This is a genomic window from Pseudomonas corni, from assembly GCF_057128765.1.
On record NZ_JBSKHW010000004.1, the window covers coordinates 1 to 114006 of the forward strand.

The window sequence follows — 114006 nt, forward strand, 5'->3', positions numbered from 1 at the left end:
GACGTGCAGCGCATGGTCAACGTCGAGCAACTGCCCGCCGAGCCGTTCCTGCGAGCGCTCGACCTGATGGGCCTGCCAACGCGGATCAAAGACGAAAACGGCGACCGCGCCTGGCAGTAAGGTCATGAAAAGAGGTGCGCCAGATATCGGCGCACCTCTTTTCACCCTCCCCCCGTAGGAGCGCGCTTGCCCGCGATCGCATCTGTCCTGCAATTAATGCAGCCACAGACCCACCGCCATCGCGGGCAAGCGCGCTCCTACAGGGGGTGGTCGGGCTCATTTCGTCGTTTTATAACTCTCCATCACCGCAGCAACTGCTTGGCGGGCTTGTTCGAGCACTTGCTCAAGCGGCTGGGTTGAATCGATGTCGATGATCGGGGCGCCATTGAACGACAGCGTCGGCACGATGGCGATCTTCTTTGCGAGCGATTCATACCGGTGGTCTGGCTTGCGGGCGAAGGCTGTTTCAATGTCCACGTTGAGTCGCAGCACGACATCGGGGCGCACGGAGGTCATTTTTTTGTACAGCCAGTACTCCAGACGCATCAGCCCCTTTGCAAAAAAATCCGACAAGAATCGATTGGTCAGATGCGGGCCATCCATCTCGCCTGGCACGACGATTTGCGGGTATCGATCAGTGAGGATCGCGTGACCCAATGCGCGGTAGATCGACATCCGGGTGAAGCGAACCACGCGCCGCATCGAGGCAAGAAACATCACCAGCGCGACCGGGCCTGAGATGCCCTTCTGCCGTGCCGACGCTCCGACTTTGGTGATACGGCTATCGACTTTCTTGCCGAACGCATGTTTGCGCATGGCCCTGCGCAGATTGCCGGTTTGCTTGCCCAGGTGACACAACGTAGTCGGGCGATAACCCAACATGAACTTCAACACCTCCTCACTGACGGTGGATTTGCCACTGCCATCGGAGCCAACGATTGCAACGATCGGAGCCTTGCGCCCCGGTATTCTGCTGAACTGCATAGGTTCTTATAGGCCTCTTTCAGTCATTGCCAACGCCCGTATTCGGGTGGATATCTCAGCTGGAAACTCGAACAGCTCTTGTTCATAAACAAGCTTGTTCTGAATTTTTTTCACCACAAGATCATCGTGCATTTTTCCCATAAGGCCGTTGATGGTGGCGAGGAAAAGCGACAGCGCGTCATATTCGGGCGATGCAGACAGCGCGCGTCGTGTGTCACTGAGGGCGATGCGGCGGCTGATGATTTTGCGTAAATCGTGAAACTGTCGGGCAGTCAACAGTGCATCTTCGCCAGATGTTTGGGCCAGATGCTGATTCTCGACCGCTATATAACGCTGGAAGCTTTCAAGGGTTGAAAGCTTCGCCCCCACCAGCGTGTCGTGCAACCTGGAAAAGTAACCATCGCGCAAACGGCACCACAGCTTGATGCCAAGCCAGAGTGTGCGCCGTCTCTGCCCGTTCTTGAATGCGTCCTGAAAACGCCCCATCAGTCGAGTGATGGAATCCAGGCACTCGGGGTATTCATGTTGCTCGCTGTAGTTAGCGCAGGCGAAGCGCATCTTCTTGAAGCGCGCGCGCATGAATTTGAACTCAATGGTCTGTTCGGCTGTAGCCGAGCCCTTCGCGGCAATGGCAGCGATAAGCCTGCGCGTCTGAGGTATGTCCACCCCCGTGACCAGAAGCTGCCAGGCCAGGCGGTAACAACCGGCCAGTTCCTCGGCGGTGAGTGCGGGTGCCGGACCACTGGGGGCCGAAGCCTGGAGATTGACGACGTCGTCATCCAGGATGTTCTGCATCAATGTCTCAAGCTGCACGTTGGTAGCGGGTGGAGACTGAAGGGAAAAATCAGAGCTCGGCATTCAGCACCTAAATTCAAGTAATCCGGTATCTATTCCGCAGCGTAAAGGACAGCACGGATCTCGTTGGGGCACAGGTACAGGGCGCTGATGATACCTGAGAAACCAGTAATGTCCTGCCTCACGCCAGTAACTCGGTGATCCACCTGGCCTGACGCGCAACTTCCTCAACCTTGACTTCGGGTACTGCCTGCCGTGCGTGGGCAAAGTTGCTCAGGGTTTTGTGTTTCTCAACCAGTATGCGCTGCCACTTGACGAGAAACGCCGGGCTGCGGGCTTGCATTTGCAGCGGCCCGAAGTACAGCTCTTGAGGGGTATACGTCAGTGCCCCGCTGCGCTCGGCGACGATGATTTCGTAGAAAAACCGCTTTTCCCGCAACAACTCTTCGCGGTGGATGCAGTAGCCGTTTTCCATCAGCCACTGCCGCAAGGGCTGTTCGCCGCCATTGGGCTGCAGAATCAACCGCTCATGGCCGGACAAGCGCGCTTTGCCCGCTTCGAGAATGTCGCGGATCGTCTCACCGCCCATGCCGCAGAGGGTAATCGCGGTCACCGCGTCTTCCGGTTCGATAGCCGCCAGCCCGCCGGCCTGCCGCACGATGATCTGTTGCTCCAGACCATTCTCGCGCACGGTACGCTCTGCCGCGCGAAACGGGGTCAACGCCACCTCACCCGCTATCGCCGCAGCAATCACGCCACGGCGAATCAACGCCACCGGCAGGTAGCCGTGATCCGAGCCGATATCGGCCAGACGAGCACCCTCAGGCACATGCGCCGCCACACGCTCCAGGCGTTTGGACAATGTGTGTTCGTTCAATGCAGCCCCTTTCCACCACCAACATCCGGCACCCCTGGCCGGATCGCGGCGCCACTGTGCCCAGTAACGGCGGGCATTTCAATTATCGGCGACCACGGGCATGCTTTTCCCTGAGCTAAAGCGCTGCCAGTGCTGGCCTACGGCGTTATCCGATGACTCGCCCCATTGGCGGCCCATCGGGGGCGGCGCCGGAGACACTGAGGGTTTCCCCCCGCAACAGAACTTCGCGCAATCCCCATGGCACACTCAAACCATCGAATGGCGTGTAGCCCGCTTTCGATAACTGATCGGCATTGCGCACGGTAGTGTTCACCGAGGGATCGAGGATCAGGATGTCGGCATCATGGCCGATGTCCAGTGCGCCCTTTTTGCCCGCCAGCCCGAATCGCCGTGCCGGGTTCCAGGCACACAGCCGCACCAAGGCAGGCAGGTCAATATCGCCGCGATGGACCAGATGAAGCATGGCGAACAATAGGGTCTGAACGCCGGGGATACCGAGCGGGGCCTGGGCAAAACTGACGTTGGCCGGATCTTTCTCCTGGGGGCTGTGAGGTGAGTGATCCGTGACCATCATGTCGATCAGCCCCTCGCGAAGCGCACTGCGCAGCAGCTCGACCTCTTCAGGACTGCGCATCGGCGGTGCGCTTTTCAGGTCATTGCCATGCTGCCGATAGTCCGCTTCGCTGAACAGCAACGATTGCGGTGTGGCTTCAAGGGTGACGTCGGCCAGGTCTTTCAGCCGACACCAGGCCTGGAGACTCAAGCCGGAATTTGCCTGACGGACATGCACCCGCGCCTGGGTAGCCGCAGCGGCGAGAATGGTTCGGGTGATGCCTGTGGCTTCAGCGATCGGGGGCCGGCAGATCAGGAACGCATCGACGTCAGAGCGATTCGGGTCCGGATCGTAAGTACCCGCGGCGCGACTTTGAATCGAGTGATCACCCGGCGACACGCACGCCAGCACATTACGCTCGCTCAGACGTTGCAGCGTGCGGACCAGGCGTTCCTGGGTGTCATGCAGAAAGCGTTCTGGCGCCCAGGCCGTGAAGACCTCGAAGGAGATCGGTTCCAGCGCCTGCAGTTGATCGAGGTGCTGGCCGTCATGCTGCACGGCGATCTGTAATCCGACATCGGTGTAAATCCGCCCTTCGGCCAACTGCGATTTCTGTCGCAGGTCCTCTGCGCTGGCGGTCCAGGGCTCATCGGTGGGCATGTCGAGCACAGTGGTCACGCCGCCTGCCGCTGCTGCACGGGTGCCGGACAAAAAATCCTCCTTGTGAGTCAGGCCCGGGTCGCACAAATGCACATGGGCATCGACCAGCCCCGGCAGCAACAGACACCCGTCCACTCTGCGTTCAAGCACTGACGGAGCCGGTTGACCGGGTAGCAGCACGGCAGCAATACGGCCCTGACTGATCGCCACATCGGCTCGCGCAATGCCACTGGCGTTGACCACCTGGGCCCCGCGCAAAATCAGATCGAACATGGTCGCGGGTTCCTGCGTGTATGGGTGACAGTGAGTCTGATCAATCGAGCCGAACCAGTTGGCTGGGCTCAAGTTGCTCCAGCCGGGCAACACCCATCCACGCGCACACCGCCCGCATCTCACCGAGCAGCCCACCAAGCATCTGTTCGACCGCGGCTTCTCCGCCTGCGGCGAACGCATAGGCGACCGGACGCACCAGCACCGCCATGTGCGCGCCCAGCAACCGGGCTATCACCATGTCCGCTGCGGTACGAAATCCACCATCGACCAGCACTGCATTCGAGCCTTCAAGGGCAGCACTGATGGGAGCAATGCGTTCCACTGCGGGTGCCCAGCGATAGAGTTGGCGCACGCCGACATTAGAGACCATCACAGCGTCGCAGCCAGCAGCCTGAGCCAGAAGCGCATCCGCCGGGTGCAGCACGCCTTTGACGATCAGGCTCATGCCTCGCTCGTGGACCGCTTCCGCCAGCCGCCCCAGCTCCTCAGTACCCCAGGCCGGGAAGGCAGGAAGTCGGGCAACACCTTCGGCAGAACCGATGGTCGACCAGCCTCGACTGGCAATCTCGGCCGCGACGTCCACGCCGCCCGGATGCAGACCCGGCACCGGATGCACCGGGGCCAGCACCGTCAGTACGATGCCCTGGCATTGGGCGCGGGCGGCAAGATCAAGCAGACCCAGCGCCCGCTCGAACGGGCCGGCGGCGCGCAGCTGCAACCAGCAGTCGACGCCGCTGGCGGTGATTTCTGCCAATGGCGTCACGGCTTCCTCGGACACGAATAACGGTAATCGCAAACTGGCACAGACTCGCCCGATGGCACTGACGCCCTGAGCGTTGAACAATCGATCTGCGGCAAACGCACCAACGCCTACGGGCGCTGAGTAGGTTCGTCCCATGATCGCGCACTCCAGACTCACATCGGTCTGTCCCGCCAACACACGAGGCACCAGACGATAGCGCTGCAAGGCTTGTTCGTTCGGGTCGACTTCTCCCTCGGGGCTGTCGAAAGCACGGCCGCGCAGGTAGCCGAACAGCGTCGGCCCCAGCGCTGCCAGTGCACGTTTTTTCCAGGAGTTGGAGTCGCTCATCGCATCGGCTCCAGGCTTGCCGGCACCGTGAACAATGCAGGTGATTGTGGCGCCAGCACCTGCCGAGGGGTGTCGGGAAGACGCAGAAAGGCGGCGAACTCAGCGGTTTTGGGCTCACGCAGGATCGAAGGCGACCCTTGCTCAATGATCTGGCCGTCGTGCAGGAACACGATCCGGTCAGCCACGCTGGCGGCAAAATTCACGTCGTGGGTGCTCAGTAGCAGCGTGATCCCGGACTGAGCCAGACCTCGGATAGTTTCTTGCACTTCACCCACCAGCTCTGGGTCCAGGGCGGACGTTGGTTCATCCAGCAGGATCAATCGCGGTTCGCTGGCCAGCGCTCGGGCGATGCCGACCCGCTGTTGCTGGCCTCCCGATAACTCATGGGGCATGCGTTCGGTGAAATTCTGCAAACCGACCTTGAGCAGCGCGTTATAACCACGGCGCGACGACTCGACCCGGTCACGGCCCTGAACCCGTAGAGGTATCACTGCTGCGTTATCCAGCACGCTGAGGTGATCGAACAGCGCGAAGTTTTGAAACACCATGCCGACCCGCGCGCGGGCTCGGGCTGTGGGCAACTGCCGAAGAGACAAGGGCTTGCCCTGCTCATCGGTGAACATCGAATGCGAGTCGATGCGGATGCTGCCCTTATCCACGGGATTGAGGGACAAAATCGTCTTGAGCAAGGTGCTTTTTCCTGAGCCTGACTTGCCCAACAACGCCACTACTTCGCCTGACGCCACTTGTAGGCTGATGCCCTTGAGCACCTGCTTGTCGGCGTAGCTGACGTAGAGTGACTCGATCAGCAACTGCGCCTCTTGTGCCTGCGATTCGGACTTGGGCGCCAAAGCTTTGAGGGGTAACGGGCCCTTGTCCATGGCAAGATCCGCTTGTGCCTGCTCGCCCTGCGCTGCGCTGGCAGAACGGCGCCCGCGGCCAGTGCCCACCCGGTGCTCGCAGACGCTCTGTAAGGCCGTGATGACTGCTGAAAGGACGATGTACATGGCGCCCGACGCCAGCAACACCGGCAGAAACTCAAAGTTTTGCGAAACAATGGTCTGGCTGCGCAAGGTCAACTCACTGACCCCGACCACCGAGGCCAACGAAGTGGATTTGAGCAGCCCAACGGCTTCGTTGCCCAGCGCCGGGATGATCGCGCGCAAGCCTTGAGGCACCACGACGTGCAGCAATTCGGTGGACGCCGAGTAACCGAACGCCTGAGCTGCCAGACGTTGATTGCGGTCTACCGAACGTATGCCGCCGCGAATGATTTCGGCGCAAAACGCGGTTTCGTTCAAGGTCAGCGCCACCAACGCGCTGACGAAGGGACTCAGCGTGAGGCCCGCTTGGGGCAGCACGTTGAACAGCAGAATCAATTGCAGCAACTGCGGAGTGCCGCGTACCACGTAGATGTAACAGCGCACTGGATAGCGTACAGCTCGCCAGCGCGAATCCGCGCCCAGCGCCAGGATGAAACCAATCAGCAATCCGCCGATCAGCGCACCGAACAGCAAACCGAGCGCGACCAGACAGCCTTGCAGCAGATACGGGAATGTCAGGTAGTGAAGAAAGGTCTGCATGGCTACTCGATACCCGATAGAAACAAAAAACAGCGGCGCTGCCGAACGTCTCTGGCCCGCCGCTACACAGCCTTACTCGGCGTCGGCGGCAGCACGTTCGGACGCAGCGTCCTGGCCCCACTTATCCAACAGGGTTTTCTGGATGCCCTTGGCCTGGATCAGCTGCATTGAAGCCAGTACAGCGCCCCGCAGCACGGTGTTTTCCTTGGCGATCGGGAAACCGTTGAGGATCGGCAGGTCCACGGTAAAACCGCTTTCCAGGGTCGGTACCGAGGCGGCCAACGCTTTTGCATCAGAGTGCGCGGTCAGGTAGATATCCGCGCGACCGCTCTGCACTGCCTGCACACTGGCATCGGTGGCCTGCAACATCAGCAGATTGACCTCGGGTTTACCGGCCGCCTTGCACTTCTCGCTCAACGGCGGAATCAGGCTTGCCGCTTCGTAAGTTCCCGCCGCCGCGGCCACCGTGGCACCGCACAGTGAGTCAAGGGACGTCAGGTTTTTCGGGTTGCCCTTCTTGATCACCGAGCCGTCGATGACCGAGAACGTGGACACGAACGCCACTTGCTTGCGACGTACGTCAGTGACGTAAAGGCTAGGGCCCATGTCGAAGCGGCCGGCGTTTATCCCGGTGACCAGCACGTTGAAGGCGACGTTCTGGTATTCGTGCTTGTAGCCCAGGCATTCGCCCATGTAGGAAATCAGGTCCGGGTCCAAGCCTTCGATCTGCGAAGGGTCGTCCTTCTTCGGCGCTTCGAAACCCACGGTGTAGCCGCCCAGACCGATGTTCAGAGTCTTACCCACCAGGCTCGGGTACTGCTTACGCAACGCGGCGCATTCGCTGGTCTTGCCGAAGGCTTCATAGGATGGCAGCGGAGTTTCAGCGGCCTGCGCCTGTGCCGATACCGCTGCGATCGCCAATGACAGCGAAGCGGCCGACGCATTAAAAACAACGGATCTAAACATGAATTGCTCCTGAGACAAGGGAATGACCGGATTTAGAACGCGTTGCGCAGTTGGCCTGTGGGCCAGAGTTTTTCGCCATGCACGATGGCCATCACGCGTGGCAGAAAGGAATCGAGGGCAAAGGGGTCCCGGTCAGGGTCGATACCGGGAATCTGCAACTTGTGCGCCACATCGGGCGCGACCAGAGCGACAGCCCAATCGTTGGGGTCTTGACCGAACAACGCTGCCGGACGTGTGGAGGCCTTGTTCAGTACTCTGTCCGGCTTGCAGCCCAGATGTTCGGCGAGGGTCAGCAGCGCCGGTAAAAAGCAGTGTTGGGTCTGCAAACCGGGCCCTGTGGTGGCGCCCAGTGCTACATGGTCGGTGGCGATCAGGTTGATTTCGTCCAGGCGCGCGAGCAATGCCTTACGGGTGGCGGCATCCGGGACTGGCGGGCGAACCACCAGCGATTGGCGACGTGCCTCATCGACCGGCAACAGAAAATGCGGAGAACTGGCGAGCCAGATCAGGGCGTTGCCGGACCCGCCACCGCCCATGGCGTCCAGATCCGCGCAACTGGCGGCATGACGGAAACAGATCGGCTTGTTCAATCGCGCTGCTTGATGGGCAATAGGTTCGGGGTCTGCGGTGAATACGTAAGGCATCCAACCCGCCTCCCACACCGCCTTGAGGTTGCGAGCGAAATGCGGGTCACGGCCGTAGAGCTTGCACGCGTGCAGCAGATGCGGACCAAAGTGCTCGACGTCCTGGGCAAAACCTGAGAACCAGTCGGCAAACCCTTCGCTGTCCTGGTCCGGCATCACCGCCATTAACAATCGCACCCGAGGCATGCTGCTTTGCTCGGCCATCAACAGCAGTGCTGTCGCGTGCAACGGATCGGCCAGCCGCTGCCAGCCGATGCTTGCGTTGAGCCGCGCCACACCGCCGGCCAAAGCGACTTCTCGATCGACCTCACTGAATTGATTGCCATGTAGCGGCAGTAACGTGTCGGCGTCATACAGCGCCGGGCAGACTCGCCAGCCTGTTGCGTCGAGGACCCGCGTGCCTGGCTCGGCGCCGACATCGGCATGAAACACCCGCCGCGCGCCTACCAGGCCAGAAGGGTCTTCGAGATTCTCGATAATGATTTTCACGGCCTTTCCTCGGTACCGAAACAGCACATCCCGGGCGCATGACTGCGTGCAGACGGCTTGGCGTAAATATCCGTTTGCAGATGTCGGGCCATCATAGGAAAAGCAAATTTGCGCAACAAACGAGATTTTTTCGGTGAAGCGATGAGGTGAAGTCATGACCGCCGCTTCAAGGCGGTCAATTCGCATCAGGCGGGCTGTCGGTCGAGCCAGTCATAGACCTGTTGGTTAAACACGTCGGGGGCCTCGAAGTAAGCAGAGTGCCCTGCCCCCGGAATTTCGATAAACGCAGAGCCCGCCAGGGTTTGCTGAAAGGCGTGGATGTGGGCCGACGGAAACAGCACATCCTGGTTGCCTGCCACGAACAGAATCGGCACGCCGGTGGCACTTAGCTGCGCGGCGCTGGCCAGCGACTGCTCGCCTTGCAGGTTGCGCACGTTGGTGGCATTGAAACTGGCCAGCGCCGTGTAGAGGTACGCTTCGGCCGGTTGCGCATGGGTAAAGGTCGGGCCGAGCACCCGTTCCAGTTGCGTCAGCGATTGGGTGCGCCGGGCAACTTCAGCCATGCTGGCGGCAAGGTCGTCGGGCAACGCCAGGCCCACCAACGTGTCAGCCAGCACCAGCGAGCGCACGCGCTGAGGGTGGCGCAGGACAAAGCTGCTGGCCGTTCCGCCGCCCATGGATTGCGCAACGACACTCACCCGCCCGAGCCCCAGCGTATCGAGAAGCGCAAGAAGGTCATCGGCAAACGCGCTGCGGCCCCACTGTTCGAGGTCTTCGGAATTGCCAAAACCCCGGGCGTCGACCGTGATCACTTGAGCTTTGCCGCGCCAGTCCACGACCTGATGAAACCAGCTGGCGTGGTTGCCGCCCACACCATGCAGCAACACGACAGGATCGCCTTCACCGTGTTGCTCGTAATACAGACGGCTGGCACCACGGACGATATAGGGCATGGGTGTTCTCGGGGCTGTTGAACGGAAATCGATTATGGGAAGCCGTTTGTATGCCTGACAAACGACTTTTCCGGCATTCAGTCATGAGGCTGGATCATCGTTGCACGGCGAAAATCTCGTTTGTTCACCTATCGCCCTGTACCTAACATGGCGCCGAACAGAGGGAACATACCAATGACGGACAGGCAAACGAATAACGTACTTCGAGTCGGGATCGCCGGGCTTGGCACGGTTGGCAAAGCGCTGGCCAAGGCCATCGACGCAGGTTTGCCGGGTGTCATGTTGAGTGCGGTGGCGGTGCGCGATCCAGTCAGCGCCGGCCAGTGGCTGCAAGAACTCGGCCGCGCGCCGCAGATCGTCAGCTTCAGCGAAATGCCTCAGCATTGCGATGTGCTGGTGGAGTGCGCGCCGGCTCATTTGCTGCCCGCCATCGCCGAGCCGATGCTGCGCGCGGGCAAGGTGGTGGTGCCGTTGAGCATCGGCGCATTGCTCAATCACATGCACCTGATCGATGTGGCCCGGGATAACGGCGGCCAGATTCATGTGCCCACCGGCGCATTGCTGGGTCTGGACGCTGTGACCGCAGCCGCGCAGGGCAGCATCAAATCGGTGCGCATGATCACCCGAAAGCCGGTGAAAGGCCTGCTCGGCGCGCCTTATCTGGTCGATAACGGAATCGACCTCGAGCACCTGAGTGAACCGCTGCGCATTTTTGTCGGCACGCCACGAGACGCAGCCACCGGTTTTCCGGCCAACCTCAACGTGGCGGTTGCGCTGTCACTGGCGGGCATCGGACCAGACAAGACCACGCTGGAAATCTGGGCCGATCCACAGCTTGAACGCAACACCCACACCATCGTCGTGGATGCCGACTCGGCAAGCTTCACCATGACCATCGAGAATATTCCGAGCGCCAATCCCAAGACTGGCAGGATCACTGCATTAAGCGTTATCGCCCTGCTGCAGAAGATGCGAGCGCCGCTGCGTGTCGGGACTTGATCCGCCATGACGACTGATGTCCGAAGTGATCGATAGCCATCATTGAATCGAAGGAATACCTGATGAACAGTTCTCCGCGCGACGCCCACGCCAGTCAGGGCCACTTTGCGCCCCGACGCCTCGGTCACGCCAACGTCTTCGTCGGCGACTACCAGCGTGCCGCGATTTACTACCGTGACGTGTTTGGATTCGAAGAGGTTTACAGCCAGCCCGATAACCAGGCGAGCTTCATCAGCAACGGCAACACTTACCACGACTTTGCCCTGGTCGACGTGACCAGCCGTTACGCGCCACCCGGCCAGATCCCCGGCCTGAACCATTTAGCCTTTGAGGTCGAAAGTGAAGCGGCGCTGGTTGAAAGCTATCGCGCCGCTATCGCTGCCGGTGTGGTCTATCGCTCCACCGAAGACCATGACGTCGCGCATTCGCTCTACCAGAAAGACCCGGACGGCAATGAAATCGAGCTTTATGCGGACGTGGTAGAAGACTGGCGATCAGAGCGCAGCGGCGTTTTCAGCAAAAAGAAACCCAAGTGGGTGCCGGGAGAAACCAACGTCCCGCTGAAGGCGCAGTTGTACCCGAAAGACCCTCCGATCCGTGTGATCGATCAGGCGTTGATCCACTGCAAACGTGTCACTCATGTGGCGTTCGTCGCTCAGGATTATCCGGCGATGTATGCGTTCTACACCGCCGTCGTCGGCCTCAAGCCTTTGGCGGGGGGTCTAGACGAGCCTTACGTGTTGCTGGCAGGCACTCACAGCCAGGGCGATCTGGTGCTGTATCGCAACGATGTCGAGTCTGCGTTGCCGATGCACCATGTAGGCGTTGAGGTGTGGAGCGAGGCGGACCTCGATGCGGCGCTGAACTCAATCGAAAGCACCGGAGCGAGCGTGGTCGGGCATTTCGATACCCCGGCCCGTCGGGCTGTCTTCGTCAAGGACCCGGACGGCCTGCCGATCCAGCTCTACGTGAACCGCGACTGGCGGCCTGAAACCATCGCCGCCATTGATCCGGCAGTGCGCCCGTTCGTGATCTGATCTTGATCATGGCGCAAGAAAACCCGTCATCAGACGGGTTTTTGCTTTCTAGAGATCGTGCAGCGCCGCTTCGAGGGCGCAAGCGGGCGCGATGTCCGCTTGTGCCGCCAGGGTTGCATCCCGCTGGGCGAACAACCACTCGCGAAACGTCTGCACAGTAGAAGCATCGGCCTGATGCTCGCGGCATAACAGGTAATAGGCACCGGCACTTTCGTGCTCAACCTCCAGTGGCATGACCAGTCGCCCGGAATCAAGCTCCCCGGCTGCGAGCATTTTCGGCACCAGCGCCACACCCCGCCCGCCCAGCGCTTCTTCCAGCACCATGAAGAAATGCCCGTAGGCCTGATTGGGAATCCCCATGTCGTAGGCAACGCCGCTGGCTCGAAACCAGTCGGGCCAGGCGTAGGCTCGGGTCGCCATGTGCAGCAACGGAAAATCCAGCAGTTGGCGAGCCTCTATGACGGCTTCGCGTCCTGCCATCAGCGCCGGACTGCACACCGGTACCAGCACGTCCGGCATCAGGCGATAGGCTCGCACGTTGCTCCAGTCATCGGTCATTTGTAGGCTGATCCGCGGCCGGTCGCTGTGCTCCGCCTCCAGTTCGGCGTCCGGAGCGATGCCGACCCGAATCGCAACGTCGAGGTCTTCGCGCCAGAAATTCACAGGGCGAATCGAGGTGATCAGGCGTACTTCGATGTCCGGGTTTTGGGTGGCGAAATTCGACAGCCGCGGAATCAACCAGCGCATGGCGAAGGTGGGAAGGACATTGACGTTAAGGATGCGATGCCGGTCGCGATTGACCAGACGCAAGGTGGCCTGCTCTATCCGGTCGAATGCATCGCGCATCACCGGCAGGTACTCACGGCCGTATTCAGTGAGTTCAATGGTGCGGGGCAAGCGTTTGAACAGCGGCACGCCCAAGGACTCTTCAAGCAGTTTGATCTGGCGGCTGATCGCCCCTTGAGTGACGAACAACTCATCGGCCGCGCGACTGAAATTCAAATGCCGGGCGGCCGCCTCGAAGGCGCGCAGTGCGTTCATGCTGGGCAAGCGTCGGGACACGACAGAGCTCCTTCAACCGGGGATATCGATCATGCAGCAGCTAGATCGGGCTGACCGACACCAGTTCGAAGTACTTGAACTTCTTCTTTTTCGCCTCGGCCTTGGCTTCCTGCTCAGCGACAAAACTGCTCAGGGTGTTCGCGTCGTAGCTGAACACCTCGACTGCACCGTCGTACTCTTTGGTGACATGCAATATCACGCGCAATTTAGGTGACAGTGCCTTGGAAATTGGCCGTGGCTTTGCAGCGACAGGTTTCGGGGCGGGAGCCGGCGGGGCGGGAGCCGGCGCGGCGGGTGCTTCGACCACGGGAATAGGCTTTTCTTCCTGCGGGGCTTCCTGCGCCGGGGCTGGCGTAGGTGCGGGGCCGAAAAGCGCCAGGCGCATTTCTTCTTCAGTGAGGTTTTCAGTCATCGGAGTGGTCTCGGTACAGCTAAGGCGTGTGGTTCTGGCAGCGAGCTTAACAGCCTATGCCCGCCCGCCGGTGAGTAGCTTTCACTGGCGAACAAGCAATTCGTCGAGTTCGCCCAACCAGCAGGTTTGTTTACCACCTTCCCGGCGGGCATTGGTATCAGGCATGAACCGCTGGAGGGTCAGTCCGCCGCTGTCTGCTGCTGACGCCGTTGTCCCAGCCACCAGCCAACGAGCAACACTAGCACTGCCGCCGCTGCACCGGCCGCCCAATGCAGCCATTCAACCTGCGGCAAATATGGCTGTAGCGCGACATCGCCAGCTGCCATGCCGCCGGCAATCCAGCCGATCAACGCACCGCCAGCTGGCACCAACCACGGCAACCGTTCCATGGCAGCGAGCACGAAGCGACTGCCCAGAATGATGATCGGGATACTGATCAGCACGCCCGCCGCCACCAGATAGACGCTGCCATCGCCCGCTGCGGCAACGGCAAGGACGTTGTCCAGCGACATCACCACGTCAGCGATAATCACCGTCTTGATCGCGGTCCACACGCGTGTCCCGCCATCGATCTCCCCTTCCCCTTCATCCTGATTGGCGACCAGTTTGATGCCGATCCACGCCAGCAACACGGCACCGATCAACTTCAGATACGGCAAGCCCAACAGGTGCACGGCGAAGAACAGCATCACCACGCGCAGCAAAATTGCTCCGAGCATGCCGCCATAGATGGCTTTTGTTTGCAGCTCGCGCGGCAGTTTGCGGCAGGCCATGGCGATGACTACGGCGTTGTCGCCACCGAGCAACAGGTCGATGGCAATGATCTGCGCCAGGGCAGTCCAGATGAAGGGGTCGTACAGCCAGTTCATGTAAAAACCTTTAGCGAACGTACAAAAGAAAAAATCCCGGTCAGCCGCTCTGCTCCAAGAGAATGGAGCAATCGATCACTGACCACTTCAGGGTGAAACGCTGATGCTCGGCATCATCAATGCTTGGGCAAGTTGGCCGCAAGTTACGTGGATGCAACCTGTGGTCTCGGAAGAGGCGCTGCTGGGTTGCGCCTAGCTTCAGTGGCGGCAGGTTAACTCATGGGCGGCAGACGGCCAAATGTGCGGGCCGGTATGACGTATTCACCGCTCTCATTCGCGGGCAAGCGCGCTCCTACAGTGATTCTTACGCGCTGCGCCATTGCGACTGGACGCAAAACCCGTGGGAGCGGACCTGTCCGCGAAGAGGCCCGTACATCTGCCACATCTTTTGCGCCTGGAAGTCAGCCTTCGCGAACAGGTTCGCTCCCACGATGAATCTGAAACGCTGCTGATGTTTCGGCCTGACACAAATCCTGTAGGAGCGCGCTTGCCCGCGAAAGCATTCCTTCAGTCACTGATGGGCAGACTGGCCGACCTCATTCGCGGGCAAGCGCGCTCCTACAATAATTTTCACCCGCTGCACCATTGCGACTGGACGCAAAACCCGTGGGAGCTGACCTGTCCGCGATATAGAGGTCGGTACATCATGCTGACGATGGATACCCAAATCTTGTAAGAGCTGACGAGCAGCGCGAGGCTGCGATGCGGCAGAACTGAAACACCGCCTTCGCTGAGGTGATTTACACCCCGCCAAAGCCCTCGAAATACGCAGCCGCAGCATCAACGAACAACCCGATCTTGCGCGATTGCGCGCTTCTTACAGGATGTATGGCATAGAAGGAAACGGGCTCAGGCTCGTAGGCATCAAGCACCGTCTCCAACCGCCCGCTTGCGATGTGCGGCGCCACTTCCCACCAGGATTTTTGAGTCAACCCCAATCCCGCCAGCGCCCAAGTGATGGGCAGTTCGGAATTGGTAGACGCCATCGCGCCGTCCATGCGCAAGGTGCGCATCTGTCTGGCGCGGCCCAGACGCCATTCGGCGTTGAAATGCGCCTGGCTGTTTAATACCAGGCAGCGATGCAGCTGCTCAAGGACCCGGCATTGAAAGCCGTCGCCCAGCGTCTGGACAAAACCGTGGTCCAAATCATTCTGCGCTGGCACTACCAACTGGGGGCCATCCCACTGCCCAAAGCGACGTCCCCACAACGCCAGCGCGAAAACCTGGATATTTTCGGCTTCCAATTGTCCGGCGGCGACATGGCGGCTATCGCCCGCCTTGCCCGTCCGGATGGTCGAAGCTTCGATCAGAACCCAGCGTATTACGAAGAGTTTTAAGCACTAAAATCGGGCACTGGTCATTGCTTCGCGACATTTTGATGTCACGTAATGACCGGTCGTCTGAAACCATCCATTCGAGGGCATTTAAATGGATTGACCGGTTAACGCCGTAGAACATCCGCCGATAGCAGATGCACGCGACCTGCGTAAGACATCGTCCTCTCGAAACAGCCCGTGGATTGTTATCGGCAATGACCAGATCACTGAAATTCAGCCACAAAATTCTTCTCGCGGCCTCGCTTGTTGTCATTGCGGCATTTTCGTTGTTCACGTTGTACAACGACTTCCTGCAACGCAATGCCATCCGCAACCAACTCAAACTAAGCCTGAGCGCAACCGGAGACAGCACGGCAGGTAACATCCAAAGCTGGCTTTCAGGCCGGATATTGCTGGTGGAGAGCCTGGCCGAAAGTCTGGCCACGGCTCCTGGCGCCGACGGTCAAACCGTTGCGCTCAAGCAGCAGACCCTCATGTCCACATTCATGAGCGTCTACCTGGGTCAGGGCGACGGCGCTTTCACCCTGCAGCCCCCTGATGAAATGCCGGCCGGTTACGATCCGCGCACTCGTCCCTGGTACAAGGACGCGGTGAGCGCCGGTAAGACAACCCTGACCGAACCGTACATCGATGCGGTGACCAAAGGGCTGATCATCACCATCGCAACGCCGGTCAAAACCTCTGCTGGCCTGCCTGGCGTCGTGGGCGGCGATTTGAGTCTCGACACCCTGGTAAAAATGATCAGCGCATTGCGGCTGCAAGGCGAAGGCTATGCGTTTCTGGTGGATGCCAGCGGTCGTATCCTGGTTCATCCCGACACCTCGATGGTGATGAAAACCCTGAGCGATGTTTACCCCACCGATACGCCCAAACTGTCCCAGGACATCAGTGAAAGCACGCTTGATGGCAACACCCAAATCCTGACTTTCGCCCACGTGAATGGCTTGCCTTCGGTGAACTGGTATGTGGGTGTAGCGGTAGACAAAGCTCATGCCTACGGGATGCTCAGCGAGTTCAGAAACTCTGCCGTGGTGGCGACGGTTATCGCTGTGGTGCTGATCATTTTGCTGCTCGGTATGCTGCTTAGCGTGCTTATGCGGCCGTTGAACGTGATGGGTCGGGCCATGCACGACATCGCTGCCGGAGAAGGCGACCTGACCAAAAGACTGGAGATCCAGAGCCAGGACGAGTTCGGCTATCTGGGCAAGGGCTTCAACCTGTTCGTGGAGCGGATTCACGAATCGATGCGCGAAGTGGCATCGTCCACGGTCCAGCTTAACGAGGTCGCGCTGAGAGTCGTGGGGGCGTCCAACGCCTCGATGCTCAATTCCGATCAGCAAGCCAACCGCACCAACAGCGTGGCGGCAGCGATTAACGAATTGGGCGCCGCTGCCCACGAGATCGCGCAAAACGCTGCGCGGGCTTCCGGTCATTCCAGTGATGCGCGCGGGTTGGCGTCGGAAGGTCAGGAGGTGGTCGGGCAGAACATTCTGGCGATGAATCGCCTGTCCACACGAATCAGTGGCGCCAGCGGGCAAATCGAGCTGCTGGCCACTAAAACCACCAACATTGGGCAGATTCTTGAGGTCATCACTGGCATCTCGCAACAGACCAATTTGCTGGCGCTCAACGCCGCCATTGAGGCAGCGCGAGCCGGTGAGGCAGGTCGAGGGTTTGCGGTGGTCGCTGATGAAGTGCGCAGCCTGGCACACCGGACGCAGGAATCGGCCAGCCAGGTGCAGCGCATGATCGAGGAGTTGCAATCCGGTGCCCGTGAAGCGGTGTCGATCATGAACGAGAGTCAGCGCGAGAGCGACGAAAGCGTGAGCATCGCCAACCGGGCTGGCGCCAGCCTTGAAAGCGTCACTGCGCGCATCGGCGAAATCGACGGCATGAATCAGTCGGTGGCTACCGCGACCGAGGAACAGACGGCGGTGGTGGAGTCGATCAACGTCGACATCACCCAGATCAACACGCTCAATCAGGAAGGCGTGGACAACCTCCAGGCCACCCTGCGCGCCTGCCACGACCTGGAGCAGCAATCGACACGATTGAAGCAATTGGTGGGCAGCTTCCGGATCTGATTGAACATCCCGCGCCTGATCACCGGGCGCGGCCTCTCCAACAAGATCAACGTTTGTGGCGCGACAGCGCGGCGTCTGGACGACGGGATATCTCCAACGGGCTTACGCCGTTTCAAACAACGTCTCACGCTGCTCATCGAGCGGCGAAATCAACGACAAATCATCGCGGATGCAGGCCGTGCCGTGCCCCGGTGAAACCATGCGCAGCGGCGGCCGTTCCTGACTGCAGGCCGGCAACACATAGGGGCAACGCGTGCGAAACGCACAGCCCGATGGCGGCGAAATCGGGCTGGGAATATCGCCCTGCAAGACGATTCGCTGGCGCCGCTGACCGGGGTCCGGCATGGGGATCGCCGACATCAGCGCTTCGGTGTAAGGGTGGCGCGGGTTGCTGAACAGCTCGCGCGTCGGCGCCACTTCAACGATGCGCCCCAGATACATCACCGCCACGCGATCGGCGATGTGCCCGACCACCGCCAGATCATGGGTGACGAACAGCATCGTCAGGTTCATCTGCTGGCGAATGCGCGAGAACAGATTAAGCACTTGAGCCTGTACCGACACGTCCAGCGCCGACACCGGCTCATCGGCCATGATGAATTCGGGCTCAAGAGTCAACGCGCGGGCGATGCCGATACGCTGACGCTGGCCGCCGGAAAACTCATGGGGATAACGATCCAGGTATTGCGCTGGCAAGCCCACTGTTTCCAGGGCCTGTTCGGCTTTTTCCCGACGGCCTTGGGCGTCCAGTTCTTTGGCGTGAAAGCGCAGCGGCATGCCGAGAATCTCAGCGACGGTCATGCGCGGGTTCAGTGAGCCATAGGGGTCCTGAAATACCATCTGCATCCGCTTGCGATAGGGCTTGAGCAGACGGTCGTTGAAAGGCGTGATTTCGGTGTTATCGAACACCACATGCCCGTCGGTGGGCGGGTCGAGCATCATCAGGCTGCGGCCCAAGGTACTTTTCCCGGAGCCGCTTTCCCCCACCAGCCCAAGCACTTCGCCACGGGCAATGGACAGGTCCACGCCATCCACTGCGCGCACCAGATTGTCATCCCGACCCCGGCTGCTGACGAACAGCTTCTTGCGCACCGGAAAATACTTTTTCAGGCCAATGGCCTCGATCAAGGGTGGTTGCTTTTTCATCACGCACCTCCTTGAGCAAAATCAGGCCTGGCAGGCAATTCCTGCCAGCGCACGCAACGCAATTGATGCCCTGCTTCGACCTCTTCGAGCGCCGGGGGCTGGCTGTCGCAGCGTCCGGCGATGCTAAAGGCGCAACGCGGATGAAACGCACAACCGCTTGGCGGCGCCGACGGGTCGGGGACAAACCCCGGAATCGTCCCCAGATCCCCCTGCCCCAGCCCGGCGTGTTCGAAACGCGGCACCGCAGCGAGCAAACCTTTGGTGTACGGCATGCGCGGCGACGACAGCACCTGCGCCACGCTGCCCTGCTCCACGATGCGACCGGCGTACATCACCATCACCCGATCGGCGATTTCGGCCACGACGCCGAAGTTGTGGGTGATGAACAGAATCGCCATGCCGTTCTTCTTTTGCAGAGTGCGCAGCAGATCAAGGATTTGCGCCTGCACCGTGACATCCAGCGCAGTGGTCGGCTCATCGGCGATCAGTACGTCTGGCTCCATGGCCAGGGCAATGGCAATCATCACCCGCTGGCGCATGCCGCCGGACAGTTCGTGGGGAAAGCTCTCCATGCGCTGGGCAGGCTCCGGAATGCCGACCTGCTCCAGCAATGCCAGGGCTTTGGCGCGAGCCTGGGATTTGCTCAGGTGCTCGTGAAACCGAATGGCCTCGGCAATCTGATCACCCACCCGATGCACCGGATTCAGCGAGGTCAGCGGCTCCTGGAAAATCATTGCCACCCGATTGCCGCGCACGTGGCGCATCTGCTGTTCGCTCATCGCCACCAGATCGATGGCGTTGCCGCTGCTGTCAGCCACCACGGCGCTGCCTTCGATCCTGGTCTTCGGCGCTTCGGCCAGCAGTTTCATCATCGCAAGGCTGGTCACGCTTTTGCCTGAACCGCTTTCGCCCACCAGCGCCAGGGTTTCCCCAGCGCGAATGGTGAAATTGATGTCGTGCACCACCGGCACGTAGCCGCTGCCCCGGCGAAAGGCGACGCTGAGATGGGCCACGCTGATCTTTTCGTCTGCGTTCATTTCAGGTCACTCCTGCCGTCCAGTGCGTCGCGCAGACCGTCACCGATGAAGTTGAAACTGGTCACCGCCAGCGTGATCGCCAGGCCCGGAATGATCGCCAGCCACGGCGCTTTGCCCAGATATTGCTGAGCGGCGTTGAGCATGTTCCCCCAGCTGGGCAGCGGTGGCTGAATGCCGTAACCGAGGAAGCTGATATAAGCCTCCAGCAGGATCGCGTTGGCGATGGTCAGGGTCGCGGCGACGATGATCGGGCCGATGGCATTGGGTACCAGCTCGCGAAACATGATCCAGCGATTACTCGCGCCGACCATGCGCGCTGCCAGAGTGAAGTCACGCTCGCGCAGGGAGCGAATTTCGGCCTCGACGATGCGCGAGATCTCCATCCAGCTGGTCACGGCGATGATAAGGGTGATCATGATCGGGCTGGGCTTGATGAACGCCGCCAGCACCAGTACCAGAAACACGCTAGGGAACGACAGAAAGGCATCGACGAAGCGCATCAGCGTCGCGCCGATCCAGCCCCGATAATAGCCGGCGACCACACCGATCAGCGTGCCGATCACGGTGCTGATGAGCATGGCAAAAAAGCCCACCGTCAGCGAAATGCGCCCGGCGTTGAGCAGCCGCGCGGTGGTGTCGCGGCCCAGAGCGTCGGTGCCCAGATAGTGGTTGCCGGTCAGCGGTGGCGAGAATCGGTTGCGGATGTCGATGGTCAGGTCGTTGTAGTGCAGCAGGTAAGGCCCGAACACGCACGCCAGTACCAGCAGCGTGATCATCACCACGCCGAGCACCGCCAGTTTGTGGCGCATGAAGCGCCTGAGGGTCGGATTGCTCAACCAGGCCAGACGGCTGGAAGACGGCAGATAAGTTGCGGCGGTTGTCATGTGCAGTGCTCCTTTAACCGAGTCGGACGCGCGGGTCCGCGACGCCCACCAGCAAGTCCGCCAGCAGATTGCCGAGCAGCACCAGCACTGCCGAGAACATCAGAATGCCCATGATCACCGGGTAATCGCTATAGCCCAGGCTGTCGAGAAACAGCCGGCCCATGCCCGGCCAGGTGAACACCGTTTCGGTCACCAGCGCGCCGCCAAGGATGGTCGGGATTTGCAGGCCAGCAAGAGTGATCATCGGCAGCAGCGCGTTACGAATGACGTGGTGGGTCAGCACCCGCCGATAAGGCAAGCCTTTGGCGCGGGCGGTGCGTACGAAGTCCTGATCGATGACGTCCAGCGTGGCCGAGCGCATGTAGCGGCTCCAGATCGCCACGTTAACCAGCGCCAGCACCGCCACCGGCAGGATCAAGTGAATGGCGTAATCGCCCAGGGACTGATCGCCGATGGTGTACATGTTGCCCGCTGGCAGCCAGCCAAGGTGCAGTGAGAAAAAGAAGATCGCCACCAGCCCGAACCAGAAGGTGGGGATCGACAACGCCACCATCGCCCCCACCGTGGCCAGGGTGTCGAACACCGAATAACGCCGCACGGCGCCCAGCACGCCGACCCAGGTGCCGACGATCACCGACAACACCGTGGCGGTGCCCATCAGCAGCAGCGTGGCCGGCAAGTGCCCGGCGATGACGCTGAGCACTGGCCGACCGTCACGAAACGAATGGCCCCAGTCACCCACGAACAAGCGCGTGAACCATTCGAAATACTGCACCATCAACGGACGATTCAAACCCAGTTGTTCGGCGATCCGGTCAAGCTCGGCCTGACTCATCCCGGGGTTCATGGAAAATTGCGACATCGGCCCACCAGGTGCGAGATTGAGCACGATGAAGCCGATCAGTGACACCAGCACCAAAACGATTGCGCTCTGGCCCAGGCGGTTGAGGATGTATTGGGGCATGGGGTATTTCCTTCTGACAGCTGAGCTACGCCCGGCGAATGTGCCGGGCGCTGACGGGCGATCAGGTCCAGGACCAGGTGTTCACGTTCCACGGCTCTATGCGCAAGTTGATGTTGCCGGCAAAGCCGTTGAGCCTGGATTTGTAGCCGCGCACGTAGGTGTACTGAAACAGCGGCAGGATCGGCAGGTCGTTGCGGATCATTTCCTGCACTTTCACGTACACCGCCTTGCGCTGGGCGATGTCTTGCAGCGATGCGCCCTGGGCAAGCAGCCCGTCAACCTCGCTGTTCTTGTATTGCGTGCTGTTCTGCCCGGCACCGCCTTGAGCATTTATGGAGGTCGAGCCGAAGTAGTCGCGCACGTCCGGGTCGGCACCGGTCAGGAAATTGTTCCCCACTACCACCGAATCGAATTTGGACTGCGTCCAGTAATCGCCCCACATGACCGCAGGCGGCAGATTGGAGATTTTCATCTCGACACCGATGGCCTGCCAGGTTTGCTGAATGAACTGCTGGGCCTGCTCGCGAATCTGGTTGCCAGCAGTCGTGGAGTTGGTGAACGACAACCGCACCCCACCCTTTTCCCTGATCCCGCCAGCGCCTGGCTTCCAGCCCGCTTCGTCGAGAATCTTGTTGGCTTCGTCGATATTGAAGCTCTGCTTAGGCAGGTTCGGATTGAAGTACGCCGACTGCTGCGGCATGAAGGTTTCAGTGGGCAGCACCAGGCCGTAGTACAGCTCGTCGATGATGGTTTTCTTGTCGATGGCCATGTACAGCGCCTTGCGCACCGCCGGGTCCTTGAACTGCGGGCGCTCCATGTTCAGCGACACCGACTCCACCGTCGCCACTGGCAGAATCACCACCTTGCGGTCGGCCAGGCCCTTGGCTTCTTCGTAGTGGTCGGGGGTGATGCCCTGCATGGCGGTAACGTCGATGTCGCCGGTTTTGAATTGGGTGTAAAGCACAGTCAGGTCGGGAATGTACTTGAAGATAACGCTGTCGATCTGAGCTTTCGTGCCGTAGTAATCCGGGTTGGCCTTGAGCTGGATATGGTCCCCCGCTACGCGGCTGGCCCACTTGAACGGCCCGGTGCCAATGGGTGCGTTGTTGAACGGCGCGGAGTTGACGTCCGCAGCGGTAGACAGCACATGCTTGGGCACCATGAAGGTCCACGACAGGATCGAGGCGTAAGGCGCGTAGGACTTTTCCATGCGCCAGTGAATTTCAGTTGGCGAGACGACGGTGATGTCGCGTACCAGATCATGACCGGCACGTCGACCGCTGCGGAATTTTGGGTCTACGATCAGCTCAAGGGTGTATTTCACGTCCTCGGCGGTGAAGGGTTTGCCGTCGTGCCATTTGACGTCATCGCGCAGCTTGATTTTCCACTGCAACCCATCGGCCGAAATGCCGCCGTTGGCGACCGTCGGCACTTCCACCGCCAGCGCCGGGACGAACTCACCACTGGGGGAAATCCCGAACAGCGGATCGAAGACATTCCAATGAATACCGTCGTCCACCTCGATGTGCGGCATGTGCGGGTTGAAGACGGTGGGTTCCTGGGACAAGCCGATAATCACCTGACCGCTTGGCGTGGCTTTCATCGCCGCGAACGACTGACTTGCGCGCCCCAACGGCAGCATTACACCGGCCGCGCCGATGATTGCCATCGCCAGCGCCTGACGCCGGGTGGGATTGAGCAAGCTGTTACCTTTTTCCGAATCATCGCGTTGCGACATGCTGAGCTCCTGTAACAGATAAAGGCAGGTGGCTTGCGCCTGAAGTCGTCGTAAGCGATGAAACCTGGCTCGTTCTGGCGAGCTTCTAGGCTGCTGCGTGCGGTCGCGTCCTCTCAGAATCCGGAAATGGGCTTGGGTGTCGAGCCGTCGCTGAAGCGCGACAGGCTGAACGCCTTGATGTCGACGATGGGTGTTTCGCCGGCGACCAGATTGGCCATCAATCTTCCTGCTGCAGGTCCGATGCCAAAGCCGTGGCCCGAGAAGCCCGTGGCGATGAAAAACCCTGGTATGGCTTCCACGGAAGAGATCACCGGCACCGCATCGGGCGTAACGTCGATCATCCCGCCCCAACGCTGGGCAATGCGCACGTTGCTGAACACCGGAAACGCCTTGGTCAGATTCTCCAGCGCCCGATTGGATTGGCGGATCGAAGGCACCGGATCGAGCACGCGGCGGTATTCGAACGGACTGGCTTCATCCAGCGCCCAGCGTCGCGGCAGCACCGCTTCCTGAAAAAAACGCTGCCCCAAACGCAGGGACAACGAAGCACGCTCTTGCTTGAACGCGGGCATGAACTGCCGGGCGTGGCGGAACGAATCGGGCACGATGTCGGCGATGTTTTCGTGGCCCGAGGCGACGGTGTAACCGCCATCCTGGCGTTTGCGCACGGCAAAATCGGTGGTCCAGATGGCGGACTCAGGGCCGCCTGACATGGGCGTGGTGCGGATCACCGAGTTGAGCACTTTGAGTTGCGGCAGATGCACGCTCAGGGGCGAGCAGAACAGGCTTGACCACGCGCCGCCCGCCAATACCACTGACGAACAGGCGATGGCGCCGCGCTCGGTGATGACGCCGCTGACCCGCCCCGCCGATTGCTCGATCCCTCGGACGGCGCACTCGGTCAGGATGTACGCGCCTTTGGCCCGCGCGGCTTCGGCAATCGCCGGTGCCGCCTGCTGTGGCTCGGCGCGTCCGTCATCCGGTGTGTAAAGCGCGCCCTTGACCCGCAGCCGATTGACCTCGGGCAACAGGCTGCCCAGCTCGGCACCGGAGACCATCCTTGCGTTGACCGGGTACTCCTCCAGATTGCGCTTCCAGCGTTCGTGCTCTTCGTAGCTTTTTTCATCGGCGCAGGTAAACAGAATCCCTGAGCGGGTGTAGCCGACATCCTTGCCGATGCGCGCGGCCAGGCCATCCCACAAAGTCAGGGCGTGGGCCATCAACAGCAGTTCGCGTGGGTCGCGCCGGGAAATACGCACCCAGCCCCAGTTACGACTGGATTGTTCGTGACCGATGCCGCCTTTTTCACACAGCGCCACTTTCAGGCCGCGCTCGGCCAGTTCCAGCGCGGTAGACGCGCCAATAATGCCGCCGCCAATGACGACCACATCAACGCGGTCAGGCAGTTGTTCGTCACCCTGTACGGGTACTACGCGAGGTCCGGGCATCAGTAGCTGTCATCCAGTTGGCAATTGATATTCAACTCCGCGACGCTCGCTTCGTTGGGCAGGTCCAGCAAGGTGTTGATCAGCGCGGCCAGATCGGCCGGCGCGGTCATCTGCGAATCTTCGCGGGTGCTCAGGCTGCGGGCCATGTCGGTGGCGACGAAGCCGGGGCAGATGGCCGTCGCGCGAATCCCGAGATCCCAACCGCTGTGGCGCAACCCATGAGCCAGGCCCAGGGCGGCAAATTTGCTGACCGAGTACAAACTCGATGCGGCTGACTTGACGCGTTTGCCGGACAGCGAAGCCATGATGATCACCCGCCCTCTGCCGCTGGCACTCAAAGCCTGCCACGCGGCGGCAGCCAGTCGACGCGGCGCCTTAACGTTGACGTCCAGCAGCGCGTCCATGTCGGCCTCGTCGGCTTCGACTACCGTTTTACGGATCATCAGGCCCGCGTTGGCGATGACGGCATCGATGCGCCCGAAACGCTCCAGTGCGGTAGCGACCCAGCGCGCCTCGGCCGCCAGATCCGTGGCGTCGTAGGCCACGACCTGTACCGAATCGACGTCATGCCAGGCCGCCGCCGCTGGCGTGCGCATAGCTAATGACACGCACCAGCCATTGCCAACCAGTTGCCTGGCGATGGCTTCTCCAATGCCACGATTGGCACCGGAAATCAGCGCGACTCGTTGTTGCTGCATGGCGGTACTCCTTCAAATCAGTCGTTGGGGCATAGGCGTGTTGCACGACACACGCTCAAGGCCTGGATATTGCAACGCACCTTGCGAACAGTTATCGACCAGAGCCCGGCGACCATCGCTTTGTGCATTGACCCTCAGCCCTGGCTGATCATGGGCCAGTAATCGCCAGTTTCCAGGGAGACGAAAACGTGACCCAAACCGAATCATTGCCAATGCGTGCGCCTCGTTGCAGTACCCAAGGCACGCAAATGCTGGACCGTTCGTTTGAAATTCTGCAGGCCATTGCAGCGCGGGGTGAGTCGGGCGCAAGCATCGAAACCCTGAGTGCCGAGACTCAATTGAGCCGCGCCACGTTGTACCGTCTGCTCAAGGCCATGAAGTCCTATGGGTTCGTGCGTTTGCCACGGGTGCGCGGCCATTATTTTCTGGGCTACGAACTGCTGACTCTGGGTGCGCAGGCAGGCAATACCGGCGGCCTGCGAGAGCTGGCGCGGCCCGCCTTGATGCGTCTGTCGGAGACGTTTCAGGACAGTTTTTTTCTGTTCGTGCAGGATGGCTATTACGCGCTGTGTCTGGAAATTCAGGAAGGCGCAAACCCCACCAAAAGTTTCGCTCACTGCGTGGGTTCGCGGGTCTTGAGTGGCGTCGGCCAGGGTTCGCTGGCCCTGCTGAGCCACATGCCTACCGCCAAGCGCAACGAAATAATCAGCCACAACGCGCCGCGACTGCAGCGTGAATATGGCATCGCAGCCATGCACGTGCGCGACGCCATAGCGCAGGTTCGTCGTCAGGGTTTCACCTGCGGTCTGAGCGACAAGATTCTTCCGCTTTACACCGGCGTTGCCGTTACGATTTGCGATAACGAGGGCGCACCGCTGGGGGCTTTGAGCAGCGCCCTGTTGACCTCGCGCCTCACCGAGCCCTATCAGCAGCGTCTGGTCGAAGCCATGCAGCGCGAAGCCCACTCCATTGCCGAGCGTTTGAGCCCGCCGTTCGAGCGCGCCTGATTCGCCCATCATCGGGCAAATCTCGCGAAACGAAACGGCGTGGGGTCCACCAGCGGTGGGTGGCCGGTGATCAGGTCGGCCATCAAGTGCCCGGCGCCGGGGCCGACACCAAAGCCATGCCCGGAAAATCCGGTGGCGAGATAAAAGCCGGGAAGCGTATCTACCTGATCCATCACCGGGATGATGTCGGGCGTCACGTCGATCAAACCGGCCCAACGTTGCTCGATTTTCGCCCCGGCAAATATTGGAAACTGCTTGGCCAACATCACCAACGCCTGGTCCAGAAAGGCATCGACGGGTTTGGGATCGTAGATGCGCTGGGTCTCGAACGGCGTTGGCTGATCGTTCGCCCAGTGGCCTGGAGTGTTCATTTCCTGCCAGCTCTGGCCGGTGACCCGCAGCCGATATTCCCGATGGTGGGCTTTGACCATCGGCAGAAAGTCCGGCAGGTAGCGAAAACTGTCGGGCACCAGCGGCGCGATGTTGGCGTTGCGCATGGCGAGGGTGTACCCACCGTCGGCACGTTTTCTGAATGACACGGTATCGGTGGCCACCGCGCACTCAGGCCCGCCCGGCAGCGGCGCGGTGCGCATGACTGAACCCAGGACCCGCAACTGCGGCAAGCGAATATCCAGATTGCGACAAAACAGGCTGGACCATGCGCCGGCTGCCAGTACCACGGTCTTGCATTTGATTTCGCCCAGTTCCGTGATCACTGAACTGACCCGGCCCGCTTCGGTTTCCAGGCCACGGGCGGCGCAGCGGGTGAAGAATTTTGCGCCCAGTGCCCGGGCGCCTTCGGCAATGGCCGCAGTGGCGATATCGGGTTCGGCGCGCCCGTCAGTGGCGGTGTACAACGCGCCGGTCCAGGAAGTTGGCGCTTTGGTGCCCAGTCGGGCATCGATCTGCGCAGGGTCCAGCCACTTGGCCTGAATGCCCAAGGGTTCGGCCTGCTCCAGCCACGCGGTGTGGGTGGCGATGTCCTGCTCGGATTCGCAGGCGTAGAGGATGCCAGCGCGTGTAAAGCCGGTGTCGCGCTTGAGCCGGGCTGACCAGCTGTCCCACAGTTTCAGACTGGCGATCGCTAACGGAATCTCGGCGATATCGCGGCCCATGGTGCGCACCCAGCCCCAATTGCGCGAGGACTGTTCGTGGGCGATGCCGCTCTTCTCCACCAGCACCACCGAGATCCCGCGCTCCGCCAGAAAGTAGGCCGTACACACCCCGACAATACCGCCGCCGATGATCACGACGTCGGCGCTTTTGGGCAGTGAAAGATCGCTGTAAACATGCAAGATGTGCGGGTACATGGGCGTTCCTGCGTCGTTCGATACCCAAGGTTTACCCCGCGGGCAAAACAGCGGCAAGCCTTGGCACCATGAACGGCGCCATGCTCTCACATGGTGAGATACAGCCCGCGATGAGGGCCGCATCGGTCGGGCACGGGCTTGAGGATTTGCGGTTTATGTAGGAGCCAACTGGTTAGCGAGGCGGTTTGTCAACGGCGTTGCCTCGCGAACACGGTCGCTCTGATCAAACATCAGATCCTGCAGCCCCCTGAATTGACCGGATCGTCCGCTGTTTCCGGCTTGAATTGAATTCGGCACGCCAAGTGCAGGTCATAGGTAGACGGCGTGCTTGAACGACGCCTATAAAGCGTCACCGCAGCCAATCGCCGATAGCGAATCAATAAGGAAACGCCTGATGACCGGGATACAAGTCACGATCGAAGACTGGGATGGCGACGGCGCCATCAGAATTCCAGATGCCGTGCTTCAGGAATTGGGCGTCGATGTGGGTTCGGCGCTGTTCTTCGTCGATATCGACGTCGAGAAACACACAGTCACTCTGTCCACTACCCCGAAAGTCAGGGATCGAGTAGATGAGCTGGCCGACCGCCTTGAAGACATGAACCAAAAGTCCTCACTTCAATACCGCACCTGATCCCGACGAAGACCTGCGGATCAACACGTCCGCATCAATCAAAGCAAAACGCTCACGGCCCCAATAGAGGGCCGTGAGCGTTTTGCGTTTCGGCTAAAAACGTTGTGCGACACCACCGGCCTCATCCGCAGGCTTCTCCCCGGGAATGGCGGACAACGGCTCGATCTTGCCGACGATGAACAGGTAACTGAAGGCCCCCAACAGCGCAAACGCACCGGCCGTCAGCAGCGGCGCGGTAAACGATCCATTGCCGATCACCAGCATGAAGCCGGTAAACGTGGTGATGAAGATCCCGGCCGTGTTCGACGCGAAGTTCTGGATGCCGCCAATCGATGCCACGTGGGACGGTGTTGGCGCAACATCCGCTGGCAAGCACCAGATGCTGGCACCGGCAAATGCCAGGCTGGCGTAGGCCAAACTGAAAAAGCCGAGCATTGCGTAGGTGCTTTCGGTGAATACCGACAGCGAAATACTCGACGACATCAGCATGCCGCCAACGATGCAGGTTTTGCGTGCTGCGGTCAGACTCCAGCCACGACGGTACAGGGCGTCAGACGTCAGCCCGCCAATCCAGCCGCCCACGATGGAGGCCACCGCCGGAATCGTCCCCAATGTGCCGAGTGACTTAAGGGAAAAGCCGCGCTCCTGCACCAGATAGGTAGGAAACCAAGTGATGAAGAAGTAAATCACGAAGTTCAGGCAGAAGAAGCCGAGCATCATTCCCCACAGTGTGCGATGGCGGAACAGCGAGGCCCACTTCACTTTGGGTTGCGCCGCCAGGGTTGCAGCCTTGTTGGCGTCGTTCTGCTCGATAGCCGCGACCGCGCTTGGTTCCTTGTAGATCAGGAACCAGCCCACCACCCAGATGATGCCCACCGCCCCTGTGATGATGAACGAGGCGCGCCATCCCCAGAGCTCAATGATCAGAGCGACCACGGGAATCGACAACGCTGAGCCGACCCGCGAGCCACTGTCGAAAATGCTGGTCGCGAAGCCGCGTTCTTTGACATCGAACCATTGGCTGACGATTTTGGCGCAGGAAGGATAAGCACCCGCCTCGCCGACGCCGAGCATCAGCCGGCAACCGAACATCGAAGCCAGGCTGTTGGCTCCAGCAGTTGCGGCGGTGAACAGCGACCACCAGGCCACCGCCAGTGGCAGCGCAATCTTGGCGCCCACTTTGTCGACGAACCAGCCGAAGGGCATTTGCATCAGTGCGTAGGTCCAGAAGAATCCGCTGAGCAGCAGGCCCATTTGTCCGGGGCCAAGGCCAAGTTCTTTCTGGATATAGGGGGCGGCCACCGCGAGGTTGGCCCTGTCTATGTAGTTGATTGCGACCGCGAGGAAGCACAGAAATATTACCAACCAGCGCCCTTTCTGCATGGCGAGTCCTCCGTAATTATTTTTATGAGTAAGACTGCTTTTGGAGCTTCAGCGCGCGAGGAAGGCTATCGAAAAAAACCTCAATTGGCCTGACCAAATCGCTGATACCGGCCGATACTAGACCGCAAAACCGTTACTTGGAAAGCCTGAAAGCGATTTTATCCGCGCTTTTTTCTCCGCCGGTCGTGACTTTCCAATTTTGGCCTGACCAATCTATACTCGTTTTCGCCGCCTTCCACCGAGCCGTTTGCAGCGACGAAATATCGTCCGGCTCGCCCGGCTTGCGCAGCACTGGCTATCAGAACAATAAGGAATTGCCCATGAAGATGACGTTCCGCTGGTATGGCGACAGCGACCCGGTAACCCTGCAATACATTCGGCAGATCCCTGGCATGACCGGTGTGGTGTCGGCCATTTACGACGTGCCGGTGGGTGAAGTCTGGCCTGTGGAGCGCATCGCCGCGCTCAAAGCCAACGTCAACGCCCATGGCCTGGAGCTGGACGTGATCGAAAGTGTCCCGGTCCACGAAGACATCAAGCGCGGCCTGCCCAATCGCGACCAGCTGATCGAAAACTACTGCCAGACCCTGCGCAATCTCGCCGCATGCGGCATCAAAGTGGTCTGCTATAACTTCATGCCGGTGTTCGACTGGACCCGTTCCACGCTGGAAAAACTGCTGCCGGACGGCTCCACCACACTCGCGTTCGACGTGTCGGTGATCGACCAGATCAATCTGGATAACGGCCTGACCCTGCCCGGCTGGGACGTCAGTTATGAACCCGCTGCGCTCAAGGCGTTGCTCGCTGAATACGCTGAAGTGGACGAAGACACTCTGCGCCAACGGTTAGGGTATTTCCTTGAGCGGGTGATCCCGGTGGCCAGTGAAGTCGGCATCAAAATGGCCCTGCATCCGGACGATCCGCCGCGTCCGATTTTCGGTTTACCTCGGGTGGTCAAGAATCGCGAGGATCTCGCCCTAGTGATGGCGATGGTCGACGATCCGGCCAATGGCCTGACGCTGTGCTCGGGTTCGCTGGGCGCTGATCTGGGCAATGACATCCCTTCACTGGTGCGCGAATTTGGTGGTCAAGGGCGCATTCATTTTGCTCATCTGCGCAATGTCAAAGTTACTGAGGCGGGGGATTTCTACGAAACCGCGCACCGCTCCGAAGATGGCTCGCTGGACATGGCCGAGATCGTCAAGGCCTACGTCGAGACGGGCTTCGAAGGCTACTACCGCCCCGACCACGGCCGCATGATCTGGGGCGAAACCGGCAAACCCGGCTACGGCCTGTACGACCGCGCGCTGGGGGCGGTTTACCTGAATGGATTATGGGAAGGGATCAGGAAGGCAATGCCTGTGTGACGAGGTGATACTACTGTGGGAGGGAGCTTGCTCGCGAGACGATTTGCCTGACCCAACGCCTCGCGAACAAGTTCGCTCCTACAGCGATTGCGTTGATCGTTCACATCGCGCGGGAACGATCAAACCACGGGATAGAAAAACGCGTGGGAGCGGACCTGTCCGCGAATAGGCCGGTACATCCAGTCCATCTGTAGCGCCTGACACATTGCCTTCGCGGACAGGTCCGCTCCCACGGATTTGTGCATGGTCTCAGGACGATCGACACGGCCTGCGGCCAGAATCAAACGCTTTGCCGAGGTGTCAATCCCCCGCCGAGTTGACTTCGGCGTCCATCCCTTCGAGCCAGCGCTCTTCGGATTTCCGCAGATGCTGGCGCATGGCGGTCTGGGCGCCAATCAGGTCGCGGGCCTGGACTGCGCGTAGAATGGCTTCGTGCTCGGTGACGGCAGTGGCCCAGGTCTGGCGGTTTTCCGAATGTTCGCTGATGTGGGCCGACAACGGGCTGTAGCGCTCTTCGAACAGCGAGGTAATGATGCGCACCAGCGTCGAATTACCGCTCATCTTCGCCAGGCGCTGGTGGAATTTGCGGTCGTCCTCCAGCGCCGGGACGCCCTTCTCCACGCCTTCGCGCATCTTGTCGATGCACGCCTGCAAATAACGGTAATCGGCCTTGCTGCCGTGCAGACAGGCCAGCATCACGCATTCACCCTCGATCAGCGCCCGGGCCTGCATCAGCTCAGACGGGCTTTCGCCCAGGGTAAGGGTTTTGCCTTTGACGCCCAGCAAATGCTCGCACACGTAAATGCCCGAGCCCATGCGGATCTCGACACTGCCTTCGATCTCCAGAGCAATCAGCGCTTCACGGAGCGATGGCCGAGACACGCCCAGCAATTGCGCTAGATCGCGCTCAGGCGCCAGGCGCGAACCGGGTTTGATGTCGTGCTTGCGGATGTGCTCGCGCAAACGGTCGGCGGTGATCTGGTAAAGGCGGCGTTCGGTGGGGAGGCTTGGCGCGGTCATGAATCGGGTTCCGAGGGTCTGCGCCGGAGCATATCACAGCTCCCCGCAGGCGCTGCGAGGAGCTATTGCCGACGATTCCCCCTCCACAATCCCACGCCAAATCGATACAGCGGACTACATCACCGCGCCCAGTTGCCAAGGCACGAATTCGTTGTCACCCAGGCCGTTTTCCTCGCTGCAACTCTGCCTGCCCGAGGCAGTTTCAATCATCAACCGGAACAGTCGCTCCCCGGCCGCCGCCACCGATTCGGAACCATCCACCACCGTGCCCGCATTGAAATCCATGTCCAGGGTCATGTGCTCGAACAGTTTGGTGTTGGTGGCAAGCTTCAACGACGGCACCGGTTTGCAGCCATAGGTCGAGCCACGGCCGGTGGTGAAACAGATCAGATTGGCGCCGCCTGCGACCTGACCGGTTGCCGACACCGGGTCATAACCGGGCGTGTCCATGAACACCAAGCCAGTGGCGTCGACAGGCTCCGCGTACAAATACACGCCCATCAGCCCGGTCGAACCGGCTTTGGCCACCGCCCCGAGGGACTTTTCGAGAATCGTCGTGATGCCACCCACTTTGTTCCCCGGCGAGGGATTGTTGTTCATGTCGCCGTCGTGCTGACGCACGTAATCCTCCCACCAGTGAATGCGCGACATCAGTCGATCCGCGATCTGCGCCGACGCAGCGCGAGCGGTAAGCAGGTGTTCTGCACCATAGATTTCCGGGGTTTCCGACAGAATTGCCGTACCGCCATGACGCACCACCTGATCCACCGCTGCGCCCAATACCGGATTGGCGCTGATCCCGGAATAGCCGTCCGAGCCACCACATTGCAAACCGACCGTGAGATGGCTCAACGGGGCAGGCCTGCGTTGCGCGTCGTTGACGATGGGCAGCATGCGCTCAATCAGAGCAATACCGTCGCGCACGGTTTCCCGGGTGCCTCCGGATTCCTGAATGATCAGGCTGGCGAGCAACTGCGGCGCGCGCGGGCTTAGCTCTTCCATCAACGGCGTGATCTGGTTGACCTCACAGCCCAGACCGATCATCAGCACACCGGCGAAATTGGGATGATTGGCGTACCCGCGCAAGGTGCGTTTGAGAATGTCGAAGCCCTCGCCTTTGGCCCCCATGCCGCAACCGCTGCCGTGGGTGATCGCCACCACGCCGTCTACGTTGGGCCAGTCCGCCAGCGCTTTGCCCTTGTAGGCCTCGGCGATGGCTTTGCACACCGTGGCCGAGCAGTTAACGCTGGCGATCACGCCGATGAAATTGCGCGTGCCCACTCGACCGTCATCGCGCCAATATCCGTCGAAGGTCAGCGCATCGGCGGCGGGTGAGGTCGGCGCATACAGGGTGCCGGACTCATGGTCAGACGCACCGCTGGACATCTCCAGGTTGTGCACATGTACGTGATCACCGGGAGTGATGGCGAGGCTGGCGACACCGATAACTTGAGCGTACTTGCGCACGACGTCGCCCGCCGCCACGACGCGCAGAGCGATTTTGTGCCCGGACGGAATGTCGGCCTGGGCGATGACCGTCACCCTGTCCGCGCTGACGGTTTGCCCTGCTGCAATGTCCTGCCGCGCGACCGCTACATCGTCGCCCGCCGACAGCACGATTAAAGACGCCGTTTGTTCAGTCATGTGCGTTCCCCATTTCAGCCAGCGCGGCCTTGAGTCGAGGTTGCGCCAGATCAGGTATCAGCCTGCCTGCCAGTTCCACAACCGGGAGAAAGCGGCGGCGTTTTTTTTCTTCGTGGTTTTGCGCGATATCGGCGATCCGATGCTGCAAGAACGGATTGAGGAAACGGTCGCGCACCGAGGCCAGGTAATCCCGCGCCTGCGCCTGATGACCTTGCGCGGTGAACACCGGCATTACTTCCTGCTCCCAGAGACTTTCCAGATCTTCGCGCAGCGTCGGATCGTTCATCGCCTGATGCACCGTTTCGTCCGCTGGGCGCGCATCTTCGCGCCAACGCTCGGCCAGCCAGGTATGTCCCAGGTTGAGCATGAACAGCTTGAAGTGCTCGTAATGATCCAGTTGATCGGTCACGACGATTGCCGGGTGGGTGCAGGGCAAAACCAGACCTGCCTGCTCCTCGATAGCCCACAACGCGTAGGGCTCGGCAATAGCGCCGACCGGCTCGATGGGTTGCGAGACGATGCGGTCCACCAGCGAATTGGCCCAGTGGCAGGTGTCATGCAGGTACGTGATAAAGGAAGCATCGAGGTCCCACTGCCGAGCGATGCTGATGATCAGGTCACGCAGCACGTCGCCATTGCGCGATACCAATTCACACGGAAATAACGACAGCGGCGCATCAGGATTGGCTTGCCAGCGACCGTGCAGCAACACCAGCAATTTGACTGGAAAACTGACCGGCGCCGCTGCGTCATTCGCGAGAAGCGCAGGCGCGTCGGCGTCACTCAATACGTAGCCGCGATCCCCGGTGTTGGAGATCACTACCTGCACATTGCGCAGCATGGCCTGCCGGATCAGCGGCCAGTCCTGACTCGCGTTCAGCGCTCCACTGATCGATGAAGACCAGCGCTGTTCATCGATTACCTGGCCGTTGTCCATGCCTTGAATCCGCACCGGGTAGCCCGCGCCGGATGCCAGCGCCTTGGTGCGCTCGGTGCTGGCCGGGTTGTCGGTGGTCTGCACCACGGTAATTCGGCCAATAGCCTCTTCCCGCGCCAGCGCTTCTGAAATGAACAGGTCGGCATGGGCCTGTAAAAAGCGGCTGGTGCCGAACTGCAGGATCGGCGCAATACTTGAATCGCTCATCGCCCGTCCCTCAGCATTCGATAATGGCTTTGACCACGCCCTGGGACGGGTCCAGCAGCGTGGTGAACTGCGTGGTCACCTGGTCCAGTTTCATCCGGTGCGTGTTCAGCGCTGCGTCCGGGATCAGACCGTCGCGCAGGCACTGCTCAACGTAGCGAAAGTCTTCGACAGTGGCGTTGCGGCTGCCCATCAACGTCGCTTCGCGCTTGTGGAATTCGGGGTCGGAAAAGCTGATGGTGTCGCGCACGATGGACACCAGTACATATTTGCCACCGTGGGCGATGAACTCGAAGCCGCGCTCCATGGCCTTGGCATTGCCGGTGGCGTCGAACACAACGTCAAAGAACTCGCCGTGGGTCAGGTCTTCAAGCTGCTGCTTGTCGGTGTCGCCGATCAGCACGGCGTTGTCCACGTGCAGGTATTGCTGACAGAACGACAGTCGATCTTCGCGGGTATCGAGCACGGTGACGTTGGCACCGCGCAGGCGGGAAAAAATCGCTGCCGCCATGCCGATCGGGCCGGTGCCGACCACTAACGCGCGTTGCCCTTTCTGGATGTCCGAACGCCGCACCGCGTGGGCGCCGATGGAGAGGAATTCGATCATCGCTGCCTGGTCCAGCGTCACGCCGTTGGCCTTGAGCACGAAGCCATGGGGCAGACTCAGGTACTCGGTGAACGCGCCGTCGCGATGCACGCCCAATACCTGAATGCGCACGCAGCAGTTGGTTTTGCCCTGACGGCAGGCGATGCAGTCACCACAGGACAGGTACGGCATCACGTACACCAGATCCCCCGCTTCGAGCCCGCTGCCCGCCTCGCTTTCCTCGACGATGCCCGAGAACTCGTGGCCCATGACCCGGGGGTATTCAAGGAACGGCTGATTGCCGTTGAAGATGTGCAAGTCGGTTCCGCAGACCCCGACGCGCTTGATTCTGACCAAGGTCTCTCCCGGTGCGCGCGCAGGCTTGGCACGGTCTTGCGCCAGCAGGGATCCAGGTTTTTCGCAGACGACTGTAAGCATGGCTTTTCTCCAGACCAGGCACGCCGTGAGCGTTGATGGCGCGCGGGCCATCTGCTTGCGGGAGTGATCTTTTGTTGTTGTGATCCTGGGGGCGCGGCCTGATGCACGGCAACAGGGCCAGGCGCCGTTAGAAAAAAGCTACACAGGCAAATCGATATTGGCAAGACCAATTAAGTTAAAAGGTAATTGGCCTTACCAGATTATGGTTTTTGGAAAGACTGCCGATCAGGAGCTTAAATAGCTCAATGGCAGCTCAGTAGTCGATTTGATCTGCTCCATGGCGAAGCTCGAACTGATGTCCGTGATACCAGGCAAGCGGATCAATCGCTTGTACACCGCGTCGTAGCCTGCGATGTCTGGCACCACCATTCGCAGCATGTAATCGGTGTCGCCCGCCATGCGGTAGCACTCCACAACTTCAGGCAGCGTGGCCATCAACGCGTGAAAACGCTCCAGCCAGTCAGCGTTGTGCTGATTGGTACGGATCGCCGCAAAAACCGTCACGGTCACTTTCAGCTGCTTGGGGTCGAGCAATGCTACCCGCTGGCGGATGATGCCCTGCTCTTCCAGCTTTTGAACCCGCCGCCAGCAGGCCGTGCTGCCCAGGCCAATCGCGTCGGCTATCTCAGCGATGGGTCGGGTGCAGTCGGTCTGCAGGATGCTCAGAATCGCTTGATCGAACTTATCCAAGACGCTTGCTCCGGTGAGTAATGAAGGGGCCGGTTATGCCAAATGAGCACAACGATAAACCAGAATGAACAGTCGCTGGATTCAGATTCCTCAAAACCACCAAAAAAGCGAAATATATTCGCATTTATCTTTCTAAGGACGGCCACTTATCAATTTTTTTTCGGTTTGACGCTAGTAACCTTTTTGCATCTTCAGACAGCGCAGGCCGAACATGTCCAATCTCCCCCTATATTTCGATTACGCAGCCACCACGCCTGTCGATGACCGTGTCATCCAGCACATGGTCACCTGCCTTGGCAGAGAAGGCACTTTCGGTAACCCCGCCTCCAATTCCCACACCTATGGGAACCAGGCCCGCCAGTCCGTAGAGCTGGCCCGCCGGCAAGTGGCCGAGCTAGTAGGCACCCAAGCGCAAGCACTGGTCTGGACCTCGGGCGCAACAGAATCCAATAACCTGGCGATCAAGGGCGTCGCCTCAGGCAGCGAGCCTACGCGCCGCCACCTCATCACCAGCCGCATCGAACACAAAGCGGTCATCGACACCGTTCGCCAACTTGAGCAGGCCGGTCATCCGGTGACCTGGCTTGAACCGGACAGCCAGGGCCTCATCCAGCCTGAAGCAGTACGTCAGGCATTGCGCGCCGACACGCTGCTGGTGTCGCTGATGCTGGTGAACAATGAACTGGGCACTTTGACCGACATCGCCAGCATCGGGCGTATCGTTCGCGAACACGGGGCTATTTTCCATGTGGACGCTGCCCAGGGCACCGGCAAGGTCGCCATTGACCTGAGCAGTCTGGACGTCGACCTGATGTCCTTCTCCGCGCACAAAACCTACGGCCCCAAAGGCATCGGCGCCTTGTACATCGGCGAGCGCGCATGGCCGTTGCTGGACGCGCAAATGCACGGTGGCGGTCATGAACAGGGTTTTCGGTCCGGCACCCTGGCGACTCATCAAATCGTCGGCATGGGCGCTGCGTTTGCGTTGTCCAGCGCCGAGATGGTTGAGGAAACCCAACGCATCACTGCGCTGTCGGCCCGACTGCGCGACGGTCTGCTGAAGCTGCCCGGCGTCACGCTCAATGGCTGCGGGCAACAACGCATCCCCCATACGCTGAATGTCTGCGTCGACAGTCCGGGCTTCAATGTCATGAGCCTGTCCCACGCGCTGGCGGTGTCTTCCACCTCGGCCTGCAACTCGGCTGCCGGTGGCGCTTCCCACGTGTTGATGGCGTTGGGTCTGAGTCCTGAGAAAGCGGCCACCGGCGTACGCTTGAGCCTTGGCCGGTACACCCAGACAGAAGATGTGGACACAGCGATCGAGGCGTTGAGTGCGTGCCTCGTTAGTCAGCCTACGTTTTGGTAATTCAGCCTGATGGTGAAAAGTAGCCTCTACAAGCTACCTTTACGAAAGTAGCCTGTAGAGGCTACTTTTTGTATTTCTCCCTTGGTTTAGCCCACTGCCAGCACCAGCAATTTCGCCACAACCAAACCTATTCCGATACTGGTGGTGAAACTCAGCAGTGTCCCCAACAGCACGTATTCGCTCAGCGCCCGCTGCTCGATACCTTTGATGTCGTTGAAACGCAGAATGCTTTTTGCGGTGAGCAAGAAGCCGATGGCCTCCCATTGCTTGAGCAGAACAAACGTCAAAATCAGCACCCGCTCCAGGTAGCCGATCAAGGTACCGGCGCTCTTCAGTGTGCCTTGGGTGTTGACCGACGGCAGCCACGGACTGAGGATCGAACCAATCACCATCGACGCTGGCTTGAGCACCAATACATAGCCCAGCAGCAGTAAAAGGTTGTGCGGGTTGAGCATCCCCTTGAGGAACACCCACGCGGCGGGCCACTCCGCTTGAGCCGTCAACCAAACCCCGACGATGAACGCCAGGTTGATGCCGTAGCGCAGCGCGAACGCGAATTTCCAGGTGACTTTGCCCGCCAGCCAGCGCGTCACGGCCCAGCACGCACCGACCGCGAGCCCTGCCATCAGCGAAAACCCGACGCTGTTGCCGAACAGGTTAATGACTGAACCGAAGATCAGCGTGAACGCCACCACGGTGATCAAAACCAACCCCAGACCTCGGGGGCGTCTCGCTTTTGAGCGCCAGGACGACGACAGGTAATCGAGGCCGATGTGCCCCAGAATCAACAACAGCAGCAAAACCTGCGCATCACGCATCGGGTATCTCCTTGATCCATTGGCTGATGCTTTTCAAGTAGCGATCCAGCAGTCGGGCCTGGGCGCGGTTCAGGGTTTTGTTGACCGTGACCCGGGATTTGCCCAATGCCCGGGCGATGGTTTCCTGATCGGAGTCTTCGAGCAGATGCAGGCAGTAAGTCTGCGCTTCCACCACCGTCCACTTGTCCAGCACGGCGGCGACGAACTCAGTACTGAGTTCAGCCCGCTCGACAAACCGGTCGTTGCTGGAGAACACGGCGAGTGTGACCTTCTTCATGCCGTCCAGGCCTTGGCCGGACAAGACGAACGCTTCGCCATAACTGCCACGTGACTCGGCGGCACCAATGCCCACCGCCACTCGGGCATCCCAGCGTTCTTGTTTAGGGCTCGCGCCGATCAGACCCGCGCGGATGGCCAGCGCGCAATGCAGCGCCTGGCTGGCATCCTTGAGCTCTACCTGAAAACCATCGCCGCGGTAGGTCTGGGCCTTGAAGCCGTAGAGGGTCTTGAGGCCAGCCAGTATTTTTTTCAGGCCGGCGAGGTAGGCCTGGGTGTCGCCAACCGATCGCGAATGAATCAAATCACCGGTCAGCACCGCTTTAATCGTCATGGAAATATCCTGAATCACCGTCGCTATGACGTCACTATAGTGCACATAGCGAAAAGAGTAGCCTCTGGAGGCTACTTTACTAAATGTAGCCTCCAGAGGCTACTTTCTAAGATGTAGCCTGTGGGGGCTACTTTATCGAGTTCGCCATCCAATTATCGGCCTGACACAAATCCTGTAGGAGCGAACATGTTCGCGAGGCGGTGTATCTGGTGTACCGCGTCAAGGCGCTCGCCAACAAGTTGTCTCCTACAGAAAACGTCATCCAGGGTCCGATTATCGGCCTGACACAAATCCTGTAGGAGCGAGCGGTTCTAGATGTAAGCAACACTTCTCAACTGCGCCGCACTGCACCAGAATTGGCGGACAAGCCCGATACCGAGACTGAAATGACGATCAACTTCAACAGTGCCATCGAACGACGCGAGACGGGCAGTAAGAAATGGAGCCAGTACGCGGACGACGTTCTGCCAATGTGGGTTGCGGACATGGATTTACCCGTGGCGCCTGCCATTTTGAATGCGCTGCAAACGAGGCTGGCTCACCCGATGCTGGGTTATGCAGTGGCTCAGGACAGCTTGCGCGACACTCTGGTCAAGCATCTGTGGAGCGCCTATGCCTGGCGTATTCAGCCTGAAGACTTGGTGTTTTTGCCCGGCGTCGAGCCCGGCGTGAACATGGCACTCCATGCGTTGGTACCCAAGGGCGCCGCCGTAGCGTTGCAAACCCCGAACTACTCGCCATTGCTGCATGCGCCGGCCAACTGGCAATTACCGCGTATCGATCTGCCGCTCACCGTCGATGCCCGTGGCGAGTACCCCACCGACATCCCTGCGTTGGATCAAGCGCTCAAAAACGCAGGCGCCCTGCTCCTGAGCAATCCGCATAACCCGTTGGGCAAAGTGTTCAACCGCGAGGAACTGCAACTGATCGCTGACGCGTGCGGGCGCCACGATGTGCTGCTGATTTCCGACGAAATCCACGCCGACATCCTGTTCGACGGCAGGCGGCATATACCTATCGCCTCGATCAGTCCCGCTATCGCTGCGCGTAGTGTGACCCTGATGTCGGCCAGCAAGGCGTGGAACATCGCCGGGCTTAAAACCGCGTTTGCGGTGATTCAGAACCCTGAGCTGCGTCAGCGCTTCAACGCTGGGCGCCTGGGGCTGGTAGACAGCGTCAATGCCTTGGGGCTGGAGGCGACGCAGGTGGCATACAGCGACGGCGCCGACTGGCTGCGCGAGGTGAATGCCTACTTGCAGGAAAACCGCGACTATCTGGCGAACGCGATTCGCACCCGTCTGCCTGGCATCAAAATGCACTTGCCGCAAAGCACTTACCTGGCCTGGCTCGACTGCTCGGCGCTGGGATTGGAACACCCGCAGCGATTTTTCCTCGAACAGGCCAAAGTCGCGATGAGCGAGGGACTGGAGTTCGGTGAAGACTGTGGTCAGTTCGTGCGGCTGAATTTTGGCTGCCCGCGGGACATGCTCGAAGAAGCCCTGTCGCGCATGGAGCGCAGTCTCGCCGCGCGTGCATGAACCACTTCAGGCCGGCGATGCTCCGGCCTTGGCCTGTTGTTCCAGATGCAGTTGCAGGTCAGGTTCAAGCTTGAGTGCCCCGGCCAGTTCATCGAGATACGCGCGTTCGGCGTCTTGCTGGTCATCAACCAGCATCACGCTGGCCAGGTACATTTCCGAAGCCATGGCCGGGTCTTTGGCGGCCTGCGCGATGTCAGCGGCATCAAGTGGCCGGGCGACCTCCTCGTCCAGCCATTGCTGCAACTCGGGGTCGTCGGTGTGGCGGCCGATTTCAGCGCTGATCAGCTGCTTTTCCTGATCGTCGATCCGGCCATCCGCTTTGGCAGCGCCGATCAAAGCCCGCAGGATGGCATGGCTGTGATCCTCGACTTCGGGGCCGGCAAGTAAATCGACGGTGCGCAGATTCTGTGGGGGCGCTGCGCAAGGCTGCTGTTGTTGCTTCTGCCGCTGCCAGGCTTGATACGCCTGGAAGGCCATCATGCCAATCGAGGCAAGCGCAGCATAGTTGGTGCCGCCGGAACGCGATTGACCGCTACGTGGAATGCCAGCCCCGGAGCCGCCGCCCAACAGTCCGCCGAGCAAACCGCCGAGTCCTCCGGCACCGCCGCTGCTGGCAGAGCCGCCAAGCAACCCACCGAGCAAACCGCCCAGCCCGCCACCGATCCCGCCCAATCCCCCTGAAGCCGGGGCCCCATTGCCTGATTGCTGCGACGGTGAGCCGCGGCCACCGCGCAACAGTTGTTCCAGCAGATCAGTGGTGTTCATGACGATGTCCTCATTGATACCGTGTATTGGGTTAATCAAAGATAGCCCAGCCACGGGGATGCGGATGTTTGCCCGCCCGGAGGGCACAATCATCGACTCGGCCACTGTAGGAGCGCGCTTGCCCGCGATTGCGATTGATCAGGCAATGCATCAGCGACTGGACGAATGCTTTCTCGGGCAAGCGTGCTCCTACAAAGTCGGCGTTGCGGGTTCAATAGCCTAGGGACAACCCGGTATTACGCCGTGGATCGTTGGCTCCATAGAAACGGTTATTACCCACCGGCTTACCGCCCAATGACGGGGCACCGACCAGAATCGCCGCCAGGTGGTTGGCGTCCTGAGGACCGGCAAACTTGTGGCCCCAGCTTTCGAGGATCTTCTGGGTGTCGGGGCTGGTGGTGAAGGTTTCCAGATTGGTCTCCTCGGGCAGCCATTGCTGGTGGAAGCGTGGTGCGTCGACCGCTTCCTGGATGTTCATGCCGTAGTCGATGACATTCAGCATGGTCAGCAACGTGGCGGTAATGATCCGGCTGCCGCCCGGCGTACCGACCACCATCACTGTTTTGCCGTCCTTGGTGACGATGGTCGGGCTCATGGACGACAGCGGTGTTTTGTAGGGCGCGATGGCGTTGGCTTCGCCCTGCACCAGCCCGTACATGTTCGGCACGCCGATCTTGGCGGTGAAGTCGTCCATCTCATCGTTCAGCATCACGCCGGTGTTGCTCGCCATGACCCCGGCGCCGAACCAGTCGTTGAGCGTGTAGGTCACCGACACCGCGTTACCCCATTGATCAACGATGGAGTAATGGGTGGTGTTATTGCCCTCGTGAGGAGATACGCCGGGCTTGATATCCCGCGAGACCCCGGCCTTTTGCGGTTCAATGGCTGCCCGCAGCTGGGTGGCATAGGCCGGGTCTAGCAAATGAGTCAGTGGGTTTTTGACGAAATCCGGATCGCCCAGATAGCTGTTGCGGTCAACGTAGGCGTGACGCATGGCCTCGATCTGATAGTGCATGCCCTGGGCCGAGTGATAGCCCAGTTGTTGCATCGGGTAGCCTTCGAGAATGTTCATGATCTCGCAGATGACCACCCCGCCCGAACTCGGCGGCGGCGCGGAAATAACGTGATAGCCGCGATAATCACACTCGATGGGCGCCAGCTCCCGGGTCTTGTATTTGTCCAGGTCGGCCTGGGTGATGATGCCCTTCCCCGCCTGGCTTGAATCGACGATCGACTTCGCAACCCAACCCTTGTAGAAGCCGTCACTGCCCTTGGCGGCGATTTCCCCCAACGTCCTCGCCAGATCCCGTTGCACCAACCGGTCGCCGACCTTCATCGGCTCGCCGTTATTAAGAAAGATCGGACCGGAATCCTTGTCTTGCTTAAACTCCTCAGTAGCGGTCTCCAGCAGGTCGACATCACCCTGCTCCAGCATGAAGCCGTCCTGGGCCAGCTGGATCGCCGGGGCCATGACCTCCGCACGCTTTTTGGTGCCGTACTTGCTCAGCGCCAGCTCCATGCCGGAGACAGTGCCAGGCACGCCCACTGCCAGGTGGCCCTTGGAACTGAGGTTCGGTACCACGTTGCCAGCCTTGTCCAGGTACATATCAGCGGTGGCGGCCAGTGGTGCTTTTTCGCGGAAGTCCAGGAAGGTCTTGCGCCCGTCCGCCAACTGCACGGTCATGAAACCGCCGCCGCCCAAATTGCCTGCCGCCGGATACACCACCGCCAGCGCGTAGCCTACCGCGACGGCTGCATCGACAGCATTGCCGCCGGATTTGAGGACATCGACGCCCACGTGGGTGGCCAAGTGTTGCGCGGTCACCACCATGCCGTGTTCGCCGGCGACCGGGGCTTGGGAGGCGGCGTAAACGCAGGAGAAGCTCAGGGTGAGTGCCGTCGCAAGCAGCGACTTGGCAAAGGGTTGGTACTTCATCGGGGCAGCTCGCTATTTTGTTGTGATGTGGGACCGCGCCGCAGAGGCGGATGCAATCCATGCTCATTGAAAGTAGCGGCTCACGGGCAACTTACCCCATGCCAATGCGACCAAATCTTGCCGCGTTACGACTTCGCGCTGGCACTGTCGTCCCGTTTGACTGTCCGTTGAGTACCGCGCTGGACTTAAAGGGGACTGATTTATTTACGGTGACTCGCTGTACATAAATCAGTCCCGTACTGAAAATCCGCCTCGAACAAGTTCGCTCCTGCAAGGGGCGTAGGCGCAATACGCACAGGATGTCCAATGGCCCGCACTTTCCGCTCTCTTGAGGGCTACAACTACCGCGTATGGGCCATCGGCGCCCTGATCTCCAATATCGGCACCTGGATGCAGCGCACGGCACAAGACTGGCTGGTGCTGACTCAGCTCACCGAACAAAACGCCACCGCGCTGGGCGTGGTGCTGGCGTTGCAGTTTGGCCCGATGCTGTTGCTGCTGCCGTTCAGCGGCGCGGCCGCCGACCACTTCGACCGACGCAAATTGTTGATCGCCACCCAAGTGATGATGGGGTTGCTGGCCTTGGGTCTCGGCCTGCTGACGGTCACCGGCCATGTGACGCTGTGGCAGGTTTATGTGTTTGCGTTTCTCTCCGGCTGCGTTGCGGCATTCGATGCTCCGGCCCGGCAGACCTTCGTCTCGGACCTGGTGGACGAAAACCAGCTGTCGAACGCGGTGGCGCTCAATTCCCTGTCATTCAATGCCGCACGGATGATCGGCCCGGCAGTGGCTGGGGGGTTGATACCGTTTCTGGGGACGGGCTGGGTGCTGCTGAGCAATGCGATCACCTTTATTGCGATGATCTACGCCATGACGCGCTTGCGGACCAGCGAAATGCACGTGCGCGTCCGGCCTGTCCGCGCGCGGGGCAATCTGGTGGAGGGTTTTCGTTACGTGTGGAAGCGCCCGGACCTGAAGGCGCTGCTGCTGATGCTGTTTTTGGTAGGCACCTTCGGACTGAATTTTCCAATCTACATCTCGACCATGGCGGTCAGCGTGTATGGCGCAGGCTCCGGCCATTACGGCCTGCTGACGTCGATCATGGCGATTGGCTCGGTGACCGGCGCCCTGCTCGCGGCCAGACGCGGCAGACCCGGTGCCAAGTTGCTGCTGATCGCGATTTCAATCTTCGGCGCTGGCTTTGCGCTGGCGGCGTTAATGCCCAATTTCTGGCTGTTTGGCGCGGCGCTGTTTGTGCTGGGCATCTCGGCGCAGACCTTCACCACCTCGTCCAACAGCATGGTGCAGTTATCGACCGACCCGCTGATGCGTGGGCGGGTCATGGCGATTCTGCTGGCGACGACGCTGGGCGGCACCCCGGTCGGTGCGCCAATTGTCGGGTGGGTTGCCGACACCTTCGGCCCGCGCTGGGCAATGGGGATTGGTGGCGCATCGGGGATTGCAGCCGCGCTGGTGTGGGCGCGGTATCTGGTGAAGTACCGGGCATTGACGGTGCGGTTCAGCAGCGGGCGGTTGGTCTTTTCAATGGCCCCAGAGCATAAGCCGGTCCCTGAAGCGAGCAGCACCCTGTAGGAGCGAACTTGTTCGCGAGGCATTTCGGCTGACACACCGCGTCAATCCTCTCGCCAACAAGTTGGCTCCTACAGGAACGCGGCGTTTCAGATGTAGTGAAGCGAGGAGCACCCTGTAGGCGCGAATTTGTTCGCGAGGCATTTCGACAGACACACCGCGTCAATCCTCTCGCCAACAAGTTGGCTCCTACAGGAACGCGGCGTGCCAGATGTAGTGAAGCGAGGAGCACCCTGTAGGAGCGAACTTGTTCGCGAGGCATTTCGGCTGACACACCGCGTCAATCCTCTCGCCAACAAGTTGGCTCCTACAGGAACGCGGCGTGCCAGATGGATCGAATCAGCCGCCTCGCCAACCAGTTGGCTCCTGCAGAGGCCCGGCGTTACTCAGATCAAAACCACCGATCGTTGCGTTTGCGACCTCGGGTCAGTGCCGGCAGGATCAGGCCCAGCAGCAAACCGGCCCCGGCAATGCTGCCGCCGTAAACCATGTAGCGCATCAGCACCTGGTTGTTCTCGTCGCCCAGTTTCGCCTGGGTGGAGCGCAGTTCTGATTGCGCGTCAGTCAACTGCGCATTCAGATCCTTGGCCCGGGCTTCAAGCTCATCGACCAGTTTCTTGCGCGAATCCAGGGTTTCCTGCATGCCCTGCACTTTGGTTTTCCAGTCGTCGTCGATGGTCTTCAGCTGGCCGCTGAGGTCGGTGACCTGCTGGGTCAACTGCGGCAAGCGCTCGGTCTGACCCGGCACTTGCTGCAAATCATTGGACGCAATCCATACCAAATCGCCGGAGTTGCCGCGAACCTGGCTGTAATCGCCCTGAGTATTGACCAACTCGACTTTCTGGCCGGATTTAAGCGTGCCGACAATGCGGTAACCGTCAGTAGGACCGCTGCGCACATAGGTGCTCAAAGTGTCGCTGACCCAGCGGTCTTTGGCGTTGGTTTCGGCATGGGCGCCGACACACACTGTGAGCAACGTGCCAAAAAGGCCCGCGCTCAGCAGACGGCGTCGCGCGCCAGAGGTGAAAAAGGATGCAGGCGAAATACGAAAGGAGGACTGAAATGGCGACATGGAAAGATCTTCAAAAAATAAAAAGATAAGGCCTGGATGGTCGGGCCGGTGAAGATGGACAGAGCCTGCGCCTGCAGCGACGGGCATCACGCTGCAACTGCTGGAGAAGACAGGCGCGCGGAAAAATCGTGACAACCGCCGGGCGCTCGTAAACCCGACACCACTTGCCGCGCAGTGGTCAACAGACCGTTTAAAAAGTGTCAGGTTCACTACAGAGGCGTGACGTTCGTCAGACAGTTGATTGAGTGATGTAGGAAATGGCGCCATCAAGCCAGATAGCATGGACCGGAAGTCCAACGTTCTGTAGGAGCCAACTTGTTGGCGAGACGGCTGATGCGGTGGGTCAGTCAGGACGCTTCGCGAACAAGTTCGCTCCTACAGATATTCACGTACGGCGTAGTCTGCGGATTACTCTTCCCACTCCGCCTTGGCGATTTTCAGGCCGTGCAGCCCGTTGTAAGCGGCCCGTTCCGGCGATTTCCAGCCGTCGAGCAATTGCGGGTCGACGTCGTAAATCTCCACTCCCAAAGGACGACACACGCTCAATGGGTCTTGCGCATCAGGCCCCCACATCGGCAGCGACAAATCCCCGCCGGGGCATGTTGACAGCGCGCACAACAGATCGATTTCGGCGAAAAACTCCAGGTAATCACCCTTCTGCGCCGGGCACGCCTTCATGAAGTACATGTCATCGTGATTCAACCCGGTGCACTGAAAGATGTTCAGCACGTCATGCACGTCGAACTCAGTCAGGCCATGAGGCAGGACCGCGCGGGTCAGGTTGGAATGGCAGTGATGGTGAAAATCCTCCCCGGTGAGCATCTTGTTGACGTAGGGATCACAGCGCGTGCCAAGCAGATCGTGCAACCGGCCACCGTGTTCGTCGGTGCCGTAGCTGGCAAGGCTGTCATCGGTGATGGTGACCATCGGCCGCAAAAAAGGCAGGTTCGACCACAAGCGGTCATGGGTCGTGACGTGTGCGCCCTGCAATTGCCGGGTGCGCGCCGCCCAGAGACGTTCGCGGGGATCGTTGGCGTTCCACACATTGAAGTCGCCCACCTGCGGCCCCACCGGTGTGGTGACGCGAAACACTTGCCCGGCCTTGACCTTCCATGCCCGCCCGGTGCGTATCGGCACTTCAAATTGCTCCACCAGCGTGCGGTTTTCCTGGCGCTCGCGCAGACGCTCGTAAAACGCCGTATCAACCTGCAACGCCGCGCCTTTACTGACTTGATAGGCGGCTGGGTAGTCTTTGTACATGGGGCGATTCCTCTTGCTGTTCGAGCCCGTTGGCGGGTTTGGCTGAGTCGAGACAGCATAGGGCATGCCAACCTCTTTCGCGGCGGTGACTGGCTCATCACTGTAGGAGCGAACTTGTTCGCGAGAAACGATGGTTCTGCCCAAAAATGGCTGAATCTGACGGCCTATCCGCGATCAGCCCCGCTCCCACGGAACCAGTGTTTACTGGCGATTTACGCGGCGATGCAGGTCAGTCAGGCTGGGAACGGACCTGTCCGCGAAGGCGAGGTGTCAGGCGATGAGTAACTTTTATCGATGCACTCCCTCCACACCCCACGAATCATGTCCTTCATCAGCAACGCTTCTTCCCAGCGATCGGTAATGTCGTGGCCGTCGCGGCCGGTGATTGCATAGGGTGGCGGCCCCAGTTCACAGGTGAACGACAGACTGCCGGGCACGGCGTCCCGCTTGAGCCAATCCTCGATCCCGTAGCGCCACCAGCCCATGAATAGCTCCAGCCAGGGCTTGTGCTGGTCGAAGGTGATCGGCACTTGCACCTGCTCGCAACTGGCGACCCGGCCATGAAAGCCCCAACTGTGGCGCAGAATGGTCTCGATCTGCGCCTGATCATCATCGCCGGGCGGCAGCGGAATTTCGCGGCCGACCACATAGTGAGACAGGTCCGCCAGCAGCTTGAGGTCAGGCATTTCAGCCAGCAGATCCAGGGTGAAAAACAGGTCGTTGCTCAACCGATAGCGATGGGTTTCCAGCAGAACCGGAAAGTCCACCTGCTCGGCCAGACGCTGCCAGCCCTCCACCAGCCTGATTGCTTCTTTCAGCGAACGCGGACGGACATCCGCCTGCAGCGTCAGGTGATGGCAGCCGAACTCGGTGGCAATCTCCAGCGCCGGTATCAGGTCCTCCACCGTTTGTGGGAACAGCTGCCCCTCGACTTGTAGCCCCGACGCGCGGGCGATTACCGAAAGCTGACGCGCCTCATCGATCTGCCAATAGTGCCCGGTCACGCCGTCGAATCCGGCCTCGGCGATCTGCTGGACCTGCTGCTCAAGGGACAACGGCGATTGCCCCTTGGCATCGAGCATGGCCCACAGGGATTGAAACACCAGAAACTCACGCATGTTCGCCTCGCAGCAGTTGCCTGAGGGGGACCTCGGGATCACTGAGCGTGCCTACCGACACGCTGATGCGTCCCTCGATCAGCCGTTCGCACAACTTGATGTCCTTAGCAATGCTGTTGCCCATCCCCCAACCGCTGGCTCCGACTACATGCCCTGACTGATCGAGATACAGCAGCAGGAAACCGTCGCCTTTGACGGGCCGCTCGATGAGGGTCGCGTCGCGGGGCATGGCGCCCACGGTTTGCATGCCGAACTCATAGTGATCGGACCAGAACCCCGGCGTGGTGGTAAACGCCTGCTGCTGGCCGAGCATGTTCAGTGCCGCCAGCCGGCCTTGAGTTTCAGCATTGCGCCAGGTTTCCTGACGCTGAAATTGCCCCAACAGGTCCTGAAATTCACACACGTCCCCTGCCGCGTAGATGTCTGGCGCACTGGTTTGCAGATAGCGATCAACCTTGATACCGCTGCCTGTTTCGAGCCCCGCCTCGCTGGCCAGTTGCAGGTTGGGCTGCATGCCAATGCCGACCAACAGCGCGTCGCAGATCAGTGTTTGACCACCGACCAATGTGACCGACTGAACCGAGCCAACACCCTGAACGCTTTCAATCAGCGCATTCAAGTGCACGGCAACGCCTTTGCTTTGGTGCAGCGCCAGCAGTTCGGCGGATATCCGCTCGGGCAGCACGCGGCTTGCCAAGCGGGCCCCGGCTTCGATCACGCTGACCTGACAGCCACGCTCGCGGGCCGTGGCTGCGACTTCAAGACCAATAAAACCTCCACCGACCACAAGCAATCTCGCGCCGGGTTGCAGCGCCGATTGCAGGCGTAACGATTCATCGACCGTGCGCAGGTAATGCACGTTACTCAGGAGGGTTTCGTCCATCGGCAAGTTGCGTGAACGGCCACCGGTGGCCAGCAGCAGTTTCGAATACTCCAGGCAAACGCCGTTGCTCAGGAGCACGCGATGTTCGAGAGGCTCGATCCGCGCCACCTTCACGCCCCCCAGATGCTCGATATTCAGGCCGAGCAAGCTGGCTTCATTGAACAAGCTGCACGCTGGCAGGGACGACTCGCCCTTGAGCAAACCCTTGGACAATGGCGGGCGTTCATAGGGCAAATGCGCTTCGTCGCCGATCAGCACGATGCGCCCTGCATAGCCTGCTTCGCGCAGTGTCAATGCCGCGCGCCCTCCGGCATGCCCTGCCCCGACGATGATCATCGTGTCTGTGTGTTTAACGCCACTCACGATGCCGCGCCCAAGGTATTGAGCAGCACCCTGCCCGACTCGACCTTCACCGGATAGGTTTTGAGATTGACGCACACTGGAGCGCCCTGGGCCTTGCCGTTGCGGTAGTCAAAACGCCCATTGTGCTTGGGGCACTCGATGATGAAATCCATCACCAACCCGTCGGCGAGGTGGATGTGTTCGTGAGTGCACAGGCCGTCGGTGGCGTAAAAATCGCTCTCGGCGGAGCGGTAGACGGCATAGGTTTTTTCCTGATGATCGAAGCGGATGACGTCTTCTTCGTCGATGTCATCCACCAGGCACACTTCAACCCATTGATCGCTCATGGCAATGTTCTCTTGTTATAGGGTGCAAAAAGGTTGATCAGCCGAGTGCAGACTCAGCCGGTGTAACCGTCGTGGTCGATTCAGTCGCCCTGACTGGCCGCTTGATGTAATAGGTCGGGTCCTTTCGCTGCTTTAACAGCGCGGGAATGATCTCCCGATAGGCTTCGGCCAGGCCGTTGTAAGGCGGCGGGCAGTCAGCTTTTATTTCCTCATGAAGTTGCGCCAGCGAGTAATACGGCACCATCGGGAACATGTGGTGTTCCAGGTGGTAGTTCATGTCGGAATAAAAAAACCGGAACAGCTGGTTCATGTAAATCGTGCGGCAGTTCTTGCGATGATCCAGCTCGTCTTCGGCCAGACCCACGTGTTGCGTCAGCCCGAAGATATAACTCAACCAGCCGCCATACATCGTCGGCAACAGCACGTACATCATGGGCAGCCAGGTATTGAAATACAGTGCAGTGCCGATCACCACCCCGTGGATCGCCAGCCATATGCGCGCAGTGCGAAATACTTTTGGCCATTCGGATTCAGGGATAAAGGTTCTTTCTTCGTCGTTGATTTTCCCTGCTGCGTGCAGAAACAGTGACTTGAAAATACCAATCACGTGGGGCACCGACAGCAGCTTGAGAAACATCGTCCCCAGGCGCGGCGGACGGGGTTCGACAATCTCCGGATCACGACCGACGATGATGGTGTCGGTGTGATGCCGCGCGTGGCTCCAGCGCCAGACTTGCGGCTCGTACATGACCATGAAACACGCCAGCTGGTAGACCACGTCGTTCATCCAGCGGGTCTTGAACGCGGTGCCGTGGCCGGTTTCGTGCCAGCGTGAGTTGGCCGCCGAGCCGTACAACAAACCGTACACCAGGAAGAACGGTACGCAGGCAACACTCCCCCAAAACACGTAGCCACCGACGCCGCTGATCACTAATGCGCCCAGCCACAAAACTGTGTCGCGCAGCGCGCGAGAATCGTTGCGCTGCATCAATTCTTTCATGCGTTTGCGCGGAACGGCGCACTGATACCAGGTGGCGTTGGCAAGTCCTGCATCCACCGCACTTTGCGCGTTCGCCCCGGTCAGGCTGTAGTCTCTGCGCCGGACAGGATCTCGCGGAATCTGGGACATTGTTATTGTTCTCCACAATTAAAGTCGGGCGCAGAACGTGCAGTGCCTGCGCGGTCTTGATCACCGAAGACAATAAAAATATAGAGAGCCAGGACAGTGCTCACAACGGCTGGAAAGTATTCTCTATCAAGCTATCATCCAGCCCTGAAACGCCTTGATAGTTTTCTATCAAATGGGTGCTAAAAGTCTTGTGTAGGAGCGAATTCATTCGCGAGAAGCTCGTGCAGCCAGCACATCTTTTGTCGCCGCAAACATCGTCTCGCGAATAAATTCGCTCCTACAGGGTTGCGCTGTGAATAATAAAAACAATGCTTCGACCAAACGCCCAACGATTGCCAGCGTGGCCGTGTATGCGAAGTTAAGTGTCGCGACGGTGGACCGGGTGCTGAACGCCAGGGCGCCCGTCAGTCCGGACACCGCGCAGAAGGTTTATCAGGCCGCCGAGGCTGTCGGCTATTTCGCCGCGCGGCTGATATCCCAGCGCATCAACGAGAAGAAACCGGCCTGGCATTTTGGCTTTCTGCTGCTGGGCACTTCCCAGACCTTTTACAGCAGCCTGAGCGACGCAATTGTCGAGCAGGCCCGGCGCACGCAAAGTGCCAATATCGCCTGTCATGTCGAACTGATTCACGACCGCTCGCCGCAATCGATCGCCGCGCAGATTCATCAATTGGCCGAGCGCTGTCAGTGCCTGGCACTGGTGAGTTTCGAGCATCCGTTGATCCTCGATGCCATCGAAGCGGTGCGCTTGAAAGGCGTGCGGGTGGTGTCGCTGCTTACTGATTTGCCGACCCGCGAGCCGGGCGCTTATGTCGGGGTGGACAACCATGAGGTAGGGCGCACGGCGGGTTGGCTGATCGCCCATGGCGCAAGATCTGGCGCGGGGTCGGTGGCGGTCTTGGTCGGAGGGCACCGCTTCCTGGGGCATGAAAAACGCGAAGCCGGACTGCGCAGTTATTTTGAAGAAAAGCTGCCAGCCATTCGCGTGCTGCCCACAGTAATCACCATGGACAACGGTGCGATCAGCGAAGAAGCCACCCTTGATCTGCTGGCACGCCACCCGGATCTGTGCGGTTTGTATGTAGCAGGCGGTGGCGTCGAAGGTGTGGTCAGCGCGCTGGCCGCGTCCCCGGATCGCCCGCCGATGACCGTGATTTTGCAGGAGTCGACCCAAGAATCCCGCCAGGCCATGCGCAAGGGACTGGTCACTTTGGTGATCGATTCACAACCGGCACTGATTGCCCAGGCCTTGATCGAACTGATGCTGCAATTGCCGGGCGCCGAGTTGATCGATCCCCAGCGCCATCGCGTGTTCGTGCCGTTGCAGATCGTCACGCCGGAGAATTTTTAATCCAGCGGCGTAGCTTGGGAACCAACGGCACCGGCTTCAAGACGATGTGCCGGAATGAATCCGATCTCTGTAGGAGCGCACGAGCAACGCGAGGCCGCGATCCAGTGCGCAGCGCTGGCAGCTTTTACGACTGCTGCGCAGCCGATCGCGGCCTCGCGTTGCTCGTACGCTCCTACAGGTTTTGCATCGCCATTTGTGCCGTTGCAAATCGTCACGCCGGAGAATTTTTAATCCAGTGACGCAGATTGGGGACCAACGCCCCTGGGCTCCAAGACTATGTGCCGGAATGAATCCGATCTCTGTATGAGCGCACGAGCAACGCGAGGCCGCGATCCAGTGCGCAGCGCTGGCAGCTTTTACGACTGCTGCGCAGCCGATCGAGGCCTCGCGTTGCTCGTGCGCTCCTACAGGTTTTGCGTTGCCTTTTGTGCCGTTGCAAATCGTCACGCCGGAGAATTTTTAATCCAGTGACGTAGCTTGGGGACCAACGCCCCTGGGCTCCAAGACTATGTGCCGGAATGAATCAGATCTCTGTAGGAGCGTACGAGCAACGCGAGGCCGCGATCCAGTGCGCAGCGCTGGCGCTTTTACGACTGCTGCGCAGCCGATCGCGGCCTCGCGTTGCTCGTGCGCTCCTACAGGTTTTGCGTCGCCTTTCGTGCCGCTGCAGATCGTCGGCAAGCCGGACTCCTACGGCCTCCGGCCAGAATTAAAGCCGAGCGTTCCCCGAATTGTCACGCCATCCGCTTACTGCGCAACTGCGCTACCGCCTCGCGAAACTGCTGCAACGGCCAACGCTGCTCCAGCGCCTGCGCCATCAACTGTTGCGCGGTCTGCGGCGCGAGGCCGTTGAGCGGTGGGTCAGTGTCCAGATTGGTGGGGAACGAATAACCATCCGCCGTGTGCGAAATCACCGACTCCACACTGGCGTTGTCCAGCTCGTCGTCCTCTAGCCCCTTCAACATTAGCGGATACACCGCCAGCATCATCGCGTCGCGGTCGATGCTTTCCATCGGTTTGCCGAACGCCGAAGAAATCTGCAGCAGATTGGCCATGCGATGAAAGTCCGCCGTGCGGTTACTGCCCGCCGCATGAAACAGCGCTGGATTGAAGAACAACAGGTCGCCCTTGTTCAGCGCCAGTTGCACCGCGTGCTCAGCGAAGTAGTCGATGAAGCGCTGATCCCGCCACGCCAGATACCCCGACTCGTACCGCTGTGAAAACGGCAGCAACAACGTTGGCCCGCTCTCCAGCGGCATGTCGGTATGGGCAATCGCGCCTTGCAGCGTCAGGTATTGCGACAGCAGATGCAGCGGCAACCCAAAGCGCGCTGCCACCTCTGTAGTCTGGAACCCCAAGTGATAATCACGATGGGGTTGCTGCGCCTGTCCGCCGGGACGCACCACGTTGACTTGGGCGGTGGTCTGAAAGTAAGGCCCCAGCCAGCTTTCAGCGATCAACCCCAGCAGCGGATTGGCGTAGTACTCGATGAACGATTGCGGCGACAGCTCGGCCGCTTTTTGCAGGGAATTCCAGATCCGTCCATTGGCCCCGGCCTTGGCGAAATGATCGGCCGCGGCGCCACGTTCCGCCTCTAGCGCCAGTATCTGCTCGAACACGGCGCTGTGGCGGTCGACCACCGCAGTGTCGGGATAAGCGTTACGTACCACCAATACGCCAGAGCCGTGACGAAAAACATGGTGCAACTCGCTGAGGATCGCCACCCGGTCCGCCGCAGAGGCATCGCGTAACGCTTGGGCGTCGTAGATCACCACGCGCTTGATGACCTCGCGGCTAGTTGGGTAATCCGCCGTCGCAACGCTCTGTTCGCACAAACCCGCGAAGGCCTCGATGTCGAGCTCTGCCGCACTGCCGAACAGGCTCACTGCCCTGCTCCGTCCGCTCCCTTCAAGTTCAGCGGGGCATCAGGCCGTGGCGTCGAACCGTCGCCGCAACCGAAGACGCCCTGTTCCAGGTCGATCACCGAGCCGGTCATCATGCCGGACTGCTCCGAGAGTAAAAACGCCACGCTGTTGGCAACCTCTTGTGGCTTGAGCAATCGTCCGAACGGCGATTGAGCTTCAGCCCTGGAAAGCCAGTCGTCGCCGGCGCCATGGTATTTGCGCTGGATTTCATCTTCGTGGGGCGTGTCCATCCAGCCGATGTTCAGGCCGTTGACGCGGATGCGGTTGTGCAAAGCGCTGAACGCAACGTTCTTGGTCAAAATCGCCAGCGCGCCCTTGGACGTGGCGTACGCCGAGAGGAAAGATTGCCCGCCATGCCCGCTGACGCTCTGGATGTTGACAATGGCGCCCTCGACCCCGCCTGCGATCATCAGCTTGATGGTGTCTTGCATCAGGAAAAACGGCGCGCGGACGTTGACTGCAAAGATGCGATCGAACAGCTCCTGCGAGGTATCAAGGATGGTGCCGCGATCCGACATGCCGGCGCAATTGACCAGCCCGTGGACAGTGCCGAAGTGCTGTTTGGCGGCGGCCACTACGCGGCGGCAATCTTCCACGCTTTCCATGTCGGCTTCGACGAAGTGCGTCTTGCAGTCCAGTTCGCTCAGTTGGCGCGCCTGCTGTTCGCCCTTGTCGCGGCTGCGCCCGCAGATGATCAGACCCGCCGCGCCCCGTTGCGCCAGGGTCAGCGCAACTGCTGCGCCCAGGCCTTGCGTGCTGCCGGTGACAATGTAGTAACGGCCGGTGAAGGATGACGAAAGATCGAGTGCTGCTGACATGCGTGTCTCCTGCGGTTTTTATTATTGGGTAGTTCGACAAATGAGGTGCTCTTGATGTGAATGGAATTTAAATTCCATCTGTACAAGAAACAGAACAGAGACTAGCCTGTCGCTTACCTCAGAGAGGCCCGAATCGACCTCAACAAGACCTCACTCGCCGATAACAACAAAATGGCCAGGGGAAATCATGCTCGACCAAGCCCGCCGTTTCTCCATCAAGCAGATCGCCGCCCAGGCCGGGGTCAGCAAAGCCACGGTCGACCGCGTGTTGCACCAGCGCGGCAGCGTGCATTACCAGACTGACCGGCGTATCCAGCAAGCGCTTCAGGAGCTCGATGCGCAGGAAAAGTCCGGCCCTGTTGTAGGCCGTACTTTCCACATCGACATCATCCTGCACACGCCGACCCGCTTCAGCGATGCGGTGCAGCAGGCCATTCACGCGCAACTGGGGAGCCTGGCGCCGTTCCGCATCTTTCCGCGTTTTCACCTTTATCAAGAGATCGACACCCAGCGCATGCACGACCTGATTCTGCGATGCGCGGGCAAGGGATCTCAGGGCGTGATCCTCAAGGCTGCCGACGAGCCACAAATCAACGAAGCAGTGAATCAAGTGACCGCAGCGGGTATTCCGGTGGTGACGCTGGTGTCGGATTTGCCTCAGAGCGAGCGCGTGGGTTATGTCGGTATGGACAACCGCACCGCCGGGCAGACGGCAGCGTATTTGATGTCGTGCTGGCTGGATCAGGCCCCGCAGGACGTTGCGGTGGTGATCAGCAGCGAGTTGTTTCGCGGGGAGGAAGAACGCGAAATGGGCTTTCGGGTCTGGCTGCGCAACCGGGCGCCGCACTTGCGAGTGGTGGACATTACCGGCGGTTACGGCGTGTACGGTCCGACGTTCGACCGCGTGAGTCAGGCGCTGCTCGATAATCCGTCCCTGCGCGCGGTGTACAGCGTGGGAGGCGGCAACCGCGCCATCGTCGACGCCTTTGCCGCCCGGCAGCGGCCCCTGTCAGCGTTTATAGGTCATGACCTGGATCATGAAAACCGACAGTTGCTGGCCGAAGAAAAGATTGCCGCAATCATCGATCACAATTTGCAGGTCGATGCTCGCCATGCCTTTTTGCACATCCTGCAGTTTCATCGGCTGTGGAAGGCTGACCCGATTCCCTCGTCACAAGTGCAGATTGTCACGCCCTTCAATCTGGCCCACTGACCGCTCCTTGAGTGCCGTTTACCAACCCGATCTACCCCGACAATAACAATCCCAGGAGATCCACCCATGCTTCGCATCGCTGTCCTCGGCGCAGGCCGTATCGCTAACATCCACGCTGCCAACGTGGCCGCCAACCCCGATGTGATTCTGTCGGTGATCGCCGATCCCTGGCGTGAAGGCGTCGACAAGCTGGCTGCGAAGCTGGGCTGCGCGGCCGCTTATGACTGCGCAGCCGCCATCGAGCGCGACGACGTAGACGCCATCGTGATCGGCACCCCCACCGACACCCACATTGACCTGATGCTGCGCGCCGTAAAGTTGGGCAAACCGGTGTTGTGCGAGAAACCGATTGATCTGGATTTCGCCAAAGCGGCCAAGGCCGTGGAAGAGATCGAACGGCAGAATGGCAAAGTGATGCTGGGTTTCAATCGGCGTTTCGATCCCGATACCCTGGCAATGCGCAAAGCCATTGCCGCCGGGAAGATCGGAGAGGTGCGTCAGGTGATCATTACCAGCCGTGACCCGGGTCTGGCGCCGGTGGAATACCTCAAGCACTCGGGCGGGATCTTCCGCGACATGACCATTCACGACTTTGACACCGCACGGACGTTGCTGGGGGAAGAGCCGGTAGAAGTCATGGCCATCGCCAGCCGCCTGGTAGAGCCTGCGCTGGCGCAGATCGATGATTTCGACAGCGTGATGGTTCTGCTGCGCACGGCTTCGGGCAAGCAATGCCACATCAATTGCTGCCGTGAGGCGGTGTATGGCTACGATCAGCGCCTGGAAGTGTTCGGCTCAAAAGGCATGCTGCTCAACGAAAACCATCGCCCTAGCACCGTGCGCAGCTGGACTGCCAGCCAGACCGAAGTTCGTGAGCCGCTGATGAATTTCTTCCTGGAGCGTTACGCCGATTCCTATCGCATCGAGCTTGAGCACTTCATCAATGCCGTGGTCGCCGGCGACAACCTCCCCAGCACCGCCCGCGATGGTTTGAAGGCGTTGCATCTGGCGAATTGCGCGATTGAATCGATCAAGACCGGACGTGCGATAACTCTGTAGGAGCCCACTTGCTGGCGAAGCGGCCCGCGCGGTGGGTATGCAGGACCGCCTCGCGAATGAATTCGCTCCTACAGGGCTTCGATGATCGGAAATCTGTCCGTCAGTTGTAGGAGCTGCCGAAGCACGATGGCTGCGATTGCGGTGTGTCAGGTGCATTGCATCGCAGCCTTCGGCGGCTCGGCAGCTCCTACAAGGGATTTGTGTTCACCACCTATTTTGGATTGACCAAGAACCCGTGGGAGCGGACCTGTCCGCGAAGGCGGCGGCATAGCCAACCCGACTATGGCGCCTGATGGATAGCATTCGCGGACAGGTCCGCTCCCACGGGTATCTAATTGGGATTAAAAACGCGGAGTGCCGGGCTCGTCTTTTTCTTCGACCAGCCCCCAATCGGCGACGTTGGCCTGGGGTGCAGGTTGCGGCGCTGGGGGCGGCGTGGTGATTTCGTTGACGCCGTTTTCGCTGTGCAGCTTCAATCTCAGACGGACGTTGTTCATGGAATCGGCGTTTGTCAGCGCTTCGTCTTCGCTGATAACGCCTTCGACGGCCAGATCGTACAGCGCGTTATCGAAGGTCTGCATGCCGACGTGGGTGGATTTTTCCATGATGCCCTTGAGTTCAGACAGCTCATTGCGATGAATCAAATCGCGAACGGTCGACGTGCCCAGCATCACTTCCACGGCGGCCCTGCGCTTGCCATCTTTGGTCTTGACCAGCCGCTGAGACACAAACGCCTTGAGGTTGTTGCCCAGGTCGTGAAGCAGTTGCGCGCGGCGGTCTTCAGGGAAGAAGTTGATGATCCGGTCCAGCGCCTGGTTGGCGTTGTTGGCATGTAGTGTTGAAATCGCCAGGTGACCGGTGTCAGCGAAGGCCAACGCGTGCTCCATGGTTTCGCGGTCGCGAATCTCACCAATGAGGATCACATCCGGAGCCTGACGCAGGGTGTTTTTCAGCGCGGCGTGGAAGCTGCGGGTGTCAACGCCTACTTCACGCTGATTGATGATCGACTTCTTGTGCTTGTGAATGAATTCGACCGGGTCTTCGATGGTGATGATGTGGCCGCTGGCGTGACGATTACGGTGGTCGATCAACGCTGCCAGGGACGTGGATTTACCCGAACCCGTGGCGCCGACGAACAGTACCAGACCGTTTTTTTCCATGATCACGTCGAGCAGCACGTCAGGCAGATGCAGGTCTTCGAATTTCGGGATGTCGAGCTTGATGTTGCGCGCCACGATGGACACTTCGTTGCGCTGCTTGAAGATGTTGATACGAAAGCGCCCAACCCCACCCAGCGAGTAGGCCAGATTCATTTCGAGATCGCGCTCGAAGTCCTGGCGCTGCTCGCTGTCCATGATGCTGTCGGCGATTTTCGCGATGTCGCCGGGCTTCAATCCCTCAGCGCTCAACGGCTTGAGTACGCCGTTGAACTTGGCGCAAGGTGGCGCGCCGGTGGACAGATAAAGGTCCGATCCATCCTGGCTGGCCAGAATCTTCAACAACGCCGGAAAATCCATAACTGCACCGCACAAGTAAGGTAAGAAGACGGCAGGTCGCCACATCATGCGACCTTGTACGCCGGACAGCGTTCGCTCGTCCGGTCAAGGATAGGGAAATTACCTGAAAGCGCACGGGAAAGGCATAATGCGCGGCGTTTTTCTCGAGACGATTATTTTCATGAAAGCTCAAGCACGGCACATTCTGGTCAAGACCGCTGAAGAGGCCGAACAGCTCAAGCAGCGCATCGCCAAGGGTGAAGCCTTCGATGTGCTGGCCAAGAAGTATTCCACCTGCCCGTCCGGCAAGCGTGGCGGTGATCTGGGCGAAGTGCGGCCCGGCCAGATGGTCGGGGCAATTGATCAGATCATTTTCAAAAAGCCGCTGCGGGTCGTGCATGGCCCGGTGAAGAGCAAATTCGGGTATCACCTGGTGCAGGTTTTTTATCGGGATTGATAACCAGCTCTCGGTCAGATGAGAATCCCGTGGGAGCGAACCTGTTCGCGAATAGGCAGGGGCAGACCGATACATATCCGGCGCCTGGAAGTCAGTCTTCGCGGACAGGTCCGCTCCCACGGTGCAGAGTGCCCCAATCGATCAACCCGGCATCACACTCCTGGGAATCAACGCCCCCGGATGCTGGATCACCAGACTCGCCAGCCGATGCCCCGCTTCTGCTGCATCAACCGGGCTACCACCGCGTAAGCGACGCGCCAGATACGCGGCGCTGAAGGAATCCCCCGCCGCCGTGGTGTCGATCACTTTCTGCACCGGGTGCGCGGCAATTTCGTAACGCGCGCCCATTGATTCAACCAGACAACTCTGGGCGCCGCGCTTGACCACCACTTCACTGACACCCATCGCGCGATAAGTCGCCAGCAACTGCTCGCTGTCGCTAAAACCGAACAGTGCCTGCTCGTCGTCTTCGGTGAGCAGCGCCAGATCCACTTCATGCATCACCGCCCGGTAGGACTGCTGGGCTTGGTCGACGCTGCGCCACAGACGCGGGCGATAGTTGTTGTCGAACGCCACACGAACCCCACGATCACGGGCCTCGCCCAGAGTCGACAACAGCCGCGCCCTGCCCACTTCGCCCAGCACCGCCAGGGTGATGCCGCTGAAATACAGCACGTCGTATTCCGGCAGCGCCGCCAAAATCGGTTCCGCCGCAGGCGTGGTGAAACACTCACGCACCGCGGCCTCATTGCGCCAGTACAGAAAGCGCCGTTCGCCATTGGCATCGGTCTGAATGCAGTACAGCCCCGGCAATCGGCCCGGCAGGCGCTGAACCTTGCTCAAGCCAATGCCCTCGTCGGACCAGACCTTGCACATCGCGTCGCTAAAGCTGTCGTCGCCCAGCGCAGTGACGTAATCCACCTGCGCCGCCGACCCCAACAGGCGCGACAGATACACTGCCGTGTTCAGCGTGTCCCCACCAAAGCTCTGGTTGAGACTGCCGTTTGCATGTTGCTGCAACTCGATCATGCACTCGCCGATCAGCGCGACTTTCGGGTGGCTGTGGCTGATTAATTCGCTCATGGCGTGCTGTTGCTCCCTTCAATCGTCACGATCAGAAACAGGTGTCCAGGGTTTCAATGACGCTCAGGTCATCGTCCACCAGACAGCCCGTGCGCCATTTGTCGAAGGTCAGGCACGGGTGCGACGTGCCGAAGGAAATAATGTCGCCAATCTTCAGCTCGACGCCAGGCGCAACCGTCATGAACGCGTGTTGATCCATCACGGCGGTCACCGTGCAGGCGCTGACATCATCGCCCTTGGCTGGGACAACTCCCGCTTTGTAACGCAATAACGGGCTGGGCATACCTGCGTCAAACGCCACGTCGCGTTTGCCCAGGGCGATCACAGCAAAACCCGGTTCTGGCATCGACTGCACGTGAGCCCAGACTTCCATTGCCGGTTGCAGGCCTTCGGTCAAATCGTCACGACGGTCAAGAACGCAGCACTGCGCTTGTTTGTAGATGCCGTGGTCGTGTACCACGTAGCTGCCGGGGCGCAGCACACTCAGGAAGCGATCGCGTACTTGCTGCTTGTCGAATTCCTCGGCGATCAGGTCATACCAGGCCGAACCGGACGCGGTAACAATCGGTCGATCCAGGGCGAATGCGCCCTTGTCCTGCAGCGTGACCGCCAGGCGTACCAGTGAGCTTGCGAACTCACGAATCCCGCTGACCGCGTGATCGCCGTGGATCACGCCTTCGTAGCCTTCGATGCCAGTGAGTTTGAGCGCAGGTTGCGCGGCGATGGCATCGGCCAGGGCCATGACTTCCTGCTCGCTGCGGCAACCGCAACGGCCGCCGACTACGCCGTATTCGATCATCACGTTGAGTTGCAAGCCTTGCGCTGCGAAGAACTCGCCCAGCGCCTGGACGTTGTCCGGGTGATCGACCATGCAGTGAAAATCGAACATCGAGTCGCCGAGCATTTCGGCGATCAGCGCCATGTTCGGCGCGCCCACCAATTGGTTAGCCATCAGCACCCGGCGTACGCCATGGGCATAGGCCGCGCGAGTCTGTACGGCGGTGGCGAGGGTCAGGCCCCAGGCGCCGACCTCCAACTGACGGCGGAACAGTGCAGGCACCATGCTGGTCTTGCCGTGGGGCGCGAGTTCAGCACCGCTGTTGCTGACGAACTTCTGCATCCAGTGCAGGTTGTGCTCCAGGGCCTGGCGATGGATGACCAGCGCAGGCAGGCTGACGTCACGCACCAGTTGGTCGCCTGGGTTGGCGCTGCCTTTTTGTACGAGGGCGATGCTCATGGTGTTCTCCTGTTCTTGTTCGTGGTGCGGGTTCATGCCGCGTGTAACGGGCGGCGCCCGCGTTACTCGTTGACTCGACGGGCGAGGCTGTTGGCGCTGTCGATAAGCACCCGCCGATAGTCGTCGTAATGGGTTTTGGCGTCGGCCCGGGGCGCGACGATGCACAGGGTCGCGATGCAGATGCCCTGTTTGTCGTTTACCGGCGCGGCGAAACAGTGGGTGAAGGTGTCGGCGATGCTGTTGAAGGAGAAGAAGCCTTCGGCATGAGCCTTTCGGATCTCGTTGAGAAACGTCTCCATTGGCAGTTCTTCGCCGTTTGGAAGAATAAAGTCCTCAGGGTCGATCAGGTCGGCGATCGCCTGATCGGTGAGATGGCCGAGCAGCAAACGTCCGGAAGCAGTCCAGGGAATCGGCGCGTCTTCGCCAATGTCAGAGGAAATCCGGAAGTGCCGGGCGCCCTCTTTCATCAGCGCTACGGTGTATTTGCGTCCGTTGAGCAGGCACATCTGCGCGGTTTCCCGGGTTTGCTCGACGATTTCAGTCAGGCTGATTTCGGCTTCACGGGTGAAGTCGAAATGGCGCAGATGGGCCTGGCCGAGAAAGTACAGCTGACGCCCGAGGTAGACGTGACCGTCCTTGCCGACGGTTTCCAGAATCCGCCGTTCCAGCAACGAAGCGACCAGTTCATACACTGTCGATTTCGGGCTGCCAATGCCGCTGGCGATCTCGTTCGGGCGCATGGGGGTGCCCGTTTCCTTGAGAAAATCGAGAATATCGAACGCCCGGTCCAGACCACGGGCCCTGCGTTTGATCGTGTCTTCGGTCATGGTTGGGGTATCCATCGGTGCAGGTATTTCCTGAAAGATTGCGGGCAGTTTACAGATGCGCCAATCACTGTAGGAGCGCGCTTGCCCGCGAAAGCATTCGTTAGCGACGAAGATGTGTCGGATGTATCGACGTCTTCGCGGGCAAGCGCGCTCCTACAGGTAATGCGTCGAATCTGTAGGAGCGAATTTATTCGCGAGAGGCCGGTACAGGCGAATCATATTCGGCGGTCAAGACACCGATTCGCGAATAATTTCGCTCCTACAGGGTTACGCCATGCTTACGGCTTCTTTTTATAAGCAATACAATCAATCTCGACCTTGCAGTCGACCATCATGTTGGCCTGCACGCAGGCGCGGGCCGGGGCGTGTTCGGGGGTGAAGTATTCGCCGAAGACCTTGTTGAAACTCCAGAAATCCCGAGGGTCTTCCAGCCACACGCCGACGCGCACCACGTCTTTAAGCTCATAACCGGCCTCAGTGAGGATCGCCACCAGGTTTTCCATGGTTTGACGAGTCTGCTCAATAATGCCGCCGTTGATGATCTCGCCATCCACTGCCGGCACTTGCCCTGAAACATGCAACCAACCGTCTGCCTCGACCGCGCGAGCGAAAGGCCGTGGCTGACCGCCACCTGCTGTGCTACCAGCGCCGTAACGAGTAATGCTCATGAGAAATCTCCTTTGATTGAGCGGTAAAAATGCGTTTGAACAAAATGATTTTTAAAAACGAATGTTCTTGAGAAATTCAGCCAGCCGCGCCGACTTAGGCTGTTCGAATAAAGCCTTCGGAGGCCCTTGCTCTTCAATGCGCCCCTGATTCATGAACACGATCTGGTCCGACACTTCGTACGCAAAGCGCATTTCGTGGGTCACCAGCAACATGGTCATGCCCTCTTCCGCCAGGCCTTTGATCACGCTCAGCACTTCGCCAACCAGTTCTGGGTCCAGCGCCGAGGTCACTTCGTCGAACAGCATCAAGCTGGGGTTCATCGCAATGGCGCGGGCGATCGCGACCCGTTGCTGCTGACCACCGGAAAGCTGGCCGGGAAAGTGATTGCGACGCTCCAGCAAACCCACGCGATCCAGCCATTTCTCGGCCAATGCCACGGCCTGATCCTTGGGCATCTTTTTGACTTTCAGCAGGCCCAGGGTGACGTTCTGTAGGGCGCTCATGTGCGGGAACAGGTTGAATTGCTGGAACGCCATGCCGGTCATGGCGCGGTGTTGGGCGATGACCTTTTCCGGGTGGCGCACGCGCTTGCCGTTGATGTCGCTGTAGCCGATGTCCTGACCTTCGAGACGGATGTGCCCGCCCTGGAATTCTTCCAGCAGATTGACGCAGCGCAGCAGCGTGGTCTTGCCCGAGCCACTGGAGCCGATCAGGGTCACGACGTTGCCCTTGTTCATCTTCAGATCGACGCCCTTCAGCACTTCGACCGGCCCATAGGATTTGTGCAGCCCTTCAATGCTCAGCAAAGCCGGGGCGGCGGTAGCGGTTTGAGTCTGTGTCATGGCAAGGCCACCCGTTTTTCGATTTGCCGACCAAGAAGCTCGATGGCGTAGTTGATGATGAAGAACAGAAATCCGGCGAACAGGTAAAACTCAAGGGTCATGAAGTTGCGCGCGATCACCTGTTGGGTGCTCAGCAGCAACTCGGCCACGCCGATCACCGAGAGCAAGGTCGAGGCCTTGACGATCTCGGTGGACGAGTTGACCCAGGTCGGCAGGATCTGGCGCAACGCCTGGGGCAACAACACGTAGCTCAGGGACTGGCTGAACGTCAGGCCGATGGCTTTGCCCGCTTCCAGTTGCCCGCGAGGGATGGCTTGCAACGCACCGCGCACGATCTCGGCCACGTGTGAGCCGCAAAACAGCGTCAGGCCCAAGGCGCCCGCTTGAAAGGCGCTGATCTGCCAGCCCAGTGCAGGGGCCATATAAAAGCAGGCCAGCACCAGCACGAAGACCGGGGTGCCACGAATCAGATCAACGTAAACGCGAAACGGCAGGCGCGACCACAGCGTGCCGTAGGTCAGGATCAACCCGGCGAAGACGCCGATCACGGTGCCGCAGACTATGGCCAGCGCCGAGCACTGAATGCTGGTCAAAAAGCCCGACCACAGCGCCTCGCGCGCGATCCACAGTTCATGCAGCCAGGTAGGTTGTTCGTACATGGAGGCCTCCTAGCGGCGAATCGCCAGGCGCTGTTCGAGATAACGCAGCAGCATGGCGATGAGGTAACAGGCCGCAACGTATAGCGCCGTAGTCACCAGCCAGGTTTCAATCACCCGGTAGCTCTCGACGTTGATCTTGCGCGCGTAATAGGTCAGTTCCGGCACAGCGATGGCGGCTGCCAGCGAGGTGTCCTTGAACAGCGAAATGAAGTTGTTCGACAGCGCAGGCAACACGTTGCGCAACATCACCGGCACCACGATGTAAGCACGCACCTGCCATTCGCCCAGGCCGATGGCCAGTCCCGCCTCGCGCTGGCCCTTATGGATGCTGAGCAAACCGGCGCGAAAGACTTCGGTCAGGTAGGCCCCGGCATACAGCGACAGCGTGACGATGAATGAAGCGATCTTGTCCATGCGAATGCCAAGACTGGGCAGCGCGAAGTAAATCAACAGAATCAGCACCAGAATCGGCGTATTGCGCACCACCGTGACGTACACCGAGGCGATGATGCGCAGTGCCCGAAACTTCGAGAGCATGGCAAAAGCCATCATCAGCCCGATCACGCAACCGATGGCAATCGAGATCAGCGCCAGCTCAAGGCCAAGCCCCAGGCCCGACAGCAGACTGGGAAAGTCCCGCCAGACCGCTGCAAAATTTAACTGATAGTTCATATTCAGCAGTACCTGGGACGGGAAGGCGTTATGGCCTTCCCTGCCCCGTCAGTCGGTTCGCGTTATTTGTATTCCATCGGGAAGCCAATCGCCGGGGTCGGCAGATCCACACCAAACCACTTCTTGAACGATTCCGCGTAGGTCGGGAACTCGACGCCGGTCATGGCTTCATGCAACGCGGTGTTGACGAAATTCAGCCAGTCCTGATCGCCACGCTTGACAGCGCAGGCGTAGGTTTGCGGGCTCCAGGCAAAGGCTGGCGAGCGATAACGGCCAGGGTTCTGCACCATGAGGTACTTGACCGAAGACTGGTCAGTGGCAGCAGCATCCGCGCGACCGGAATTGATCGCCTGGTACATCAGATCAACGCTGTCGTACTGGTCGACCTTGGCTTTGGGCAGCGCCTGGTGCACCAGCTCTTCGGCGTAAACGTTCTGCAGCACGGCCACGGTGACGCCGTCGCCTGCGGCTTTCAGGTCGTCGATCTCTTTGTATTTGCTGTTGGTCGGCAGCAGCAACGCGACGCCTTCGCGGTAGTACGGCAGCGTGAAAGCCACTTGTTGCGCGCGGCTGGCGGTTACGGTGATGAACTGGCAACTCATGTCGACCTTGTCGGTCAGCAGGTTCGGAATGCGCGCATCGGAAGACTGCACCACGAACTCGACTTTGCTCGGGTCGTTGAACAGGCCCTTGGCGACGATGCGCGCGATGTCGATATCAAAACCCTGCAATTTGCCATCGGCGCCCTGGAAATGCCAAGGCGCGTTGGTGCTGCCGGTGCCGACAACCAGATGGCCGCGCTGCAGCACGCTGTCGAGCTTGCTGTCCGCCGCTTGCGCCGTGCCGAGTACCGTGGCGGTGGCCGCCAGAACAAACGCACAAGCTTTCAGAAAAGAAGGTCTGCGTTGCATGAGAAAAAACTCCGCCGAATTATATTTTTTCCGCTATAGCGGAAGCTAGTATGTAACAACGGAATGAAGTGCAGAAAGTGTGCCACAGGATCACCTGCGAAAATAGCCGTCAGAAAAGCCAGGGAGATCAACGTACTAACGGGAGGAGCACTAATTAGGGGTCAACGGACTAATCGAACCTGGCGCTACTGTTCGCCACAAGTCGCGGTAACGCGGCGCCAAAGCTGTGCGTCCGCGCGCCACAAGTGAGCATTGATCGCTACGGTGGCCCACCAGCCTGACAAGCGCTGTGCTATTACAGAGCCAGTTCAAGTCGACCAACCCAGGACTGTACGAATGTTGCCTACGCCTATACTTCGTTCAAATAACCTTCGATTCGCGCGTAATCGCCTATGGCGTGGCCGAATCGGGCTTTTTCTGGTCGCGGCTCTGTCAGTACTGGCCGGCATGACCGATGCAATTGGCTTCATGGCCACCGGCGATTTTGTGTCATTCATGAGTGGCAATACGACCCGCCTGGCCGTGGCCATCAGTGACGGCGATGTGTCTTTGATCGGCAGGTTGTGCGCGTTGGTGCTGGCATTCATTGCTGGTAATGCACTGGGGATCGTCATCAGCCGATTCAGTGGTCGGCGTGCCGTCACCCTGCTTATAAGCCTGGCCGCGATGCTGATTGTGTCGGCATCGCTGCCCCACGCCTGGCAAACGCTGGCGCTGCTGATCGGCATTGTCGCCATGGGCATGCTCAACGCGGTGGTCGAAGAAGTGAACGGATTGCCCATCGGACTGACTTATGTCACCGGTGCGCTGTCCAGATTCGGACGAGGTCTGGGTCGTTGGCTGATCGGAGAGCGGCGCGATGGCTGGCGGGTCCAGCTAGTGCCATGGACCGGCATGTTCGTCGGCGCGGTATTGGGCGCCCTGCTCGAACAGCGCATGGGGCTGAGTGCGTTGTACTTCAGTGCGCTGCTTGCAGCAGGCATCGGAGTGGCCACTTTGATCATTCCGCGTCGCTGGCAGCTGGGTTACATGCCCCGTTGATCGGTCAGTCCCTCCAGTCAGCGCCGCAAGCGCCGAAATAGTGACATAGGCGCCAGATGGCGGGAACTTTGGCACCGTAAATGCTTCTTTACATTTATATGAACTATTTATGACAAAAGCAGCGTGTCTGGCAGGGGGATGTATGAAACAGCGAGCGACCATCATTTGCCGACGTGAGGATCAAATCCTTTACGTGCGTAAATCCAAATCGAAATGGACGCTTCCTGGTGGCAAGGTAGAGCGTGACGAAACGCCGTCGCAAGCCGCTGAGCGCGAACTCCGTGAAGAGACCGGGCTGATTCTCAACGAGCTGGCTTACGTGACCCAGTTCGCAGGCGCGGAGGTGATGCATCACGTTTTTGAAGTTTCGGTGACATTTATCGCCACTCCCTCGCCGAATAACGAGATCGCGGACTGCCGCTGGTTCACCGCCAAGCAGTTGAGCAGCATCAACGTCAACCCGGCGGCAAAGTCGATCGTCAAAGCGTTCCTGAGCAATGCGATACCTTGAATCTCTTCACACAACTTTCACATCGCATCCGATATCGTTCACTTGCTCCGTAACGCAGTACGTTTAAGCCCGCTACCCCCCATCGCGGGCTTTTTCTTGCCTGCGATTTGGCTACGCCGCTACTTTGCCTTGCGTTGCGCGGCCTCCAGCTCCGAGATCCGCTTGTTCACCTCGTAGTAATAAGCGAAACAAATCCCCAGCGAAAACTTCCCGGCCTCGGCGCAATAGTAAGGCGCAACGTTGCCGTTTTTTTCCGCCATCGACTTGACCACTGCAGCGGTCAACAAGGACTTAACCGTGTCGTTGAACACGTCGTTATGGTCCTTGATAAAGCTCTTGGGCACAGAAATGAAACCCACCGGGTCATTGGCAAAACACGGCAACCTTTCCGTCGTCGCCTTCGCCAGGTCGTCTGAGCAGTAGGATTCAAATCCCCAGACTCCCAACTTGTCGCCGCCTGCCGCCTTGATCTTTGCAGTTGTCTCGACCGCCTCGGGTTCGTGATTGGCGATAGCCTGGTATTTGGCTGACGAATCGTCTGCAACGTCGTCACTCATGTATCCGGTACGAAACGCGTCATAGTTGCCAATGGTGTTGTGATCAAGACTGGTCTCAGCGATATGGTAAGGATGGCCGAAGTAGTTTCGATACAACACGGTTTGATCCCATGTCAGATCGACGCCGAAAAACTGCCCGACGGGAAAAGCCAGGTTGGTCGGCAGGTCGGCGCGGGAGCTGACCACGTAGACCAGTGACGGCACAGGTTTCTTCATGGCACCGACTTTCATGCTGTTCTCTTTGAGCAGCAGGCCCAGTTCGGCCTCGACGGCCGGATTCAGCAGCACGATTGCGTCACCGAAGGGTTTGACCGACACGCCCTTTTGCTGGTCGAGCATCTTCTGCATGAGCGTGTCGTTCAACGCAGCCAACAGGATTGCGCTGCCAAAACTGTGCCCTACGGTGAGCATGAAATTGCCTTTGCGGGCGGCAGATATATTTTCCAGCCTGACCAGGAACTCAGTGACCCCGCCGCGTCCGATCTCTTCCGCCGTCGCTTTGCGATCCCAAAACGTCATGTTCTCCAGGCCCAGGCCATAAAAGCTGATGCCTCGCCAGCCGATGTAGATGCCGATCAGCTTCTTGCTGCCCGCCACTTTCGAGATCGCCAAGTGTTCGAGGTCTTCCTTGAAGCTCTCGACATTGCCGTCAAGGGTGGACGCGTTATGTTTCCAGCCATGGACGAACACCACCAACGCCACACTGCCCGCCTCGGACGCTTGGGTAATCTTGTTCAGCAACACGTTAGTTTGTTCGGGGTTGAAGTCGTTACCGCGCTCGGAGTACTCGACAAAGCCCAGGTCATAGTTTTCATGGACTTCGTAGAAACTGCCACAGCCTCGCCAATGCTCACAGACCGTGCCATCACCGGTCCTGAAAGGCGCGTTGGTGACGCACCCGCCCAGCAGCAACAAACAAAACAGAAGCGTCTTCATCGCGGGTTCCTTTCCGACAAGAGACGAAAAGCTCAACGTTCAACGCTCGAAATCCATTTCCAACGTGCATCGGAATACCGCGACAGGGCATGACAGTCAGGCAACTATTGAAGGATGGGTGAGAAGTGGGGGTTCGTCCAATGAGAGCGTTAGCGCGAGAGTTGAAACTCTGCGTCCAGACCCAGCGCCTGTAAAAAGGCATTGTCGTGAGAGACCACAATCAAAGCGCCTTGGTATTGGGCCAACATCTGCTCAAGCGCGTTCTTACTGGGCAAGTCCAGATGGTTGTCCGGCTCGTCCAGTAACAGCAGCTGGGGTGGTCGCTGTGAGTAGAGCTGCGCAGCGAGGGCGATTTTCAAGCGTTCGCCGCCGCTCAACTGGCAGGTCTTGAGTAGCGCACGATCAGCATCAATCCCCATTTGCGCCAAGCGAGTTCGTGCATCGGCTTCGGGCAGCTCAGAATTACTGGCGTGGAGCCATTGCACCGCCGTACGTTCGGGGTGCAACAACCCGGCGTGTTGATCCAGCCAACCGATATGGCCATTGCGGATGAGTTCGCCTTCGGGCGCCGCCAGTTGACCGGCAATAACCCGGAGCAAAGTGGATTTCCCGCTGCCGTTGGCACCCAGAAGCGCTATACGCATCGGCCCGGTCAGCGTCAGATTGATCGGCGTCGCATGTCCGAATGGGAGAACTACGTCGTTGAGTTGCACTATCAGCTTGCCATTGTGTACGACGCTTTCCGGCGACAACATCATGCGTTGAATGTCAGGCGCGCACCTCGAGCGGGCTTCGGCGATCCGCTGTTGCTGCTGCTCCCGTGCAACCTGTTGATTAAGGCGTAATTTGCCCTGACTGTTTTCGCTGCGCTCTTTCTGCGCATTGGTGATCAACTTGGTTTGATTACCGTCACGGGCCTGACGATCGCCGCGAGCATTACGCCGTTGCTGCCGTTCCAGCTGCACGACCATCTCACGTTGCTCGCGCTTGGCCTGTGTCCGCTCGCTTTGTAATGCCTGCTGGAACGACTGCTGCTCCTGCTCGCGTGTCGCCGAATATTGGCTGTAGTTCCCGCCATACACCGCCAGTCCAGAAGGCGACAAATCAACGATCTCGCCTACATGCTCCAAAAGACTTCGATCGTGGCTGATTAGCACCAAGCCGTTGGGCCAGCGGTCGATTTGCTGCGCCAGCTTGAGCTGCTGATCTGCATCCAAGTGGTTGCTGGGCTCGTCGAGAACGAGCCAGTCGGCGCCGGACAACCACGCCCCCATCAGCGCGATCCGCTGCCGTTCGCCGCCGCTGAGTGCGTCAGTCCGCGCGTCGGCATTCAGATGCTCCAGCCCAATCTGCTGCATTTCCGCTTCCAGGCGCGTGGCACAATCCCATTGGTCGGCCACTAGCAAATAGTCGTCATCGTCGACACTGCCCTGGGCAATGCGATCAAGCGCAGCCAGAATATGATCGACCCCGGCCAGCGCGGCAACGGTGGGGTAGGTCTCGGGCTCCAGCAATTGCGACACTGCGTATACCCGCCCTTCCCGGCGAACGGTCCCGCTGGCTGGCGGTTGCGTTCCTGTCAAAAGTCGGCCAAGCAGGGATTTACCGCAGCCATTGGCGCCGACGACGCCTGTGACCCTACTGAAGGTGTGATTCAAGTGATTTAACAGTACACGCCCGTCGGGCAGGTTGATCGAGACATGATCGAGTTGAAGTAATCGTTGGGTCATTATGCGTCCTTGAAAACCAGCCCGAATCGGCGCTGAACAGCTCCCTGAAAATGAAACACGGCTGACAGGTGATCAGCCGACTTGACTTCAACGCCGAGTTTAGCTTCGAGCGCCGGATGCAAAAAGCCCCGCACTGGGCGGAGCTGGAAGAATCAAACGCGACCATTCGCTGTGACAATTCAAGATCTCCACTGCAACATGCAGAAACCCCTCGTTTATGCGAGAATGCCGCCACTGTCCGGCACATCCCCCTAATTCCAATAAGCTGCAGCTCCCCTCACGGGTCGACGCTGCAGCTTATTTTTTGCCTGTCGGGTCCATCGAAAACCCGTGGTGGTTACAGGTCGAGCGCTGACATTCCCAGGTGCGACTGAAGGCATCCACCCCCATGCTATTGAAAGGTAAGGTAATTGATCTCCACCGCTAACATCACCATGCAATTTGGCGCCAAACCCCTGTTCGAGAACGTCTCGGTCAAGTTCGGCGGCGGCAACCGTTATGGCCTGATCGGTGCCAACGGCTGCGGCAAGTCCACTTTTATGAAGATCCTCGGCGGCGACCTGGAGCCTTCGGGTGGGCAGGTGATGCTGGAGCCGAACGTGCGTCTGGGTAAATTGCGCCAGGACCAGTTCGCTTACGAAGAATTCACCGTGCTCGACACCGTGATCATGGGTCACGAAGAGCTGTGGAAGGTCAAGGCCGAGCGCGATCGCATCTATTCGCTGCCAGAAATGACCGAAGCCGATGGCATGGCGGTTGCGGAGCTTGAAACCGAATTCGCCGAGATGGACGGCTACACCGCCGAATCCCGCGCCGGCGAGCTGTTGCTGGGTCTGGGTATCGGCATCGAGCAGCACAACGGCCCGATGAGCGAAGTGTCGCCAGGCTGGAAGCTGCGCGTATTGCTGGCCCAGGCGCTGTTCTCCGATCCTGAAGTGTTGCTGCTCGACGAGCCAACCAACCACCTGGACATCAACACCATTCGCTGGCTGGAAAACATTCTGACCCAGCGTTCGAGCCTGATGATCATCATCTCTCACGACCGTCACTTCCTGAACAGCGTATGCACGCACATGGCTGACCTGGATTACGGCGAACTGCGTCTGTTCCCGGGCAACTACGACGAGTACATGACCGTGGCGACCCAGTCCCGCGAGCAACTGCTGTCGGACAACGCCAAGAAGAAAGCGCAGATTTCCGAGCTGCAATCTTTCGTCAGCCGCTTCTCGGCCAACGCCTCCAAAGCCAAGCAGGCCACGTCCCGAGCCAAGGCGATCGACAAGATCCAGCTGGCCGAGGTCAAGCCGTCCAGCCGTGTCAGCCCGTTCATTCGTTTCGAGCAGACCAAAAAGCTGCACCGTCAGGCGGTCATTGTCGATCGCATGGCCAAAGGCTTCGACGGCAAGACCCTATTCAAAGACTTCAGCTTTCAGGTCGAAGCCGGTGAACGTGTGGCAATTATCGGCCCGAACGGTATCGGTAAAACCACCCTGCTGCGTACTCTGGTCAACGAACTGTCGCCAGACGCCGGTACGGTCAAGTGGACCGACGCCGCTGAGCTGGGCTACTACGCTCAGGATCATGCCTCGGATTTCGAAGACGAATCCAACCTGTTCGACTGGATGGGTCGCTGGACTCAAGGCGGCGAGCAAGTGGTTCGCGGCACATTGGGTCGCATGCTGTTCTCCAACGACGATATCCTAAAGTCGGTCAAAGTGATTTCCGGTGGTGAGCAAGGTCGCATGCTGTTCGGCAAGCTGATCCTGCAAAAGCCAAACGTGCTGATCATGGACGAACCGACCAACCACTTGGACATGGAATCCATCGAAGCGCTGAACCTGGCGCTGGAAAACTACCCTGGCACGCTGATTTTCGTCAGCCATGACCGTGAATTCGTGTCGTCCCTGGCGACCCGCATCATCGAACTGAGCCCGAGCGGTGTGATCGACTTCAGCGGCACGTACGACGATTACCTGCGCAGCCAAGGCGTGGTGTTCTGATTCATCGCTAGACCCAGGAGCCCTGCCTATCCAGCGGGGCTTTTTTATGGGCGAAGGCTTCGTTCCTCAGAAAAATCGAGTAACCGCCCATAGCTATTTCAAGAACCATGATCAACCCGTGGGAGCGGAACTGTCCGCGAATGCGGTGGTTCTGACGATAGCAATGTAGCGGATCCACGGACCCCTTCGCGGACAGGTCCGCTCCCACGGGGTTTGCGTCAGGCCAGAAAATCATCAGCGCCTCAGATCCTGGGTGGGACTATCGTTAGGCTGCTTTCTTTTATCGTGCTCACGCGCCATGATGACGCCACTCCCACCGCCTGCCAGCGAAGAGCCCAATGTCTGCCGCCCTGCCCCCGCAAACACCCGCTTCAAATGCCACCTCCACGGCGATTACCCTGCAAATCGTCTCCATCGTGTTCTACACGTTTATCGCGTTCCTGTGCATTGGCCTGCCGATTGCCGTGATCCCGGGTTACGTGCATGACCAGCTTGGCTTTAGTGCTGTTATTGCGGGCATCACCATCGGCTCGCAGTACCTGGCGACACTGCTCAGCCGCCCGGTGGCGGGACGGATCTGCGACAACATCGGCACCAAACGCGCGATCATCTATGGTTTGGCAGGGATTGCCCTGAGCGGCGTCATGACTGTCATCGCCATACTGCTTGAAGACATGGCCCAGGCAAGTCTGACGGTGCTGATCATTTCCCGGCTGTTTCTCGGCGCATCCCAAGGTCTGATTGGCGTTGGCACCATCAGCTGGTGCATCGGCCAGGTGGGCGCTGAGCACACCGCGCGGTCGATTTCGTGGAACGGCATTGCCTCCTACGGCGCCATTGCGATCGGCGCTCCACTGGGGGTGGTGATGGTCGGCAGCCTGGGTTACATCACGTTGGGTTTCGCGTTGACGATCATGGCCTGCGGCGCCCTGTTGCTGATCCGCAACAAACCTTCAGTGCCGGTGATCCGCGGCGAGCGCATGCCGTTCTGGTCGGTGTTTGGCCGTGTCGCGCCGTTTGGCATCAGCCTGACTCTGTCGTCGATCGGTTATGGCACCCTCACCACATTCATCACCATGTTCTACATCAGCCGTGGCTGGGAAGGCGCAGCGTGGTGCCTGACGGTCTTCGGCATCTGCTTCATTCTGGCGCGGTTGCTGTTCATCAACGCGATCAACCGATTTGGCGGGTATCGCTCGGCGATCACCTGCATGGCGGTGGAGACGGTTGGCCTGGTGCTGCTGTGGGTTGCGCCTAGCACCGAGTTCGCCTTGTTGGGCGCCGCGTTTGCCGGTTTCGGCTTGTCGCTGGTGTACCCGGCCATCGGCGTCGAAGCGATCAAGCAGGTGCCCAACAGCAGTCGTGGCGCGGGGTTGAGCGCGTATGCGGTGTTCTTCGACCTGGCACTGGCGATCGCCGGACCGTTGATGGGCGCAATTGCTCTGGGCATGGGCTATGGATGGATATTCTTCTTTGCGGCGCTGTTGTCCGTTGCAGCCCTGGGGTTAACGGTGCTGTTGTCCCGACGGGCGAGCATCGACACGCGGGTGTAGAACCGCAGGCTCGCTTAATCACTGCCCCCGAAAGGCTGAACCCCCGAGGAGGCAGTCGGTCCCAGTTACACCCCTTTTGGTAAACAGGAGCGTCTGTGTGACACCCGACCCCGCTGGCCTGAGCGCTGCCCCTCCTGACATCACCCATGCGCCCGATGTGCATCGTCTGCGGGTGTTGACCGTCAACACCCACAAGGGCTTCACCGCACTCAACCGCCGCTTCATCCTCCCCGAATTGCGCGAAGCAGTGCGTAGCACCAGTGCTGATCTGGTCTTTCTGCAGGAAGTCCTGGGCGGTCACGACCGTCACGCAACGCGGTACCAGGACTGGCCCACCATGTCGCAATACGAGTTCCTCGCCGACAGCATGTGGAGTGACTTCGCCTATGGCCGCAACGCGGTGTATCCCGACGGCCATCACGGCAATGCGCTGCTGTCCAAGTACCCGATCATTCGTCATCGCAATCTCGATGTGTCGATCACAGGTCCCGAACGTCGAGGCCTACTGCATTGCGTGTTGCAGGTGCCAGGGCACGATGAAGTACACGCCATCTGCGTGCATTTGAGTTTGCTGGAAAGCCATCGCCAACTGCAGCTGGACCTGCTGTGCCAGCTGCTCGAATCGCTGCCAGAAGATGCACCGGTCATCATCGCTGGTGATTTCAATGACTGGCAATTGCAAGGCAACAAGCGTCTGGGCCGATGCGAGTATCTGCACGAAGTGTTTGAGCGCAATCATGGGCATCTGGCGAAGACGTATCCCGCGCGCTTTCCGATGCTACGACTGGACCGCATTTACCTGCGCAATGCCACCAGCCATTCGCCACGTATCCTGGGCACGCGCCCGTGGACGCATCTTTCCGATCACCTGCCGCTGGCGGTCGAAGTACACATGTAGGCGATCCATGAATGCGCGGCCTGGACCACCGGTCGCTCATCACGTTGACGTGCTGCGTGTTGCATCCTTCACTGAACAATGATCGTACTGAACTGACTCAATACCGCCAGACGGCCATCGGGCAAGTTTTGGATGTACTTCGCTCCCTCTGACCACAGGCTCAGGGAGAGCGGACATGGATATCGTCACTCGACGTCCCGGCAGGTGCGGCGCCTGTTGGATAATGGCATGCCTGTGCATTACAGCCCCTTCGATGTCCCGTAGCGCCTGCAACCTGGTCTCGACCCAAGGTGGCGATACCCAAATCTGCGACAGCGGCAGCAGCGGCCCGCTGACCAACCCCGGCGGCAACAACGTACTGATCTTTCCGGCGGGCGGCACCGGCTCCATCGTCGGCAGCGTCACGTTTGGGCCCGGCCGGGACCGCATCGACATGAATTCCGGCAGCATCGTCGGCGACTTCAATCAAGGCGCCGGGACTGATCAGTTCCGCATCACCCTGGGGACGATCACGGGCGACGTCAACCAGAGCTTTGACCCGGACGACTTCTTCATGAGCGGCGGCACAATGCGCTCGCTGACTCAGGGCGATGGTTTCGATACGTTTCTGATGACGGGCGGCACCATCACTAACGCCTTTGAAGACGGCGACTCGGCACGCTTGACGGGAGGCACCATCGGCCGGGTGGACATGAAGCTCGATGACAACCTGTTCGAAATGTCCGGCGGCACCATCGTCAATAACCTGGTGGCAGGCTTTGGCAAGGACACCATCATCGTGTCCGGCGGATTGATCGGCGGGGCAATCAGTGTCAGCGGTGGTAACGACAACATTACCTTCAGCGGCGGCGAGGTGCGCGGTGGCGTGCGGGCGAGTTTCGGCGATGATGTATTCGTCTGGCGCGACGGCGGGTTCATGCGTGGCGGCGTACTTATGGCTGACGGCAATGATCGCGCATCGCTAACCAACCTGACCGAAGCCACGCTGGCGTCCAATCCCCTGCTCGACGGCGGGGCCGGGATCGACGCCTTGACCTTTGATGCCGTCAGTACGGCGGTCCCCGGACGGTACGCCAACTGGGAAACGGTCAATCTCAGCAACGGCTCGCAACTGGATCTGGCGGGTAACTTCGTACTCGGCGACAGCGTGACCGGCACCGGCGTATTTAACGTGGATGCCAGCAGCGTCGTGCGCTCCGCTTCCGGCTCTTTCAGCCCTTTCACCGGAAGCCAGTTGGCGACGCTTAACAACGCTGGCACGCTGGACATGACCACCGGCAGTACCAGCGCTACCGACACCTTGACGGTACGCGGCAACTACGTGGGCAACAATGGACGGCTGTTGCTGCAATCAGTGCTGGCCGGTGATGAGTCACCCAGCGACAAGCTGGTGGTATCGGGCGGGACGTTGAGCGGCTCGACGCAAATTGCCGTCACTAATCTCGGCGGTCCTGGCGCCTTTACGGCCCAGAACGGCATTCAGGTGGTTCAGGCAAGCGACGGGGCCAGCAGCGAAAACAGCGCTTTTTCGCTCAACGGCTCGCTGTCCGCTGGCGCTTACCAGTACTACCTGTTCAAAGGCGGCACGCAGGCCGGTACTGAAAACAACTGGTACTTGCGCTCAGCGGTGCTTTCACTGCCGCTGCCTCCCGCTGCGCCGCCCGTGACACCTCCGGTCGAGCCTCCAGTTGCACCGCCCGTTACGCCACCCGTCGAGCCACCTGTTGCGCCACCCGTCACACCACCCGTCACGCCACCCGTCGAGCCGCCAGTTGCGCCGCCCGTTACACCACCGGTCGAGCCACCTGTTGCGCCACCCGTCACGCCACCGGTCGAGCCACCTGTTGCGCCGCCCGTTACACCACCGGTCACGCCGCCGGTTACGCCCCAGCAGCCGGTTACACCTCCTGCGATTATGCCGGCGGCTGTGGCGCCGGTCGCTGCCATTGGCACTCCCGCCCTGCCCGCCCCGATACAAGGTGCAGCGCCTGTGCCGCTGTATCGCGAGGAAGTCCCCAATTACTCAGTGGTGCCGCCTGCCGTGGCGGTGCTGCTGAGCACAACGCTGGGCACCTTTCACGATCGCCAGGGCGACCAGAGCCTGCTCGATGAGTACGGTGCAGTGCCTGCAGGATGGGGACGAATGCTGAGCAATGATCTCAAGCAAAGCTGGTCCGGAACGGTCGACCCGAAACTGGACGCCTCGATCAAGGGCTACCAGATCGGCCACGACCTGTACGCTGCCCAGACATCCGGTGGCGGCAATCAGCGCCTGGGTTTTTTTGTCGCTCACAGCCGAATGGACGGCCGCGTCGAGGGCTTCGCCAATGGTTTCGAGGGGAGCAACACCGGCAAGGTCAAACTGGAGGGCGACTCGGTAGGCGCTTACTGGACCTGGATCGATCCCTCGGCTGGATACGTCGATGCTGTGGTCATGGGCACCCGACTCGATGGGCACAGCCGCTCCAATCGGGGCGTGCGCATCGACACCAAAGGCCAGGCGCTAAGCTTGTCGCTGGAAGCCGGTTATCCCATCGCGCTGTCGCCTCAGTGGGTAATCGAGCCGCAAGCGCAGTTCATTCACCAACGTATTGACCTGGACGGGCAAAACGACGGGATTGCCGATGTGTCCTTCGATTCAGACGCTTACAACACCGGCAGACTCGGGGCTCGACTCAAAGGCAACTACGTCCTGAAAGGCGTGCCCGTCGAGCCCTACGTGCGGACCAACCTGTGGCGCACGTTCGGCGGCAACGATACGGTTACTTTCGACCATGCCACGCGCATTAAGAGCAATCATCGCTCGACTTCCGCAGACCTGGGCGCAGGCTTTATCGCAAAGGTCGGCAACGGCGTCAGCGTCTACGCCAGTGCCGATTACAACACCGACCTGGATGACCATGATTTGAATGGCGTGATTGCCAATTTTGGGGTGCGGGTGAGCTGGTAAGAAAACGCCGGGGGTGATTATGCAGAGGCCAGTCTTCAGCAGCGCGGCCCATAAAAAAAGGCCAGGCGCCTGTACCGCGCGCCTGGCCCTTTCAATTACGCATCCGAATCAGAAAATATTGATCGGATAATCAGCAATCAGACGAAATTCGTTGATGTCGCCTTCGGCTTGATCAGCGTTGCCACGGTGCCACGCCTGGCGCATGCGCAAGGACAAGTCCTTGAGCGAACCGGTCTGGACCACGTATTTGGCTTCGACGTTGGTTTCATGGTGTTTACCATCTTCGCCGTAGCCATATCCGCCGTAAGTGCTATTAGATGGCAAGTGGCTGCCATCGATATCATCACCGGTGATATAGCGCGCCATGAAGCTCAGTCCGGGCACACCATAACTTGCCATGTTCAAATCGTAGCGGGCTTGCCAGGATTTTTCGCCAGGGCCGTTGAAGTCGGAATATTGAACCGAGTTGGCCAGAAAGATCGAGTCGCCGGTATCGCCAGGGCCGTTAGTCCCAAAGGCCACATAATCGAAAGGGGTATCGCCATGAACTTTCTGATACGCCAGTGTCACGGTATGTGCGGTCAAGAATGAATAGGCGGCTGCCAGCGACCATGTCGTGTTGCTGATATCGCCCGCTTTGGCTGAACCCGCATCGTTAGTGCGATAGATATTGAAATCGAAGTTTACCGACTGTTGGTCAGTGATTGGCTGCGTGTAATTGACGTTGGCGTAGTACTGATCCCACACATCTTTGAGGTTGGAACCGTACAGGCTCAGGGACAAGTTATCGGACACGGCGTATTTACCGCCAGCGTAATCGATGCTCGACGCAGTAACGTTAGCGTACGAGGCAAAAATATCGTGGTCGCTGTTAGTTGTGACCGGGCCGTTGCCGCCAGTGAAGTGACCGCCATCCAGTTCCAGGCCGGCGATTTCGCTGCTCAGCAGATTAAAGCCAGTGGCCGTTTGCGGGAACAGCCGGGAGCCGCCTGCGGCAAATACCGGCGCCGTTGGCTGTAAGTTGCCATAGCGTAATTCTGTTTTGGAGATGCGCATTTTGATCGCGCCGCCCGCGGTGCCGTACTCGTCTTCCGGGTCGCCGTGGCGATCGACTGGCAGGTTACCCGTGCCTGCGGTGCCGCCACCGCCATCGAGTTTCAGGCCCCAGTAACCGTAGGCGTCAACGCCAAAGCCGACAGTGCCTTGGGTGAAACCCGAACTGAAGTTACCCAGCACGCCCTGGGTCCAGTCCTTGCGATCGCCGCCGCCGTTTTTGCCATCGCGGTTGAAGTAATAGTTTTTCAGGTGGACGGTGAGGCTGCTGTCCTCGACAAAACCCTTGGTTTCGGATTGATCACTGACAACCCCTGCTGTCGCCAGTTGACTCACGCCCAGCGAAACCGCGAGCGTTACGAGGTTCCATTTCACAAACGTCATTGTTATCCCCTGTTTCAATAAAGGCCCAACATTCTGAGCACCTGAAACACGGGGGCTTCCCCTGATTCAGGCGATGTAAAGAACGTTGGAGTAAGCGCTATGGCAGATGGGCTAAATACATTTATACCGTCATTGAAACTCACGGTGAAATCACAGGCTTGAGGCCCGTTTCGTTATTGTCCGGCATGCGCCGCAAGCGCTTCGGATTGCAGGGTGTGCTCCCCATGCCGAAAAACTTTTAGCACTTTCACCGCTAACCGATGATCAATGAGTCGTGATAGTCACTATCAATTATTGTAATAGTGGTACGGGCGCCCTCAGTGCTACCGTTGTCGGCGATGAAAGAACACGTATCCATTGCCTGAAGACTCCGCAGCTTCAGGCACAGACACTTGCTCCACTTCATCATTCCTTTGGTAAGACTTTTTAGCCACCTCACTTTTGTGCGGTGGCTTTTTTTATGAATTAAGTTTCATGTTCGTTTTTCAGATGGATTAATTCCCGCGATATCTTTCTATCGCTATTAACGACGAGAAAAGACCGGGACGCTCACAAATCAAACCGATCCACCACCCGGCGCCGTTCGTTGTCGTCGCGCATGTCGTAGGCCACCGTCGTGGAAATGTTGGTGTGATGCGCCAGCTTTTGGGCGATAGCCAAGTCGTGTTCTTCGATGACCCGAGTGATGAACGAGCGGCGAAAGTCATGGGGCATGATCTCGACGCCGACCTGACGACCGCGCTGCTTGGCGATGAAGTAAATCGCGTGTTTGGTGATGCGCTCGCGGGTGATGTGGCTGCCACGACGGATTCGGTTGAACAGAAACACATCGTCCTGCACGCCCTCCGGCAGGCTGGCGCGGCGCAATGTCAGCCAGTCATTCAGTGCGTCGAACGCCCAAGCCGGTGCGTATTTGATCAGTTGGCGATTGCCCTTGCCGGTGACACGCAGGCTGCGTTCGGCAAAATCCAGCTGCGCCAGATCCAGGTTCACCGATTCGGATTTGCGCATGCCCGAGCCGTACAGAATCGCAATCAGCGCAGCATCACGCTTGCCCTGCGGCCTGGGATCGGCAGCGCAGACCTCCATCAGTTCTTTGATCAAGGTGCGTCGGATGTTTCTGCCCCGGCTAAGCCGAGTGCCGCCAATGGCCTTGATCGAGCGAATCTTCAACAACTGCTCATGGCTGATCAGCTCTTGTCGCCACGCTTCGTTCATGACCCCGCGAATCGCGTTGACGTACAGCGAGGAGGTGTTGGGCGCGTAATTGTCTTCGCGCAGCGTCGACACCAATGCCGTGACGTGGCCTGGCTGTAACTGATGCCACGGAATGTCGTGCAGATCGACGTCGACGAAACCCAAGCGGTCGGCGGCGTCCTGCAGCACGTATTTGATGGTCAGGCGACTGGAGGGCGCTAAGCGCGCCAGATACAGCGTCAAAGGGGCTGCTACGTCGGGCATGACCCGCGCAGCGCTGTCCGGCAAGGCTGGTTCCATAGCCGGAAACTGCGGTGTATCGCGAAGGGGATCGGCAGGATTATCTGACACGTTGGTTGGACGCTCCGGTTACGACGAAGGCTCTGCAATGGCCTTTTCACTACACTGAAAGTAGCGACTCTACAGCACAGCACCCACGATTAATCAACCCGGTTTCAGGACCCGGTAAGCCAACGACCTGACCGAATGACCGGGATTTATTGTCTGGAATCGACAGGCACTTTCTGGTCTAGTAGCCCGCAGATCGTTCATAACTGTTGTTGCGAATGCAATGCCGTTCAACCCGCTGCACAGCTCACTGCTGCAAAGATAATAAGGTGCCCCGATGTCTGCCCAACCCTTCAAGATCGCCCTGACCTCTCTGGCCGTTCTGGCCTGCCTGACCACCGCTACTTTCGCCCTCGCCCACGCCCACCTGGAAAGCCAGTCGCCAGCTGCTGACAGCCAAGTGACGTCCCCCAAAGAGTTGCGCCTGAACTTCTCCGAAGGCGTCGAGGAAAAATTCACCAAAGTCAGCATTCGCCTCGACGGCCCAGGCGACAGCACTGAAATCGTCCCCGCGCAGAGCATCGCCACCGACCCTGCCGACAAGAAAATCCTCATCGTCACTCCTGCCGTGGCCCTGACGCCTGGCAATTACAAGGTCGAGTGGCACGCAGTGTCAGTTGATACCCACAAAAGCGAAGGTGTTTACCACTTCCAGGTGACACCATAACGCCATGCACGAAGCATTGATCCTGTGCCGATTCGTGCATTTCGGCGCAGTGTTACTGCTGTTCGGGATGCGTGTTTTCGAGCTGCTGTTCAACATTCAGCGTGTTAGCACCAAGAACAGTCCCCTGGCGCAGCGGCTTGATCGCATCAATCTGGCGCTCGCCATCGTGGCGTTAGCGAGCGCAGTGGCGTGGCTGATGTTGACGGCCGGGAGCATGGCCGGAGATTGGCGCGAAGCGCTCGACCCCGACACCCTGGCTCTCGTGCTGAGCAGCACGTTCTTTGGCCGTGTATGGATCGCCCATCTGGCGCTGGCCGTGCTGGTAGTGCTAAGCGCTGTCTGGACGCGACGGGCTCCCGTAGCCCTGCAAAATCTGTCCCTCGCGTTGATGCTATTCACCTTGGCGCCGGTCGGGCATGGTGCGATGTTCGACGGGCTTGCGGGGCAATTGTTGATCCTTAACCAGATCATCCATCTGAGCGGGGTCGGCATCTGGCTTGGCGGCCTACTGATGCTGGCGTTGCTCCTGACCATACCCCACTCGTTGGACCTGCGGCAGATTCTTCTACGCTTCAGCGGCATCGGCTATGGGCTAGTGGCAACGATTGTCGCGACCGGCCTGGTCAACGTTCGCGCGCTGAGTGGCGCCATCTGGCCGGAACCTGCGTTTGCAGGCTTCGGTCTGGTACTGGCAATAAAAGCCGCTATGGTGCTGGCAATGCTGGTGCTGGCGGCTGCCAATCGGACACTGGCCCGTGCGCACTCACTCAATGCCCCGGCGCTGCGAGTCAGCGTGCTGCTGGAGTGCGCATTCGGCGCTTTGGCGTTGGCAGCGGTTTCGCTGCTGGGCACGCTGCCACCGATGCTGATGGAATAAGTTACAAAGGCGCGGAATTGAATCGCAAGACTCGGAGTTTTTGTTCGCTGCTGCACCCATAATCTGAGCCGCATCAGTCTTCAGAGGTCATGCAGCCATGCCACGCGCCAGATCCGTCACCCATTCCGAGCTCGTTGAGAACGATCCGCGCTGGCAAGCCATCGTCGCGCGGGACGCCTCGCTACAGGGCCAGTTTGTCTATGGCGTGCGAACCACCGGAATTTATTGCCCGCCCGGCAGCACCGCTCGCCTGCCCCGGCCGCAAAACGTTGAGTTTTTCGACACGCCTGCCCAGGCAGAGGCCGCCGGTTATCGCCCCAGCCAACGGGCGACGGCGGTACAAGCGCGACTGGGCGGACAACACGCTGCACTGGTGGCCCGCGCGTGCCAGCACATTTCCCAGGCGGAGCATGTACCGAGCCTGCATGAATTGGCCGAGCAGGCAGGTTTGAGTCCATGGCATTTCCACCGGGTATTCAAAAGCGTGACCGGCCTGACGCCTAAAGGCTATGCCACAGCCCACCGCGGACAGAAGATGCGTCAGAAACTGGCAGATAACGGCTCGATTACCGACGCCCTGTATGACGCCGGTTTCAACTCCAACAGCCGGTTCTATGAAACGTCTGACCAGCTGCTGGGGATGACGCCCACGGATTACCGCAAGGGCGGGAGCCGAAACGAAATCCGCTTTGCGGTTGGTGAGTGTTCCCTCGGCTCGATTCTGGTGGCGCAAAGCAACCGTGGTGTGTGCGCGATCCTGCTGGGCGACGATCCGCAGCAACTGGTGCGTGATCTTCAGGACAAATTCCACAGCGCCACACTGGTGGGTTGTGACCCGGCGTTCGAGCAACTGGTGGCGACGGTAGTGGGTTTTATCGAAGCTCCAGGTGTCGGCCTTGAGTTGCCGCTGGATGTGCAAGGCACCGCCTTTCAGCAGCGAGTCTGGCAGGCCTTGGCGCAGATCCCGTCGGGCAGTACCGCCAGCTATGCGCAGATCGCCGAGCGTATCGGCGCGCCGAAATCGTTTCGTGCGGTGGCTCAAGCCTGCGGCGCAAACTGGCTCGCAGTGGCCATCCCGTGCCATCGGGTGGTGCGCAGCGACGGCGCGCTGTCCGGTTATCGCTGGGGCGTGGAGCGTAAACACGTGCTGCTTGAACGCGAGGCTCTAGCTCAAGAGTCCCCCGATGCCTTCGACTGATGAGGCATTGAACCAATCCGTAACAACTCTGAGCGTCGGGAAATCTTCGTTCAACTAGGCTTTTTTGACCCCAACAACGGGTCAAAAACGGAGATGTAGCCTGATGGACGAGATGGATACAAAGAGCGCGAGTACGTTTGATGCCCCGACCTTCTGGCTGATCGCCGATCAACTCAATGCGCGTACCGAAGCGCAGCGCCTGCATTACATTCAAGCGGGCTTCCCCCCTGGCTGGGTCAAAGCCACGCGCGAGGCGTTCAAGCTGTCACCCAGGCGTCTGGAGCAGTTGCTGAACGTGTCGACGTCTACCCTCGAACGCCGGCAGCGCGACTTGCAGCCCCTGGACGTCGTGGCTTCTGAACGCCTGGACCGTCTGGCGAACATCGCCATTCAGGCCACCTCTGTGCTTGGGGACCGCGCCGCCGCCAGCCGCTGGATCGTCAGCCGTCATGCAGCACTGGACGAGCAAACGCCGATCCGGCTGTGCGAAACCGAGATCGGCGTGCGGCAGGTTCGGCGTTTATTGCGCGCAATGGCCGAGGCTAGCGCGCGGTGTTAACCACCACCCTGCCGCGAACCGTGCCGTCCAACAATTGCCCGGCCACTTCGATCGCCTCGCTCAGGCCAATCTCACGACTGATCAACGCCAGTAAACCCGGATTGAGGTCCACGCCCAGTCGTTGCCAGGCATCAATGCGGTCCTGATAAGGCCGCATCACGCTGTCCACCCCCGCCAAGGTCACGCCACGCAGGATGAAAGGCGCGACCGAGCCAGGAAACTCCATGCCCTGCGCCAGCCCGCACGCCGCGACAGTACCCCGATAACGCGTGGTGGCGCAGACGTTGGCCAACGTGTGACTGCCGACAGAATCGATCGCGGCAGCCCAGCGCTCTTTGCCCAATGGCCGACCCGGTTCGGACAAAGTGGCGCGATCGATGATTTCAGCAGCGCCGAGTTGTTTCAGGTAGTCGCTTTCGCTGAGGCGCCCGGTAGAGGCCACCACGCGATAGCCAAGCTTTGCCAGCAAGGCAATAGCGAAACTGCCGACGCCACCATTGGCACCGGTTACCAGCACTTCGCCGTTGTCCGGGGTCAGGCCGTTTTTCTCCAGCGCCATGACCGCCAGCATCGCCGTATAGCCTGCCGTGCCGATCGCCATGGCTTGCGCGGCAGTGAAGGCAGCAGGCAGCGGGATCAGCCATTTGCCGTCGAGCCGCGCCTTTTGCGCAAGCCCGCCCCAGTGCCCCTCGCCGACGCCCCAGCCGTTGAGCAGCACCGCGTCGCCCGGGTTGAAGTCCGGGTGACTGCTGCTTTCGACAGTGCCCGCCAGATCGACGCCGGGCACCATCGGAAACTTGCGCACCACCGGACCTTTGCCAGTGATCGCCAGTGCGTCCTTGTAGTTGAGTGTGCTGTACGCGACGTTGATCGTGACGTCGCCAGGTGGCAGGTCAGCTTCGTCAAGCGAGCGCAGACGTGCGTGATAACCACTGTCGTCTCTGTCGATCAAAATGCCGTTGAACATGGTTGCCTCCGATATAGACCGGTCGTCTAGAAATAGAGTGAGCAGTGCCTGGCGCGATCTGTCAGCGAGGGAGACCGCGAATAAATCCTGTAATGAACGTGTTGAGGGGCGCGTCACTTTGAACCAGGCGCGCGCGCAATACCGCGCCTTCCCAGCCGATCCAGAAGTACGCCGCAAGCTCTTCGCAATCGGCACTGGCTGGTAGCTCACTGACAGCCTTCGCCTGCTCAAAACATCTCGCGAGGCGGCTTTGCCAGGACAGGAAAATCAGCTCTAGCTGCTCACGAAAACCCTCGGGGAGCATGCTGATTTCCTGCCCCAGATTGCCCACCAGACATCCGCGCTTGAACTCATGCCGCGCCATGCTGGCCTTTGAATGCTGAACAAAACCGGCTAACCGCTCCAGCGGCGACAGCGTTTCATCGAGCAGCCACCGATCCAGTCGTCGGGCAAAATAGTGGGAGTAGCTGTCTAATATGACTCGCCCGAAGGCTTCTTTGCTGGCGAAATAATGATAGAAAGAACCTTTTGGCACGCCGACGCGCTTAAGGATGGCGTCGATGCCGGTTGCGGTGAAACTCTGCTCGGTGAGCACTTCGACACCGCAGCGCACAAGGGCTTCGCGGGTGTCGGAATGTTCGCGATCCACCTTGGGTGGACGGCCTGGTCTGCGCGGGATAGGAATGATTTCAGTCATGGAGCTGGATATTAGACTGATCGTCTATAAAATCCAGTTCGACTAAAGAGAAAGGCCGCCCCGCCCTAATTTGTCGCCGACATTCTTTTGGAGAACTGCCCATGATCGCTTGGCCCGACACGCGTCTGCTCAAACTCTTCGATATTGAACTGCCCCTTCTTCAAGCGCCGATGGCCGGTGCCAGTGGTTCAGCCATGGCGATTGCTGTTGGCAACTCCGGTGGTTTGCCATCGCTGCCCTGCGCCATGTTGAGCCCCGAGCAGATACGCGACGAAGTCCGCCTGATCCGCCAACACACCCGCGCGCCGCTGAACCTGAATTTCTTCTGTCACGTTAGCCCTGCCGCCAACCCGGACGCCGATGCCACCTGGAAGAACCTGCTGCAGCCTTATTATCAAGAGTTGGGCGCGGACTTCGATGCACCAACGCCGGTTTCGAACCGCAGCCCGTTCGACGCTGCCGCTTGTGAATTGGTTGAAGAGTTGCAGCCTGAAGTGGTGAGTTTTCACTTTGGCCTGCCGGAGGCATCGCTGGTGGCGAGAGTAAAAGCCACTGGCGCGAAGATCATCTCTTCGGCGACCACAGTGGAAGAAGCGGTCTGGCTGGAGGCCAATGGCTGCGACGCCGTTATCGCCATGGGCTATGAAGCAGGCGGCCATCGCGGGATGTTCCTCAGCGATCAACTGCACACTCAAGTGGGGACGATGGCGCTGGTGCCGCAGATTGCCGATGCGATCAACGTGCCGGTTATTGCAGCAGGCGGCATCGCAGACGGACGCGGCATTGCGGCAGCGTTCATTCTTGGGGCGTCAGCGGTGCAGATCGGCACGGCCTATATGTTCTGTCCAGAGGCGAAAGTTGCTGCCGTGCATCACAAAGCGTTGCGTGCCGCGACCGACAGCCAGACTGCCCTGACCAACATTTTCACCGGCCGCCCGGCGCGAGGCATTGTCAATCGGATCATGCGCGAGCTGGGCCCGGTCAGCCCACTGGCGCCGCCATTCCCCACCGCAGGCGGCGCACTGATGCCGCTGCGCGCCAAGGCCGAACCCCAGGGCGACGATGGTTTTCAGAATTTGTGGGCCGGGCAAGCCGTGGGCATCAAGCACGAACTGTCCGCCGAAGACCTGACCCGCAAGCTGGCGATTGACGCACTGGAGAAGCTAGGCGGTTAATGAGTTGCTTCAAGTTGTCGCGGCATTTATCGCTTTTGATTCTGGCCGAAGGCCGTAGGAGTCCAGCTTGCTGACGATCTGCCGGGCACCGGCAGCAAAGCGCCCGTATGCGGTGCATCCATCGCGGGCAAGCCTCGCTCCTACGCCTTCGGCAGAAGCATAAGCAAAAGCAGGCGCAGGAGTAGAAGCTGAAGCAGAAATCCGGCGCGCTTGAAATCTGTGCTTCCTTGAGTCGACGAGGCGCTATATATTTCCGTTCATAGCGATTGGCCTGCACGGCCGCCTTCTCTTATTACCTCAAACAACAATTCGGAGCTGCTTGATGCGCGCCAACGCCCTTCGCGTCACCTTCAAATCCCTTGCCCTTGCTATGGTCGTCACCTCGGCTGGCAGTGCCTTCGCCGATGAAGTGCAAGTGGCGGTCGCTGCCAACTTCACGGCTCCGATCCAGGCCATCGCCAAGGATTTCGAAGCGGACACCGGCCACAAACTGGTGGCCTCCTTCGGCGCTACCGGGCAGTTTTATACCCAAATCAAAAACGGCGCGCCGTTTGAGGTGTTCCTCGCTGCCGATGACACCACTCCGGCCAAGCTTGAGCAGGAAAACGAGATCGTCAACGGCTCGCGCTTTACCTACGCGGTCGGCACCCTGGCGCTGTGGTCGGCAAAAGAAGGTTACGTCGATGACAAGGGCGAAGTGCTGAAGAAGAACGAGTACCAACACCTGTCCATCGCCAACCCGAAAGCCGCCCCTTATGGCCTGGCTGCCACCCAAGTGCTGGCAAAACTCGGCCTGACCGACGCCACCAAACCTAAAATTGTTGAAGGCCAAAGTATTGCCCAGGCCTATCAGTTCGTCTCCACCGGCAACGCCGAGTTGGGTTTTGTCGCCCTGTCCCAGGTGTACAAGGACGGCAAACTGAACAGCGGCTCGGCGTGGATAGTGCCAGCCAGCCTGCATGAGCCGATCAAGCAAGACGCCGTGATCCTCAACAAAGGCAAAGACAGTGCCGCCGCCAAGGCCCTGATGGAGTACCTCAAAGGCCCGAAAGCTGCTGCGGTGATCAAGTCCTTCGGGTATCAGCTGTAAATGCACCTGGGCAGTGCTGACATCGCGGCCATCTGGTTGACGCTGAAACTGGCGTCGTTGACCACGGTGATTTTGCTCATCGTCGGCACGCCCATCGCGTTGTGGTTGGCTCGCACGAATTCCTGGCTCAAAGGCCCGATTGGCGCGGTGGTGGCGTTACCGTTGGTGCTACCGCCGACAGTGATCGGCTTTTATCTATTGCTGTTGCTAGGCCCTAATGGCGCGCTGGGCCAACTGACCCAAAGCCTGGGGCTCGGCACACTGACCTTCAGTTTCACGGGGCTGGTCATCGGCTCGGTGCTGTATTCGATGCCCTTCGTGGTGCAGCCGCTGCAAAACGCCTTTGCGGCCATCGGCACCCGGCCGCTGGAAGTCGCGGCCACCTTGCGCGCCAACCCGTGGGACACGTTCTTCTCCGTGGTTTTACCGCTAGCCAAACCTGGCTTCATCACCGGGGCCATCCTCGGCTTTGCCCACACCGTGGGCGAGTTCGGAGTAGTACTGATGATTGGCGGCAACATTCCGGACAAAACGCGGGTGGTCTCCACACAGATCTTCAATCACGTCGAATCCATGGAGTACCTGCAAGCGCACTGGCTGTCAGGCTTCATGCTGGTGTTCTCTTTCCTGGTTCTGTTGGCGCTTTACTCCAGCGGCAAGACCAAAGCCGGTTGGAGCTGACTCATGACTTTACCCATCGAGATCCGCCTGAAGGTGGACTTTAAAGACTTTGCGCTGGACGTCGACCTGGCCCTGCCCGGCCGTGGCGTCAGTGCGTTATACGGCCACTCCGGCTCAGGCAAGACCACTTGCCTGCGCTGCATCGCCGGATTGGAAAAGGCCGCTGACGGTCTGATCTGCATCAACGGTGAAACCTGGCAAGACAGCGCTAAGGGCGTGTTCTTGCCGCCACATAAGCGCTCGCTCGGATATGTGTTCCAGGAAGCGAGCCTGTTCCCGCACCTCACCGTGAAGGGCAATCTTGAGTTCGGCTTGCGGCGCATCCCGGCTCAGGAACGGCGGGTGCAACTGGACCACGCCAGCGAATTGCTGGGGATCGATCATCTGCTGGCGCGTCAGCCTGGCAACCTTTCCGGCGGCGAGCGTCAGCGGGTCGGCATCGCCCGCGCGCTGCTGACCAGCCCGAAAATACTGCTGCTGGATGAACCGCTGGCAGCACTGGATAGCAAGCGCAAAGGTGAAATCCTGCCGTATCTGGAGCGCCTGCACGATGAGCTGGAAATCCCGATGCTCTACGTCAGTCACTCCCAGGACGAAGTGGCGCGGCTGGCTGATCACTTGGTGCTGCTCAGCGAAGGCAGGGTGCTTGCCAGCGGCCCTATTGGCGAAACCCTGGCGCGCCTCGATCTGCCGCTTGCCATGGGCGACGATGCAGGTGTGGTGATCGAGGGCACCGTCATTGCTTATGACAACGCCTACCAACTGCTCACTGTGCGCTTGCCAGGCAGCGAGCTGACGATTCGCGTTGCCCACTCGCCGCTGCAACCGGGCAAACCGCTGCGCTTTAAAATCCAGGCGCGGGACGTCAGCCTCAATCTCCAGCCCGATGAACACAGCAGCATTCTCAACCGCCTGCCGGTAACCATCGTCAGCGAAGTGCCCGCCGACAACGCGGCCCACGTGCTGGTGCGCATGGATGCTGGCGGCACGCCGTTGCTCGCGCGCATTACACGGTTCTCCAGGGATCAACTGAAACTGCATCCTGGTCAACGGCTGTGGGCGCAGATCAAATCCGTGGCGCTGCTTGCCTGATCGATCGGTCCTGTCATGGGGCCGACGTTAAATTCTCGGCACGACTGGAAACGACGGCGGTCAATCAGAAGACCAGCCCTCAGGACAATCCGTCATGCCCGATTCCGACGTCATCGCTCAGCTCCCCAAGGATTTGCACTACGTCGATGACAGCCAGCCCGGTTTCAGTCGCAAAGTCCTGCGGGGCAAATTCGTCTATTTCGACAAAGCCGGTGAGCGCATCCGCGACGAAGCGGTGATCAAGCGCATCAACTTGTTAGTCATACCGCCTGCCTACACCGACGTGTGGATTTGCGCCGACCCGCGCGGCCATCTCCAGGCTACCGGCCGTGACGCCAAGGGTCGCAAGCAGTACCGCTACCACCCGCGCTGGCGCGAGATCCGGGACGAGAACAAATACTCACGGATGATCGCTTTTGGTATCGCGCTGCCCAAGGTGCGCAAGCAACTGGAAGCGCAGCTTGCGGTGCCAGGCATGGGCCGCGACAAAGTCATGGCCACGGTCGTGTCGCTGCTCGACGCCACGCTGATCCGCATCGGCAACACCCAGTACGCCCGGGACAACCGCTCGTATGGCCTGACTACGTTGCGTAACAAACACGTGGACGTCAAGGGCAGCGAGATCCTGTTTGAGTTTCGTGGCAAGAGCGGCGTCGAGCATCAGATCAGCGTGAAGGACAGGCGCCTCGCCACAATCATCAAGCGCTGCATGGAGTTGCCCGGCCAAAACCTGTTTCAGTATCTGGACGATGACGGCCAGCGCCACACGGTGTCGTCTTCGGACATCAACAACTATCTGCACGAACTCACCGGTGCCGACTTTACCGCCAAGGACTATCGAACCTGGGCGGGCAGCGCGTTGGCACTGGCAACCCTGAGCAAGCTGGACTGGCAACCCGCAGCGGACGCCAAAAAGCATATTGTCAGCATGATAAAGGCTGTTTCACAGCAGTTGGGTAATACGCCTGCCGTGTGCCGCAAGTGCTATATCCATCCGGCGGTTCTGGAAGGGTTTCTGGTGGGGGACCTGCACAAGCTGCCCCCGTCACGGCAGCGCAAGGGCCTGCGCCAGGAAGAGGTCGCACTGGCGAACTTCCTCAAGGGGCTGCAAGCGCAGCTGGAACAACAGGCGAGCTGAACACTCAACCACCGAGCGTTGCAGGTTCGGCCTTTTACATATCCAACACAGGAATCTCCACATGGCCCATGACAAGCACGACCTGCACGGCGAGAATCTCAATGATCCGCACGCAAGACCCGCCGACATCGCCGACCACGAAGACCGCGTCGATGAAACCCGCCAGGAGCAAACCCAGACTGGTGGCGAACATGACGATCAAGGCCACACCGCGAAAATCCCCAGCGCCGAGTAAACCGCCCCGCTACCTCGACGCCCGATAAGGCTGGAAAATGACTTCAAAATCTCCGTCCCCTGCTCATGCCGCTCTTCCCCCTCCTGCTTCACCCACGCCTGGCCACAGCGGGTTTGTCAGGGTGCGCGGCGCACGCGAGCACAATCTCAAGGACGTGGATGTAGACATCCCCCGGGATGCGCTGGTGGTGTTCACCGGGGTGTCCGGATCAGGCAAGTCGTCACTGGCGTTTTCGACGGTGTACGCCGAAGCCCAGCGTCGTTATTTCGAGTCCGTCGCGCCTTATGCCAGACGGCTGATTGATCAGGTGGGCGTGCCGGATGTTGATTCAATCGATGGCCTGCCGCCCGCCGTCGCCTTGCAACAGCAGCGCGGCACGCCGAGCACGCGATCGTCAGTGGGCAGCGTCACCACCTTGTCCAGCCTGATTCGCATGCTGTATTCCCGCGCTGGCAGTTATCCTCCGGGCCAACCGATGCTGTACGCCGAGGATTTCTCGCCCAATCTGCCCCAAGGCGCTTGCTCCGAATGCCACGGTCTGGGCCGCGTCTATGAAGTGACCGAACAACTGATGGTGCCCGATGACTCGCTGACCATTCGCCAGCGTGCGATCGCATCCTGGCCGCCTGCCTGGCAGGGTCAGAACCAGCGGGACATTCTGGTGACGCTGGGCTACGACGTCGACATCCCGTGGCGCGACCTGCCTAAAAAGCAGCGCGACTGGATTATGTTCACCGAGGAATCGCCCACTGCGCCGGTGTACGCGGGGCTCACGCCTGAAGAAACCAAAATCGCCATCAAACGCAAGGTCGAGCCCAGCTATCAGGGCACCTTCATCGGCGCCCGTCGCTATGTGCTGCACACCTTCACCCATTCGCAAAGCGCGCTGATGAAAAAGCGCGTATCGCAATTCATGCGCGGCAGCCCGTGCCCGCTGTGCGATGGCAAAAGATTGAAGCGCGAAGCACTATCGGTGAAGTTTGCCGGGCTGGATATCGGCGAACTGCAACAGATGCCGTTGTTGAGCCTGGCTGAAGTACTGCGTCCGGTGGCTGCGGGTACTTTTATGGACGAAGGTGATGGCGGGACCTTGGACCGCGCTCAGATGGACAAGGCGCGCAAGAAGCGCATCAAGGCTGGTGGCTCGGCTCACGACGCTGCGCCCGATGTACGCGGGACGCCTAATCTATCGATTGAAAAACGCCTTGCCGCGCAACGCATTGCTCAGGATTTGCTCGCTCGGGTCAGCACGCTGACTGAGCTGGGTTTGGGCTATCTGGCCTTGGAGCGCAGTACGCCTACGTTATCGTCCGGCGAACTGCAGCGTTTGCGTCTGGCTACGCAGTTGGGCTCGCAACTGTTCGGTGTGATCTACGTGCTCGACGAGCCATCTGCGGGGTTGCATCCGGCGGACAGCGAGGCGTTGTTCCAGGCCTTGCAACAGCTCAAGGCGGCGGGAAATTCGTTGTTCGTTGTTGAACACGATCTGGAAACCATGCGCCGTGCCGACTGGCTGATCGACGTCGGCCCTGCCGCTGGCGAGCATGGCGGGCGCGTCCTCTACAGCGGGCCACCTGCGGGCCTAGCCGATGTTGAGGAATCACAAACCCGCGCGCATTTGTTCGCCAAGCCAGTGGCGCGCATTGAGCCACGACGCAGCGCATCCGGCTGGCTGACGCTTGAAGGCATCACGCGCAACAACCTGAACAAACTGAAGGCCGAATTTCCCTTGGGCTGCTTCACCTCAGTGACCGGGGTTTCCGGCTCGGGCAAGTCGAGCCTGGTCAGCCAGGCGCTGCTCGAACTGGTCGGTACCGCGCTGGGACGGCCTGGCGCAGCGGTCGCAGAGCAGGATGAGCCCAGCCTGGAGGATGACGCGCCGCAGGTTACTGACGGGCGCATCACTGGCGGGCTCGACACTATTACGCGTCTGGTGCAGGTGGACCAGAAGCCGATCGGACGCACGCCCCGCTCCAACCTTGCGACTTATACCGGGCTGTTCGACAACGTGCGCAAGCTGTTCGCCGCCACGCCTGAAGCAAAATCCCGTCACTACGACGCAGGGCAGTTTTCCTTCAACGTCGCCAAAGGGCGTTGCCCGGTGTGCGAGGGAGAAGGCTTCGTCAGCGTCGAATTGCTGTTCATGCCGAGCGTCTATGCGCCCTGCCCGACCTGCCACGGCGCACGCTATAACCCCGAAACGCTGGCGATTATGTGGGAGGGCCTAAGCATTGCCGATGTGTTGCGCCTGACCGTTGATCAAGCGGTTGACGTATTTGCAGCCCAACCCGGCGTACTGCGCTCGCTATCGGTGCTGCGCGACATCGGCCTGGGCTATCTGCGCCTGGGCCAGCCTGCGACCGAATTGTCGGGCGGCGAAGCGCAACGCATCAAGCTTGCCACCGAGCTGCAACGCAACCAGCGAGGAGCGACACTTTACGTCCTCGACGAACCCACTACCGGGCTGCACCCGTGCGATGTAGATCGGCTACTCAAACAACTGAACGCATTGGTCGATGGCGGGCATACGGTGATTGTGGTCGAGCATGAGATGCGCGTCGTTGCGCAAAGCGATTGGGTGATCGACATTGGCCCTGGCGCTGGCGACAAGGGCGGACGGATCGTCGCCAGCGGTACGCCGGAGAAGGTAATCAAGGCCAAAGCCAGCCGCACAGCGCCGTTCTTGAAAAAGGCGCTGCAGGGTGAGTGAAATTCTAATTGTCAGGCCGGGGTTTGGACCTTGATGTTCGACAAGCCAAGCAACTCGGCCTGGCGCAGCACATCGTCCGGAGACGCATCGGCGTTAGGCATGTTCAGGCTGTTTTCGGAGTCGCCGAAATGCAACTGGATCAGGTGCATGGCGGCTTCTTCAGCAGAAAGTTGGGGCTGGCCCAAGTCGAAGCTATAGCTACGGGGGCTTTGCTCGAAGAGATAGGTGACGGTATGCAAAGGCATAAGGATTTCCTTGGTGAGACCACTTGAGGTACTTATCCTGACCAATCGGTCAGGTAAATGTTCAATGGCTCAACCCTCCAGCCTTTGTTCTCAGACACACGGCAGCCAGTTCACATCATCTGCATCAAGCCGCGGCAAGGCCTGTGGACTTGACTCGTGAGTTCGGGTCCGTTCGCAGGTATCGCAACCACACGGCGAATGCCTGTTGCTGGCGCAAATGCGCTTCATGCCATTCGGGACTACCCACTTGATCCAGGCCGATCAACATCATGGCCGTAGTAGCCCTATTGAGTTCGCCAAGCAGCTTTTGACTGTCCTGAGTAAGCATTTCAACGGGTTGCATAGACTGTCTCGATTTGACTGACAGTTAACAGACTGCAGATGTGTGCATTTGACTCAAACGAACGTATGTCTACTGACGAGCGGTAGCCAACAGCAAGACGTATTCGTAGGGTCGCAAGTGACCGGATGGCGGGAGATCCAGACCGTTCACACGGTGCTGAACCTAGCGCTGGACATGGGGAGAGTTTGCGACAGGCAATTTGCAGAATGCAGATTTCAGAAACGACTCAGGCGCTTCGGATTGCTCCGTAAGCGCCTGATTTGTATGGTGCCCCGAGCCGGAGTCGAACCGGCACATCCTTTCGGACGACGGATTTTAAGTCCGGTGTGTCTACCAATTTCACCATCAGGGCGGTAGCACTGGTTTGCGCCCCTGCGGCTTGCCAAGCAAGCGGCCTGCGCAACGAGGGGGGAATATATACATCCCTCCCCCTCGATGCAAGGGTCACGAACGGCTAAATGCGACGGAATATTCGAACTAAGCAACATAAAAAACCGCGATAAATCAGTGATCTACGAAGTAGGAACGCATGGCCGACTTGCCAGCAGTGGTGCCGAAACCGACATGTTGCCCTGAACGCACCCTGCATTATTGCCGGTAATTGCAAGCGGAAGAAATCAACCGAAGGCGTAAGCTCTTTTTGCCTAACAGGGTTAGAATGCGCACTAAACATATAATTCAACACATAACTATGCGTATTGTTGGACGTACTGCAGTACGCTCATGCTCTCGTACAAGGGGTCAATTATGGCAGCATTATTGGATCGCGCAGACCAAGCCATCTCCGTTACGGCGATGGTGAGAGGTTTCAGCGCGAAGCTTAAGGATATCTCAAACAGAACAACCGAACGGCTTGTCATTTTCAAAGACAACGAACCCGCTGCGGTGATTCTCAACGTGGACGCATACCAGGAACTATTGGACGAACTCGAAGAACTGAGGATTGAAGCCGTGGCCCGCGAGCGTCTTGCGAATTTTGATGAAGCCGACGCTATCCCGCATGACGCAATGCGTTCCAGGTACGCCCGCAAGGATTAATGAGGAGGATGAATGGTTTGGGATGTGATTTATCATCCGCAGGTTACGGAAGACCTGGATCAACTTGGCGCGGCTGCCGCCAACCGAATCCTTGATGTAATCGAGGAACGCATCGTTAAAGGCGAACCCGACAAGTGCGGAAAACCACTTCGCGCCAGCCTCGCGGGCTGTCGCAGGATCCGGACACGCGATACACGCATTGTTTATAAGGTCAATGGCAAGGCCATTCAGGTACTGATTATCTCGGTGGGTGCCCGACGTGATAAAGAGGTCTATGACGCCGCTGAGCGACGGGTTTAAGAAACGTGTGCGCGACCAACGGGCTGGTTCAGCGTAAAAGAGATTTGGATTAATTTATCCAAACATGGGAACAGCGTAGCAACTCCAGCCAAGCAATCCCCCCGGCGTTACACAATGTCGGGAGCAGTCGCTTGGCGCGTTTGTAGAAACGGGTTAGGCGCTACTGAGTCGAGGTGCGGAACACCTACTGAAAGTTGCGGAACACCTCACTTAAACCGAGGCAAAGAAAAAGCCCCTAAGACGTTGATCTTAGGGGCTTTTAAAGTGGAGGCCGAGGTCGGAATCGAACCGGCGTAAGCGGATTTGCAATCCGCGGCATAACCATTTTGCTACTCGGCCTCAAACATTCAATGCCCTGACTACTGACACCCAATGCATACAAACTTGGAGCGGGAAACGAGACTCGAACTCGCGACCCCGACCTTGGCAAGGTCGTGCTCTACCAACTGAGCTATTCCCGCTTCTTGGTGGCCGCCATTCTATAGATTCAAATGACGACGTCAACCCTTTGATTCAAAAACTTATTTCTCATCCGTCGTGGTTCGCAGATGCGGCCACGCGGCGCGCAAATATTGCACCATCGACCACAAGGTCAAGCCGGCAGCAATCATCAGCAGCACGTAACCCAATACCACCCAGAACGTAAACGCCGGAGGGTTGGCGAGCAAGATGACCAAGGCAATCATTTGTGCAGCAGTCTTCCACTTGCCCAGATTGGACACTGCAACCTGAGCGCGGGCGCCCAGTTCCGCCATCCATTCACGTAGCGCGGAGATAACAATTTCGCGGCCGATGATGACGGCAGCAGGCAACGTCAGCCAGAAATTAGCGTGCGCCTGAACCAGGAGCACCAATGCCACCGCCACCATGAGCTTGTCTGCCACAGGATCGAGAAACGCACCAAACGGGGTGCTTTGCTCAAGTCGGCGCGCCAGATATCCATCCAGCCAATCCGTCGCAGCAGCGAGGGCAAAGACTGAACTGGCCGCCATGTAGCTCCAGGTGTAAGGCAAATAAAACAGCAGAATGAAGATCGGAATCAGTAAGACACGTAAAACGGTGATCAGATTAGGGATATTCATCGGCACAACTGGCTACGAGGTGAGCGGGCATTCTACTCGCTGTGCAGGTTCGCATAAATCGACTCTGCGAGCTTTTTACTGATTCCCGGCGCTTTTGCGATTTCTTCGATACTGGCGCGGGACAATTCCTGCAATCCGCCAAAATGTTTAAGCAGATCGCGACGACGCGTAGGCCCTACCCCTGCAACACCTTCAAGCGTTGAAGTGCGCCGTGTCTTGCCGCGTCGGGCGCGGTGTCCGGTGATGGCAAAGCGGTGGGCCTCATCGCGGATCTGCTGAATCAGATGCAACGCAGGAGAATCGCCTTTCAAAGTAAATTCATGGGCGGCGTCATTCAGGTACAAGGTTTCAAAACCTGCCTTGCGCGTGGCGCCCTTGGCGATACCCAACAAAATAAGGTCCGGCACGGCCAGTTCGTTCATGACCTCCCGAGCCATGGACAGTTGTCCCTTGCCGCCGTCGACGATCAGGATGTCCGGCAACTTGCCTTCGCCGTCCTTTATCTTGCTGAAACGCCGGGTAAGCGCCTGGTGCATTGCCGCGTAATCGTCGCCGCCTGTTATGCCTTCGATGTTGTAACGACGGTAGTCGGATTTGATCGGCCCCTCAGGCCCGAACACTACGCATGATGCTACCGTCGCTTCGCCACTGGAGTGACTGATGTCGTAGCACTCAAGGCGCAACGGCGCCTCGTCGAGTTTTAGCACCTCAGCCAACGCCTCAAACCGCGCTGCCATGTGTTGTCGGTTCGCGAGTCTGGCACCTAATGCTTGCTCGGCATTGGTCACCGCCAATTGCTGCCAGCGGGCACGAGTTCCTCGCACACGGTGACTGATGGTCAATTCACGGCCGCGCGAGGTCTCGATTGCCTCGATCAATGCCGGGAAGTCCTCATTGACCACATTGACGATTATCTCACCCGGCAATTCACGGTCTGTCCCGCCCAGAAAATACTGCGCCAAAAACGCCGACATGACCTCGCCAACCTCCTCCTCGATGCCTACCTGGGGGAAGAAGTTCTTGCTGCCGAGCACACGCCCACCACGCACACTGATCAAATGCACGCACGCACCGCCGGGGTTGGTGAACGCTGCGACGACGTCAACGTCGCCGGTGCCGCCATCCATGCTTTGCTGATCCTGCACACGTCGCAGCAGGCCAATCTGGTCACGCAACTCGGCAGCGTGCTCAAAGTTGAGTTCCATGGCGGACTTTTCCATCAGCATGTTCAGCTCATCGGTCAGCGCATTGCTGCGGCCCTCGAGAAACATCACTGAGTGGCGAACATCTTCGGCATAGACCTGCGGCTCGACGAACCCGACGCAAGGCGCTTTGCAGCGCTTGATCTGATACTGCAGGCACGGTCTATTGCGGTTTTTGTAGAAACTGTCTTCGCACTGGCGCACCAGAAATGTCTTCTGCATCAAGCTCAGGCTTTCACGAATCGCGCCAGCGCTTGGGTACGGTCCGAAATAGCGGCCTTTGGCTTTTTTCGCTCCACGATGAATGCTCAAACGCGGGAACGGGCCGTCAGATAGGTGTACATAAGGATAAGATTTATCGTCACGCAGCAAAATATTGTACGGCGGACGTGATTCCTTGATCAGCGTCTGTTCCAGCAGCAACGCCTCTGTTTCATTGGCGGTGATGGTGGTTTCTATCTGCGCAATCCGCGCGACAAGGGCGCCAGTCTTCGGGGCGTGGCCGGTTTTTCGAAAATAACTGGCGAGGCGTTTTTTTAGATTCTTGGCTTTACCGACATAAAGCAGGCGCGCCTCTGCGTCGAACATCCGATACACACCAGGACGGCCGCTGCAGGTAGAAAGAAAAGCACTGGGATCGAACAATTGAGTCATTTCAGGCGCTGGCATCGACCATGCCGTGACGGACAGCCAACAAAGCCAGTTCGACATCACTGCCGATCGATAGCTTTTCAAAGATGCGGTAACGGTAGGTATTCACGGTTTTAGGAGAAAGGCACAGCTTGTCAGAAATCGTCTGCACTTTCTGGCAGCCGACGATCATGAGGGCAATCTGGATTTCCCGCTCGGATAACAGATCAAACGGAGAGTTGCTGGCTTGGGGCTGAAAAGACTTGAGCGCGAGCTGTTGGGCGATTTGCGGACTGATGTAACGCTGGCCCGCGAAAACCAGGCGAATGGCCTGAACCATTTCGGTCAGCCCTGCGCCTTTGGTCATGTAACCGGCGGCACCGGCCTGCAGCAGTCGGGTCGGAAACGGATCATCCTCACACACCGTCACTGCCACCACTTTTATATCGGGATGACTGATCAGCATTTTGCGAGTCGCTTCGAGACCGCCGATACCGGGCATCTTGACATCCATCAGCACGACGTCCGGCTTTAACTCCCGGGCCTTCTTGAGAGACTCCTCACCGGAATCGGCCTGACCAACAACCTGCAAACCTTCAATGTCGGCCAACATGCGCGTGATACCTGTCCGAACCAGATCGTGGTCATCGACAACGAGCACCCTTATCAAGCAGACACCTCACGAAACAATTTATGACGAATGCTCGTCACTTTAGCAAAAAAGAATGAGCGGGACCCGACTTGCTGCCAAGCCAGCGCTAAAGTTGTGAAACTCAGTGCTCATCCCGACAACCTATCACCATCGCACGCATCCTTCGCATATATCTTCGGGCCTGTGTCCTGTCAAAGCCCCGCGTCTAATCTTCTTCGACCGGTCTCTTCACCGCTGCATAAGGAGCCGAGAACTCGGCCAGCGTAGTGGTAAGACGGCGAATGGCGTCCTGGTCCTCTTTCTCCAACGACCGGTAACTGCCCAACACCCATTCCTCAACCTGACTCAGACGATTTAGCGGAACCGGGATGCGCCTGCCGGTTAGTACATAAAGAACGTCGACGCCACTACGAGCAACCGCTGCCAGATAATCAGCCTTGGGCATGCGATGACCGCTTTCATACTTTCCCTGTGCGTTGGCCTCGACACCGCCGATTTCACCGAACGCTTTTTGGGACAGTCCCAACCGATCGCGTTCTTCCCTAAGCCGAATGCCTATTCCACTCATTTGAATGCATAACCCTGTTGTCTCCATCCTTACGAATGGTAGAATCCGATAAAAATATACTGACTTGAACGGTTTTGAACTATGCCCGGAATCCGCACCGCAGCACAAGCCAAGGCCTGGCTGGAACAACAGGGGAAATCGGTTCAAGAGTTTGCTCGGGAAAATAACGTCGACCCGGCAACGACTTACCAGATTTTGTCGGGTCGCAAAAAAGGCCGTCGCGGAGAAGCCCATCGCGTCGCTGTGCTGTTGGGAATGAAAGTCGGAGTGATCATGGCGGCCGATGGCAGCCTTATTGAACTGCCTTCTGATTGATGGCTGAGTGAGTATCAAGCTCCCCAGCCGAGCGATCGTATTTGCGCTTACATCAACGGTTCAACGACTGCAGACCAATGCCCGTCGCAGTGTGTGGCTAAAAGTAAATAGTCGCCCTCGCCTTCCACCGCCCCAATCGGCTCGCCGTCGGTAGCCCATATGGCGCTCCTGCCCGCCGACTGCCAGCCTCCGGTTGGACCGCCGTGATTTGCCATCATGACCACGACTCCATGCTCCCGCGCATAGCCGGCAAGTAATTGGGTGTCAGCGCAGTATCCGTTTCGGGAAATCAACACGCTGGCTGCATATATATCCGCGCCGTTCGTTGCTGCTTGCAAGACGTGGCTGGCGTGACTGAAGTCAGCGCAAACGGCCAATGCAATCTGTTGCGAATCGATGCTCAGCATTGCGCCCCCCGTACCCGCAGTAAAGACTTGCTCTTCGCCCGAGTGCAGATGTTGCTTGGTATAAACACCAGTTTGCCCGCCCTTACCGAAGATCAACGCAGCGATGAAAATGTCGGCGCCCCGATTTGCGAGAAGCGGCGCGCCCATCACCGTCACCATCGCGTCCTGCGCTGCGAAGTCGCGCAGTGGCTGCATACGGACGTCATCAGCATTCATGGCCAGGTCACGGGCCAGTCCTGGCTCATAGCCCGTTAACGACAGTTCGGGAAACAACAGAAACTCCACGCCTCGCGCCGCAGCCTGATGCATGAAACGCAAGTGCTTTTGCACATTGGCGTGAACGTCGCCCGCCACGACCTGGATCTGCGCAACCGCGTAAGTAGTGACGCTCATTGAAGATCGCTTCCCATGATTTCCCAAAGGCAATGCCCTGGCTGCCGGAATGGTCGCGGCTACTGTACTGTTTTTGTCCCTTGATTCCGATGTGCAAAATGTCGTTGGGGCACCAGCGCAGGACACTCAATAGCATTTATTGATATTTCCAATTGAACACAGTTGCCGCCGTGAAGTAAGCTCGCCTGCACTCAACGGAGACGAACCATGTTGCCTTCCACCCCCTCTCAGCTATGCCGCACTGCCTACGCCTCGCGTCCGGTTGCGCAGATGGCTGCGTTGGATGCGAGCCAACCGGGCAACTCCCGCGTTTCTTATTTTTATGGGTATTGGTTTAGCCACTGGCGCGCCTGATACCCATCCGGCGCCCACTGTTAAGGGGACGCCAACCAGAGAATTCTCTACCCCCGGTCGGCTACCCGATCGGGGGTTTTGTTTTTTTAAGCCCCGCAAAAATTGCCAAATGCAACCTGACCATCATTGAGGATCACCACATGAACAACCGCCGCTATTACCGCAACGACATCGACTTCGCCTGGCGATTTAGCAACCTGCGCTCGGGCCAGCCAGCCGCCTCCGAACGCTCAATGAAAGGTGGCAGCCGCACATCCACAGCCAATCCGGCTAATTGTCGAACACCCCAGTAGGCCCGCGCGGGAATGCCCCCCGCCGGCCAGGAAGCCAGAACATGAATTCGTCCGTCGCCACCAAAAGCCTGTCAGACATTGCGTCCAGCCCTGTGACCTTGCTTGACAGCATCCCCGCTCCACAGCGCTTGCCCAGCCCGTCGCACCTCAAGCACCAGTTGCCGCTGGATGCATCGCTGACCCAGCAAGTAGACGCACACCGCCAGTCGGTCCGCGCAATCCTCAACGGTGAAGACTCCCGCTTGCTGGTCATCGTTGGTCCCTGCTCAATCCATGACCCCCAATCTGCTCTGGAATACGCCCAACGCCTGGCTGAACTGGCGGCCGAAGTCAGCGACCAAATGCTGCTGGTCATGCGTGCTTACGTTGAAAAACCCCGAACCACAGTGGGCTGGAAAGGCCTGGCCTACGATCCGCATCTGGATGGCAGCGACGACATGGTGGGTGGCCTCACCCTGTCCCGTCACCTGATGCGCGAAATGCTGCGGCTGGGCCTGCCCGTCGCCACAGAACTGCTGCAACCGATGGCAGCGGGCTACTTCGACGACCTGTTGAGCTGGGTAGCCATTGGGGCGCGCACCACCGAATCACAAATCCACCGGGAAATGGCCAGCGGCCTGATGATGCCGGTTGGATTCAAGAACGGCACCGACGGCGGAATCGCCGTGGCCTGTGACGCGATTCGCTCGGCGGCCCATCCCCATCGCCACTTCGGTGTTGATCGCCAGGGGCATTCGGCAATCATCGAGACCCAAGGTAACCCGGACACTCATATCGTGTTGCGCGGCGGTCATGCCGGCCCGAACTACGATCGGCAAAGCGTCGCCCAAGTCAACGCCAGCCTGCTGAAAAACCGCACGGCGGCGCGAATCATGGTTGATTGCAGTCACGCCAACAGCGGCAAAAACCCTCTACGCCAGCCGGCCGTATTCAACGATGTACTTGAACAGCGCCTACAGGGCGACGACAGCCTGATCGGCATGATGCTGGAAAGTCACTTATTTGAAGGATGCCAGCCGGTAAGCGACTCGATGCGCTACGGCGTATCGGTGACCGACGGCTGCCTGGGTTGGGACGGCACCGAGCACTTGCTCCGCACAGCGGTGACCAAATTGCGCTACAGGTAACAACTGGAAATGGGAAGCCGGCCAACGATGCGTGGCCGGCTACTGTTTCGAGCGTCACCGACGGCTGAGCAGTGCGCTGCCTTTATAGACAGGGTGTGTGAGAAACAATCCGCCATTGACGAAGACGCCCCCGGATCGCGCTGTCATCCCCTGCCCCGAAGCCCGAATCTGCAGACCGGACAGCGTATTCAACCCAACGCAAACATGCGCGCGGATCTACAACTCCCCGCTTAACCCGCCATTTAATTTATTCACGACCTCGATATCGTCATCGCCCCGCAACCTGCCCGGATCTTTTCATGCACACGGAAGTGACGACCAAATACCCTATTTTTCTGGTCCATGGCCTTTTTGGCTTTGACCGCATTGGCTCTTACAACATGTTTTACGGCATCCAGGAGGCGCTGGAAAAAGCCGGGTGCCGAGTGCATGTGCCAGCCATCTCCAGCGTCCACGACAACGAAAAACGCGGTGAGCAGTTGCTTGAGCAAATCGAGCGCTTTCTGGAAAGGACCGGTTTTACCAAGGTCAACCTGTTCGGTCATAGCCAAGGCGCGTTGACTTCGCGCTACGTAGCTGCCCACCGGCCTGATGTGGTTGCTTCGGTAACCTCCATCAGTGGCCCTAATCATGGCTCCGAGGTCGCAGACCGCGTGCGAGCGGCCCTTGAACCTGGCGCATTGCCGGAAAAAGTCGCCGCCCCCTTGATCAAAGGCTTCTCGCAGTTCCTGGCATTGCTCAGTGGCGATCAGTCTTTGCCACAAGATCCGATCGCAGCCCTCGACGCGCTGACCACGGCGGGCGTCAGCGCCTTTAACGTCAAATACCCCCAGGGATTACCCGCAATCTGGGGCAAAAGCGGCCCGGAATGGGTCGACGGCGTCGGTTACTACTCGTGGAGCGGCTGTATTGGCGGCAACCTGCTAAGAGAGGGCAAGAACGCCCTCGATCCCCTGCACCTGGCGTGCCGAAGCCTCGCGCTATTGTTTGAAAGAGAAAAGGACTTCAATGATGGTCTCGTCGGGCGACTGAGTTCGCACTTGGGTTACGTGATCAAATCCGATTATCCGATGGACCACATGGACACGATCAACCAAAGCGCAGCAGTCGTGCGCACTGACATCGACCCAGTTGCGCTCTATATCGAGCACGCTGTAAGGCTCAGCGGTAAAGGCCTGTAGCACCAATGGCCATTGGCCGAAGCGAGGAACGGTCAGGAACTTTATTGGAAAAAACCTTCCTTAATCCGGTAGGCTCTTCTTTTTTTCACAGGAGTAACACTCAAATGGCCAAAGCTACTGCCCGCCACATCCTCGTTTCCAGCGAAGAGAAGTGCAACGAACTCAAAGCTCAGATCGAAGGCGGCGCTGATTTTGCCGAGGTTGCAAAGTCCAATTCCAGCTGCCCTTCCAGCCGTCAAGGTGGCGACCTGGGATCGTTTGGTCCAGGCCAGATGGTAAAAGAATTCGATACCGTGGTATTCAGCGCACCGGTGAACGTCGTTCAAGGCCCGGTCAAGACCCAATTCGGTTATCACCTGCTTGAAGTGACCAGCCGCCAGGATTAATGCCTCGCACCGCTCGTCTAAAACGGCCCGCTTTTATAGCGGGCCGTTTTGTTTTCGTCGCAGCTATTAAGGAAGGGGCGATTGCGGCAAAGAAATTGCTTCGTTTTGGCGCATATCCCCGCTGATCGAGCATTGCGGACCAAAAGCCGGCAGCGACACTATGTCGATCTTCATATTCAGCACGCATCATGCGGTTACAACCGACCCTTGAAATCCGGTACCTTGGCACCAGAGGTAACGAACAAGAACAGTGGCCCGGGTAATCATTACCCGCCCGAGACTCTCAACCCTGATGCTTGGCTTCGGGCATCAGTCAGGATTCGTTTAATGCGTTTTGTTTTTTCATCGCTGATGGTTGCAACGCTGGCCCTTGTCTCGGGTTTTCAATCCTTGTCCGCCGCCCCCCAACACGCATTAACCGTCTACGGAGAAGCTCCCCGCTACCCTGCAAATTTCCAGCACTTTGATTACGTCAATCCGGACGCCCCAAAAGGCGGCAGCATGAGGCGCTCAGCGCTGGAAATCGGTCAGTTCGACCACATCATGCCGTACCTCGATAAAGGCACGGGCGTGTCCCAGGTCAATGGGCTCCTTTATTCTCCCCTGGCTGTGCGTTCGCTGGACGAGCCCTATACCGTTTACGGCCTGGTTGCCGAGAAGATGGAACGCGCGGCTGACGGCATGTCGCTGCGATTTTTTCTTAATCCGAAAGCACGCTTTGCCGATGACACGCCTATCACCGCCGATGACGTGCGTTTCACCTACAACCTGCTGATGACCCAGGGCAGCCTTTCCTACCGAACCGAGTTCGAGGACGTCAAAAGCGTGGAGGTCGAATCACCGACCCAGATACGCTTTGATTTCAAGAGCAACCAGAGCCGCACCCTGCCGCTGGATCTGGCGTCATTGCCGGTCTTCCCCGAACACTTCTGGAAAACCCGTGATTTCGCCGACGCCGGCAATTTTGAAGCCCCTGTCGGCAGCGGCCCGTACCGCATAGGGAAGGTCGATCCCGGACGCAGTATCACGTTCGAGCGCAACCCGGACTGGTGGGGCAAGGATTTGCCGGTAGCGCGCGGGCTGTACAACTTCGACCACTTCAACGTCGAGTACTTCGGTGATATCGACGTAGCGCGTCAGGTGTTGCGCGGCGGCGGTTATGACTACAACCGTGAGTTCTCGGCCACCGGTTATTCCATAGGCTACGCCGGTGATGCGCTGACCGAAGGCCGCTTGCAGCGGGCGCATCTTGCCAAGGGCGCGGTGCAAAGCTCCCAGGGTTTCGTGTTCAATCTGGACCGCAAGAAATTCCAGGATCGCCGGGTACGCCAGGCATTGGCGATGCTGTGGGACTTCGAGTGGACCAACAAGCAGATGATGCGCAACGTCTACATCCGCCAGAGCAGCTATTTCTCCAACAGCGATCTGGCGGCCACGCAACTGCCGACCGAATCGGAACTGAAAATCCTTGAGCCATTGCGCGGGCAGATCCCGCCTGAAGTGTTCACCACTGTCTTCGAAACACCCAAAACCGATGGCACCGGGTTCATCCGCGACAAGCAGTTGCAGGCCTTGGCCCTGCTCGAAGAAGCTGGCTGGATGCCCAAGGGCGACCAGTTGGTCAACGCCGACGGCGAGCCGTTGAGTTTCACTTTCCTGAACGGCCAGAGCGGTTTCGAGAAGATCCTGCTGCCGTACAAACGCAATCTGGCGCAGATCGGCATCGATTTCGAGATTCGTCGCATCGACTCAGCCCAGTACCTGAACCGCGTCATGGCCAGGGACTACGACATGATCGTGACCGGCTACAACGTATCGACCTCGCCGGGGGTGGAGCTATACAACAGTTTCGGCTCCAAAGTGGCGAAAGACCCGGGCTCCAGCAACTACATGGTGCTGCAGGACCCCGCCATCGACACCCTGATCAACGGCCTGGCCACGGCCGACAACAAACCGGCGATGGTCGACTACGCCCACGCGCTGGATCGGGTCATGCAGTGGGGTTATTACTGGATTCCCAACTACTACCCGCCGGGCTCGTCGACGGTCTGGTGGAACCGTTTCGGCATTCCGAAAGTGCAAGCCAGCAACAGCGAAGCCATCGACACCTGGTGGGAAGTCAGCCCGCAAGCGCTGACCAACGAGCAGTTCGCCAAACAACGTGGCGCCTCGGCCATTCCCACGGAGGTGAAGTAATGCTCGGTTACCTGTTGCGGCGCCTGCTGCTGATCATCCCTACGCTGTTCGCCATCCTGCTGGTGAATTTCTTTATCGTTCAGGCAGCGCCCGGCGGTCCGGTTGAGCAAGCCATCGCCAAGCTGCAAGGGGTGGCGGGCGGTTCCATCGGCGCCGGTCATACCGAAACCATGAACGCCGGGCAATCCCGCGCCAGTCGCGGGCTAGACCCCAAGCTCATTGAAGACATCAAGCACCAATACGGTTTTGACAAGCCGTTGCATGAGCGCCTGTGGCTGATGCTCACCAGCTACGCGCGGCTGGACTTCGGCAACAGCTTTTTCCGGGGCGCCAAGGTCACAGACCTCATCTTGCAGAAGATGCCGGTGTCGATTTCCCTCGGGCTGTGGGCGACGCTGATTACCTATCTGGTGTCGATCCCGCTGGGCATACGCAAGGCGGTGAAACACGGCAGCCATTTTGATATCTGGACCAGTACCGCCATCATTATCGGCTACGCAATGCCGGCGTTTCTGTTTGCCATGTTGCTGGTGGTGGTGTTCGCCGGCGGCACGTCGCTGAACTGGTTTCCGGTGCGCGGTCTGGTGTCGGAGAACTTCGATCAACTGAGCACCGTGGGCAAGATTGCCGACTACTTCTGGCACCTGGTATTGCCGGTCATGTCACTGGTGATTGGTGGTTTTGCGACGTTGACCATTCTCACCAAGAACTCCTTTCTGAATGAAGTCACGCGCCAATACGTGGTGACGGCGCGGGCCAAGGGCCTGAGCGAACGCCGCGTGTTGTACGGCCATGTGTTTCGCAACGCCATGCTGCTAGTGGTCGCTGGCATCCCCCAGGCATTCATTAGCGTGTTTTTCGCAGGCTCGCTGTTGATCGAGGTGATCTTCTCCCTCGATGGCCTGGGGCGCATGAGTTATGAGGCGGCGGTGTCGCGGGACTATCCAGTGGTGTTCGGCTCGCTGTTCATTTTCACCCTGTTCGGTCTGCTTATTAAGCTGGTAGGCGACATCTGCTACACCCTGGTCGATCCCCGAATTGACTTCAGCGCGAGGAACGTTTGATGCGCAGACTGTCTCCGGTGGCTCGCCGACGTTTCGAGCGCTTCCGTAACAACCGCCGCGGCTGGTGGTCACTGTGGCTGTTCTGTGGCCTGTTTCTGATCAGCCTGGGCGGCGAGTTGATCGCCAACGACAAACCGTTGGTGCTCAGTTATCAACACTCGTTGTACTTCCCTGCCTTCAAGCGCTACACCGAGCAGGAGTTCGGCGGGCAACTGCCCTTCCAGCCTGATTACCGCAGCGATTACGTGCAGAAACTGATCGAAAAAGGCGATGGCTGGATGCTGTTCCCGCCGATTCCGTTCAGTGACGACACGCCCAACTATGAGCTGAACAAACCGGCGCCAAGTCCGCCGTCCTCGGTGAACTGGCTGGGCACCGACGACCAGGCCCGCGACGTGCTGGCCCGGGTGATTTTCGGCTCGCGCGTGTCGATCCTGTTTGCCTTGGCACTGACCGTCATCAGTGCGCTGATCGGCATCGCCGCCGGCGCTTTACAGGGCTATTACGGTGGCTGGGTGGACCTGCTTGGCCAGCGCCTGCTGGAAGTCTGGTCCGGGCTGCCGGTGCTGTACCTGCTGATCATCCTGTCGGGCTTCGTCGAGCCCAACTTTTGGTGGCTGTTGGGGATCATGGCGCTATTTTCATGGCTAGCGCTGGTGGACGTGGTGCGCGCCGAGTTCCTGCGCGGCCGAAATCTGGAGTACGTCAAAGCTGCCCGAGCGCTGGGGCTCAATGACCGCAAAGTGATCATGCGGCACATTTTGCCTAACGCCATGAACGCGACCTTGAGCTATCTGCCGTTCATTCTGACCGGCGCGATATCGACACTGACGGCGCTGGATTTTCTCGGTTTCGGCATGCCGGCTGGTAGCGCTTCATTGGGCGAGCTGATCGGCCAGGGCAAGCAGAACCTGCAAGCGCCATGGCTGGGCCTTACCGCTTTTTTCACCTTGGCGCTGATACTGTCGCTGCTGGTTTTCATAGGCGAGGCGCTGCGTGATGCCTTCGACCCGAGGTCCTGACATGTCTGAGCACTTGATTGAAATACGTGACCTGTCGGTGTCCTTCAGCGGCAATACCGTGGTCAAAAACCTGAGCCTGGATATCCCGGCGGGCGAATGCCTGGCGCTGGTGGGCGAATCAGGCTCCGGCAAGTCGGTGACGGCGCACTCGATCCTGCAACTGTTGCCCCAGGCGGGCACGGTCAGCACCGGCAGCATTCTCTATCGCGGTCAGGAACTACTCGGCGCCGACGGCAAGGTGCTGCGGGAGATTCGCGGCAATCAGATCGCGATGATCTTTCAGGAGCCGATGACCTCGCTCAACCCACTGCACACCGTGTCCAAGCAGATCGGCGAAACCCTGCTGCTACACAAGGGCATGACCGGACGCGCGGCGCAAAAACGCATCCTCGAACTGCTCGAACTGGTGGGCATCCAGAATGCCAAGAAACGCCTGAAAGCCTATCCTCATGAGCTTTCCGGCGGACAGCGGCAACGGGTGATGATCGCCATGGCCCTGGCCTGCGAGCCGGAACTGCTGATTGCCGACGAGCCGACCACCGCGCTCGACGTCACTGTTCAGCGCAAAATCCTGCTGCTGCTTAAAGAGCTGCAACAACGGCTGAACATGTCGCTGTTGTTGATCAGCCATGATTTGAATCTGGTGCACAGCATCGCCCAGCGTGTGTGTGTGATGCGTGCCGGTGAAATCGTCGAACAGTCCAATTGCCATTTATTGTTCAAAAACCCGCAACACCCTTATAGCCAATTGTTGCTGGATGCCGAGCCTGCGGGCGAACCACTGCCCCGCGACACCCGCGAGAAAGTGCTCGAAGTCGATAATCTGCGGGTCTGGTTTTCCATGGGCGGCGGGATTTTCCGCCGTCATCAGGAATACCTGAAGGCGGTGGATGACATCAGCCTGAGCATCGAGCGCGGGAAAACCCTGGGTATCGTCGGAGAGTCCGGTTCGGGCAAATCGACACTTGGTCAGGCAATCCTGCGCTTGCTGGAATCACGTGGCAGTATTCGGTTCAAGGGCCAGTCGCTGGACACCCTGACCCAGAAGCAAATGCGCCCTTGGCGCAAACAGATGCAAGTGGTGTTTCAAGACCCGTATGGCAGCCTCAGCCCACGCATGTCGGTGGCGCAAATCATCAGCGAAGGGCTGGAGGTGCACAGCGAACTGGACAAGGTCTGCTGCGAAAACGAGGTCATTCGTGTACTGGAAGAAGTCGGGATCGACCCTATGAGTCGGCACCGATACCCCCATGAGTTTTCCGGCGGTCAGCGGCAACGTATCGCGATCGCCCGTGCGCTGGTGCTCAAACCTGCCCTGATCCTGCTGGATGAACCCACTTCTGCACTGGACCGTACCGTGCAGAAGCAGGTGGTTGCGCTGTTGCGCCAATTGCAGGAAAAGCACGGCCTGACGTATCTGTTTATCAGCCACGATCTCGCGGTGGTCCGGGCCTTGGCCCATGACCTGATCGTGGTCAAGGACGGCAAGGTGGTCGAGCGCGGCGCCAGCCATGATGTGTTCGATGCACCGCAGCATCCCTACACCCGGGAGTTACTGGCAGCGGCGCACCCAGGTTTCAACTGAGTCAACACCGCAGTCTGCGCGGCCAGATGCCGAAAAGCGTTACGACGGAACAGTGCATGAAAGACAGTGACAGCCTCAAGGATTACCGACGCGTACGTCGGCTTGCGATCCATTCGCTGTTCGAAATCATCGAGCAGTCCAGTGAAGGTACTGTAATCGTCGACAAGGAAGCCCGGATCGTCTGGATCAACGAACGCTACGCGCGGCGTTTTGGTCTGGAAGACGCCAGCCTGGCGGTGGGGCAGCCCTGCGAGAAGGTCATCCCCGGCAGTCTGCTGCGTCAGGTCGCCCGCGATGGACAGCCGATATTGCTGGACATGATGGACACCGCCAAAGACCCGCTGGTGGTTATGCGCCTGCCCATCCATGACGACGTGGGCGGGGTGATCGGCGCCATCGGCTTTGCGCTGTTCGATGAGCTGCACGCCCTCTCCCCGCTGCTCAAACGTTATCTGAGCATGCAGCAGGAACTGGCCTCGACCCGATCGCTGCTGCGTGCGCGCCAAGCCAAATACAGCTTCGCGCACTTCATTGGCACCAGCGCGCCGAGCCTTGAGGTCAAACGGCGGGCGCGCCGCAGTGCCAGTGCCGACTCGCCGGTGCTGCTGCTCGGCGAAACCGGCACCGGTAAAGAGCTGCTGGCCCATGCCATCCATAACGCGTCGCCCCGTGCAGGCAAGCCTTTTGTCAGCATCAACAGTGCGGCGATCCCGGAATCTCTGCTGGAAGCGGAATTTTTCGGCACCGCGCCTGGCGCCTTTACCGGGGCCGAGCGCAAGGGCCGTCACGGCAAATTGCACCTGGCAGAAGGCGGCACCTTGTTTCTCGACGAGATCGGCGACATGCCCCTGCCGTTGCAAAGCAAGTTGCTGCGGGTGTTGCAGGAAAAGGAATACGAGCCTGTCGGCTCCAACGAGATGGTCAGGAGCGATATCCGCCTGATCGCGGCGACGTCCACGGACCTTGAGGCCGCGATCAAACGTGGTGAGTTTCGGGCTGACTTGTTTTACCGCTTGAGCGTGCTGCCGATTCAGGTCCCGCCCCTGCGCGAGCGCCTGGACGATTTGCCCGCGTTGAGCGAAGCGATCCTTGAAGATCTGCGCAGCCAGCATGAGCTTGAACCTGCAGCGCTGCGGATGCTCGGACAGCACGCCTGGCCTGGCAACATCCGTGAACTGCGCAATGTGCTGGAACGGGCCGCGCTGCTCAGCGATGACCTGCTGCTCGATGCCCATGAAATCCGCGCAGCGATCGGTACGTTGGTGCCGGTGGAAACCACCAGGCCCAAGCCCGACGAGCCTGGCTGTGTGGAAACCTACACCGAGGCCCGACAGCGTTTTGATCGGGCATTGATTCAATCCACGCTTGCCCAGTGCGACGGCAATGTCATCCTTGCGGCCCAGCAGTTGGGGCTCGGGCGCTCTACGCTGTACAAGAAGATGGCCGTGCTGGGGATTGTTGAGTCTCAGTAAAGAGACTCATATCTATTTATTGAGACGGGTACGTGCTGGGGCCATACATAAGGCCTGTAGGAGCTGACGAGCCGCCGAAGGCTGCGATTGCAGTGTGTCAGACATATTGCATCGCAGCCTTCGGCAGCTCGTCAGCTCCTACAAGGCGCCTGCGTTGGCAGAGGCATCTCCATTTCGAGACGAATAACCAAGCAAGACGGGCTAATTTCGAATAAGTGCCGATAAATCAACCACTTACCTCTCTGGCACGAATTTCGCTAACGCTTTACTAGCGGCTCGACCGCACCTAAAAACAATAAAAAGGAGACACTCAATGAGTGTGATCATTGCCTTGGCAGCGCTGACACTGCTGATGATGGCTGCGTACCGTGGTTACAGCGTTATTCTTTTTGCACCCATCGCCGCCCTCGGCGCGGTGTTGCTGACCGATCCTTCTGCCGTTGCGCCCGCCTTCACCGGGGTGTTCATGGACAAGATGGTGGGGTTCGTCAAACTCTACTTCCCTGTTTTCCTGCTCGGCGCAGTGTTCGGCAAGCTGATCGAACTGTCCGGCTTTTCGCGCTCTATCGTCGCGGCGGCGATCCGTTTGCTCGGCACCAAACAGGCCATGCTGGTGATCGTACTGGTCTGCGCATTGCTGACTTACGGCGGCGTCTCATTGTTCGTGGTGGTGTTCGCGGTCTACCCGTTCGCGGCGGAGATGTTCCGCCAGAGCAATATCCCCAAGCGGCTGATTCCCGCCACCATCGCTCTCGGCGCATTCTCGTTCACCATGGACGCCCTGCCCGGCACCCCGCAAATCCAGAACATCATCCCCTCGACCTTCTTCAACACCACGGCGTGGGCCGCGCCATGGCTGGGTCTGATCGGGACGATCTTCGTGTTCTGCGCCGGCATGCTGTTTCTCCAGCGCCAGCGCAACAAGGCGCAACGCGCCGGCGAAGGCTACGGCACCGAGTTGCGCAACGAGCCCGATACGCCAGAAGACATCCAGTTGCCCAACCCGTGGATTGCCCTGGCGCCGCTGTTGCTGGTCGGCATCATGAACCTGCTGTTCACTCACTGGATTCCCCAGTGGTACGGCAAAACCCACACCCTCTCACTGCCGGGCA

The 114006-nt window shown here is 59.3% G+C and carries 105 protein-coding genes and 3 tRNA genes (1 of these 108 only partly in view); 44 read left to right on the top strand and 64 right to left on the bottom strand.

The features are described from left to right. Window positions 1-276: 276 nt before the first annotated feature. From ACWKV9_RS08805 to ACWKV9_RS08845, 9 genes are all read right to left on the bottom strand, one after another. Window positions 277-984: a nucleoside/nucleotide kinase family protein gene (locus ACWKV9_RS08805; protein ID WP_483835720.1), complete on the bottom strand. Its 708-nt coding sequence runs from the start codon at window positions 982-984 to the stop codon at window positions 277-279. A 6-nt stretch (window positions 985-990) separates the two neighbouring features. Further along, the gene (locus ACWKV9_RS08810) at window positions 991-1779 is read right to left on the bottom strand and encodes a hypothetical protein (protein WP_483835721.1); all 789 of its coding nucleotides are present in this window, start codon (window positions 1777-1779) and stop codon (window positions 991-993) included. Window positions 1780-1960: 181 nt separating this feature from the next. Then, a complete protein-coding gene (locus ACWKV9_RS08815; protein ID WP_483835722.1) occupies window positions 1961-2656 on the bottom strand; it encodes a tRNA (adenine(22)-N(1))-methyltransferase in 696 nt (231 codons plus the stop codon). A gap of 145 nt (window positions 2657-2801) precedes the next feature. Next, window positions 2802-4142, bottom strand: coding sequence for a dihydroorotase (locus ACWKV9_RS08820; protein ID WP_483835723.1), 1341 nt, complete (start codon window positions 4140-4142; stop codon window positions 2802-2804). 40 nt (window positions 4143-4182) lie between these two features. Then, entirely contained in the window at window positions 4183-5232 is a 1050-nt protein-coding gene (locus ACWKV9_RS08825; RefSeq protein WP_483835724.1) for an alpha-hydroxy acid oxidase, read from the bottom strand. Beyond that, entirely contained in the window at window positions 5229-6815 is a 1587-nt protein-coding gene (locus tag ACWKV9_RS08830) for an amino acid ABC transporter permease/ATP-binding protein (protein ID WP_483835725.1), read from the bottom strand. The genes ACWKV9_RS08825 and ACWKV9_RS08830 overlap by 4 nt, the downstream gene beginning before the upstream one ends. Window positions 6816-6887: 72 nt before the next feature. Then, on the bottom strand, window positions 6888-7781 hold the full coding sequence (locus ACWKV9_RS08835) for a transporter substrate-binding domain-containing protein (RefSeq protein ID WP_483835726.1): 894 nt from the start codon (window positions 7779-7781) through the stop codon (window positions 6888-6890). Window positions 7782-7813: 32 nt separating this feature from the next. After that, window positions 7814-8914 carry an amidohydrolase family protein gene (locus tag ACWKV9_RS08840; RefSeq protein ID WP_483835727.1) on the bottom strand — a complete coding sequence of 367 codons (1101 nt, stop codon included), beginning with the start codon at window positions 8912-8914 and terminating at the stop codon, window positions 7814-7816. 185 nt (window positions 8915-9099) lie between these two features. Then, window positions 9100-9867: an alpha/beta fold hydrolase gene (locus ACWKV9_RS08845; RefSeq protein WP_483835728.1), complete on the bottom strand. Its 768-nt coding sequence runs from the start codon at window positions 9865-9867 to the stop codon at window positions 9100-9102. A 174-nt stretch (window positions 9868-10041) separates the two neighbouring features. Here ACWKV9_RS08845 and ACWKV9_RS08850 point away from each other — a divergent pair, with 174 nt between their 5' ends. Beyond that, window positions 10042-10866 (top strand): aspartate dehydrogenase, encoded by an 825-nt coding sequence (locus ACWKV9_RS08850; protein WP_483835729.1) that lies wholly within the window; start codon window positions 10042-10044, stop codon window positions 10864-10866. 62 nt (window positions 10867-10928) lie between these two features. Beyond that, window positions 10929-11903 carry a VOC family protein gene (locus ACWKV9_RS08855; RefSeq protein WP_483835730.1) on the top strand — a complete coding sequence of 325 codons (975 nt, stop codon included), beginning with the start codon at window positions 10929-10931 and terminating at the stop codon, window positions 11901-11903. Window positions 11904-11951: 48 nt separating this feature from the next. Here ACWKV9_RS08855 and ACWKV9_RS08860 read toward each other — a convergent pair whose 3' ends face one another. The 4 genes from ACWKV9_RS08860 to ACWKV9_RS08875 all read right to left on the bottom strand — a co-directional run bounded on the left by ACWKV9_RS08860 (window position 11952) and on the right by ACWKV9_RS08875 (window position 15409). Next, entirely contained in the window at window positions 11952-12965 is a 1014-nt protein-coding gene (locus ACWKV9_RS08860; RefSeq protein WP_483835731.1) for a LysR substrate-binding domain-containing protein, read from the bottom strand. A 40-nt stretch (window positions 12966-13005) separates the two neighbouring features. Continuing rightward, on the bottom strand, window positions 13006-13377 hold the full coding sequence (locus ACWKV9_RS08865) for a hypothetical protein (protein WP_483835732.1): 372 nt from the start codon (window positions 13375-13377) through the stop codon (window positions 13006-13008). Between the two features lie 179 nt (window positions 13378-13556). Further along, window positions 13557-14246 carry a TerC family protein gene (locus ACWKV9_RS08870; protein ID WP_483835733.1) on the bottom strand — a complete coding sequence of 230 codons (690 nt, stop codon included), beginning with the start codon at window positions 14244-14246 and terminating at the stop codon, window positions 13557-13559. A 740-nt stretch (window positions 14247-14986) separates the two neighbouring features. Beyond that, window positions 14987-15409, bottom strand: a complete 423-nt coding sequence (locus tag ACWKV9_RS08875; RefSeq protein WP_483835734.1) for a LysR substrate-binding domain-containing protein — start codon at window positions 15407-15409, stop codon at window positions 14987-14989. On the opposite strand from ACWKV9_RS08875, the gene ACWKV9_RS08880 reads away from it, so the two are divergent. Both ACWKV9_RS08880 and ACWKV9_RS08885 read left to right on the top strand, forming a co-directional pair. Further along, window positions 15326-15583 (top strand): aldo/keto reductase, encoded by a 258-nt coding sequence (locus tag ACWKV9_RS08880; RefSeq protein ID WP_483835735.1) that lies wholly within the window; start codon window positions 15326-15328, stop codon window positions 15581-15583. The two genes, ACWKV9_RS08875 and ACWKV9_RS08880, sit on opposite strands and share 84 nt — an antisense overlap. Before the next feature lie 194 nt (window positions 15584-15777). Next, window positions 15778-17667 carry a methyl-accepting chemotaxis protein gene (locus ACWKV9_RS08885; RefSeq protein ID WP_483835736.1) on the top strand — a complete coding sequence of 630 codons (1890 nt, stop codon included), beginning with the start codon at window positions 15778-15780 and terminating at the stop codon, window positions 17665-17667. Between the two features lie 102 nt (window positions 17668-17769). On the opposite strand, the gene ACWKV9_RS08890 is transcribed toward ACWKV9_RS08885, so the two are convergent. From ACWKV9_RS08890 to ACWKV9_RS08920, 7 genes are all read right to left on the bottom strand, one after another. Next, window positions 17770-18813 carry an ABC transporter ATP-binding protein gene (locus ACWKV9_RS08890; protein ID WP_483835737.1) on the bottom strand — a complete coding sequence of 348 codons (1044 nt, stop codon included), beginning with the start codon at window positions 18811-18813 and terminating at the stop codon, window positions 17770-17772. Then, window positions 18813-19850 carry an ABC transporter ATP-binding protein gene (locus ACWKV9_RS08895; protein ID WP_483835738.1) on the bottom strand — a complete coding sequence of 346 codons (1038 nt, stop codon included), beginning with the start codon at window positions 19848-19850 and terminating at the stop codon, window positions 18813-18815. Before ACWKV9_RS08895 ends, ACWKV9_RS08890 begins: the two co-directional genes overlap by 1 nt. Then, window positions 19847-20734 carry an ABC transporter permease gene (locus ACWKV9_RS08900; RefSeq protein WP_483835739.1) on the bottom strand — a complete coding sequence of 296 codons (888 nt, stop codon included), beginning with the start codon at window positions 20732-20734 and terminating at the stop codon, window positions 19847-19849. Before ACWKV9_RS08900 ends, ACWKV9_RS08895 begins: the two co-directional genes overlap by 4 nt. A gap of 13 nt (window positions 20735-20747) precedes the next feature. Next, window positions 20748-21698, bottom strand: coding sequence for an ABC transporter permease (locus ACWKV9_RS08905; RefSeq protein ID WP_483835740.1), 951 nt, complete (start codon window positions 21696-21698; stop codon window positions 20748-20750). 61 nt (window positions 21699-21759) lie between these two features. Next, on the bottom strand, window positions 21760-23436 hold the full coding sequence (locus ACWKV9_RS08910) for a peptide ABC transporter substrate-binding protein (RefSeq protein WP_483835741.1): 1677 nt from the start codon (window positions 23434-23436) through the stop codon (window positions 21760-21762). Between the two features lie 113 nt (window positions 23437-23549). After that, complete coding sequence (locus ACWKV9_RS08915) at window positions 23550-24884, bottom strand: NAD(P)/FAD-dependent oxidoreductase (RefSeq protein ID WP_483835742.1); 1335 nt, start codon at window positions 24882-24884, stop codon at window positions 23550-23552. Beyond that, complete coding sequence (locus tag ACWKV9_RS08920) at window positions 24884-25582, bottom strand: SDR family NAD(P)-dependent oxidoreductase (protein ID WP_483835743.1); 699 nt, start codon at window positions 25580-25582, stop codon at window positions 24884-24886. Before ACWKV9_RS08920 ends, ACWKV9_RS08915 begins: the two co-directional genes overlap by 1 nt. 188 nt (window positions 25583-25770) lie before the next feature. On the opposite strand from ACWKV9_RS08920, the gene ACWKV9_RS08925 reads away from it, so the two are divergent. Further along, entirely contained in the window at window positions 25771-26589 is an 819-nt protein-coding gene (locus ACWKV9_RS08925) for an IclR family transcriptional regulator (protein ID WP_483835744.1), read from the top strand. Window positions 26590-26597: 8 nt separating this feature from the next. Here ACWKV9_RS08925 and ACWKV9_RS08930 read toward each other — a convergent pair whose 3' ends face one another. After that, complete coding sequence (locus ACWKV9_RS08930; protein WP_483835745.1) at window positions 26598-27899, bottom strand: NAD(P)/FAD-dependent oxidoreductase; 1302 nt, start codon at window positions 27897-27899, stop codon at window positions 26598-26600. Window positions 27900-28293: 394 nt separating this feature from the next. Between ACWKV9_RS08930 and ACWKV9_RS08935 the strand changes: the two genes are divergently transcribed. Then, window positions 28294-28533: an AbrB/MazE/SpoVT family DNA-binding domain-containing protein gene (locus ACWKV9_RS08935; protein ID WP_483835746.1), complete on the top strand. Its 240-nt coding sequence runs from the start codon at window positions 28294-28296 to the stop codon at window positions 28531-28533. Between the two features lie 93 nt (window positions 28534-28626). On the opposite strand, the gene ACWKV9_RS08940 is transcribed toward ACWKV9_RS08935, so the two are convergent. Further along, window positions 28627-29916 (bottom strand): MFS transporter, encoded by a 1290-nt coding sequence (locus tag ACWKV9_RS08940; protein WP_483835747.1) that lies wholly within the window; start codon window positions 29914-29916, stop codon window positions 28627-28629. A 320-nt stretch (window positions 29917-30236) separates the two neighbouring features. On the opposite strand from ACWKV9_RS08940, the gene uxuA reads away from it, so the two are divergent. Beyond that, complete coding sequence (gene uxuA / locus ACWKV9_RS08945) at window positions 30237-31283, top strand: mannonate dehydratase (protein ID WP_483835748.1); 1047 nt, start codon at window positions 30237-30239, stop codon at window positions 31281-31283. 300 nt (window positions 31284-31583) lie between these two features. On the opposite strand, the gene ACWKV9_RS08950 is transcribed toward uxuA, so the two are convergent. The 5 genes from ACWKV9_RS08950 to ACWKV9_RS08970 form a co-directional block, all read right to left on the bottom strand. Continuing rightward, window positions 31584-32303 carry a FadR/GntR family transcriptional regulator gene (locus ACWKV9_RS08950; protein ID WP_483835749.1) on the bottom strand — a complete coding sequence of 240 codons (720 nt, stop codon included), beginning with the start codon at window positions 32301-32303 and terminating at the stop codon, window positions 31584-31586. A gap of 114 nt (window positions 32304-32417) precedes the next feature. Beyond that, window positions 32418-33947, bottom strand: coding sequence for a UxaA family hydrolase (locus ACWKV9_RS08955; protein ID WP_483835750.1), 1530 nt, complete (start codon window positions 33945-33947; stop codon window positions 32418-32420). After that, window positions 33940-35091, bottom strand: a complete 1152-nt coding sequence (locus ACWKV9_RS08960; RefSeq protein ID WP_483835751.1) for a mannitol dehydrogenase family protein — start codon at window positions 35089-35091, stop codon at window positions 33940-33942. Before ACWKV9_RS08960 ends, ACWKV9_RS08955 begins: the two co-directional genes overlap by 8 nt. A gap of 10 nt (window positions 35092-35101) precedes the next feature. Beyond that, complete coding sequence (locus tag ACWKV9_RS08965) at window positions 35102-36112, bottom strand: zinc-binding alcohol dehydrogenase family protein (RefSeq protein WP_483835752.1); 1011 nt, start codon at window positions 36110-36112, stop codon at window positions 35102-35104. Between the two features lie 225 nt (window positions 36113-36337). Further along, window positions 36338-36802 (bottom strand): Lrp/AsnC family transcriptional regulator, encoded by a 465-nt coding sequence (locus tag ACWKV9_RS08970; RefSeq protein WP_483835753.1) that lies wholly within the window; start codon window positions 36800-36802, stop codon window positions 36338-36340. Between the two features lie 211 nt (window positions 36803-37013). On the opposite strand from ACWKV9_RS08970, the gene ACWKV9_RS08975 reads away from it, so the two are divergent. Then, window positions 37014-38168, top strand: coding sequence for an aminotransferase class V-fold PLP-dependent enzyme (locus ACWKV9_RS08975; protein ID WP_483835754.1), 1155 nt, complete (start codon window positions 37014-37016; stop codon window positions 38166-38168). Window positions 38169-38254: 86 nt separating this feature from the next. On the opposite strand, the gene ACWKV9_RS08980 is transcribed toward ACWKV9_RS08975, so the two are convergent. Together ACWKV9_RS08980 and ACWKV9_RS08985 are read right to left on the bottom strand one after the other, a co-directional pair. Then, on the bottom strand, window positions 38255-38986 hold the full coding sequence (locus ACWKV9_RS08980; protein WP_483835755.1) for a hypothetical protein: 732 nt from the start codon (window positions 38984-38986) through the stop codon (window positions 38255-38257). After that, window positions 38979-39596, bottom strand: a complete 618-nt coding sequence (locus ACWKV9_RS08985; RefSeq protein WP_483835756.1) for a sigma-70 RNA polymerase sigma factor region 4 domain-containing protein — start codon at window positions 39594-39596, stop codon at window positions 38979-38981. Before ACWKV9_RS08985 ends, ACWKV9_RS08980 begins: the two co-directional genes overlap by 8 nt. A 386-nt stretch (window positions 39597-39982) precedes the next feature. On the opposite strand from ACWKV9_RS08985, the gene ACWKV9_RS08990 reads away from it, so the two are divergent. After that, entirely contained in the window at window positions 39983-41134 is a 1152-nt protein-coding gene (locus ACWKV9_RS08990) for a MalY/PatB family protein (protein ID WP_483835757.1), read from the top strand. Between the two features lie 6 nt (window positions 41135-41140). Here ACWKV9_RS08990 and ACWKV9_RS08995 read toward each other — a convergent pair whose 3' ends face one another. Next, window positions 41141-41899, bottom strand: coding sequence for a tellurite resistance TerB family protein (locus tag ACWKV9_RS08995; RefSeq protein WP_483835758.1), 759 nt, complete (start codon window positions 41897-41899; stop codon window positions 41141-41143). A 211-nt stretch (window positions 41900-42110) separates the two neighbouring features. Then, a complete protein-coding gene (gene ggt / locus ACWKV9_RS09000; RefSeq protein WP_483835759.1) occupies window positions 42111-43835 on the bottom strand; it encodes a gamma-glutamyltransferase in 1725 nt (574 codons plus the stop codon). Between the two features lie 306 nt (window positions 43836-44141). Here ggt and ACWKV9_RS09005 point away from each other — a divergent pair, with 306 nt between their 5' ends. Beyond that, a complete protein-coding gene (locus ACWKV9_RS09005) occupies window positions 44142-45428 on the top strand; it encodes an MFS transporter (protein ID WP_483835760.1) in 1287 nt (428 codons plus the stop codon). Window positions 45429-45816: 388 nt separating this feature from the next. On the opposite strand, the gene ACWKV9_RS09010 is transcribed toward ACWKV9_RS09005, so the two are convergent. The 6 genes from ACWKV9_RS09010 to ACWKV9_RS09035 form a co-directional block, all read right to left on the bottom strand. Continuing rightward, window positions 45817-46497: a TIGR04211 family SH3 domain-containing protein gene (locus ACWKV9_RS09010; protein WP_483835761.1), complete on the bottom strand. Its 681-nt coding sequence runs from the start codon at window positions 46495-46497 to the stop codon at window positions 45817-45819. A gap of 408 nt (window positions 46498-46905) precedes the next feature. Beyond that, a complete protein-coding gene (locus ACWKV9_RS09015; RefSeq protein WP_483835762.1) occupies window positions 46906-47757 on the bottom strand; it encodes an urea carboxylase-associated family protein in 852 nt (283 codons plus the stop codon). Between the two features lie 233 nt (window positions 47758-47990). Continuing rightward, window positions 47991-48875: a sugar phosphate isomerase/epimerase family protein gene (locus ACWKV9_RS09020; protein WP_483835763.1), complete on the bottom strand. Its 885-nt coding sequence runs from the start codon at window positions 48873-48875 to the stop codon at window positions 47991-47993. After that, window positions 48868-50094, bottom strand: a complete 1227-nt coding sequence (locus tag ACWKV9_RS09025) for an NAD(P)/FAD-dependent oxidoreductase (protein ID WP_483835976.1) — start codon at window positions 50092-50094, stop codon at window positions 48868-48870. The genes ACWKV9_RS09020 and ACWKV9_RS09025 overlap by 8 nt, the downstream gene beginning before the upstream one ends. Before the next feature lie 23 nt (window positions 50095-50117). Next, entirely contained in the window at window positions 50118-50447 is a 330-nt protein-coding gene (locus ACWKV9_RS09030; RefSeq protein ID WP_483835764.1) for a MocE family 2Fe-2S type ferredoxin, read from the bottom strand. 37 nt (window positions 50448-50484) lie between these two features. Further along, window positions 50485-51576: a fatty acid desaturase family protein gene (locus ACWKV9_RS09035; RefSeq protein ID WP_483835765.1), complete on the bottom strand. Its 1092-nt coding sequence runs from the start codon at window positions 51574-51576 to the stop codon at window positions 50485-50487. A gap of 292 nt (window positions 51577-51868) precedes the next feature. Between ACWKV9_RS09035 and ACWKV9_RS09040 the strand changes: the two genes are divergently transcribed. Then, a complete protein-coding gene (locus ACWKV9_RS09040) occupies window positions 51869-52927 on the top strand; it encodes a LacI family DNA-binding transcriptional regulator (protein ID WP_483835766.1) in 1059 nt (352 codons plus the stop codon). Window positions 52928-53661: 734 nt separating this feature from the next. On the opposite strand, the gene ACWKV9_RS09045 is transcribed toward ACWKV9_RS09040, so the two are convergent. Together ACWKV9_RS09045 and ACWKV9_RS09050 are read right to left on the bottom strand one after the other, a co-directional pair. After that, window positions 53662-54813: a phytanoyl-CoA dioxygenase family protein gene (locus tag ACWKV9_RS09045; RefSeq protein WP_483835767.1), complete on the bottom strand. Its 1152-nt coding sequence runs from the start codon at window positions 54811-54813 to the stop codon at window positions 53662-53664. Then, entirely contained in the window at window positions 54810-55670 is an 861-nt protein-coding gene (locus ACWKV9_RS09050) for an SDR family oxidoreductase (protein WP_483835768.1), read from the bottom strand. The genes ACWKV9_RS09045 and ACWKV9_RS09050 overlap by 4 nt, the downstream gene beginning before the upstream one ends. A 187-nt stretch (window positions 55671-55857) precedes the next feature. Here ACWKV9_RS09050 and ACWKV9_RS09055 point away from each other — a divergent pair, with 187 nt between their 5' ends. Beyond that, window positions 55858-56883: a LacI family DNA-binding transcriptional regulator gene (locus ACWKV9_RS09055; protein ID WP_483835769.1), complete on the top strand. Its 1026-nt coding sequence runs from the start codon at window positions 55858-55860 to the stop codon at window positions 56881-56883. Window positions 56884-56949: 66 nt separating this feature from the next. Next, a complete protein-coding gene (iolG, locus tag ACWKV9_RS09060) occupies window positions 56950-57942 on the top strand; it encodes an inositol 2-dehydrogenase (protein WP_483835770.1) in 993 nt (330 codons plus the stop codon). A gap of 341 nt (window positions 57943-58283) precedes the next feature. On the opposite strand, the gene ACWKV9_RS09065 is transcribed toward iolG, so the two are convergent. Continuing rightward, window positions 58284-59459, bottom strand: coding sequence for a PilT/PilU family type 4a pilus ATPase (locus ACWKV9_RS09065; RefSeq protein WP_483835771.1), 1176 nt, complete (start codon window positions 59457-59459; stop codon window positions 58284-58286). Window positions 59460-59619: 160 nt separating this feature from the next. On the opposite strand from ACWKV9_RS09065, the gene ACWKV9_RS09070 reads away from it, so the two are divergent. After that, window positions 59620-59895 carry a peptidylprolyl isomerase gene (locus tag ACWKV9_RS09070; protein ID WP_483835772.1) on the top strand — a complete coding sequence of 92 codons (276 nt, stop codon included), beginning with the start codon at window positions 59620-59622 and terminating at the stop codon, window positions 59893-59895. Between the two features lie 141 nt (window positions 59896-60036). On the opposite strand, the gene kdgK is transcribed toward ACWKV9_RS09070, so the two are convergent. The 8 genes from kdgK to ACWKV9_RS09110 all read right to left on the bottom strand — a co-directional run bounded on the left by kdgK (window position 60037) and on the right by ACWKV9_RS09110 (window position 66795). Continuing rightward, on the bottom strand, window positions 60037-60978 hold the full coding sequence (gene kdgK, locus ACWKV9_RS09075) for a 2-dehydro-3-deoxygluconokinase (RefSeq protein WP_483835773.1): 942 nt from the start codon (window positions 60976-60978) through the stop codon (window positions 60037-60039). 31 nt (window positions 60979-61009) lie between these two features. Further along, entirely contained in the window at window positions 61010-62215 is a 1206-nt protein-coding gene (locus ACWKV9_RS09080) for an amino acid deaminase (protein WP_483835774.1), read from the bottom strand. A 62-nt stretch (window positions 62216-62277) separates the two neighbouring features. Further along, on the bottom strand, window positions 62278-63042 hold the full coding sequence (locus tag ACWKV9_RS09085) for an IclR family transcriptional regulator (protein WP_483835977.1): 765 nt from the start codon (window positions 63040-63042) through the stop codon (window positions 62278-62280). A 278-nt stretch (window positions 63043-63320) separates the two neighbouring features. Further along, a complete protein-coding gene (locus tag ACWKV9_RS09090) occupies window positions 63321-63710 on the bottom strand; it encodes a RidA family protein (protein ID WP_483835775.1) in 390 nt (129 codons plus the stop codon). Between the two features lie 51 nt (window positions 63711-63761). Further along, complete coding sequence (locus ACWKV9_RS09095) at window positions 63762-64553, bottom strand: amino acid ABC transporter ATP-binding protein (protein ID WP_483835776.1); 792 nt, start codon at window positions 64551-64553, stop codon at window positions 63762-63764. Continuing rightward, entirely contained in the window at window positions 64550-65212 is a 663-nt protein-coding gene (locus ACWKV9_RS09100; RefSeq protein ID WP_483835777.1) for an amino acid ABC transporter permease, read from the bottom strand. Before ACWKV9_RS09100 ends, ACWKV9_RS09095 begins: the two co-directional genes overlap by 4 nt. A gap of 9 nt (window positions 65213-65221) precedes the next feature. Continuing rightward, window positions 65222-65884 (bottom strand): amino acid ABC transporter permease, encoded by a 663-nt coding sequence (locus ACWKV9_RS09105; RefSeq protein WP_483835778.1) that lies wholly within the window; start codon window positions 65882-65884, stop codon window positions 65222-65224. A gap of 62 nt (window positions 65885-65946) precedes the next feature. After that, the gene (locus ACWKV9_RS09110) at window positions 65947-66795 is read right to left on the bottom strand and encodes a transporter substrate-binding domain-containing protein (protein WP_483835779.1); all 849 of its coding nucleotides are present in this window, start codon (window positions 66793-66795) and stop codon (window positions 65947-65949) included. 336 nt (window positions 66796-67131) lie between these two features. Here ACWKV9_RS09110 and ACWKV9_RS09115 point away from each other — a divergent pair, with 336 nt between their 5' ends. Next, window positions 67132-67836, top strand: a complete 705-nt coding sequence (locus ACWKV9_RS09115; RefSeq protein ID WP_483835780.1) for a YoaK family protein — start codon at window positions 67132-67134, stop codon at window positions 67834-67836. 142 nt (window positions 67837-67978) lie between these two features. After that, window positions 67979-68347 (top strand): NUDIX hydrolase, encoded by a 369-nt coding sequence (locus ACWKV9_RS09120; RefSeq protein WP_483835781.1) that lies wholly within the window; start codon window positions 67979-67981, stop codon window positions 68345-68347. Window positions 68348-68466: 119 nt separating this feature from the next. On the opposite strand, the gene ACWKV9_RS09125 is transcribed toward ACWKV9_RS09120, so the two are convergent. Both ACWKV9_RS09125 and ACWKV9_RS09130 read right to left on the bottom strand, forming a co-directional pair. Beyond that, window positions 68467-69840, bottom strand: a complete 1374-nt coding sequence (locus ACWKV9_RS09125; protein WP_483835782.1) for a hypothetical protein — start codon at window positions 69838-69840, stop codon at window positions 68467-68469. Window positions 69841-69989: 149 nt separating this feature from the next. After that, complete coding sequence (locus ACWKV9_RS09130) at window positions 69990-71570, bottom strand: ABC-F family ATP-binding cassette domain-containing protein (protein WP_483835783.1); 1581 nt, start codon at window positions 71568-71570, stop codon at window positions 69990-69992. A 410-nt stretch (window positions 71571-71980) separates the two neighbouring features. Here ACWKV9_RS09130 and ACWKV9_RS09135 point away from each other — a divergent pair, with 410 nt between their 5' ends. From ACWKV9_RS09135 to ACWKV9_RS09150, 4 genes are all read left to right on the top strand, one after another. Next, window positions 71981-73570, top strand: a complete 1590-nt coding sequence (locus ACWKV9_RS09135; protein ID WP_483835784.1) for an ABC-F family ATPase — start codon at window positions 71981-71983, stop codon at window positions 73568-73570. 338 nt (window positions 73571-73908) lie between these two features. After that, window positions 73909-75123 carry an MFS transporter gene (locus ACWKV9_RS09140; RefSeq protein ID WP_483835785.1) on the top strand — a complete coding sequence of 405 codons (1215 nt, stop codon included), beginning with the start codon at window positions 73909-73911 and terminating at the stop codon, window positions 75121-75123. Between the two features lie 97 nt (window positions 75124-75220). After that, window positions 75221-76021, top strand: a complete 801-nt coding sequence (locus tag ACWKV9_RS09145; RefSeq protein WP_483835786.1) for an endonuclease/exonuclease/phosphatase family protein — start codon at window positions 75221-75223, stop codon at window positions 76019-76021. A 223-nt stretch (window positions 76022-76244) separates the two neighbouring features. Next, complete coding sequence (locus ACWKV9_RS09150) at window positions 76245-78971, top strand: autotransporter family protein (protein WP_483835978.1); 2727 nt, start codon at window positions 76245-76247, stop codon at window positions 78969-78971. Between the two features lie 108 nt (window positions 78972-79079). Here ACWKV9_RS09150 and ACWKV9_RS09155 read toward each other — a convergent pair whose 3' ends face one another. Then, window positions 79080-80408 (bottom strand): OprD family porin, encoded by a 1329-nt coding sequence (locus ACWKV9_RS09155; RefSeq protein ID WP_483835787.1) that lies wholly within the window; start codon window positions 80406-80408, stop codon window positions 79080-79082. Window positions 80409-80957: 549 nt separating this feature from the next. Further along, a complete protein-coding gene (locus tag ACWKV9_RS09160; protein ID WP_483835979.1) occupies window positions 80958-81905 on the bottom strand; it encodes a site-specific integrase in 948 nt (315 codons plus the stop codon). A gap of 325 nt (window positions 81906-82230) precedes the next feature. Between ACWKV9_RS09160 and copC the strand changes: the two genes are divergently transcribed. The 4 genes from copC to ACWKV9_RS09180 all read left to right on the top strand — a co-directional run bounded on the left by copC (window position 82231) and on the right by ACWKV9_RS09180 (window position 85254). Beyond that, a complete protein-coding gene (gene copC / locus ACWKV9_RS09165; protein WP_483835788.1) occupies window positions 82231-82620 on the top strand; it encodes a copper homeostasis periplasmic binding protein CopC in 390 nt (129 codons plus the stop codon). Window positions 82621-82624: 4 nt separating this feature from the next. Next, window positions 82625-83497, top strand: coding sequence for a copper homeostasis membrane protein CopD (copD, locus tag ACWKV9_RS09170; RefSeq protein WP_483835789.1), 873 nt, complete (start codon window positions 82625-82627; stop codon window positions 83495-83497). A 97-nt stretch (window positions 83498-83594) separates the two neighbouring features. Then, window positions 83595-84695, top strand: coding sequence for a bifunctional DNA-binding transcriptional regulator/O6-methylguanine-DNA methyltransferase Ada (gene ada, locus ACWKV9_RS09175; protein WP_483835790.1), 1101 nt, complete (start codon window positions 83595-83597; stop codon window positions 84693-84695). Window positions 84696-84798: 103 nt separating this feature from the next. After that, window positions 84799-85254: an antitoxin Xre/MbcA/ParS toxin-binding domain-containing protein gene (locus ACWKV9_RS09180; protein ID WP_483835791.1), complete on the top strand. Its 456-nt coding sequence runs from the start codon at window positions 84799-84801 to the stop codon at window positions 85252-85254. On the opposite strand, the gene acuI is transcribed toward ACWKV9_RS09180, so the two are convergent. Together acuI and acuR are read right to left on the bottom strand one after the other, a co-directional pair. Further along, window positions 85238-86221, bottom strand: coding sequence for an acrylyl-CoA reductase (NADPH) (acuI, locus tag ACWKV9_RS09185; protein WP_483835792.1), 984 nt, complete (start codon window positions 86219-86221; stop codon window positions 85238-85240). The two genes, ACWKV9_RS09180 and acuI, sit on opposite strands and share 17 nt — an antisense overlap. Window positions 86222-86282: 61 nt before the next feature. After that, window positions 86283-86918 carry an acrylate utilization transcriptional regulator AcuR gene (gene acuR / locus ACWKV9_RS09190; protein WP_483835793.1) on the bottom strand — a complete coding sequence of 212 codons (636 nt, stop codon included), beginning with the start codon at window positions 86916-86918 and terminating at the stop codon, window positions 86283-86285. A 101-nt stretch (window positions 86919-87019) separates the two neighbouring features. Here acuR and ACWKV9_RS09195 point away from each other — a divergent pair, with 101 nt between their 5' ends. The 7 genes from ACWKV9_RS09195 to ACWKV9_RS09225 all read left to right on the top strand — a co-directional run bounded on the left by ACWKV9_RS09195 (window position 87020) and on the right by ACWKV9_RS09225 (window position 95039). Next, window positions 87020-88093: an NAD(P)H-dependent flavin oxidoreductase gene (locus ACWKV9_RS09195; RefSeq protein WP_483835794.1), complete on the top strand. Its 1074-nt coding sequence runs from the start codon at window positions 87020-87022 to the stop codon at window positions 88091-88093. A 370-nt stretch (window positions 88094-88463) separates the two neighbouring features. Next, window positions 88464-89183 carry a molybdate ABC transporter substrate-binding protein gene (modA, locus tag ACWKV9_RS09200; protein ID WP_483835980.1) on the top strand — a complete coding sequence of 240 codons (720 nt, stop codon included), beginning with the start codon at window positions 88464-88466 and terminating at the stop codon, window positions 89181-89183. Continuing rightward, window positions 89184-89864, top strand: coding sequence for a molybdate ABC transporter permease subunit (gene modB / locus ACWKV9_RS09205; RefSeq protein ID WP_483835795.1), 681 nt, complete (start codon window positions 89184-89186; stop codon window positions 89862-89864). 3 nt (window positions 89865-89867) lie between these two features. After that, window positions 89868-90956, top strand: coding sequence for a molybdenum ABC transporter ATP-binding protein (gene modC, locus ACWKV9_RS09210; RefSeq protein ID WP_483835796.1), 1089 nt, complete (start codon window positions 89868-89870; stop codon window positions 90954-90956). 94 nt (window positions 90957-91050) lie between these two features. After that, a complete protein-coding gene (locus tag ACWKV9_RS09215; RefSeq protein ID WP_483835797.1) occupies window positions 91051-92094 on the top strand; it encodes a DNA topoisomerase IB in 1044 nt (347 codons plus the stop codon). A gap of 61 nt (window positions 92095-92155) precedes the next feature. After that, window positions 92156-92329, top strand: coding sequence for a hypothetical protein (locus tag ACWKV9_RS09220; protein WP_483835798.1), 174 nt, complete (start codon window positions 92156-92158; stop codon window positions 92327-92329). A 37-nt stretch (window positions 92330-92366) separates the two neighbouring features. Further along, entirely contained in the window at window positions 92367-95039 is a 2673-nt protein-coding gene (locus ACWKV9_RS09225) for an excinuclease ABC subunit UvrA (RefSeq protein ID WP_483835799.1), read from the top strand. An 11-nt stretch (window positions 95040-95050) separates the two neighbouring features. Here the strand turns inward: ACWKV9_RS09225 and ACWKV9_RS09230 are convergent, their stop codons facing one another. From ACWKV9_RS09230 to ACWKV9_RS09240, 3 genes are all read right to left on the bottom strand, one after another. After that, a complete protein-coding gene (locus ACWKV9_RS09230; RefSeq protein WP_483835800.1) occupies window positions 95051-95284 on the bottom strand; it encodes a hypothetical protein in 234 nt (77 codons plus the stop codon). Between the two features lie 124 nt (window positions 95285-95408). Further along, on the bottom strand, window positions 95409-95627 hold the full coding sequence (locus ACWKV9_RS09235) for a hypothetical protein (protein WP_483835801.1): 219 nt from the start codon (window positions 95625-95627) through the stop codon (window positions 95409-95411). 265 nt (window positions 95628-95892) lie between these two features. Continuing rightward, window positions 95893-95979: transfer RNA gene (locus ACWKV9_RS09240), tRNA-Leu, on the bottom strand. 395 nt (window positions 95980-96374) lie between these two features. Between ACWKV9_RS09240 and ACWKV9_RS09245 the strand changes: the two genes are divergently transcribed. Together ACWKV9_RS09245 and ACWKV9_RS09250 are read left to right on the top strand one after the other, a co-directional pair. Beyond that, a complete protein-coding gene (locus tag ACWKV9_RS09245; RefSeq protein WP_483835802.1) occupies window positions 96375-96665 on the top strand; it encodes a type II toxin-antitoxin system Phd/YefM family antitoxin in 291 nt (96 codons plus the stop codon). 12 nt (window positions 96666-96677) lie between these two features. Then, window positions 96678-96965: a type II toxin-antitoxin system RelE family toxin gene (locus ACWKV9_RS09250; protein ID WP_483835803.1), complete on the top strand. Its 288-nt coding sequence runs from the start codon at window positions 96678-96680 to the stop codon at window positions 96963-96965. 265 nt (window positions 96966-97230) lie between these two features. On the opposite strand, the gene ACWKV9_RS09255 is transcribed toward ACWKV9_RS09250, so the two are convergent. The 6 genes from ACWKV9_RS09255 to ACWKV9_RS09280 form a co-directional block, all read right to left on the bottom strand. Continuing rightward, window positions 97231-97304, bottom strand: a tRNA-Cys gene (locus tag ACWKV9_RS09255). A gap of 46 nt (window positions 97305-97350) precedes the next feature. Next, window positions 97351-97426 (bottom strand) — tRNA-Gly (locus ACWKV9_RS09260). Between the two features lie 60 nt (window positions 97427-97486). Continuing rightward, window positions 97487-98047, bottom strand: a complete 561-nt coding sequence (gene pgsA, locus ACWKV9_RS09265) for a CDP-diacylglycerol--glycerol-3-phosphate 3-phosphatidyltransferase (protein ID WP_483835804.1) — start codon at window positions 98045-98047, stop codon at window positions 97487-97489. Window positions 98048-98079: 32 nt separating this feature from the next. Next, window positions 98080-99903, bottom strand: a complete 1824-nt coding sequence (gene uvrC / locus ACWKV9_RS09270; RefSeq protein WP_483835981.1) for an excinuclease ABC subunit UvrC — start codon at window positions 99901-99903, stop codon at window positions 98080-98082. A 1-nt stretch (window position 99904) separates the two neighbouring features. Beyond that, window positions 99905-100549: a response regulator transcription factor GacA gene (gene gacA, locus ACWKV9_RS09275; RefSeq protein ID WP_483835805.1), complete on the bottom strand. Its 645-nt coding sequence runs from the start codon at window positions 100547-100549 to the stop codon at window positions 99905-99907. 187 nt (window positions 100550-100736) lie between these two features. Next, complete coding sequence (locus ACWKV9_RS09280; protein ID WP_483835806.1) at window positions 100737-101099, bottom strand: helix-turn-helix domain-containing protein; 363 nt, start codon at window positions 101097-101099, stop codon at window positions 100737-100739. Between the two features lie 81 nt (window positions 101100-101180). On the opposite strand from ACWKV9_RS09280, the gene ACWKV9_RS09285 reads away from it, so the two are divergent. Beyond that, window positions 101181-101414 carry a DNA-binding protein gene (locus ACWKV9_RS09285; RefSeq protein ID WP_483835807.1) on the top strand — a complete coding sequence of 78 codons (234 nt, stop codon included), beginning with the start codon at window positions 101181-101183 and terminating at the stop codon, window positions 101412-101414. A gap of 47 nt (window positions 101415-101461) precedes the next feature. Here the strand turns inward: ACWKV9_RS09285 and ACWKV9_RS09290 are convergent, their stop codons facing one another. After that, window positions 101462-102214 (bottom strand): carbon-nitrogen hydrolase family protein, encoded by a 753-nt coding sequence (locus ACWKV9_RS09290; RefSeq protein ID WP_483835808.1) that lies wholly within the window; start codon window positions 102212-102214, stop codon window positions 101462-101464. 494 nt (window positions 102215-102708) lie between these two features. Between ACWKV9_RS09290 and ACWKV9_RS09295 the strand changes: the two genes are divergently transcribed. From ACWKV9_RS09295 to ACWKV9_RS09340, 10 genes are all read left to right on the top strand, one after another. After that, on the top strand, window positions 102709-102861 hold the full coding sequence (locus ACWKV9_RS09295; RefSeq protein ID WP_483835809.1) for a hypothetical protein: 153 nt from the start codon (window positions 102709-102711) through the stop codon (window positions 102859-102861). A gap of 41 nt (window positions 102862-102902) precedes the next feature. Beyond that, window positions 102903-103988 (top strand): 3-deoxy-7-phosphoheptulonate synthase, encoded by a 1086-nt coding sequence (locus ACWKV9_RS09300; RefSeq protein WP_483835810.1) that lies wholly within the window; start codon window positions 102903-102905, stop codon window positions 103986-103988. Between the two features lie 299 nt (window positions 103989-104287). Beyond that, the gene (locus tag ACWKV9_RS09305) at window positions 104288-105169 is read left to right on the top strand and encodes a lipase family alpha/beta hydrolase (RefSeq protein WP_483835811.1); all 882 of its coding nucleotides are present in this window, start codon (window positions 104288-104290) and stop codon (window positions 105167-105169) included. 104 nt (window positions 105170-105273) lie between these two features. After that, a complete protein-coding gene (locus ACWKV9_RS09310) occupies window positions 105274-105555 on the top strand; it encodes a peptidylprolyl isomerase (RefSeq protein ID WP_027898593.1) in 282 nt (93 codons plus the stop codon). A gap of 327 nt (window positions 105556-105882) precedes the next feature. Beyond that, window positions 105883-107751, top strand: a complete 1869-nt coding sequence (locus ACWKV9_RS09315) for an extracellular solute-binding protein (RefSeq protein ID WP_483835812.1) — start codon at window positions 105883-105885, stop codon at window positions 107749-107751. Beyond that, a complete protein-coding gene (locus ACWKV9_RS09320; protein WP_483835813.1) occupies window positions 107751-108815 on the top strand; it encodes a microcin C ABC transporter permease YejB in 1065 nt (354 codons plus the stop codon). The genes ACWKV9_RS09315 and ACWKV9_RS09320 overlap by 1 nt, the downstream gene beginning before the upstream one ends. Then, window positions 108815-109837: an ABC transporter permease gene (locus ACWKV9_RS09325; protein ID WP_483835814.1), complete on the top strand. Its 1023-nt coding sequence runs from the start codon at window positions 108815-108817 to the stop codon at window positions 109835-109837. Before ACWKV9_RS09320 ends, ACWKV9_RS09325 begins: the two co-directional genes overlap by 1 nt. Before the next feature lies 1 nt (window position 109838). Next, complete coding sequence (locus tag ACWKV9_RS09330) at window positions 109839-111422, top strand: ABC transporter ATP-binding protein (protein ID WP_483835815.1); 1584 nt, start codon at window positions 109839-109841, stop codon at window positions 111420-111422. A 56-nt stretch (window positions 111423-111478) separates the two neighbouring features. Further along, on the top strand, window positions 111479-112894 hold the full coding sequence (locus ACWKV9_RS09335; RefSeq protein ID WP_483835816.1) for a sigma-54 interaction domain-containing protein: 1416 nt from the start codon (window positions 111479-111481) through the stop codon (window positions 112892-112894). A gap of 313 nt (window positions 112895-113207) precedes the next feature. Next, window positions 113208-114006, top strand: the 5' portion of a protein-coding gene (locus ACWKV9_RS09340; protein WP_483835817.1) for a GntP family permease. It continues 593 nt past the right edge of the window; 799 of the gene's 1392 nt are visible here — the first part of the coding sequence; the start codon lies at window positions 113208-113210; its stop codon lies off the right edge, out of view.

What these genes read in the sequence shown, in the direction of transcription:
- ACWKV9_RS08805 (WP_483835720.1), bottom strand. Translation starts at nt 984, where the DNA reads ATGCAGTTCAGCAGAATACCGGGGCGCAAGGCTCCGATCGTTGCAATC.
- ACWKV9_RS08810 (WP_483835721.1), bottom strand. Translation starts at nt 1,779, where the DNA reads ATGCAGAACATCCTGGATGACGACGTCGTCAATCTCCAGGCTTCGGCC.
- ACWKV9_RS08820 (WP_483835723.1), bottom strand. Translation starts at nt 4,142, where the DNA reads ATGTTCGATCTGATTTTGCGCGGGGCCCAGGTGGTCAACGCCAGTGGC.
- ACWKV9_RS08825 (WP_483835724.1), bottom strand. Translation starts at nt 5,232, where the DNA reads ATGAGCGACTCCAACTCCTGGAAAAAACGTGCACTGGCAGCGCTGGGG.
- ACWKV9_RS08830 (WP_483835725.1), bottom strand. Translation starts at nt 6,815, where the DNA reads ATGCAGACCTTTCTTCACTACCTGACATTCCCGTATCTGCTGCAAGGC.
- ACWKV9_RS08835 (WP_483835726.1), bottom strand. Translation starts at nt 7,781, where the DNA reads ATGTTTAGATCCGTTGTTTTTAATGCGTCGGCCGCTTCGCTGTCATTG.
- ACWKV9_RS08845 (WP_483835728.1), bottom strand. Translation starts at nt 9,867, where the DNA reads ATGCCCTATATCGTCCGTGGTGCCAGCCGTCTGTATTACGAGCAACAC.
- ACWKV9_RS08850 (WP_483835729.1), top strand. Translation starts at nt 10,042, where the DNA reads ATGACGGACAGGCAAACGAATAACGTACTTCGAGTCGGGATCGCCGGG.
- ACWKV9_RS08855 (WP_483835730.1), top strand. Translation starts at nt 10,929, where the DNA reads ATGAACAGTTCTCCGCGCGACGCCCACGCCAGTCAGGGCCACTTTGCG.
- ACWKV9_RS08865 (WP_483835732.1), bottom strand. Translation starts at nt 13,377, where the DNA reads ATGACTGAAAACCTCACTGAAGAAGAAATGCGCCTGGCGCTTTTCGGC.
- ACWKV9_RS08870 (WP_483835733.1), bottom strand. Translation starts at nt 14,246, where the DNA reads ATGAACTGGCTGTACGACCCCTTCATCTGGACTGCCCTGGCGCAGATC.
- ACWKV9_RS08880 (WP_483835735.1), top strand. Translation starts at nt 15,326, where the DNA reads ATGCAGCTGCTCAAGGACCCGGCATTGAAAGCCGTCGCCCAGCGTCTG.
- ACWKV9_RS08885 (WP_483835736.1), top strand. Translation starts at nt 15,778, where the DNA reads ATGACCAGATCACTGAAATTCAGCCACAAAATTCTTCTCGCGGCCTCG.
- ACWKV9_RS08890 (WP_483835737.1), bottom strand. Translation starts at nt 18,813, where the DNA reads ATGAAAAAGCAACCACCCTTGATCGAGGCCATTGGCCTGAAAAAGTAT.
- ACWKV9_RS08895 (WP_483835738.1), bottom strand. Translation starts at nt 19,850, where the DNA reads ATGAACGCAGACGAAAAGATCAGCGTGGCCCATCTCAGCGTCGCCTTT.
- ACWKV9_RS08900 (WP_483835739.1), bottom strand. Translation starts at nt 20,734, where the DNA reads ATGACAACCGCCGCAACTTATCTGCCGTCTTCCAGCCGTCTGGCCTGG.
- ACWKV9_RS08905 (WP_483835740.1), bottom strand. Translation starts at nt 21,698, where the DNA reads ATGCCCCAATACATCCTCAACCGCCTGGGCCAGAGCGCAATCGTTTTG.
- ACWKV9_RS08910 (WP_483835741.1), bottom strand. Translation starts at nt 23,436, where the DNA reads ATGTCGCAACGCGATGATTCGGAAAAAGGTAACAGCTTGCTCAATCCC.
- ACWKV9_RS08915 (WP_483835742.1), bottom strand. Translation starts at nt 24,884, where the DNA reads ATGCCCGGACCTCGCGTAGTACCCGTACAGGGTGACGAACAACTGCCT.
- ACWKV9_RS08920 (WP_483835743.1), bottom strand. Translation starts at nt 25,582, where the DNA reads ATGCAGCAACAACGAGTCGCGCTGATTTCCGGTGCCAATCGTGGCATT.
- ACWKV9_RS08930 (WP_483835745.1), bottom strand. Translation starts at nt 27,899, where the DNA reads ATGTACCCGCACATCTTGCATGTTTACAGCGATCTTTCACTGCCCAAA.
- ACWKV9_RS08935 (WP_483835746.1), top strand. Translation starts at nt 28,294, where the DNA reads ATGACCGGGATACAAGTCACGATCGAAGACTGGGATGGCGACGGCGCC.
- ACWKV9_RS08940 (WP_483835747.1), bottom strand. Translation starts at nt 29,916, where the DNA reads ATGCAGAAAGGGCGCTGGTTGGTAATATTTCTGTGCTTCCTCGCGGTC.
- uxuA (WP_483835748.1), top strand. Translation starts at nt 30,237, where the DNA reads ATGAAGATGACGTTCCGCTGGTATGGCGACAGCGACCCGGTAACCCTG.
- ACWKV9_RS08950 (WP_483835749.1), bottom strand. Translation starts at nt 32,303, where the DNA reads ATGACCGCGCCAAGCCTCCCCACCGAACGCCGCCTTTACCAGATCACC.
- ACWKV9_RS08955 (WP_483835750.1), bottom strand. Translation starts at nt 33,947, where the DNA reads ATGACTGAACAAACGGCGTCTTTAATCGTGCTGTCGGCGGGCGACGAT.
- ACWKV9_RS08960 (WP_483835751.1), bottom strand. Translation starts at nt 35,091, where the DNA reads ATGAGCGATTCAAGTATTGCGCCGATCCTGCAGTTCGGCACCAGCCGC.
- ACWKV9_RS08965 (WP_483835752.1), bottom strand. Translation starts at nt 36,112, where the DNA reads ATGCTTACAGTCGTCTGCGAAAAACCTGGATCCCTGCTGGCGCAAGAC.
- ACWKV9_RS08975 (WP_483835754.1), top strand. Translation starts at nt 37,014, where the DNA reads ATGTCCAATCTCCCCCTATATTTCGATTACGCAGCCACCACGCCTGTC.
- ACWKV9_RS08980 (WP_483835755.1), bottom strand. Translation starts at nt 38,986, where the DNA reads ATGCGTGATGCGCAGGTTTTGCTGCTGTTGTTGATTCTGGGGCACATC.
- ACWKV9_RS08985 (WP_483835756.1), bottom strand. Translation starts at nt 39,596, where the DNA reads ATGACGATTAAAGCGGTGCTGACCGGTGATTTGATTCATTCGCGATCG.
- ACWKV9_RS08990 (WP_483835757.1), top strand. Translation starts at nt 39,983, where the DNA reads ATGACGATCAACTTCAACAGTGCCATCGAACGACGCGAGACGGGCAGT.
- ACWKV9_RS08995 (WP_483835758.1), bottom strand. Translation starts at nt 41,899, where the DNA reads ATGAACACCACTGATCTGCTGGAACAACTGTTGCGCGGTGGCCGCGGC.
- ggt (WP_483835759.1), bottom strand. Translation starts at nt 43,835, where the DNA reads ATGAAGTACCAACCCTTTGCCAAGTCGCTGCTTGCGACGGCACTCACC.
- ACWKV9_RS09005 (WP_483835760.1), top strand. Translation starts at nt 44,142, where the DNA reads ATGGCCCGCACTTTCCGCTCTCTTGAGGGCTACAACTACCGCGTATGG.
- ACWKV9_RS09010 (WP_483835761.1), bottom strand. Translation starts at nt 46,497, where the DNA reads ATGTCGCCATTTCAGTCCTCCTTTCGTATTTCGCCTGCATCCTTTTTC.
- ACWKV9_RS09015 (WP_483835762.1), bottom strand. Translation starts at nt 47,757, where the DNA reads ATGTACAAAGACTACCCAGCCGCCTATCAAGTCAGTAAAGGCGCGGCG.
- ACWKV9_RS09020 (WP_483835763.1), bottom strand. Translation starts at nt 48,875, where the DNA reads ATGCGTGAGTTTCTGGTGTTTCAATCCCTGTGGGCCATGCTCGATGCC.
- ACWKV9_RS09025 (WP_483835976.1), bottom strand. Translation starts at nt 50,094, where the DNA reads ATGATCATCGTCGGGGCAGGGCATGCCGGAGGGCGCGCGGCATTGACA.
- ACWKV9_RS09030 (WP_483835764.1), bottom strand. Translation starts at nt 50,447, where the DNA reads ATGAGCGATCAATGGGTTGAAGTGTGCCTGGTGGATGACATCGACGAA.
- ACWKV9_RS09035 (WP_483835765.1), bottom strand. Translation starts at nt 51,576, where the DNA reads ATGTCCCAGATTCCGCGAGATCCTGTCCGGCGCAGAGACTACAGCCTG.
- ACWKV9_RS09050 (WP_483835768.1), bottom strand. Translation starts at nt 55,670, where the DNA reads ATGTCAGCAGCACTCGATCTTTCGTCATCCTTCACCGGCCGTTACTAC.
- ACWKV9_RS09055 (WP_483835769.1), top strand. Translation starts at nt 55,858, where the DNA reads ATGCTCGACCAAGCCCGCCGTTTCTCCATCAAGCAGATCGCCGCCCAG.
- iolG (WP_483835770.1), top strand. Translation starts at nt 56,950, where the DNA reads ATGCTTCGCATCGCTGTCCTCGGCGCAGGCCGTATCGCTAACATCCAC.
- ACWKV9_RS09065 (WP_483835771.1), bottom strand. Translation starts at nt 59,459, where the DNA reads ATGGATTTTCCGGCGTTGTTGAAGATTCTGGCCAGCCAGGATGGATCG.
- ACWKV9_RS09070 (WP_483835772.1), top strand. Translation starts at nt 59,620, where the DNA reads ATGAAAGCTCAAGCACGGCACATTCTGGTCAAGACCGCTGAAGAGGCC.
- kdgK (WP_483835773.1), bottom strand. Translation starts at nt 60,978, where the DNA reads ATGAGCGAATTAATCAGCCACAGCCACCCGAAAGTCGCGCTGATCGGC.
- ACWKV9_RS09080 (WP_483835774.1), bottom strand. Translation starts at nt 62,215, where the DNA reads ATGAGCATCGCCCTCGTACAAAAAGGCAGCGCCAACCCAGGCGACCAA.
- ACWKV9_RS09085 (WP_483835977.1), bottom strand. Translation starts at nt 63,042, where the DNA reads ATGACCGAAGACACGATCAAACGCAGGGCCCGTGGTCTGGACCGGGCG.
- ACWKV9_RS09090 (WP_483835775.1), bottom strand. Translation starts at nt 63,710, where the DNA reads ATGAGCATTACTCGTTACGGCGCTGGTAGCACAGCAGGTGGCGGTCAG.
- ACWKV9_RS09095 (WP_483835776.1), bottom strand. Translation starts at nt 64,553, where the DNA reads ATGACACAGACTCAAACCGCTACCGCCGCCCCGGCTTTGCTGAGCATT.
- ACWKV9_RS09100 (WP_483835777.1), bottom strand. Translation starts at nt 65,212, where the DNA reads ATGTACGAACAACCTACCTGGCTGCATGAACTGTGGATCGCGCGCGAG.
- ACWKV9_RS09105 (WP_483835778.1), bottom strand. Translation starts at nt 65,884, where the DNA reads ATGAACTATCAGTTAAATTTTGCAGCGGTCTGGCGGGACTTTCCCAGT.
- ACWKV9_RS09110 (WP_483835779.1), bottom strand. Translation starts at nt 66,795, where the DNA reads ATGCAACGCAGACCTTCTTTTCTGAAAGCTTGTGCGTTTGTTCTGGCG.
- ACWKV9_RS09115 (WP_483835780.1), top strand. Translation starts at nt 67,132, where the DNA reads ATGTTGCCTACGCCTATACTTCGTTCAAATAACCTTCGATTCGCGCGT.
- ACWKV9_RS09120 (WP_483835781.1), top strand. Translation starts at nt 67,979, where the DNA reads ATGAAACAGCGAGCGACCATCATTTGCCGACGTGAGGATCAAATCCTT.
- ACWKV9_RS09125 (WP_483835782.1), bottom strand. Translation starts at nt 69,840, where the DNA reads ATGAAGACGCTTCTGTTTTGTTTGTTGCTGCTGGGCGGGTGCGTCACC.
- ACWKV9_RS09130 (WP_483835783.1), bottom strand. Translation starts at nt 71,570, where the DNA reads ATGACCCAACGATTACTTCAACTCGATCATGTCTCGATCAACCTGCCC.
- ACWKV9_RS09140 (WP_483835785.1), top strand. Translation starts at nt 73,909, where the DNA reads ATGTCTGCCGCCCTGCCCCCGCAAACACCCGCTTCAAATGCCACCTCC.
- ACWKV9_RS09150 (WP_483835978.1), top strand. Translation starts at nt 76,245, where the DNA reads ATGGCATGCCTGTGCATTACAGCCCCTTCGATGTCCCGTAGCGCCTGC.
- ACWKV9_RS09155 (WP_483835787.1), bottom strand. Translation starts at nt 80,408, where the DNA reads ATGACGTTTGTGAAATGGAACCTCGTAACGCTCGCGGTTTCGCTGGGC.
- ACWKV9_RS09160 (WP_483835979.1), bottom strand. Translation starts at nt 81,905, where the DNA reads ATGGAACCAGCCTTGCCGGACAGCGCTGCGCGGGTCATGCCCGACGTA.
- copC (WP_483835788.1), top strand. Translation starts at nt 82,231, where the DNA reads ATGTCTGCCCAACCCTTCAAGATCGCCCTGACCTCTCTGGCCGTTCTG.
- copD (WP_483835789.1), top strand. Translation starts at nt 82,625, where the DNA reads ATGCACGAAGCATTGATCCTGTGCCGATTCGTGCATTTCGGCGCAGTG.
- ada (WP_483835790.1), top strand. Translation starts at nt 83,595, where the DNA reads ATGCCACGCGCCAGATCCGTCACCCATTCCGAGCTCGTTGAGAACGAT.
- ACWKV9_RS09180 (WP_483835791.1), top strand. Translation starts at nt 84,799, where the DNA reads ATGGACGAGATGGATACAAAGAGCGCGAGTACGTTTGATGCCCCGACC.
- acuI (WP_483835792.1), bottom strand. Translation starts at nt 86,221, where the DNA reads ATGTTCAACGGCATTTTGATCGACAGAGACGACAGTGGTTATCACGCA.
- acuR (WP_483835793.1), bottom strand. Translation starts at nt 86,918, where the DNA reads ATGACTGAAATCATTCCTATCCCGCGCAGACCAGGCCGTCCACCCAAG.
- ACWKV9_RS09195 (WP_483835794.1), top strand. Translation starts at nt 87,020, where the DNA reads ATGATCGCTTGGCCCGACACGCGTCTGCTCAAACTCTTCGATATTGAA.
- modA (WP_483835980.1), top strand. Translation starts at nt 88,464, where the DNA reads ATGGTCGTCACCTCGGCTGGCAGTGCCTTCGCCGATGAAGTGCAAGTG.
- modB (WP_483835795.1), top strand. Translation starts at nt 89,184, where the DNA reads ATGCACCTGGGCAGTGCTGACATCGCGGCCATCTGGTTGACGCTGAAA.
- modC (WP_483835796.1), top strand. Translation starts at nt 89,868, where the DNA reads ATGACTTTACCCATCGAGATCCGCCTGAAGGTGGACTTTAAAGACTTT.
- ACWKV9_RS09215 (WP_483835797.1), top strand. Translation starts at nt 91,051, where the DNA reads ATGCCCGATTCCGACGTCATCGCTCAGCTCCCCAAGGATTTGCACTAC.
- ACWKV9_RS09220 (WP_483835798.1), top strand. Translation starts at nt 92,156, where the DNA reads ATGGCCCATGACAAGCACGACCTGCACGGCGAGAATCTCAATGATCCG.
- ACWKV9_RS09225 (WP_483835799.1), top strand. Translation starts at nt 92,367, where the DNA reads ATGACTTCAAAATCTCCGTCCCCTGCTCATGCCGCTCTTCCCCCTCCT.
- ACWKV9_RS09230 (WP_483835800.1), bottom strand. Translation starts at nt 95,284, where the DNA reads ATGCCTTTGCATACCGTCACCTATCTCTTCGAGCAAAGCCCCCGTAGC.
- ACWKV9_RS09235 (WP_483835801.1), bottom strand. Translation starts at nt 95,627, where the DNA reads ATGCAACCCGTTGAAATGCTTACTCAGGACAGTCAAAAGCTGCTTGGC.
- ACWKV9_RS09245 (WP_483835802.1), top strand. Translation starts at nt 96,375, where the DNA reads ATGGCAGCATTATTGGATCGCGCAGACCAAGCCATCTCCGTTACGGCG.
- ACWKV9_RS09250 (WP_483835803.1), top strand. Translation starts at nt 96,678, where the DNA reads ATGGTTTGGGATGTGATTTATCATCCGCAGGTTACGGAAGACCTGGAT.
- pgsA (WP_483835804.1), bottom strand. Translation starts at nt 98,047, where the DNA reads ATGAATATCCCTAATCTGATCACCGTTTTACGTGTCTTACTGATTCCG.
- uvrC (WP_483835981.1), bottom strand. Translation starts at nt 99,903, where the DNA reads ATGACTCAATTGTTCGATCCCAGTGCTTTTCTTTCTACCTGCAGCGGC.
- ACWKV9_RS09280 (WP_483835806.1), bottom strand. Translation starts at nt 101,099, where the DNA reads ATGAGTGGAATAGGCATTCGGCTTAGGGAAGAACGCGATCGGTTGGGA.
- ACWKV9_RS09285 (WP_483835807.1), top strand. Translation starts at nt 101,181, where the DNA reads ATGCCCGGAATCCGCACCGCAGCACAAGCCAAGGCCTGGCTGGAACAA.
- ACWKV9_RS09290 (WP_483835808.1), bottom strand. Translation starts at nt 102,214, where the DNA reads ATGAGCGTCACTACTTACGCGGTTGCGCAGATCCAGGTCGTGGCGGGC.
- ACWKV9_RS09295 (WP_483835809.1), top strand. Translation starts at nt 102,709, where the DNA reads ATGAACAACCGCCGCTATTACCGCAACGACATCGACTTCGCCTGGCGA.
- ACWKV9_RS09300 (WP_483835810.1), top strand. Translation starts at nt 102,903, where the DNA reads ATGAATTCGTCCGTCGCCACCAAAAGCCTGTCAGACATTGCGTCCAGC.
- ACWKV9_RS09305 (WP_483835811.1), top strand. Translation starts at nt 104,288, where the DNA reads ATGCACACGGAAGTGACGACCAAATACCCTATTTTTCTGGTCCATGGC.
- ACWKV9_RS09310 (WP_027898593.1), top strand. Translation starts at nt 105,274, where the DNA reads ATGGCCAAAGCTACTGCCCGCCACATCCTCGTTTCCAGCGAAGAGAAG.
- ACWKV9_RS09315 (WP_483835812.1), top strand. Translation starts at nt 105,883, where the DNA reads ATGCGTTTTGTTTTTTCATCGCTGATGGTTGCAACGCTGGCCCTTGTC.
- ACWKV9_RS09320 (WP_483835813.1), top strand. Translation starts at nt 107,751, where the DNA reads ATGCTCGGTTACCTGTTGCGGCGCCTGCTGCTGATCATCCCTACGCTG.
- ACWKV9_RS09325 (WP_483835814.1), top strand. Translation starts at nt 108,815, where the DNA reads ATGCGCAGACTGTCTCCGGTGGCTCGCCGACGTTTCGAGCGCTTCCGT.
- ACWKV9_RS09330 (WP_483835815.1), top strand. Translation starts at nt 109,839, where the DNA reads ATGTCTGAGCACTTGATTGAAATACGTGACCTGTCGGTGTCCTTCAGC.
- ACWKV9_RS09335 (WP_483835816.1), top strand. Translation starts at nt 111,479, where the DNA reads ATGAAAGACAGTGACAGCCTCAAGGATTACCGACGCGTACGTCGGCTT.